The organism is Anaerosacchariphilus polymeriproducens (assembly GCF_003363435.1).
Taxonomy (GTDB): Bacteria; Bacillota; Clostridia; order Lachnospirales; family Lachnospiraceae; genus Anaerosacchariphilus; species Anaerosacchariphilus polymeriproducens.
Genome location: NZ_QRCT01000050.1, coordinates 1 through 115,343, shown reverse-complemented (window position 1 = coordinate 115,343; position 115,343 = coordinate 1). Strand labels below are relative to the sequence as shown.

Here is a 115,343-nt window from a genome sequence, read left to right as displayed (position 1 = left end):
ACTTCACAAGTAAGTATACCACCTGGTACCGAATTTATCAGAGCAGCTAAGCGTATAGTCGTATCTTCCAAATCCTGTTCTAATTTTAATCGTTCCAAATAGTTTTTTTCTACCATTTTGTAAACTTTTTGAATGACCAAATCAGTACTATACGAATCCAATATATTATCTGATCCTGATTTTAATTCTTCCATAATATGATTCCATTCATCACGCGAGGTCTTTTCTGTGCCAGATGTGTCTATTTCAAAATCACTTTGCATTTTAATCCTCCAACATCTTACAATTATATTACCCACTTCCAAATTGTATCACTTTTGTATATAATTCGCAATAAATCGATTTAATATTCCATATTTCATGTTTTAACACAAAAAAGTTCTTAAATTCCTTTTCATAAAGTTATTTAAGAACTTTCTTTTCTATGACTACTTTGTACTATTTTCTATTTAAATATTTTCCTAAAATACGACTAAAGTTTTGTGCAGCATCACCATACATATGCCCATCATAATCGCTGAATGCATCTGAACTTCTATCTATTTCTTTTTCTTCCATATAATTAAAATTATAATATGTAATATTGTATTGGTTCATTAGTTTACTGAAATACTTATTTGCATCATCATAATGTTCTGCATATTGTTCTAGTGTCTCCTGTGGTATTGGAGTCGTAATCGCTATCAATTCAATATCATTTTTCTTGCAATATTGTACCAGTTTCTTGAAATATTCTAAATTCCCTTGATATACTTTTGCCTCATCCCATAAAATTAAATTATCCTTACTCTTTGGGACTCCTTTCATGCGGTTAATATGGACAAAACCTTCTTCCTCATAAGATTGATTCTCTGCCTTAAATACCTTTGTTCCATAATTCTTATATTCTTGGCTGAGCTTTGTTTTTATAATTGAAGGAATTGCAGTATATTGATTTCTACACATATACCATGGAAAAATTGTATTTCTAAAATCAGCAGAAAGATTCTTCGCAATATAATATTCAACCTTTACTAAGGAAGGAGGAAATTCGCGATATATCATATTATAGTCTGTATTCTGACTTGGTTTTGTAACCCAATACCCCGGATCTGCTTCGTAAATAATCCTTTTAGGTTTATGATGCCTAACAGCCTCTTTGATTAAAAAATAAGAATCTTCCAAGTATTCTCCACCCAGACACAGATTTGTACTTTTTCTTCCTGTAATTTTATCTACTTCCAATGGATTAATCCCTGCTTTCCCATGTGAAGTCCCTATATATAAGTCATCATACTTTTTTTCCTGTATATTATGAACATCAACTCTAATATAGCTATAGGGTACGAGCATAAAATTGAACATACCACTTATTACAACGCACAAAGCAATAAATAAAACAATCCCGCCTACTTTTTTAAAATTGTGCATAGATAAAACCTCCTGAACTCGTTGGCGGCTGTCCCAATATCGGCAGAGCAAAAAGAAGCATTAAGTATACTGCCCATCTTATCATTACAGGTCTACTGATCAGTACCTGCTGTACCGCTATTTTATTTTCCTGTATGAAGCTGACCATAAATACGATAGCACATCCAAAAAGTAAAATAATCAATATAATAATCGAAAAGTTCTGTACACTTTTTCCTGTTTCTAATATACTTCCATTTAACAGACTTGTAATCTCAAAATGAGTCACTGCGTTTTTCATCATAATAAGAGCCTGACGTACACTATCCGCACGATCAAAAAACCAACTTATATTAACTAAGATAAAAGTCCTTACAATCTGAAATACGATCCACAGTTTTGACTTATCATTGATATGGCAGGCTTTTTTCCATTTTTGATAATTGGCAGCCATAAGTCCGCTAAAAGCAATTATTAATCCATTATATAATCCATATATTATAAATTTCCAAGCAGCCCCATGCCAGATTCCTACTACCAGAAATACAACAATATTGGCAGCACAAATAGGCAGAGTACGACCTACCTTTTTGCCGAAGGTCTTCTTCGCAAACTTTCCAAATCTACTCATCCCTTTTGATAAAGAAATCGGATAAAAAATATAATCTTTCATCCAAGTTCCCAATGTGATATGCCAGCGATGCCAGAAATCAGAAATAGATCTAGCAAAAAACGGTTGTTTAAAATTCTCTTTTAATGTAATTCCAAATAGACCTGCGATTCCAATCACTACATCTATTCCACCGGAAAAATCTCCGTATAATTGTATGGAATAACCTAAAACCGCAATGATAGACAGCCCTGGAAATTCTTGATAACGATTAAATATACCATCTACAAACATTGCTGCATTATCTGCAAGCACCATTTTTTTGAAGAACCCCCAAAGAATCCTTTGAACTGCTACTTCCGCCTGCGCCCAATTAAAAGTATGCTGCTCAAATAATTGATGAGCCAAGTGGTCAAACCGGCTGATAGGGCCTTGTAGTATTTGCGGAAAAAAAGATACAAACAACGCAAAACGAAAAAAATTGAATTCCGGTTTGTATCTCTCCCAGTAAACATCTAACAAATATCCCATTGATTGAAATGTATAAAAGGAAATTCCCAAGGGAAGAAGGAAATTAAAAAATGTAATCTGATTTCCTGAAATGTGATTAAAAATATCAATTACAAAATTTGTATACTTTAATATTCCCAACATTCCAAAGTTTAAAATAAGTGTCGTAACAACAATTAAACGCTTTTGACTAATGATTTGCTGCTTTCTAAAGCTTCTATTCGTATCTTGATTTTCTGCATGACATGTACTTATCTTATGCAATAAAATACCTGCCGTATATGTTGTAATAGTTGAAAATAGAATAAAAAATACAATTTTTATTCCAGATGATGCATAGTAAATATAACTTAAAATCAACAACCATACCCACTGAAACTTCTTAGGGATACTATAATACCCAATGACTGCGATAAGTACAAACAGCAAAAACTTCATTGAAATTAGTGACATTTTATTCTCCTTCGAAATCTATGCTTCCTTTAAACGCTGCACCATATCCCAAAGGGCTTTTGCAGAATTAAAGTTGTCTGGTATGATTTCTACTGGTGTGATAGAAATATCGAATTCCTCTTCTAACTCACTTACGATAGACAAAATTGCAAAGGAATCTAAAACTCCATCATCAATCAATGTCGTACAATTTTCGTAATCTACTCCCGGTTGGATATCCTCTAAAATTTCTAATAATTGTTTCATAATAATTCTCCTCTCAAATTAACTTTTTAACTAATTGAATTTATTGTATCTGTTACTTGTGTGTCCCTTATTAATTCGACTCCATTTTCTATAGAATAAAATAATATCTTGGGTAAATCTCTGCTTAAGAACAGACCGATTCCTTCTGTGACAGAATAAGCCCCTGTATTTTGAAAAACAAGTATATCACCTATCTGTGCATTTTCCAGAGGAAATTGCTTTACAATCACATCACTTACCGTACACAAAGATCCACAAATATTCCAGGCTTCTAACGTTCCTTCTTTATGGTCTTTTAAATGAATCACATATGGCTGTTTCATTGCCATTGTCTGCCCATAATAATTCAGATGATGAATTCCTCCATCTACAATACAATAATTTTGATCCTGATTTCTTTTTTGATCTACAATTGCAGTGAAAAAGCTGCCACATTGGGCAACTAAATACCTGCCGATTTCAAGGGTAATCCTTCCTTTAAATTTAAGCCGGTCTAAAATTTTTCTAAATTCAGCTAATAAATCTATTTCATCTGATTTCTCATTTTGGAAATATGAGACCGAAAATCCTGGGCCGTACTCCAATTCTTCTGCCAAAAAGTCATACTGCTCATTAAGATAAGAACATAACTCGTCCAACTCGTTGAGTTCTTTTTCCAATTGTGAGATTTTTCTTTTCTGTGTCCCTGAATAAAGCTGAAGTCCTTTGAACTCTAACGCTGAATATTCTTTACGTTTTTCAATGATACTGCATATCATTGTTCGATCCATACCAAATTGGTTCCCACTGGAAAGGCGAAGTAATACATGAATCTTCAGATTCCTTTCACCTGCGCACTTTTCTAACAATTCCAGCTGCTGAATAGATTCTATGGTATATACTCCTTTCCCTTTATAAATATCTAAGATTCTTTCTATATCTTTTTCTTCTTTATAAACGCCTGAAAGAACAATTTGTTTCATCGAAATCTCCGATCTTTCACAGATACGGAATTCACCTGGAGAACATACTTCAAAACAGTCCACCCAATCTTTCATTCTACTTACCAAAAAAGGATTCGCCTTCATTGCATAACAAATTCTTACTTTATTTCCTAATTCGTTTCTAATCTGTTGTACACGATTTTTAACTGCGTCTAAATCAAAGACATACGCTGGTGTTTTATATTGACTACTAATTTCTTTTAATATTTTCTCATCCATTATAACTCCTCCGTACACATTCTTTTTAAAAGAGTACGATCCATTTTCCCATTTTTCGTAATCGGAATACTATCAACTTTACGAAAAACATTCGGAACCATAAAAGCTGGTAGTTGAAGTTTGATTTCCTTTACAATCATTCTTTTCTCAACATTTCCTTCATAGTATGCAACTATTTTATTGTTTGCTTCGTCAAATACGCAACAGACTCTTATGACCCCTTCTACTTTCTCGATTGCACTCTCAATCTCAGTAAGTTCAATACGATGTCCCATATGCTTGATCTGACAATCTTTTCTTCCAACAAAACACAATTGATTCTCTTCATTATAATAAGCTAAATCACCTGTCCGATAAATTCGTTCTGCATATCTGGTATTTAAGGGATTCTGTACAAATGCTTTGGCCGTCTGCTCTTTAGAATTGTAATATCCCAAAGACAAAGCTGTCCCAGATACACATATCTCTCCGTAAATTCCCGGTTTCTCCACCAACTGTTCTTGCTCATCCAGCAAAAATACCTTTTCATTAGGAAATGGTTCTCCTATAGGAAGAATATCTTCGTATGTTTTATCTACAATAAAATAAGTACAGTTGCATGTAATTTCCGTAGGACCATACAAATTAACAAACATTGCTTCAGGTAAGGATTCTCGCCATTGATTTAAATGTTTCATAGGCATCACTTCTCCGCTAAACAATACTTTTCGGACCGTCCCCGGTATTTTATATTCAAAACCTTTCAATGTCGTTATCATACATAGTGCAGAAACAGCCCAAATAAGAGTTGTAACTTCTTTCTCACATAAATAATCAATAAGCTGTGTCGGGAATGAAAACAGCCTTTTGGGAATAATTGACATCGTAGCTCCGGTTTTCAGAGTTGAATAAATGTCTTTTACCGAAACATCAAAATCAAAAGGTGCCTGATTCCCTATTACATCTTGATCGGTTATTTGAAATAGTTCCGTAAAGCAGTCGATAAAATCTATCACGGATCTATGACTGACCACCACTCCTTTGGGAATTCCAGTAGAGCCTGAAGTAAATATCCCATATAATGGATCTATGTCTGCCGCTTGTTTTCGAATCTTTTCTAACACTGCGATATCAGCAGTTTCCTCTTCTAATTCTTCCAGACATAGAATTTTTCCTGCAAATCCCTTCTTCTCTAACTTACCTTTATGTAATTGATCTGTTACAATCATATTGGTTTCTAACGTATTTAAAATTTGCTCTAGTCTGATTAATGGCTGTCTGGTATCTAAAAGAACGTAGAAACACCCTGCATAAACAGATCCGAGAAACGCTGCCAGCGCATTTATACTTTTTTCCATAAAAATAGGAATAGGCTGGCGAACTGAAACTTTCGCTGCTAACACACTTCCCAATTTCTGTGCTCTTTGTTCCAGCTCTTTAAAAGTACAACTTGTCCGTTCATCTTCAAATGCAATCTTGTTCGGAAAACAACTTGCTGTTTGTTCTAAATATTCTAAAATATTTCTATTCATCTCTAACTCCTATCGAAATGATAAACATCTTTACATTTTTGCACATTCTCCATGATACCACGTTTTTTTTTAAGGTGGGAGATGTTTTTTCTTAAGATTTCTTAAGGATTTTAAACAGCAAAAAAAATCCCCAAAGCATTAGCTTGGGGATAAGGTAGATAAAATTTTTTCAAATTTTTTAACCGATAAAATTTCATTTGTTAAAAATTTTCCTTTATAAAATAAACTATAAGAGGTAAATGGTGCAGGGGCATTTTGAGCTTCCAGCATTGAATTTATATGAATTGTTTGAAAGTCAATTCCCTTTTCCTTGGCCGCTTCCTCAATAAGAGGTACGTATTTTGCAGTAAAAGGGCATTGATTTGTATAGTATAATACAAATCCCGAACTATTTACTTTCGATTCATGAACAGACTGTTTGAAGAAAGGTTTGTGTGACTCTTCACTAAATGGTAAATACATCAATTCATAATATGGTTCAGCAATATCTACAGTCCGAAAACCCTTATGTTTTAAATATACAGGATCCGCTAAGAAAGGTATTTTCTTTTGTGAAGACAGAATAACAAGGCCTGATTTTCCTTTTTCCCTGCTGTCTTTGATACATTCCTCTAAAAGCTGATTAGAATATCCTTTTCCTTTCAACTGTCCGGATACCCAAAAACAATTAATATACATATATCCTTTTGCTTCGATTGGAGCCCAGGCTTTCTCAGCAGGTATATATTCTATAAAACATTTCCCCCTAAAGTCACCTTTTTTAAATATAAGACCATCCTCAAATCTTTCAAGCATCCACGCTTTTTTTGATGCTACCTGACAATCTTTGTTATTCGAAATGGCACAACAAATGTGTTCCTCTTCAATATTTTCTTTTGATACTGTGATAATATTCATGAATTCACCTTTTCTTAATTAATGGAAATATAAATATGTACTTCTGCATCTTCCATATCACTACTTTGATATTCTTCAAAATCACAACGATAATTTCTTTCAAACTTTTCAGAATCTATCTTCCATAGATCCTCCCAGAAATCTGCTACTACTTTGTATATCGCACCACGTACCACAAACTTCGCATATTTCCCTGCAGGAATTGTTTTTATTATTGTATCGGCCGGTATCGTTTCTGCAGATGATACTTCACTACCTACCGTAACATTGTATTCTCCGCTATCCTTATCCTCATAATCGGAATATATCCCCATCGCTTTTTCATTTTTTTTATTTAAGATGGAAGAATAAATTCCTTTTTGATAAAAATCATTCCATAAAGAGCTTATAATATTGGTCATATTTTCATCTGAATTTTTTGTCCTCGCACTCAGCCCTACTACAATCTTTTCTTTCAATTCTATAACTTTGTAATCCATATTTGATTACCTCCTTCATTTGATAATCAAATACTAGCATATATAATCTGACAACATTATGTCATATATAATTTTTTTCTATTCTTTTTATTATATCTATCATTTCTATTCGAATTTCTTCAGGTTCCAAAACCGTAAGTGTCTCTCCAAAACCTAACAAATAGCTATACAGCCATTGACTTCTCGGTAGTCCTATATCCACCAAGAAATATTCTTTTTCTTCTGTAATAATTCCACTTCTAAACTCATCAAAAACGCGAAATCCCATAGACCGATCTATTTTAAGTTTTAGTCTTATAATATTACTGAACTTATTTTTGTATTGAAAAGAAACTTCTTCTGGAATTTTCGTATCAAAGGTATCTGTCAGCACTTCTAAATTTTTTATCCGGGAAAGTTTAAAAAAACGGAAATCTTTTCTTTTCCTACAGTATCCATATAAATACCAGCTCATACTTTTGAATACAACTTTTAATGGTTCAACAATTCTCTTCGTTTCTTCTCCTCTTCCATTATAATACCAAAAAGTAACAGCTTGCGCACTCAAGATACAATCTCTAATAATGTAGAATATTTCCTTATCTTCTTCTGACTTCCCCCATTCTGAAAAATCTACCTCAATCCAGCTCTCGATGTTTTTTTGAAAAATATTACCAAGCTTTCGCAGTGCATCTTTTACTTCAACGTTCCCGGTTACATTAACACTTTGTAATGCCATAATAATCTGATTCTGTTCTTCGTCGGTCAACAGAGTCTTACTCAAAGTATAATGATCCATAACCGAAATTCCACCGTTTCTGCCTTTTTCCGTAAAGATAGGAATCCCACAGGAAGAAAGAATATCCATATCCCTATAGATAGTCCTTACTGATACGCCAAATTCTTGAGCCAATTCTGCAGCTGTCACTGTCTTTTTTTGAATCAATATATTGGTAATTGCAAATAATCGATCAATTTTCATAACCTTCTCCTTCTTATGGAATACTTTATCTTAAACATTTGGCAGATTCATAAACTCAACTATGCACTTATGTTTTGTAAGAATATCTGCACATTCTCTTTCTGATTCTGTATATCAGATCCAATAGAACTTGTCATAAGAGAAAGCTTGATTTTCCCACCTTTGACCGGTATATTTACTACACTTCTACCTGGAATAATACTTTTGGAAACTTTCACATTCATTATTTCGTTAAACGGTATTTGAAAACTACCTTTGACTTTTGAACAGTCTAACTTCTGAATCACACAAACCACGATTCGTTTTTCTGTCAATCCAATATAACAGTACTCATTACTCAAAGCTCCCATAGCTCCTGCAGCGCCTCCACCTAACGCTGTACTTGTAACCCCTGCTAATAGACCGCCAAGAACACCTATCGCAGCAATATCTTTCATACCGGCCATGATTACGCCCCACATCTTCGCCTTATACTGCTCTCCTTCCGGCAGTAGTTGATCTAACATTGTATTCTTATCTTGTTCACTCATTTTCATTGACATTTGTATTTCCTCCTTATTAATAACAACAATACTCCTTGTTTAATATACCTTTTTCACGCGTCCTTCAAGACCACTCTCTTTTAATCGAACTTTACAACCTTTTTTATTATCATGTACAGATAATACTTTTTCTATTTTTCCTGTAACAACATTACCATCTTTTAACAAAATCTCTACTCTATTCCCTTCCTGTAATTCTCTTAACATGGTACCATCTTTTGAAAACTTCCCATATACATCCATTCTATTATGTATTAAGTATTCTAAGCCATAAGTTTCTAACATTTCCTTATAGTTTTCTCTTATCTGTTTTAAATGAAGATCTCTCCAATATAACAACCATGAATAATAAGACATAATTGAATTTGGTAAATATCTTTCTAAAATTGCTAAACTTTCTTCTAACTTATCAAATTCATAATGTGCATAATCAATTGAAAACTTATCTTCTCCTGTAATCAAAACAAACCTAAGATGATATGCCTGTGTCGTCCTAGCCGCAAACATTGGAGTAACTTCATAGGTCCCTATAATAAAATTTTTAGGTATATAGACTCTCCCTATCTTTAACCAATGTTTGGAAACCTGTAGCTTGTTTTCATAAAAATCAGGGACTGTTTCAAACACTTCTGACTTTATTTCATATTTTATCCAAGTTTTATGTTTTAAATACTTTGATGCAAATTTCATTTTTTATTCTCCTTAGAAATGCTTTACATCAGTCTAATATACTTTTTTTACGCGTCCTTCAAGACCGTTCTCTTTTAATCGAACCTTACAACCTTTTTTATTGTTATGTACAGACAATACTTTTTCTATTTTTCCTGTAACCATTTTGCCGTCTTCTAACAAAACATCCACTTTATTTCCTTCCTGTAATTCAAGTAACATTGTACCGTCTTTTGAAAACTTTTCAAATACATCCACTCTATTATGTACTAAATATTCTAGACCATAAACTTCTAACATTTCTTTATAGTTTTCTCTTATTTGTTTTATATGAAGATATCTCCAAGTAAACAACCAATCATAATAAGACATAATTGAATTCGGTAAATATCTTTCCAAAACTTTAAGACTTTCTTCTAATTTATCGAATTCATAATATGCATAATCAATGGAAAATTTATCTTCACCCGTAATCAAAACAAATCTTAGATGATACGCCTGAGTCATCCTAGCCGCAAACATTGGAGTAAGTTCATAGGTCCCTATAATAAAACTTTTAGGTATATAAACTCTACCTATCTTTAACCAATGTTTGGAAACCTGTAGCTTATTTTCATAAAAATCAGGAACTGGTTCAAACACTTCTGACTTTATTTCATTTTTGATCCAGGCTTTATGTTTTAAATATTTTGATGCAAATTTCAATCTTTATTCTCCTTAGAAGTGCTTTACATCGCTCTCTAATATACCTTTTTCACACGTCCTTCAAGTCCACTCTCTTTCAATCGTACCTTACAACCTTTTTTATCATCATATTCTGATAAAACTTTTGCGATTTCACCTTTCACTATTTCACCGCCACTTATTGGAATTATATCCACTTTTTTCCCTTCTTGAAGCTCATGTAACATAGTTCCATCTTTCGAAAACATAGCATATACATCTACTCTATTATGTACCAAATATTCTAACCCCTTAGATTCAAGCATTTCTTTAAAATTATCTTTTATCTTCTTTTTATGTAATACATTCCAGTAAGAAAGCCAATCATAATAGGACAAAACTGAATTAGGCAAATATTTTTCCAAAACCTTAAGACTTTCTTCTAACTTTTTAAACTCATTATATGCAAAATCAATAGAGAATTTATCTTCACCTGTAATCAAAACAAACCTTAGATGATACGCCTGAGTCATCCTGGCCGCAAACATTGGGGTAAGTTCAAAAGTCCCAATAATAAAGCTTTTAGGTATATAAACTCTCCCTATCTTTAGCCAATGTTCGGAAACCTGTAATTTATTTTCATAAAAATCAGACACCAGTTCAAACTCTTCTGACTTTATTTCCTCTTCTATCCAGGCTTTATGTTTTAAATATTTTGATGCAAATTTCATTCTTTATTCTCCTTCAAGAACATTTTTTACAAAAGTTTTCTCATCTTGATCTTCATAACCTGTAAATACAACAGTTTCAATATCATCCTGATTAAACATAAAGGTATATTGTTCACTTACATTTCCTTCGGGATAAAAGCAAGCTACGTAATCATACGCCTTGCCTGTATCAACAGACAACTGTTTTCTCCCATATATCATAATCTTTTTCGTTCCTCCTTTTAATAATACAACTGAACCTATTGGTAAATACTTTTTCATTTTTTTAATCTCCTTTCATTTATCCAAACACAGCATTGGCCCATCCACTTACCGTATCTCCGATTGCATCTTTCGCATCATTCAGGGCAGACGAGACTGCCTCTCCTGCCTTCTTCACACCAGAAACAGCTCCATCGATTCCTTTTTCTACGGCAGTGCTTGCCCATTCCGCTACACTCTTTCCACCAATCTCAACGCCATCTGTCAAATAGTCATATAATTTACCTGCTCCATAACCAATTGCAAATCCTGCTGCATATCCTACAATAGTTCCAACTCCTGGAATCGGTATGGCAGTTCCAATTGCTGCACCAACTTGGGCGCATCCGGTAGCAACTGCCATTTTCCCTAACCCTTTTGCAACATCGACACTGGCATCCGCGACAATTTTGGAAGCCGATGCACCTTCTTTATAATTATCATAGATTCCTTTACCTACGTCAATACCTATAGATGCATAACCAATACACTTACCTACATTACCTAACATATCATTTCTTTCAAATCCATAAATAGATTTCATATTAATACTACTTTTTACATTAGACCATAATTTTCTATCTTTAATATTCTTAGCAAACTTAGCCATTTTCTGAGCATTTGTTGCATCTGAAGGAACAAATCGATTAAGCCCAGATTTCACAAATTTCTCTGATCCAACTTTATATCTAGTCCCTTTTATGCCACTTACGTCAGCTCCATTCGCCCGAGTATTATAAAGTCCTTTAATGCACCAATACCCGTTTCTCTCCACTATTTTCATAGATGAAATCACAGATTTATTTGCGTTGATAACCTGAATGAACTGCATGGCAGACATTCCATAATTATCTGTAAAATCTACAGGGCTCTTCAACATATCCATATAATCTAAAAGTGACGTATTGGTTACATCAGGACCTACGACGTTCTTCAAATCTTTTTCTAACTTTTCACTCAATTCTTCATGCTTTCGATTACTTTCTTTGATATCGAGTACAGCAGCTATATTACCATAGTTTTTGATCATATATTCCAGATTATTTGCTAAATTCCCGTCACATACATTCATGTTATGCTCCGCGGTATCACATAAATTTTCAAATAAACTACCTTTGATATCCTCTTTATGATCGCTGTCAAATTCAAGAAATTCTTCTTTATGCTTTGGTAATAAACCTTTTGAAGAACTGCTGCCGATTTCTTCAAAATTATTACGGACATTCTCCTTACTGGGATTTGTATAAGGTCCATATGCACTGCAGCTTGTATTTAAACTTTTCACAACATTTTCTACCACTTGGGCAGAATCCTCAAAATCTTCTTCATAAAGCTTTAACTTGTCTTTGATTTCTATTAATCTTTCTTCTGATACAATTGACAATTCATGATTATCCACTTTGGAATCGAATTCTCGAATCAGTTTATCATGCATATTCTGCAGTTCTTTTGCTGCTTCCATCAAATCACTCAGAATTTCTTTCTCTACATCTAAAATATATGCTTTGGCACTTGTGGCCTCTTCCCCAAAATAGGAGTTATTTAATACAAACATAGTATAATCTGTCTGTAATTTTTCTGCTTTTACTAAAAATTTTTCTTTTTCACTTTTATAATTTTTAAAATATTCTTTTACTTTTCCCTCATCTATCTTTTTCATTTCATCTCCACCTATGTCTTACTTTATTGTCTCAACAGATTGTACTGCGAATGCGGAATCTACGTCTGCCTTTTCCAAATTTGTGGCTGCCTGATTCATTACTTTTACAACAGCGGCTGCATGTTGTTGGTATTTTGTCAGCAAGGACCAAAGTCTCTTGTGTGCCTCCACATATGCTGTCAATGTCTCCATATTTACTTCCGATAAGACATCCGCTTCCTTACTTTCTAGCAGGCTGCCGGCGTCTGTATTTATCGCATTCACTATAGTTTGATAATCAGAAAGGTTTAAGCCTATTCCATTTCCTCCTAATTCCATTCGTTATTCCTCCCTCTTTTCATTCTAATCTTCATCATCATCTTCCGCTTCAGCAGCTGCTATTTCATCTTCTATTCTCTGAATTTTATTTAAAGCTCTTTGAATGGCACTGCTTATATCTGATTGTAGTTGATTGCATTGTTCAATATATGTATTCAAACTTTCAACTAATTCAGATTGTATGCGTTCTGCTTCTAGTTCCTTCTCCCCTTTCCAGGCATTTCCTGCATCCATTTGATAGTTCTTGATGTTCTTAGTCGTTGTTTCTATTAATGGTATTTCCTTCGCTAAATTTCCCTGTTCTCTTCTCAATATTTCCAGTATCTCCCTTACCCTTCTTAATTCTGCACGTAATGCACTGGTATCTCTTCCCATTTTTATCCTCCTCTATTGTAGTATTTGTTAACAGTTTATTTCAATTATAATTCTATTCTGAAATAGGTTTTCCTGTCGAAATTCAACAATAATATAATATATTCTTTTGAATTTTATAACTTCCAGCTAATATCCAATAAATTTTCTACCAATAAAAAAGGCCACAACAGATTCTGTCTGTTGCAGCCGAACAACCATTGTTTTCACTTTAGGTTTCTAACTTTGCGTCCCTTTATTTCTAAAGGTTTGCCATCACTATGAAAAGTATAATATACCTCAAAAACTATGTCAAGACAATAAAAAGCTTCAAGTATTATTTTATGAATGTGTATCTTCATATGCCTTTCGTACAGCCTTTGCCAGCTGATCAGAGCAAGAAGTCGATTTTCTTCCACATGAAATCCCTGAACATTTTTCTTCTATCTGATTCACAGTCCAACCATCGATTAATTTCGGTATCGCTTTTAGATTTCCATCACAACCACCTGCAAACCGCACGTTTGTGATAACATCATCATCTATATCAAATTTTATCTCCGTTGCACAAGTATTTTTTGTCTTAAATACATACTCCATATTAACACCCTCTTTTCTTTTATATTATGATATGGTCAATTCTTCTTACATGATAATATATCATTTTATCAATGTAAAGTATAAATAAATAACTATTTTAATTTAGGTTCATACGTTATTTCTAACCCTTCTGTATATTTTCTCTCCATCTGGTGTCTTGCTTTACGGTTTTCCACGGTATCAAAAATAATAGAGAAATCATAATCTTCGGGATACAAATCCTTGGCAAATGCCTTAATCTTAAGTCGTTTATGATTCACCAACATCTTTTTCTTTTGAATCTGAACGCCTACTTCTCCTTTGGAATTTACAGGTTCAAATACAATTCCCAGTTTTTTTTGAGGATATACCATCACACTATCGCCGATATGGAATTTATCTATTTTTTCTTTCGCGGAGTCAGGTTTATCTACTTTTTTCGTTATCTGATTACCGGCTGTTCTTTCTTTCTTTATTTTCTCTTCTTCCTGAAACAAATACTTACTTACTTTGTTCTCAGAAGCTAAAACTCTGGTCTGATAAGCTTCTTTATAAGCTCTTTCCAACATCGAAGCTGACATTCCAAGCCGTTTTGCAATATAAAACGCACAACTTTCACCAGCTTCTCCAAGTTCCAGACGATATAATGGCTTTAGGCTTTCTTTGTCAAAAGCCATTCTTGCATTTATGATCCCTTCCGTTTTCGATGCATAATCCTTTACCTCCGGATAATGTGTCGTAGCAATAAAATTACAACCAATACTGTTTAATTCTTCTAAAATAGAAACTGCAATTCCCATTCCTTCTGCCGGATCTGTACCGGAACCCAATTCATCCAACAATACGAAGGAATCTTTATCTGCAACCTCAATAATATGAATTACATTTTTCATATGCGCTGAAAAAGTAGAGAGATTTTCTGTAATACTCTGCCCATCTCCAATATCACATAATACATTGGTATTCATACAAATATCTGCTTCTTCACAAGGAATATGCAAGCCACTCTGAGCCATTACCGAGCAAAGCCCTAATGTCTTTAATGCAACAGTTTTTCCACCAGTATTAGGCCCTGTAATCACAACCCCTTTGATCTCTTTCCCAAAAGAAATATTGAGTGGAACGCATTCTTTTTTGTCTATCAAAGGATGTCTTCCATTTACTAAATTGATTCTTCTATCCGTATTAATTCTGGCTTCTTTCCCATCCATTTCTACGCTAAGTTTCCCTTTTGCAAAAATGTAATCCAGTTCTTCAATATAATCTAAATTTAGCAGAATATCTGCTTTAAAATCACTGACCAAAGACGAAATTATATATAAAACTCTGCGTTCTTCATTATTTTCTTCTATTTTCAGTTCTTCTAATTTATCCCTCAACTTAGCAACACTTACAGGCTCTATGAAATAAGTAGCTCCCGAAGAAGAAATATCAATGACACTTCCACTTACCTGCAGCTTGTGTTCTTTTTTTACCGGCAGTGTATAATGTCCATTTCGATTCGATACAAAACTCTCTGAAAAATATCCTTTTTTCCCTTTTAAAATACTTTCCAATTTTAAACGAATATCATTCTCTGATCGTTCTATTTTCTTACGTATCTCTTTTAATTCCTTACTTGCATAATCATCTACACGACCATTTCTGATACATCTTTCAATTTCCTCCTTTAAAAGTTCCAAATCTACCATTCCATTTCCAAAACCGCCCAACTGATTTTCCACTTCTTGACAACGTTTTAGATACTGTATCATTCTCATGCTCAAAGTAGCAAACTGTTTTACTTTTTCCAACTCTTCTATACTTAAAAGTTCTCCTTTTTCGGCTGCCTCCCCGATCTCTCTTATTTTGTCAACAGCTGCAAGTGGGGGAGTCCCCTGTGTATCCAGCAGCTTTCTTGCTTCCGTTGTTTCTTTCAGTTTACTCAGAAGTTCACCTTCATTTAAATAAGGTGCAAGTTTTTTGAATCTCTCTTTTGCTTTTTCGGTAACTGTATACTCTCTTAATTTATCTATAATTTTGTCAAATTCCAACATGTCTTTTATATAATTCATTATTAACCTCCAATAATTCATTCATTTTCTACGCTAAAAACCCGCGAATGCAACTGCTTGACTACTACAGCGTGCTCTTCGCGGGTTTTCTCTTTTCTATTTTATAGGAACAAAAATAATTTACGTTATAAAGAGCATAGCTCTCTGTTACGCAAAATAAAAAATCAAAAAAAGCAAGACCGACCGTCATGCTTTCTAAATATCCTATAAAATAGATAAATCTATAGAAAAAATTTAAGCAATCTGTAAAGCAGAATTTTCAGTATCTGAATGTCACGATCCATATACTGGTAAAAGGCGCACTTTTAGAAGGACTTTTTCTAAAACCTGACCTTTGACAACTATTTAGTTGCATTCTTCATTACAGAAACAATTAACAAAAACTTCTCTCCTTTATTATCTGATAACTTATATTATACATAAGTTCATAAAAGTGTCAATATAAATAAGCCTTAAATAATTTTTTTCATCTACATAAATTCTACAAATCCTTTTGATAGGATACTCCCATAAATCAGATTTGATTGAAAGGAGAACTTTAATGAAACAAAATATTAAAAATGAATTGTTACAAATTGAGGGTATGACCTGTATAAATTGCGAACATCGAATTGAAACTGCGTTAAAAAACACAAAAGGTATTGTTAATGCCAAAGCTGATTATACTAAAAATACTGTTTATGTAACATACGATGCTAATGTAATAAATTTAAATAATATTCGAAAAGTGATTGAAGATGCAGGTTATCAAATTATAAAAACAAATGAAAAAGTGAATTATAAGAATAAATATATTCAAGTTGCAGGTATTTTACTTCTTATTCTTGCTTTGCAAACAATAATTGGCCGAATGGGCGGGTTCCAAATCTTCAATTACTTTCCTCAGGCAACAGAAGGTATGGGATATGGCATGTTATTTATTATAGGACTTTTAACCTCTGTTCATTGCATCGCAATGTGTGGCGGAATTAACCTGTCCCAGTGTGCATCTTACAAAGTTAATACCACAAAAAAGAATGATTTAAGACCTAGTTTTCTTTATAATCTTGGAAGAATTATATCATATACCGTAATTGGTGGTATTGTAGGTTCCCTTGGTTCTGTTGTAAGTTTATCCGGAACAGGAAAGGGAATTATAACACTTCTGGCAGGAGGATTTATGATAATCATGGGACTGAATATGTTAAATGTATTTCCATGGTTACGGAAAATAAATCCACATATGCCCAAGTTTTTTGCAATAAAGATCAATGAGCAGAAGAAAAGTAACAGTCCTCTTTATATTGGACTCTTAAATGGACTGATGCCTTGTGGACCACTGCAGGCTATGCAGATTTATGCTCTTTCAACAGGTTCACCAATCAAAGGTGCGATATCCATGCTTTTATTCAGTTTAGGTACTGTCCCTCTTATGTTCGGTTTTGGAGCATTAAGTTCAATACTTACAAAAAAATTCACAAGCAAGATGATGACTATCAGCTCAATTTTAGTCATACTTTTAGGAATTAGCATGTTCCAAAGTGGAATGGCTTTATCAGGCTACGCTATGCCTCTAAGTACAAAGATCAGCAACAATTTAAAAAGTACATCTGAGTTATTCTCAGATGAAAAAAGTACCTCCGCAACTGCTGAAATTGTAGATGGTCAGCAACTAGTTACAACTACTCTTTCATCCGGAAGCTACGAACCAATAACAGTCCAAACCGGTATTCCCGTAAAATGGACGATTAAAGCAGATGCTAATTCAATCAATGGATGTAATAATGAAATTATTATTCCGGAATATAACATACAAAAAGAGTTAGTTCCAGGAGAGAATATTATTGAATTTACTCCAAAAGAAAGTGGTACTATCCCCTATAGCTGCTGGATGGGAATGATTCGAAGTCAGATTTCTGTTTATGATAATCTTGAAGACCAATCACAACCGCTACCACAAGCAGATACTTCGCAATTACCCAGCTGTTGTAATTAATTGTTGCAAAATTATAAATGTATGATATGATTTTATTATACCCCTATAGGGTATGTAAATAATTAGTAGAAAGGACAATTATTATGGAAAAAGAAACTCTAAAAATAACCGGGATGACCTGTGCTGCCTGCGCTTCACGTATAGAAAAAGTAGTCAGAAAAATGGATGGTGTAGAGCAGATCTCAGTAAATCTTGCAACAGAAAAAGCTACCGTGTCTTTTCATGAAGAATCTACCGACTTAAATTCTATTAAAGAAAAAATTGAAAAAGTTGGATATGGTGCTTTAGATATAGAAGAAAAAAAAGTAGTTGATCAAGATAAATTAAGAAAAGAAAAAGAAATCAAAGTATTGTGGACAAAATTCATAGTTTCTGCTGTTTTTGCTATCCCTTTGTTATATTTGGCTATGGGATCCATGATTTGGTGGCTTCATTTTCCGATACCTGAGATTTTGAAACCGATGCAGTATCCATTAAATTATGCATTATTACAAATCATTTTAACTATACCAATCATTATTGCAGGATACAAATTTTACACAGTAGGTTTTAAAGCTATCATTAATAAAAGTCCCAACATGGATTCACTGATTGCTATGGGAACCACCGCTGCTATTATTTATAGTTTGTACTCTGTTTATCAAATAACGATCGGTGATTTTGGAGCAGTTGATCATTTATATTTTGAAACTGCCGGTGTCATTATTGCACTTATATTACTGGGAAAATCTTTAGAAGCGGTATCCAAAGGAAGAACTTCTGAAGCAATTAAAAAACTAATGGGGCTTGCTCCCAAAACTGCTATCGTGATACGCGATGGCAAAGAATTCGAAGTTCCAATAGAAGAGGTTGAAATCGGGCATATTATTTTAGTAAAACCCGGTGAAAAAATACCGGTAGATGGAATCGTAATCGACGGAAATACTTCCATAGATGAATCTATGCTTACCGGTGAAAGTATTCCGGTTGAAAAAAAATCCGGCGATCAGGTGTATGCCGCAAGTATCAACAAAAACGGAGTAATCCAATTCAAAGCGACCAAAGTTGGTGGAGACACTGCTCTGGCTCAGATAATCAAATTGGTGGAGGAAGCACAAGGTTCAAAAGCTCCAATTGCACAAATGGCTGATATCGTATCGGGTTATTTTGTACCTATCGTCTTTGCAATTGCTGTAATTGCTTTTGCGGGCTGGTTCATCAGTGGAGAATCTTTAGTTTTCTCACTTACTATATTTATTGCAGTTCTTGTTATCGCCTGCCCTTGTGCTTTAGGTCTGGCTACACCTACGGCAATTATGGTCGGCACTGGAAAAGGTGCTGAATATGGAATTTTAATTAAGGGTGGAGAAGCTCTAGAAACTACGCACAAAATTAATACTATTGTCTTTGATAAGACAGGTACCATAACAGAAGGAAAACCTGAAGTAACAAATATTGTCACTGTGAAAGAAATGGATAGAACAAACCTGCTTCAAATAGCTGCCTCTACTGAGAAAGGATCCGAACATCCTCTTGCTGATGCAATCGTCAGAGCTGCACAGAAAGAAAATCTTTCATTTTCAAAAGTAGATAATTTTGAAGCGATACCAGGTCACGGTATCCAAGTTGAATTGGATGGACTTCATGTTCTATTAGGAAATAAAAAACTTATGGATGATCAAACTATTTCTTTAGAAGATTTAGAGTCACGTTCTGATCAATTAGCTGCGGAAGGAAAAACTCCAATGTATATTGCCATCGATCAAAAAATTGCTGGAATCATAGCAGTTGCTGACATCGTAAAAGAAAGCAGCGCAAAAGCAATACAAAAACTTCAATCCATGGGACTGGAAGTTGCAATGATAACTGGTGATAATCGTAAAACTGCAGAAGCAATTGCAAAACAGGTAGGTATTGACCGTGTACTTGCAGAGGTATTGCCACAGGATAAATCAAATGAAGTTAAAAAATTGCAGGAGGAAGGCAAAATGGTTGCTATGGTAGGTGACGGTATTAATGATGCTCCTGCACTTGCACAATCAGATATCGGGATCGCGATTGGTTCAGGAACTGATGTTGCTATGGAATCAGCTGATATCGTACTGATGAGAAGTGATCTGATGGACGTTCCTACAGCAATAAAACTTAGCAAAAGCACAATAAGAAATATTAAAGAGAATCTTTTCTGGGCCTTTGGTTACAATGTAATCGGAATACCTATAGCTGCAGGTGTACTGCACATTTTTGGCGGTCCTTTACTTAACCCAATTTTTGCTGCTGCCGCAATGTCACTAAGTTCCGTATCCGTTTTAGCAAATGCTTTAAGATTAAAAAGATTTAAAGTATAAAACTTATAAAGGAGAATTTAATATGAAAAAAAAATCAGTAATAATTACATTGTCATTATCCACAATATTTTTATTTACTGCTTGTACTAATAGTGATATCGTCGGCAAAAGGTCTATTGATTCATTTCAGAATGTTTTAAAAGTAATGTCTAAGCAAGTTTCTGCTGATAAAGAAATCAACGGTTGGTCTTTAACTTCACCTGATGGAACCGAACGATTTTTATGGAGTAAGGATTTTAGCGCAGATACTTCTAATGACATAATGTTAGAAGTTGATGCAAAACCTTTTATTGAAGCTGGATTAGATAAAAGTAAACTACCTTCAGATATGGTTGAAGGGAATAAGATTAGAATAAGCGATAATTTAGGGAATGAAAAAATCAATAATAACGATGATACTACTCCACTCGATTCTTATAAAAAAATAGTAGAATTGAAAAGAGACCTTATAAAATATCATGCTGATTTAGATCATTATGGTATCACCATTGGAGATGGAAATATGTTTGAGTGGGCAAAAGATATCGATAACAATGATAAAGATATTGTTTTCGTTTTAGACCCAAAACAATTTATTGACGCTGGTGTTGACCCTTCTAAAGTAGACGGCTGGCTGTTTGCAAAAGTAAAGATTATGCAAGAAAATGGTAAGAAGGTTGAGGTCGATAAACTTTTAAAACCCTTTAATTTAAAATAAAACTATAAAATAATGGAGGTAATAAAAATGGATAAAACAATATTAAATGTAGAAGGTATGTCTTGCTCACACTGTGTAAATGCAATTACAAAAGCAGTAGGTGCTCTTGATGGAGTATCTAATGTAGACATTGATTTAAATGCTAAGAAAGTTTCTGTAAGCTATGATTCCAGTAACGTTTCTCTTGATACCATTAAATCTACAATTGAAGATGAAGGCTACGATGTAATATGATAACGAATACAAAAAATGTGCTCGTCGTTGATGATGAAGCTAAAATATTAGAAGTAATAAAATCATACCTGGAGAAAAAAGGTTATACTGTCTTTACTGCCGAGAACGGCGAGCACGCCTTTTGTATTTTAGAAACTGAAAGTATTTCACTTGTAATTTTAGATCTTATGCTTCCTGATATTTCCGGAGAAGAGATCTGTATGAAGATTCGGCAGAAATCAAGAGTTCCAATTATTATGCTTACTGCAAAGATAGAGGAAGAGGATATGTTAAAAGGTCTTGATTTAGGTGCAGACGATTATATAATCAAACCTTTTAGTTTAAAAGAATTAAGTGCAAGAATTGAAGCAGTTCTAAGAAGATCCGGTAATGACTTGGTTCCTCTATATAAAAAAATTTCATTTCACAAAGGTGATTTGGAAATCGACTTTCAAAGTCATACTATCAAAAAAAAGAAAAGAGAAGTTAATTTGACTCCAAATGAATTTAAAATTCTCGCAGCACTTGTGAAATATCCTAATAAGGTATTCACAAGGGAAGATTTAATCGCTACTGCACTTGGTGATGAATTTGAAGGCTACGACCGTGCAATTGACAGCCATATTAAAAATTTGCGTCAGAAAATCGAAGACGACTCCAAAAAACCCGTATATGTTTTGACAATACATGGAGTGGGCTACAAATTTGGAGGAAACTAAAATGAAAAATAAAAACTTTAGTTTAAAATCCAAACTTTCTTTATCCATTTCTTTGGTTGTTCTTCTGATCGTCGCTCTAATCAGCCTGCTGGCAAACTATTTTATTGAAGATCAATTTAAAGACTATATTTTAATCCAACAAAAAAAGACAACTCATCAAATAATAACCAGTATCAGTCAACAATATAACAATCAGTCAGATAGTTGGGACATTGATTTCATACATAAGATTGGAATGGATGCCCTCTATAACGGTTACATTATTTCTGTATATGATTCCAAAAACAATACTGTCTGGGATGCGAAATCCTGTGATATGGAATTGTGCAATGAAATAATGAATGATATCTCTGACAGAATGATGGTAAAATATCCTTCCATAAATGGAACATTTATTACAAACGAGTATCCGGCTATAAACAACAAACAGCAAGTCGGCACGGTAAAAATCAGTAACTTTGGACCGTATTTTTTGAGTAAAGATGACTTTCAGTTTTTGGATTCTTTAAATCAACTTTTAATAGGTATTGGAATTTTTTCTTTAGCTGTTTCCATCTTGGTTGGATTTTATCTTGCAAAAAAGCTTACTAACCCTATTTCTAAAACAGTTGAGGTATCCAAAAGGATTTCTTTCGGAGATTATGGTGCAAGAATTCAAGAAGAGACTAATACAAAAGAGATTGACGAATTAATACTCTCCATCAATCATATGGCTGAAACTTTAGAAAATCAAGAAAATTTAAGAAAACAACTAACTGCTGATGTCGCCCACGAACTCCGCACCCCTTTGACCACAGTTCAAACTCATATGGAAGCATTGATAGAAGGTATTTGGGAACCAACGACCAAACGTTTACAAAGCTGTTATGATGAAATCACAAGAATTTGTAAACTAGTTAACGATTTAGAACGATTGGCTAAATTGGAAGGTCAAAATCTAAATCTTAAAAAAACATCAATCAATCTATTGGAACTTACTAATAAAGTAATTTATAATTTTGAAGTAGAACTTAAAAATAAATATTTAAAAATAAATGTCTCAGGAAATTGCCAGGATATACCTGCAGATGAAGACCGTATCAACCAAGTATTGACCAACCTTATTTCTAATGCTGTAAAATATACACCTTACGAAGGTAGTATTGAAATTAATTTGTCAGAAACAGAAACTTCTGCCCTCTTAAGTATCAGCGACAATGGTATTGGTATCCCAGAAAGTGAATTACCCTATATATTCGAACGCTTTTATCGAGCTGACAAATCCCGTAACCGTATGACTGGCGGATCAGGAATTGGACTTGCAATCGTAAAATCTATTATAACTGCTCATAGAGGTTCTATTGAAGTAACAAGTAATTTAAATGAAGGCAGCTGCTTCACTATAATATTACCCAAATATAGAAATCAGTAAATTAGCCTTCCTGCATTTCTTTCGATCTCCAGTTATTATATTATTTTAGAACATTTCATAATCCGGCATCTAGCAAAATTGGTATTTTTAAAAAGGGGACTTGGAAAAACAAGTACTCTGATATAATCAAGTTAAGAAAAGGATATCTACATTGTAGATATGCCCTTATTGATGCAAAATAAGTATTCTACACTTGTCAGGGCAAGGATACTTATTTTTTTGTATGTAATTTGATTATTTCAATACCATATCTCTGGCTTTTTTACAACTAATTTGTTTTAAGATACTTTGTTCCTTCTTTGGTGATCTTATAATATTTCCGAACTTTCACTAATACTTCCTTTTCATATGAAGTAAGATAGTTCTTTGCCTCCAGGGGGTGCATATCTTTTATTGTGAAAACGGCATAACGTTTAAATTATCCATAAAGCCTTTTCTAAAGACATCCTCTACCATTTTTTCTGGCAGACTCATTTCCTTGGTAATTATATCTGAAAGTACTGAAAATGATATCATTGGTAAAGCATTATAAAATATTAATCTGATATATTGCTCTATATATTCTTTATTGGAAGTATTATCTGCGCCTAATAATTGTCCAAAAAACAGTTTTAGTATCTCCATCATATAAGAAAATATCTTTTCTTCTTTTATTCCTTTAGTAAGAATAAATAACCCTATTTCTCTATTTCTTTTCCACAGTGCAATCATTTCTTTGATATGATTGGACAAAATCTCATGATTCGATAAATCTAATTCTTTAATTTCAATTTTATATTTTATATTTTCCAATAATTTTTTTATCAAATCCAGCATAATTGTTTCTTTACTATCAAAGTGATAATATACCATTGCCTTTGTTACTGTTGATTTCTCAGCAATTTCTTCTACGGAGACATTTTCATATCCTTTTAAATTAAATAAATAATCCGCTGACTCCAATATTTTGTTTTTTGTTTTCATTCCTAATCTGTTCTTTGCCATATTTACCTCCTGTTTGCATATTTAAATATATGTCAAATGCATATTTTATTGTTAACAAACTCGTTCAAATTTGTATCGAGAATTAAAACCCTGGCATTCCTACAAAAAAAGGGATTTGGAAAAATGAAATAAACTGATCCAGTTTTAGAAAATTAAAATAAAATTTAAATGACAAACATAAAACTGTTGAATTTTTATCATTAATATTTTTAATATTTATCGCACGAAATATTGTATATTTTCTTTTCTCGATTGAAAGTACTGAATTTTTAAGTTCTTTTTTAAACCTAATTTTCGATTTTAGTTTAATATAATTGGATATACATTTAATAATATTCTTTATCATGATTTTATCTCCGGAATATAGATTTGATTTAAATATTTCTCTTGACCGAGTATTTTTTTATTAATACAAATCATTTTGTCTAGTTTCTCTGCATCCATTGTTAAGGCATTTATTTTACAAGTAACTACACAATGATAGCAGTGAATGCATTTTTTTACATCAATGTGTACTTTATCATTTAATTCTATTGCAGCCACCGGACATTCGTGAACACATTTTCCACATTTTATGCATCTGTCTTCATTTATATTTATCTCTATATTTCTAAGATTACTAATTATGTGTGCAAGTGGATAAATTAAATTCACTCTTTTTTTTTCAGGTTTAAGAAGTGTTTCTATATCCTTAGATTTTATTGGTGCAAAATTATTTATATTCAATTTGTTATAAAATTCTTCAACAAACTGACTAATATTTTCATCTGGAAAGCTACTATTCTTATTTAAATGTGGTGCAGAAATCTTTAGTGCTCCTACAAATCCGATACCCATTCCATTAAATAATCTAGCATTGATAAGGAATGCTTTTCCAGAGGTAATTCCACCATAATTAAGATAAAAAAAAGTCTTAAACTTAAATGTAGTTCTTTTACTTTCTTCTGCAATAATTTTAAACAATCTCAACATAGGCTCAAACATATTCATGTGATATGCCGGTGATCCAAACCCTACCAAATCAGCATATTTTATTTTCTCTACAATCAGACTATAATCTTCTCTATATGGACTGATTCCAATATTAATAGTTTCAACTTCATGATTATCTTTCTTAATTACTTTTTCTAATAATTGTGTAGTACACCTTGTAGTTCCTCCAGAAGTAGAATAAATTAATTTAAATATCATACATAATCAACCTCACTTTTTATACTCATAGTATAAACTATAAGTATAATATAGTCAAATTTATTTGTAATTATTTAATAACTGGCTCCTGCAAAAACCAGTCTTTTCGAAATCTGGTGTTATTTTTTTGTCAAAAAAAGAAGCTATGCACTAATGATAATACATAGTGCGACAGCCCCCTTTATATTTCCGCTTCTGTCACAACCTTATGTTCTGAAAAGCAATAGTCTTATCTCACAAATCTTCGTTCCGTCACAAATTCGATCGGAACCTGCTTAGAATACTCTTTGAGAACGATCTCCATCCCTTCATTCATTGCATCCATAACTGCAGGACTCTTAATAAATGCCAATTCTTTTTTAGCGAAATTGTCATATATGTCGTGGGAGTACCCATCTAATCCAGCCAGTTTAATGTCTTTCACTTCTAACTCAATCAGTAACTTAATCAACATCATCGCTGCATTATCTTCAACAGCATCCACATGATTCTTTAAAGTAGAATAATTTACAACAAAACCTTTTTTCTTCCCTTCTCTAATATTAGAAGTTGTGATAAATTCCGTCTCCAATTCGTTTTGCAAATCTTCATATCTTCTTAAATTACTTACAAATATATATTGACAATAAATATCTTCAGGTTTAAAATTTATTGCTATACAAATCGTATTCGGTTGTGTAGCTGCTTCCTTTATCTTTTTATGTTCTGTAATTATACTACTTCCCGGTGCAATCAATAACGCTGTTTTACCTTTCAATATTTCCTTTAATTTTATCCTTGCAATATCATCTGCAATGATTTGTTCCTGATATTTATAATATAGCAGCTCAATACATGTTTTATCAAAGACATTTTTCTTAGACTCTTCTAACTCTCCTAATATTTCATTCATATCCTCTACCGTCAAAGTATTCCTTTCATCCAGATAAGATGCATAATTAGGATGACAGTTATGTATGGCTGAAAGATAATGAGGCAGCGAATAGCCCCAATAATTGTTTAAGTAAACAGGCCCTATTATCTGGTCGATTATCTGCAAAACCGGCTGTACCTTATATTTTTCACCATTTACTTTATTCAGATGTTCCATAAATAATTCTGTATTTAAATTTCCAGCCCCTCTTCCCATTCCAAAAACACTGGTATCAATGATAAGATTCCTATTTGTTTTCAAATCAACTAAAGCTTGAGCATTTGAATAAGCCATTTGTATGTTATTATGAGAATGATAACCTAAACGAATCTCTTGCTTCAAATTGTGATCCACTAAATAATACAACCTCATAAGATCTTCTCTTTTCATGACACCAAAACTGTCTACAATATAAAATGCATATGGATTAATTTTGTTCGATGCTTCAATTAATTGTATATATTCCTCATCTGTATATGTGACAGCAACCATTGGTTGTATAAATAACTTATATCCTTTTTTCGCAATTCCTTCACAAAATTCTAAAGCATCATTCATATCTTTCTTGTGAAATGCAACCCGAATACCATCAATAGTTCCATCGTATTGTGGTATCTCGTCTAAGTTATATTCTCCATAGTTGACCATACATACAACCAATCCGTTTCTTTTATCTGTCGGTAAATATTCTTGCATTTTGGGAATTGTATCAAATAGTGAACTATCTTTATTTCTTTTTTTCTTATCTGTTAAAAATCCACACTCTATAATGTCTATATAAGCCAATTGTAACTTTACTATAATTTTCTTTATATTTTTTTCACCAAACTGCCAATTATTAATATAGCCTCCATCTCGAAGTGTACAATCTAAAACATGAATTTCGTTCATATTCCCTCCAGACTATTGTTTCACTCTCTGCTCCATGACTTCTATGACTTTTTCCAAATCCTTAGGTGTATCAACAGCAGTCGTATCAGACTCTACCTCAATAAATTTTACTTTATGACCATGTTCAATAAACCTCAATATTTCAATATCCTCAATGCTTTCTACTTTTCCTCTTGGCGTACTGCAAAAAAATGAAAGAGCTTCCGGTTTGAAACCATATACACATACCTGTTTAAAAAATGTATAATCTATCTTTCCTTTTGGAAAAGGTACCGCACTTCTGGTCAAAAAGACTCCTATTCCTTCTTTATTCGTGATTACTTTAGGAACTGTAACATTCACTACTTCAACAGGATTTGTGATTTTTGTCATCAAATTCGTGATTTCTAAATTTGGATCTTCAAAAAATGGTAGAATCGCTTGTTGAATCGTTTGTGCTTCAAGTAATGGCTCATCTCCTTGAATATTAACGTATAAATCTGCTTTTAATTTCTTAGCAGCCTCTCCGATTCGGTCAGTTCCTGTTTTATGTTCTGTTGAAGTCATAATTACATTCATATCATATTTGTCACAGGCCTCTTTAATCCTTTCGTCATCTGTCGCCACATAAACGTCATCAAACTCCTTTACCTTTACTGCTTGTTGAAACACCCACCAAATCATTGGCTTCCCACAGATATCAGCAAGCACTTTTCCTGCAAATCTTGTAGACTGATATCTGGCCGGTATTACTCCGATAATCTTCAAACTCTTACCTCCTAGGAATTGTCTTCATATATTCTGCTGCTTCTTTCAATGCCCCTTCAAACTCTGGGATTTTTTCTTCAAGCCTGCTTTTTATCCAGCTCTCCTTCTCTCTAAGCAATTCAAATGCATTGACCATGTCATTTTCTGCTTCTATCTGATTGGAAGAAAGCACCATGCCCTTTTCATCACCAAAAATATCTCTCGAGATCCCTGCTGATTTTATTGAGTAACCCAAAGCTAATGTTGGAACTAAACTTGAATATGCCGCAATAACTGAATGTGTCCTGGCTCCAAGATAAAATCTGCATTTGGATATGATATATTTAAGTTGACAACAATTTAATTTAGGCTCTACGAAAAGTACCCTTTCATTATAGGGAAATAACTCAACTATTTTGTTCAACAAGATTAAATCACTTTCATTTTTCCAATAAACGTGAGGAATCAATAAAACACTCATATCTGTATTTTCAAGAATATGTTTTATTAATATAATTGTATTTTTGAAAAAAAGAGTATTCGTATCATATCCTCCATTCGTTCTGATACTAATATTAATTCCTACAAAATTTCCATAGTCTTTTAGCCTAGACAAATCAATCTGCTCTTTCTCTAAAAGAAAAGCCGGATCAGGATAAAGCTTTACATTTTCTTTTATTCCATTATTTCTAAGATTTTCGTATGTAATACTTTCACGTGCAATAATATAGGAATATCTCAGCAAATGTTTTTTTAAATCATTGGTAATCCTTTTATTTTCAATTGAACAAGCCCATAAAACATTTACTGCTTTCCGCCTATAAATTTCTCGATTCAAGTACTCCAGCCAATCATTTGTATTATCATAGCAATACAAATCTCCACCGGTAGATAAGGCCAAAGTATCCGAATCAAAGATATTCAGATACTTTTTATATAAATACCTTGCTACCGCATATTTACTAATTCCTAATTTGCTAAATGCTCTTGGAAATACTGATGTAGCTGGTTTTAAGCCCTTTACACTTCTAATTGGTACAAGATTTGAATACTGATGCGTACCACAATATCTTTCATCTTCTACATCATTTGTAAAAATATAGTTATTTTCTTTTTGAAAGCCTAGCATTTTAATCGTTGTTCGTGCTGTTGCTTCACATCCGCGGTTTCCACTGCTAATATGAGAATATAATACAAGTTTCTTTAAATTACTCACCTCTTACCTCCTGATTAATTAATCTTATGAAATACTTGTAAAAATTTTATGATTCTTCTTTTTCCAAATCGTAATATCCTGATTACAAAATTTACTTTTGTATATTTTTTCATTATTTTCATTATTTTTTTTCCACTTCTCTCTTTTACAATCTTATTAAAAAATTTATTTCTTTTAGAATGAAAAGGCAAAGAAATATTTGCTGCCTTATTATATTGAACAGCTGTTTCATATGTAATTTCTTTATATTTGATCCTGCATTTTATTGCCTTCAAAAATTTTTCTCCTTTTTGAGTATTGAGAAAAATAAGAGAAGTTCCTTTTCCATCATCCATGTCTGGTAATAATTCTTCTACTCCCCAAAAATCAGCAAGTGTTATATCCCCTGGCTTGATGTGAGTTTTAAAAGAACAATCATAACAAGAATTTCTTGCATTTAATCCACTGAAAAAAGTACGGTGATATAAATTTTTTGTAATGATCTCGCTCTCTGACGTATCATCCGAATATGTTACTTCAAACGAAAACTTTTTTCCGGTCCATCCATTCACTTTACTTCTAAAATTAATATTTTTTATACTTTTTCCCTTTATTGTTTCTAAAGAATTTATATACTTTTGAAATACTAAAGGAGATGGAACCCCAAAACAAATACAATCCACACATATTAAAGATTCATACTCCTTCCCAAGATAAGACCTTAATCCTGCTACCTGACAAGGAGTTCCTGAAAACAATACTTCTTTCCCTTCAACAAGATATGATTTAACCTTTTTAAAAATGTCCTTAGTTTCACTTTGAACATATTTAGAACCATTATACTTTTTAATCTCATCGCTATTATTGGTACAACTATGCCTTACAATAAAATTTTCATCCAATTCTACTCCACAAACAATGCCTCCACCTTCAATTACTTTCTCGGCTAATAAAGAAAAAATTCCGCCAGAAGAACTTTGTTTTCTTATTTTTTCACATAGAGAATAACCAGCCCAAACCGTTGGCTCTCTTTCTATTGGTTCTTTTAAATCTATAATAGGACAGACCTTTAAACATTTACCGCATTCCACACATAATTCTTCATTTATAGATGGATAAAGAAATCCTTCTTTATCTGGTTGCATCAAAATGGCATGTTTTGGACAAATATTCTCACATGCACCACATCCAGTACACTTATTGAAATCTACAATCTTATTCATAAAAATCTCCTTATTTAATTGTCCGATTTTTTTTATTCTTCTTTTTTATACATTTACTTATGACATCATGATTACCCAAAGCCATAAATATAAAAATAATAAAGAAAACCAGCCAATTCATAATATTACCTGCAAAATAGTATGTTGTCGTAGAAATGATTCCCATCAATATAACAATAACGAGCCACTTCCATTCTATTTTGATTTGAAAATAATTTTTCATTGTGATATGACGAATAACCCAAACAATGATATAAGCAATTAAAGAACTTAATGCCGGTGCAAAGAGACCAAAAGGCTTAATAAATGTCAAACATATGACAATATTGATAACTGCACCTACGATTGTTGTCCAAAATGCATCTTTCGTTTTTTGTGACGCGATATATCCGGCTCCATAGAACATAGACATGGAAGATGCACTAGTTCCAAACATAAGTAATGGAATCAATATCCAGACTGATTGATAACTTTCGCTGACAAGTAAAGGAAAACATATTTTGATAATAGGAAGAACAAAGCAACATCCTCCAAATAATAGGAAAAAGTATTTCGAATAAACTTTTGAATAATATTTTGATTTTTCTTTAGAATTGTAAGAGATAATAGCACTTTCCTGCCATGCCAGCTGAAATACTCCTGTTAACATAGCTAATATGGAGGAAAATTTATTAGCTACTCCGAATAAACCACTGGCATTTTCAGAGATAAATGTAATAATAAGCATGCGATTAATCGATGAAGAAGCCCACCAACTAATATTATTAGGTACAAGCGGAAGACCAAATCCAATTAATTTTTTAATATGGTACTTATTAATATATCTTAACTTAAATTGCTGTAGTGATTTTGTATGCATTTCTAAATATAAACAGGCAAATAGCCCTGCTAAAACATAAGAATAAAGTAATCCATTCACATCAGCACAAAATACATATAAAGAAATAATTTGAAAAACTACCAAGAATAAACTATTTATAATCCCTGAAATTGCAAACTTTTTACTTTTCCCATAACTTCGTGCCACCCGCTGATACATATTAAGAAAGACCGATACAACATAATAAAAATAGAAGCCACACATGTAACGAATCGGAACGAAAAATGCATCAATCACAACTAGCAAGACTAATGCAGCCAAATTTCCCATAAAAACAATTACCCAAAGATTAGACAAAAGCTGCTTTTTTTGATTTTCATCTGCATCAAAGAGAAATCGAAAAATAGCTTCTATTGATTGAACTGTAAATATGGGCAAAAACAAAGGAACCAGAGAAACAATAACATCATAATATCCATAAGATTCTGTTGCAATTTCTCTGGTTATAAACCTAAGCATAAGCAGGGACATAGATTTGCTTATAAATGTGGCAACAAAATATAATACCGTCCCATTAATTAGATTCTGTAAATTACTCCTTTTCTCCATATATGCCCCCATGATCGCTTACTTATTTCTATTCCTCCAGTCAACTTTCAATCTCTTTTTTATTAGATATGATTCTATAAATGTTATAATTAGCATCCAATAAAAAGTAAAAGCCCATCTCGTCTCATAAAACGGACTATATTGCACAGAAAAAAATGCGGCTGAACAAAATAATGCTTGCAAAATAATTCTATATATTGACGGCTGACTATTAAACTTCCTGAACGATCTTCCTAAAAATAAACCTAGTAACGCAGTAATTAAAAGAGCACCAATTCTTCCAAAATCCAAAATAAAATCCTTCAATGCTGTGCGATATAAGGTTGCAATTGTTCCCTGTTTCAAGCTAATTCTTTCTATTTCCTCTCTTGCCAAATTAAAGTCAAGACGTAAAAAAGAAGGAAGCCTTCTAGAAATATAATGTAATTCATACATTCCCCAAAAAGGCCTGTAATCATATTCTTGATAAACCATTGCAAATCCAACAAACTCCTGTGAATAGTATTGAAGTCCCTGCATAACTGCATCTTGAAAAACGCCTGTTTTTTGAACCACTTCTTCCGTTTCTTTTGAAACCTTATCCTTTAAAATCACTTGATAATGTCTGTTCATATCTCTATTTTGAGATCTGTTCTGGATAACCACTGTATTATAAATAAAAAAAGTCAACAGTAAAGTGATAAAAATATATAACATGTTCTTTTTGTATTTATACTCTTTCTTTCTTCTGATTAAAAATTTATAAATACAAAAACTGCTTATAAATGCTATGATAAAAGACTGCCTTCCCCCTACTATTATATTAGGTATTAAATATATCATTAATGGCAAAATAGAGCTTATCATTAATTTTTCATTTTTATATAATGCGTAAGTTAAATCATAAAGCCACAAAAACAACGATGCATTTACTAAAAATGATCCAATCGTCCCAATCACAGAGACATTCATACTTAGATTTCTCAAACCAATAGAAAGTGCATTCAGCCGTATTACATCAAAAATATATAAAACTAAACCTATACCAGAAATGCATAAGTACTTTCTTTTATGAAAAGAAAAGTTCTCTTCCATATCAAAATTTATTCCACCCCTGGCTAATTTAGTAAAGTATCCTAAAGTAAAAAAAGCATAAAATAAAACCATTGCTATTATGATATAAATATAAGTTTCAGATTTTATTTTATAGGAATAAGTAATACCAGAAAAAAAATATAATCCTGTTATCATAAACCAAGACATAAACAACCAAACAGCCGGGTTAATAATATTTGTTGATACTTTCTTCGTTATTAAGATATTACAAACAATTATTAGTATAATTAGAAATCCTACAAGCATATGAATCCTTTCTACTTATTCTCCTTCCACCGCCCTCTTAATCATTTCCAAATACTGGAACCCATTTTCTTCATCAGGTTCCAGGAAACATCCTTCCCCCCATTCATTCCAAGCATTGATATAAACAAATTCATCTTCTCCCACACTTCTTTTTAAATCTAATAAAGACTTATAAAATAATTTTGGGGAAGTATTTTTGTAATACAGTCCTTTAAATGATCTTCTCGGGGTATTATCCCAACTGACATATGTACCTTTAAAAACCGGTTTATTATAAACCAGCAGTTCTCTTTTCATGTATTTATAAATCTTTTTTGCATCTATGATTCTTTCGATCTTTTTCTTATGGAGTAATTTATTTAACTGCATTTTCATCCAAATCCGCAAACCAAATAATAGACGTTCCAAGAATTTCATTCTATGGTTCAGGGTAAATCCCGGCTCAAAATTATAATATGCATCTACAAGTTCTTCCCTTCTTTCTAATCCTCCCCCTGTATTAGCGGTTATGAGATAAATACCTGGAAATCCGTTCTCATGTGCCAACTTATTCCAACAATCTTTCATTTTTGAAAGCTCTTCAATCTCACAACTTTTGTAAATATGAACAACTGGCTTTTCATTTATTTTTATATACCTTGTATCTTTAAAAAATGGAAGTAAATAATTAAAATGATTTTCCCATTCTTTTAATCCTCCATAATCCTGTTCCATAAGAACTTCCTGCTCTAATCCATACCAAGTCCGAGTCCAGCTTTCATTGGCCCAGCAGATACAGTAGTTGATATTAATTTCAGGATGTGCAAGTAAAATTTCCATTGGCTTTTCTAAAAGCTGCTTATTGTCTTTAAACCAATAATGATAAAAACAAAATCCAAATATTCCATATTCATTTGCTAAATCTACCTGCCATTTTAGTGTTTTCGCATCTTCATTTGATAAATCATAATAGTTTTTATTATATGGAACCTTAGGCTGTTCATGGCCTTTGAAAAGCGGAACTGCTCTTTTAACAGCTTCCCACTCCGTATAGCCGTTCCCCCACCACAAATCATTTTCTTTAATCCGATGATACTGAGGAAGATACATAGCAATTAACTTCATATATGCTTCTCCATTCCTTTTTTATATCTTTAAAAATATACACTATTATGTATAAACTTTTTATATGCTTTCTTTCTTGTCTCTTTTTTCAACCACTCTTTTTTTAACCATTCAAATAGAGCTTGTGTATTGTCAAATACTTTGATTTTCTTTTCCTGTAAAGAAGGAAAGGTATAAAAAACTGCTTTATCTTTGGAATTTATTAATATAGCTGCCGCTTTTGAATTATTATAAATCGCTTCTAATAAAGCTGTAGATTTTCTTGAAAAACAAATATTATGAGAAATTGCTTCGTTGAAATCATCAATAAACGCTATATTACTTTCATATTTCAGATAATTACTTTTCTGATCTTTGGGATGTAGTTTTAAATATAGCTTCATATTCTCTTTCTCCATGATGGGAAGAAGTTCCTTTAAAATATTTAAATTTACATTAACTTCCCTTGGTTCCGTAAAAAATACTATTTTTGTTTTTTGGTCACCGTTTTCATGAACAGAAAACATCTTTTTAGCTATGGCAGAATCATACACAAATTTTTCTGTATGATATAAAGAATTAAGATGCAAGGCAGTCTGTTTACTAGTTGCGTAAAAAATATCTCCTACAAAACAATGAGGAAGTTTAAAACCATATTCCAAACCATGAGGAATACATACAATTATTATATTATATTTCTTTGCAATGTGTTCTTCTATCAAAGAAAACCGATCTAAATTATTTCCTGTAAAATATATTTTACCTATAAATTTTCTAAAATAGGCATTTAACAGATATTCATATAAAAGCGTATGCGTTATTCGTTTACTATAAAAATAAAATAACTCTACTCCGCTATACGGTCCTATCATTTGCGAAGCCCAATGCCGTATCTTTTTTAATTCCCGATAGGAATAAAACCAGGATAAAATCGCCCACCATATCCTCATTTTTCGATGAAAACAATTATAAATTGACAAATCCTCACTAATATTTTCTTTTAAGTATTCATATTTTACTGATATATCTTTCAAAAAAGACATCTTTTTCTTCGCTGCTGGTGTGCGAATTACAGAAAACTTGATATTTGATTCCATCTTGCCGGAATACGGCCGCAGTATCATCTGCACGATAAGATAAGCTGCTGTTATATATGTATATAGATAACCGACAATTATTCGAACCAACTTATAATATTTATCTGTTCCCAACGTTTTTATTTGGCATACATAGGCAGCATCCATGACCATAGAATACAAATTACGATTGGTATGTTTAAATTTCACTATTTCTATATTGTTTTTCTTAAAAAATAGTATAATTGCCAGTACCGGCTGTACTGTATTTAAATAGACCTCGTTCACCACATAAAGATCATTTTTATATCGTTTTACTTGTTCCTCACAAAACTTATAACATTCATCTGTTAATAAATCACTCAGTTCTAATTCTTTTTTCTTAAATATTAATTTATTTTCTTTTATTATTACTATATTCAATTATTCTTTCCTCCAGACAAATCGATTCACATAATCAGTATAAGATATTAAAATACGAAGTACTTTGTCTGATACATTAGGCATACTATAATCCTCTACCTTTCTCAATGTATCTTTATTCTGTGTTTTTAATATTTCAATCCCCTGCAGGATTCTGTTGGATTTTAATCCAACCAACATAACGCTTCCTTCCTCCATAGCTTCCGGCCTTTCATGTGCCTGCCTGATATTCAGGGCTGGAAATCCCAGTATAGAAGATTCTTCACTGATCGTTCCACTATCACTTAATACAATCTTTGATTTGGCTTGAAGTTTTACATAATCATGAAAACCAAGAGGCCGCATTGTTTTTACTAATTTATGAAAATTAATACCTGTTTCAGTAATTTTTTTTCTGGTTCTGGGGTGAGTACTTACAATTATCGGCATATTATATTCTTCTGCTATCGTATTCAAACTTTCTACTAGATCATTTAGATTTTCATCTGAATTAATGTTTTCTTCTCTATGAGCTGATACCACAAAGTATTTCTCTTCCTTTAACTCAAGCGTTTCAACTATCATGGATTGTTCAATTTGGGATTTTTGTTCTTGAAGTACCTCAAACATAGGACTTCCTGTTTTAATAATTCTATCAGCAGGAAGTCCTTCTTTTAATAAATATTCTCTTGCAATATCACTATAAGTCAAATTAATATCTGCAATATGATCTACAATTTTCCGGTTACTTTCTTCAGGAACCCGTTGATCAAAACACCGATTTCCGGCTTCCATATGAAAAATTGGTATATGTCTACGTTTTGCTGCAATCGCAGATAAACAACTATTGGTATCTCCCAATACTAAAAATGCATCTGGATTTTCCTTTTCCAGCACCTTATCTATCTTAATCAAAACATTCCCTATCGTTTCTAATACAGAGCCAATAGCAGCATTTAAAAAATAATCCGGTTTCTTCAGCTGTAGATCCTGAAAAAATACTTCATTCAATTCGTAATCATAATTTTGCCCCGTATGAACCAGTATATGGTTGATAGAATCCGAACTTTCCAACTTGTTAATAACAGCCGATAACCGAATTATTTCCGGTCTGGTACCAACTACAGTCATTACTTTCAGCTTCTTTTCCATTCATTAAACCTCCAAATAATATGTGTCCGGTCTATTGGTATCAAAACATTCATTCGCCCAAATTATAGTAATTAAATCTGTATCACCTAAGTTTTCAATATTATGGGTATATCCACAAGGTACATCTACAATTTCCATTTTATCCCCGCTGACAAAATATTCTATCACTTGTTCCGTTCCTATCTTACGAAAACGAATAACACCTGTTCCACTGACAACAATAAACTTTTCATTTTTTGTATGATGCCAGTGATTTCCCTTGGTAATACCAGGTTTTGAAATATTTATAGATACCTGCCCACTAACGTTAGATTTTATAAATTCTGTAAAAGTCCCTCTAGAATCTTCGAAGACAAAAGGTTCATAACTGAATTGTTCTTCTGGAAGGTAACTTAAATACGTACTGTATAGTTTCTTTATAAAACTGTTGGAAAGATCCGGTACAAAATTATCTTCTCGGATTTTTTTAAATGAGTTCAATAATTCAGCTATTTTTCCAAGTGTCACTCGATATACAATAGGTATTTCACAATATTTTCCGATCATATTTTCATTACCTTCTAAGGCCTGCATCAATTCGTCAATCACATCATCAATATATACTAGATTCAAAACCGTATCAGGATCATTGATTGTTATTGGTAAATCACGAGAAATATTATAGCAGAAGGTAGCTACTGCACTATTATAATTGGGTCTGCACCATTTCCCAAATACATTCGGAAAACGATAGACCAGAACTTTGGCTCCCGTTTCTCTTTGATATTTAAAAACTAAATGTTCACCCGCTTTTTTACTCTTTCCATAAGGATTATCCAATTCTGCCTGAGTGGAAGAAGAAATCATAATAGGACAATGATTATTATATTTGTTTAAATAAACTAATAAGGTTGAAGTAAAACCAAAATTTCCTCCCATAAATTCTGTTTGATCCTTAGGTCTATTCACTCCTGCAAGATGAAAAACAAATTCTGCCTCCTTACAATACCCTTCTAAATTAGAGATATCAGAATCTGTATCGTATTCCATAATATCAATATTTTCTACATTTTTTAAATGAGCAATCAAGTTTCTTCCTATAAACCCTTTTGCTCCTGTCACAAGTATCTTCATAACATATTTCCACCTTTCTAACTGCTCAATTCTTTTCTGATATAATCCAGCTCTAATAATTTGTCTTTAATCTGCTCAATATTAAGCCTAATTGTATTATCTGAATTATAATCCTCCCGAATTGACAATTCCGGATTCCCTTCAACAAAATATTTTTCATAATTGAGATCCCTTGTGTCTGCCGGTACTCTGAAAAAGTCCCCCATATCTTCCGCCACTTCGACTTCTTCCTTTGTTAAAAGAGTTTCGTAACGTTTCTCACCATGACGTGTTCCAATTATCACTATTTCATTATCTTTGTGAAATAATTCTTTTAATGCCTGCGCTAAATCTCCAATTGTAGATGCCGGTGATTTCTGTACCATAATATCTCCCGCCTCAGCATTTGCAAATGCAAATATCACAAGTTCTACTGCCTCTTTCAGGCTCATTAAAAATCTTGTCATATTCGGATCCGTTATTGTTATAGGGCGACCACTCTTTAATTGTTCGATAAAAAGCGGTATGACAGAACCACGGGATGCCATAACATTTCCATATCTTGTTCCACAAATCAACGTTTTTTTTGCATCTACTGTCTTTGATTTAGCTACAAAAACTTTTTCCATCATTCCTTTGGAAATTCCCATGGCATTGATCGGATAAGCAGCCTTATCTGTTGAAAGACAGATTACTTTTTTCACTCCACCTTCTATCGCTGCAGTAAGCACATTATCTGTTCCAATTACATTTGTTTTTACTGCTTCTAGCGGAAAAAATTCGCAGGATGGTACTTGTTTCAAAGCTGCTGCATGAAAAATATAGTCCACCCCATAAATAACATTTTTAATTGATTGTAAATCTCTCACATCACCAATATGGAACTTTAGTTTATCATTTTTATATGCTTTCCTCATATCATCTTGTTTTTTCTCATCCCTCGAAAATATGCGAATTTCTTTTATATCCGTATGTAGAAATCTTTCCATAACTGCGTTTCCAAAGGATCCCGTTCCACCTGTAATCAATAATGTTTTATTTTTAAACATAATATACCTCTTTTCTGAGATCACGGTTGCGTTCATGCATCAAAATGTTTTTCAAGAATTTCTACAGATTTTTCTACTCTAAAATGAGTTTCAATATAATTTCGTCCATTCATTCCTTTCTCAATTAAATCATCACTATCTGCCATTCGTTTAATAGCCAGAACGAATGAATCAACATCTCCTGACCATACCCATTCTCCACAGTCTGCATCCTCTACCAGTTCTTTTAAATCAGTAACCCTATCTGAAGCTACCAGCACTGGTTTTGCATATTCCATATATGACAAAATACGAGAAGGATAATTTGGAATTGTAAATCTGGGATCTAATATAATCAGACCCACATCACATTCATTAATTATCTGCTCATATTCAATTCTTGGTAACTCATTTATTACAAGTGCATTTTCAATTTGATTCTTCTTTATGGTATGATCCAATTTGTAACTATCCGTTCCGCGTCCAATAAAAAGAAAAAATATATCTTTTTCCTCTTTACATTCTTTGATTGCCTTACACAAAAGCTGTATAAATTGTGGTCTGCCCATATTACCGCCAAAAAGAAAAACGCATGCTCCTTCACGAATTCCATAACGAGCACGCATAGGAAAACCTATTCTGCTAATATCTTCTCTTAGTTTCTTGGTATTTGGAAAAATTTCTAATTTATCTTTCATTAACCAAGGATTATGCTTATGAAGATAAGTGATATTCGCTTCAGACATACATCCTATTTTGTCTGCTGTTTTGTATAATCTTTTTTCTTGTCTTTTAAACACTTTATATAAAAGACTGTTGGAATATAAGATATTTAGATCCAACGCATTTTGTGGAAATATATCTTTTAACATTAAATAAGCCGGACAATTATATTTTTTCTTTGCCCATGCCACTAGACCAGCGATGGTTATAGGCGGCGATTCAAACAAGATAAAATCGAATTTTCTGCCTCCCAAATATTTTGAAATCCCCCAACGCATCCATAATGGGATTTTAAAAGTAGTAATCCCTTTCTCAATGAAACCTACATTATAATAATTCCCGGTAACGACTCTAAGTACTTCAAAACCCCGTTCTTTCTTGATTTTCGTTACTTTTCTATTTCTCTTTTCTTCCGATACAACAACGGTTATCTCATGCCCGGCTTTATACAAAGCTTCTGCTAAATCCGTATATATAGTAGCCCCCTTACGGGGTTCAGGAAATGAAGTCGCAATATATAATATCCTCACTGAATCTTTGTCTCCTTTATATCCATTTTTATAAGTTCCACAAATGATAAATCTGATGACTTCCTACATGATTACAACCAACCTTATGATAAAAATTAATTGCTTCTATATTTTTTACTTGTGTTCCTACCTGTATCATATCTATTCCCATACGATAAACCTCTGATTCTAATCCTTGAAAAAGACTGGTTCCTATCCCAGTCTTTACAGACTTTTTATCTACTGCAATTAATTCTATGACACATGCTGCACCATGAAAAGAATATAGCAAAAATCCATTTATCTTATTATTTTCTTTTGATATCATAAAATATTTCTCTGGTTTTTCGAAAGCATTACGAATCCACTGCTCATAAACCAAGTCTCCCCCCCGCATTTTCAATTGAAAATCTTCTAGAAACTTTGAATACTTGAATTCGGCCATATCTATGATCTGCTCATTTTTTTTCATGGCTTGATATATTTTTATATGCTCCGGTATCTTAGAAGGATAATTTATTTTTTTCATAAATTGTAAATTAACATCTGCCAAAAATGCAGATGTATCTTTTCCTATCAGTTGAGAATTTTGGGACTCTGAATTACAATTTTTTATTGATAGGAACTGATAATTACAAAATTTCTGTTTCAAATCATCCCACTCATGCAAAGATAATGGTCTATGCAAAACTGCTTTTGCACAACTAACACCGAAAAATTGGGTATCCCATTGTAATTCTTCAAATATCACTCCATTTCTTTCATTTTCTTGCATAAAAGAATGTACTCCTATTCTGTCTTACTAGAATCGTTTGAGATATAAACTGATTTTTGTTTGAAAACACTTTCTATCGTTTTCAAAAAAATCTTAATATCTAACCAGAATGATAAATGATCCACATAATAAATATCATTTCTGATTCTTTCTTTCCATGGTACCATGTTTCTATAATATGCCTGATTATAGCCGGTCAAACCCGGACGGACCTCTAATTTACGTCTCTCATCCCCTTCATACTGATCACTATGCTCTGGTAAATCAGGTCTTGGCCCTATAATACTCATATCTCCCTTAATAATATTTAAAAGTTGTGGAGTTTCATCCAGACTGGTATTTCTTATAAACTTTCCAATTTTAGTCAGCCTTGGGTCATCTATTGCGTTATAGGTTGAGCCGTCTTTATTCCTTATATCTTTTGAATTTTTTTTCATAGAACGGAATTTATACATTTTGAATCGTTTTCCGTCTTTACCAAGCCGTAGTGAATTGTAGAAAATAGAACCTTTATCCTCAAAGTAAATAAGTGGACCTACAATCATGAATATCAAACTCCAAAATGGCAAAGCACTGATTGCAAGAACAATATCAATTAACCTTTTAAAAAAATTTTTATACACTAAACAAACCTCCTTGCACTTACCTACAAGTCAGACTTTCCAATGCTTTTTCCAGCTTGCTGCATACATAGACCACATCTTCATCGCAAAGTAATGTATGTAGCGGTAATGTTATTTCATTTCTATATTGCGCATATGCATTTGGATAATCCTCTATACAAAATCCCAATTCTTTGTATGCTGTAAACATAGGCAGAGGCTTATAATGAACATTTGTTGCTATACCTTCCTCAGCCAGTTTTACAATTATTTGATTCCTTTGTTCCACATCAATTCCAGGTATCCTTATTAAATACAGATGCCCGGAAGAAGTGAAATCTTTTCCTGAATGTTCAAATATTTCTACACCTAATGGAAGAATCCTCTCATTATATAATTGAATTAATTGTCTTCTTCTTTTTAACAACTCAGGATACCTGCTTAGCTGAACCAAGCCAAAACTTGCCAAAATGTCTGTCATATTATATTTGTATGCCGGATAAATGATATCATACTCCCATGCACCTTTTTGTGACTTTGCAAAAGCATCTTTTGACTGCCCATGAAGACTATATAACATGAACTGTTTATATACCCATTCATCATCAAGTCCTATATCGTTTTTCCATACAACGGCTCCGCCTTCAGCGGTGGTTATGTTTTTTACTGCATGAAATGAAAACGTAGTAAAATCTGCTATCTGCCCTGCTTTTTTTCCTTTCTGCTCTGCTCCTAAAGCATGTGCGGCATCAGCCACAACAGTAATTCTTCCAAATATCTTTTGTATTTTATTATCTGCTTGAAAAAGATTCTTTTTCTTTTCAACAATCTTAAAAATTCTTTCGTAATCACACATTCTTCCGGCTATATCTACCGATATAATTGCTTTTGTCTTCTCTGTAACAGCATCTGCAAGTTTATTGTAATCCATCTCATACGAATCTGGGGCGGTATCTACAAATACTATTTTGGCTCCAACATGATCTATGACAGATGCAGAAGCTGTATAAGTATAGGAAGAGGTTATGACTTCATCCCCAGAACTTACTCCCAGAATACGCAGGGTCAATTCTAATGCTGAAGTTGCACTATTCAGACATACTGCTTTATTCACCCCTACATATTCTGCAATCTTTTGTTCAAATTCTTTTGTTCTGGGGCCTGTGGTAATCCAGCCTGACTTTAAAGCTTTGGATACTTCAATCACTTCTTTGTCTGTAACATCGGGTGGTGAAAATGATATTAATCTCATTATTACTCCATGATTCTCTATCCTTACCTAATATTATTCACGACAATATGTCCCTATGAATTGAAATCGTTTCATCAATATACTATTCATTTTCCTCTATTACATACGTTGGTACTATTTTTTGTACCTCTTTTTTGATGTCCTGCTCTTCTTTCTCTGTCATTTCTTTCAACTGTTCTAATTGCTTAAAGAACTTTTTTTTATCAAATTCTATCGGTTTCCCAATAAAAATCAATTGATTTTCTGTGCTTTGCATTCCTTCTTCTTTCATAAGTAACTCCTCATATAACTTTTCACCTGGTCTTAAACCGCTGAATTCTATCTTTATATCTTCCCCTGGAATATATCCTGATAATCGTATTAAATTTTTGGCTAACTCCAAAATTTTAACGGGTTCCCCCATATCAAGAACAAAAATTTCCCCTCCTTGGGCGTATGCCCCTGCCTGTAATACCAAAGATACTGCCTCCGGTATCGTCATAAAGTATCTTATGATATCCGGATGTGTCACGGTAACAGGTCCTCCGGAAGCAATTTGTTTTCGGAACAGCGGAATGACACTTCCATTACTTCCTAATACATTACCAAATCGTACTGCTACAAATTTAGTCTGTCCTTTTTTGTCCAGCGACTGAATGATCATTTCACACATCCTCTTTGAAGCTCCCATAATATTGGTAGGATTAACTGCTTTATCAGTAGAAATCAAAACAAATCTTTCCACATCATTTTTCAATGCGGCTTGAGCCGTCTTCCACGTTCCAAGCACATTGTTTTTAATCGCCTCATTGGGACTTATTTCCATTAAGGGCACATGTTTGTGTGCAGCAGCATGATAGACAATATTGGGTTGATACGTTTCAAATATATAATTCATTCTTTTCGTATTTCTTACGGAACCAATTAAAACAACCAGATCTAATTTGGGATATTTTCTAGAAAGTTCTTGTTGTATGTCATAAGCATTATTTTCATAAATATCCACCAAAATTAATTTCTTAGGATTCTGGCCAGCGACTTGACGGCACAATTCACTACCAATTGAGCCTCCTCCTCCAGTCACTAATACAACTTTATTTGCCACGTATCTCATAATTGATTCTAAATCAACTTCAACCGGCTCACGTTCTAATAAATCCAATACATCTACTTTTCTAAGAGCACTGACATTTACATCCCCATTTACTAATTGATAAATTCCGGGAAGGGTCTTAAGTTCACATTTTGTTTCTTTACATATATTTAAAATTTCCTTTATTACTTTTTTCTTTGAGGAAGGCATTGCTATGATAATCTCGTCAATCCGATAATAAGCAGCCATCCTGATAATATCCTCACGTCCTCCTACTACTTTTATTCCATGAATAAAATTACCTATTTTTGTCCTGTCGTCATCTATTACACAACATACTGTTTTCTGTAGACAATGACTGTTTTTCATTTCTTTGATCAAAGTATTACAGGCGTCACCTGCACCAATTATCATTACATTTTTATTCTTTGCACTCGCGTTTCTTCTTTTTAAAATGATTCTTATAATTCGATATACATATCGGCTTCCAACTACAAACAATAGCAGACACATACCGTATAACAAATAATAACTTCTTGGGATTACAAAAAGTTTTTGATTGTTTAACACCATTATGCCTATCGTTTGTACGGTTGCAGACAATACACAGGATATAATTATATTAACCATCTCTGTTACTCCTGCATAGGTCCACAAACTATGATATAGCCGAAATATATAAAATATAATTAGTGTAATTATCACGTTAAATGGTAAATATAATAATATCAAATTCAAAAGTTCTGTAACATTACTTGAATATTGAAGATCAAAACGTAATAATAATGCTAATATGGATGCAAGTGTAATTGAAATAACATCGCAAACAATTAAAAATATTTTTCGAAACATCAATACCTTGCTTTTAAATATTTTCTCCATATAATATTATCTTGTTAACACCTCATTTCCCAGAACTTTCTGAATATCTACTTTTGCGTCTTCAAGACTCTTTTTATCTGGAACTCTGACTTCTTCCTTACTATTTTTAGAATTAGTTATTTCCATTTTCATTGTTCCATTAACGCTGTTTATAATTGTTTTCCATTGTTTCCCAAACGTCATCTTTAATTTTGCCAATTCTACAAGCTCAGACTTACTGAAATTTGTTTGAACATTTTCAGATATACATTCCATAACACTAAATCCATTTTTAATAATAGAAGGAGAACTTACTTTTTCATTTATTGCATTTAAAATAAGAAGATCATTGATACGGCTATCCTTATCTCCTTGCATAAACATAACGGTTTCTTTACCATCCAATTTATTATTACCTTTAACAAACTCATAGTCCCCAACTTTAAAAGCCAGTTTTGAGTTGACTTGAATACCATGTAGTGCATCTACCAATTCCATAAGCGTAGTATGGTTTACACGTACATAATAATTTATTTGAACATCATAAAGACTTTGTATCGCTTTTATGGAAGATTCAAACCCATAAGTTGCAGCCTGATCCATTTTATCATTAACTACGTGAGGCTTTTTACTCTTAATAACCGGAACTTTTAAATAATAATCGTTTGGTGTTGTAGTTAATAAAATTTGCCTGGTCAATGGATTAACTACTGCAATTATATTAATATCACTCTGGCTTTCAGGAGTGATCTCATCATAAGACTCTAAACCACTGATATATATAATAAATGCCTCTTTACTGATATTCTTCTTTTCCTCATTTAAAACAGCTTTCGTAATCTTGGTCTCCTTCGTTAAAACCCCGGGAGCATTGACCTCACATCCCCCGCTGCAAGGTGAAGGTAAGATACTTTGAACTTTCAAAAAATATCCGGCACCCATTACAGAAATAACGCAGGCAATTAAACTGATTACTTTTCCTGTCTTAACCCATCTGCCTGATAACTGAGTAAAAAATGTAACTGCTAAAATAGCCAGCCAAACTAAACTTAAAGTTATTATATATTTATTCGGTAATAAATTTAACTTAATAACACTTCCTAAAAATACCAAAGTTAATATAAATTGTAGAATGATTACTATAAATCTTCTCATAATATTTCCCTCCGAACACTATTTTGGATAGAATTTCTAATTATCATCTTGATTGATTTTTTTCTTTTGAACTCTCATTTTTCTTTTTATCTGCTTTTTTGTATTTAACAACTTTTGATACTTTTGCAACATTATTTTTAGAGTCCTTTGCTGCAAATAATATTTTCACTTTGTTCCCGCCTGTTAATACATTTATATTTCCTATAATTAGAGTATTTGAAACATCCCCATCTACATCATCAACTGCTTTTACATGCTTCAACAATTCCTCCATATCTTCTCCTTGTGTATACACCATTTCTTCTTCAAATTCAATGACTGGAGCCGTATGATCTTCTAAGAAAATTGTTAGAAGGCTGACAAATATTAGAACCAAAATTAAAATAATTCCAACAATTATTAATATTCTTTTCCTCATACTCATCCTCTTTTTTCTAATCTCTTACTATTCACTCTCAACTTTTCTTTGCACTTTTAGCACTATATTCATTGTTATAATATCTACCGTAATTCGCTCCATAATGTTTACTCATATAACCTTTTTTGTTCAAGTCTACTTTATTCAAAACAGTACCTAAAATTTTACAACCTGTTTTGTCTAATTGTTCTTTTACTCTCTGAGCAAATTTATAATTAATTGCATTTGCCTCAATAACGATAAGCATCCCATCGCATTCCCGCGAAATAACAGCACTGTCAATTACACTTCCAAGCGGTGGTGTATCAATTATGATATAATCATACGATTCTTTTAACTCTTTGATTAAAAGACTAAAACTTTGACTGCCGAATAATTCAGATGGGTTTGGGGGAACAGGTCCTGATAATATCAAATCTAAGTTTTTAATATTGGTAGGATAGATAAAATCATCCTCCATATTTATACCCGAAAGATAGTGAGAAAGACCGGTCACTGCATGACTCACTCTATATCTGGCTATCATAACTGAATTACGCAAGTCACCATCAACAAAAATAACTTTTTTATCTGCTTCCGCAAGACTTACTGCAAGATTTAATGATATACTGCTTTTTCCCTCATTGGGTGAACAACTGGTAATTCCAATTACCTTAATGTCATTCCCACAGAATTGAATATTGGTTCTTAATGTATTAAATGCTTCTCTTCTCTGAAAATCAAAGTTCAAAAGATTACTGATATCAATTGTCTCCACACGCTCTTCTCCTTCTCTCTCTTTTTACCCGGCCATTCGTCGATTTATTTTTTTTATTGGTAACATTCATATCTGACTGCAAAGGTATTGTACTTAGTACACTGAGCCCCAGATATTTTTCAACATCTTCCGGTGTTTTTATTGTGTCATCCATAAAAAATCTAAGTAATATAAGAAAGCTTGCAATTACAATTCCCAAAACGCCTCCTAAAGCAATGTTTAAACTAATATTAGGGGTGACCGGATTTTCAGGGATATTTGCTTCTTCCACCAAGTTAATTCGTTTAATATCCATAACATGGGTAATATGTTCTTCTGAATCTTTTCTTAAAGCATCCGCTGCTTTCTTTGCAATGAAAGGATCTTTATTTCTCACTGCTATTTCTAGAATTCTAGTATCCATAGGATTCGTTACAGTGACGGAATTTCGTAATTCTTCATTACTCAATTCTAATCCCAATTCTGCAATCACCTGTTCTATTACTAATCTGCTAGTCACTAATGTCATATAATCTTTCGTTAACTGTGTACCTGTCTGTAAATCTCCATATGTCAGACCTGATTCATTATTTTGCTTATTTAACACATAAATTTTAGTCGAAGATTCAAACTCGGGTACAAATGCATATTTGCTGACTAAAAAAGATACCAGCATAAATACAATTCCAAACATTACGATAACCCAGAATTTCCCTAGAATTACCATAAATAACTCACTTAAATCAACTTCAAATTCTTTGTTATAATCTTTTTGATCCATCTTAATCTCCGTACCACTTTCCTTTTTACTTACAAATACTCATTTTTTAAAATTTTATTTGGATTTTCAAGTAAAAGTTTCTGCATATAAGATTTCCCAAATTTTCTGGTAAGGTACTTTGAACACTGTTTTATCTTTGGTGCTCTTGTAAATTCACTATGTGCATCTGTGGCAACAAAATGAACGAGATCGTTTTTCAGTAGTGCATTCGTAGCTCTGTAAATGGAAAATCCCGCTTTCCCTTCGATGCTCATAGCATTTACTTGGATGTAGCTTCCCATATCAATTAATCTTTTAACTTGGTTCATATCCTTTATTATATTATGGTACCTTTCAATATGTGCTAATATTGGATAATAACCTCCGAACAATAATTCTTGCACTGCATTTCTTATATATTGATAATCAGCCATAGGAAAGAATTCAACTAATATATATCGAGAATCTGCCATTGTAGGAATTATCTTTTCATTTAATAAATGCAGACAATCATGACTATAAAAAATTTCACATCCCAGTTTCAAAGTAATTTGAGATGTGTAATCATTTAAATTCGACTTTACTGTTTCCAATACATCTTCTACATGATTATAAAAATTATAATCATTTTCCCCTTTAAAATGAGGGGTCACTATAATAGTTCGAACTCCTTCTTTATAAGCAATTTTTAACATGTTTTCAGTTTGTTCTAAGCTTTTAGAACCGTCATCCAGCCAAGGTAATAAATGGTTATGGATATCTATAAATTTATTTTCATATTTTTTCTTTTTATTAATTATAACTCCTTTTTGCTCCACCATGAAATTCTCATCCTTTCTTGCCCAATATATTCTTAGGAATTTATTATTATACGTGAGGACTTATACCAATTTTTAGAAGTTCTCACTATTTACAAAAAATACCAAACAAAGATAAAATACCTTGTTATCTTTTTAATAAATGCATATAATATATGTAACAACCTAAAATATAAATCAGAAAGTCAAGGAGGGTATTATATGGAAAGTTATGTAAGAATTACTTCAAAAAGTTATCCTAATATTAAGCTGCGGATGGTTCCCGGTCATTTTGTTACTGCTCATTCACATGTTAATTACTATCTGGATATGACGCATATGAAATCACGGCAAAATGAGGCATTACAGATTGCCCGGGCTATGGCAGACAGTTATCTTACTACTACGATTATCGATACCATAGTATGTATTGACGGCTGCGAAGTAATTGGAGCATACCTTGCCAATTACCTGACGGAATCAGGTATCATCTCCATGAATAAACATAAGACCCTCTACATAACAACTCCTGAATTCAGCCATGCGGGCCAATTCCTGTTTCGCGAAAATATGCAGCATATGGTGAAAGACAAACACGTTCTTATCTTATTGGCATCAGCTACTACAGGGAAGACCGTAGCAGGAGCAGTAGAAGTTATTCAATATTACGGCGGTAGTATTGCCGGTATCTCTGCAATTTTCAGCTCTGCAAATAAAATATATGATTATCCAATCAATGCTCTTTTTACAAGTGCTGATATTCCTGATTATCAAACCTATTCCTCATCAAACTGCCGTTTATGTAAGGAAAATAAGCCGATTGATGCTTTAGTCAATGATTATGGGTTTTCAAAAATATAAGTTTTCAGCTGCATAGATTAAAAAGTGCCACAAATTTTCCTTTCAGGTTAAAAAGTGGCACTTGATTATAAATAAAAATAATAAGAATTTAAAAGTAATGAACTTTGATATTTCTCCGCCAACTTCATTAAATCTTTCTTAACTCTTGCTATTTTAATTTCTCCATTTTGTAGTTTATTAATATTTTCAAAAAAATTCTTTTGTTCTTTATCCGTAACAATTTCCCTAAAATAACAATACCAAATATCTTGAGCCGCATTTACCATGTTTTCTTTCTTAGGCTCCATATTCATTCCTTCTTGAATCAGGCAATAAAATGAAACAGGTAAACATTCTTTACTTTCCTCTAATATATGAATGATTTGTTCAAATTGTATCGGAGATTTTTCTAAAATCGTATACTTATATTTATTCCATTCCTGTATTAATGCAAACTTCTCTTTTCTTTTTGATGTACAGTTTATACATTTCACAGCGGAAAGGTTTTTATCTTTTACTTCCAACATAATATCAATATCATTCCTGTTTAGTCTTTTATAAAAATCCATAAATTCACGAATTTCAATTGTATCAGAATGCGAACCTTTACTTTTAAATACATTTTGTTGTGAATAATGTATTTTCTGTTTTCCATCCTCTTTCTTCCATAACTTTTTACACTCTTCAATCCATTCAAACTCATTTATATTTTCTAAACCAGAGTTAATTTTATTATGAAGATTATCAAAGATTACCGGTATGTTGAGAATTTTCCCTATCCTTAATACTTCACTAATATTATATGACTTATCATCATTTTCGATTACGAGACGATTTTTAATATGTTGTTTAAGAGTAAGATAATTTCTGATAAATCTATGAATCGACTCTTCTTTATCATGATAGACTCCACCAATGTGAAGTACTATTTTGTGTTCCTTTCCCATCCCAAGGCAGTCTAAGACTTTAGTATGATACGTTAGATCATCAATTGCTCTAAGTACAACTTCTTCTTTAGGTGAATTTAAAACTGTATACTGCCCCGGATGCATAGAGACCCTCATATGATAAGAACGGATCTTACTTCCTAACTGTTCAAATCTATCAGAAAAAATTTCCCACCAGGGAATATTATTGATCGGAGCTGAACCAAACGGAATCAGATCCGAACTAATTCGAAATAATTTAATATGATTCTTTTGATTGTATTCAAGTATGTTATCAAGAACGCCTAAATTGTGTTCTATTATTTCTAATAAATTAGATTCTTGAGCATTCTTTTTTATACAGCTTCTAAGCTGTGTATTAGATACTCCCATCGTTAAACATGCATATCCTATACTCACGACTGTTCCTCATTTCATAGATTATAAAATTTAAATCTTTATCTTATTATATTTTTTCCTAACTATATTTTTTAATACCTCATACCTAAAATGCAAAATAATCACTAAAGTGAAAAGGCCGCCACACATTCGTGCGACAGCCCTCTGAACATATTATTTATTATCAAATTTTCCTTGTAACCATTTAAAATTATAAATTTTCTTTAAAGAAAGCTTCCAATTTTTCAGCTGCTTCTTCCTCATCCTCGCCTTCAACAAGGATAGTGACTTCCGTACCCTGTTTTACTCCAAGACTCATAATTGACATCAATCTTGTAAGATCTGCATTTTTACCATTTGCTGAAATAGTTGCCTTTGACTTATAATTTTTTGCTTCTTTCACAAGAGTTCCTGCAGGTCTGGCATGAATCCCTACTTCATCTGTAATTACGTAATTAAAACTTTTCATTATTTATTCTCCTTCTCTTATTTTATATCTAAGATCTCATCTAATTTCTTGGCCTGATTTTGATTTGTGTGAGTAATAGATTGGAAATTATCTGTATTAGTAACAATAATAGGAGTAATTGTGCGATACCCTTCTTTTTTAATTCCTTCTAAATCCACCTTTAACATTTCGTCTCCAGCTTTCACCTTCTGTCCATCTTTTACCATTACTTCGTAATATTTTCCATTCAACTGTACCGTATCAATTCCTACATGGATTAATAATTCAACTCCATTCTCATCAACTAATCCAATTGCATGTTTCGTATCAAATACCATGGATACTTCTCCGTCAAATGGTGCAACCACTAATCCATCTTCCGGTTCTATCGCAATTCCTTCTCCAAGCATTCCTTCTGAAAATACACCGTCATTTACTTCTTGAAGTGTAAGTACTTTACCCGTTAAAGGTGCAAGTACCTTTGCTTCTACTTTTGTTGCTTCGACGTTTGTTTCTTCTTCTACGATATCACTTGCTGAACTGTGTAAATAATCTTCTAAATTAGACTTAATAACTGTTACTCTTGGTCCATAAATAATTTGAATACCATTACCTTTTTTAATAACTCCGGCTGCACCACTTTGCTTTAATGTACTTTCATCAACTTTAGATGCATCAAAAACAGTCGTACGTAACCTTGTTGCACAACAGTCAACATCACTGATATTGTCTTTTCCACCTAATCCTTTTGTAATCATTGCTGAAGTTACATCATCGCTTCCGCCTGATGCATTCTCACCCTTTTTACCCTTTTTGGCATTTACGTCTGCCCTGGTATAAAGTTTTGTTTCAGCGTCTCCTTCTTCACGACCCGGTGTTTTAAAGTTGAATTTATTAATTAAGAAACTGAATCCAAAATAGTAAACAATAAAATATCCAATTCCCACGATTACAATCCATACCCAACTGGTTTTTTGATTTCCCTGTAAAATACCAAATAGAGTTAAGTCAATAAGTCCTCCTGAGAAAGTCATACCAACTCCAACGTTAAGAATATGCATTAACATGTAGGATAAACCTGCCAAAGCACAGTGAATCACATATAAAATCGGTGCTACAAATAAAAATGTAAATTCAATAGGTTCTGTAATTCCGGTCAACATAGAAGTCAACGCTGCAGATAGTAATAATCCACCTACCAGTTTTTTCTTTTCAGGTTTTGCACATTTATACATTGCCAAAGCAGCACCTGCTAAACCAAATATCATAAGAGGGAATTTACCTGACATAAATCTGGTAGCTGACACACTGAAATGTTCAATTCCCTTAGTTCCAAGTTCTGCAAAGAAAATATTCTGAGCACCTTCAATTAACTGGCCATTTACTGTTGCGACACCACCAACTGCTGTCTGCCAGAACGGTAAATAGAATACATGATGAAGCCCAAAAGGAATCAATGCTCTTTCCATAACTCCATATATAAATGTTCCGCCATATCCTGATCTTAAAACTAAATCTCCAACTTTATAAATTCCAGTCTGAATTGGAGGCCAAACAAAAAACATCCCAATTCCAACAAATAAAAATACTATTGAACTTATGATAGGTACAAATCTGGTACCTCCAAAGAATGACAATACTTGAGGCAGTTCAATCTTATAAAAACGATTATGTAAGGCCGATACACCAAGCCCGACAATAATACCTCCAAACACTCCCATTTGAAGTGAAGTGATTCCAAGTACTGATGTAGTGGAACCTGCAAGCATTGAATCGGTTCCACCGTTAATATCAATCATACAGCCAATTGATGCATGCATAATTAAAAATGCAATTGCTGCTGCTAATGCTGCAACTTCTTTTTCTTTTCTAGCCATACCAATTGCTACACCCATTGCAAATAAAATAGGCAGATTGGCAAAAACTATGCTTCCGGCTGCATTTAAAACCGATAAAATTGCATACATTATGGTTCCTTTTCCCATAAACTCAACTAATCCATAAGTTTCTAACATCGTTTCATTGGTGAATGAACCACCAATTCCCAAAAATAGTCCTGCCACAGGCAAAATGGCAATAGGTAACATAAACGATCTACCAACTCGTTGCAATACCCCAAAAATTTGATCTTTCATAATGTAAAATCCTCCTTTTTATTTATAAAAAAAGACCAAAGTAATCAAATAAAAAGGTAAAATTATACCTTCTATTCCACTACTTCGGTCTTGCCTGCTAAATCAGTCACAATCCGAATTGCTAGTTATTCTACGCAAATGAACTGTGAGAAAAACCATTTCTTCTTCCGTAATTTTTCTCTTAAAAGTTCCTTCTATATATTCTTTTATCTTTAATGCACAGCCGTAATCTTTTGGATATCTCTTTTTCACCATGTTCTGAAATCCGATATCATCATCTTTTGTAATTTTATTTTGAAACAATCTCTGTCCAAAAAACTTCAAATGAGTTACAAATCGTACACAATGCAGTGATTCTTCATCCCATTCGATATTATAATATTCTTTCACTATTAAAATTGCATTCTGTATTAAATTTGTGATACTGACCATATTACTCATATCAGTATCCAATTCAGCATTGATAATATGCAATGCTATGAATCCCGCTTCGTCCAAGGAGAGCCGTATCCCCAATTTCTCTTCAATAATTGCAAGTGCCTGTATACCAATCTCATACTCTTGAGAATAAAAGCTTCGGATTTCTGACAGAAGTGCATTGGTATATTCCAAATCCTGTTGTTTTCTCTCAATTGCAAAACTTATATGATCTGTTAATGTAATGTAAATATTATCATTGAGTCGTTTTCCTAATACTTTCTTCGCATACTCAATAATTTCCGTACAAGTACTTACATACTCCAAAGGAATATTTTTCAACAATTCCTGAAGTTTGTTTGATGTAGATGCGTTTGAAATTTTATAAATCTTCTCAATCTTTTCCTTAGGTATTTCATCTTTTACTTTCTTTTGAAAACCTATTCCAAGACCACGCAGTATAATTTCATTTCCACCGGAATCTACAGAACATACAATGTTATTATTTATTACTTTTGTAATGTAATACACCCCATGCCACCCCTCTTATAAGTCGCAAAAAAGACCTGCTTTGTAAAAAATTCATTTGTTACAAAGATGGTCTTGCCTGCATTACCAGTCACAATCCATATACATTTATCTGTTATATCATATATAATACCTCATAGCCAAAAGAACTCCAAGCAAAATTATTCTTAAAATATACAAAATTCTATTTAATACTAATCTTTAAACATAATTTATTCCAAATTATTACGTACTTAGGAATTTATTACATTTTAATTTTTCATTTTCCTTCTAAATTTAGTAAATATTGTTTTAACCTCATTCCACCACCATATCCAACTAGTGAACCATCGGAACCTATTACTCTATGACAAGGAATAATGATAGGAATAGGATTTCTATTATTGGCCATTCCTACTGCTCTACATGCCTTTGGATTATCTATCATCATTGCTATTTCTTTATAACTTCTTGTTTGTCCATAAGGAATCTGCTTTAAAACATTCCAAACTTTCATTTGAAAATTCGTACCTCTTAATTTGATAGGTACTTGGACCAATTCCGAATTACCGTTTAGATACTCTTTCAACTGGCAAGCGGTTTTTTCTATTAACGGAATCTCTTTCGTATTCAAAAATAAATCTGCATGATTTCCAAAAAGTAATTTCGTTATAAATTCCCCATCTGATCCGATTGTAATTTCTCCAATTTTTTCTTTATATACATAACAATATTTATCTATCTTCATACTAATTTCCTATTATGGATTTAAAATATTTTTACAAAACTCTTTAATTCTTTCATTTATTTCCATATTAGATCCTTTGGTCGGATCAACAAATTCTATTTTTCCTTTTATTTGATTTCCTTGCAGTTTTTCTTCTAATTTATTAAAACACTTGTCTGATCCTCCTCCTCCATGGCAGGCAACCAGGTAAATGTCTTTTCCCTGTATCTTATTTTCTGATAAAAATGTTCCTATTGCAGGAGCATACGTACTTGCCCACACCGGAGTTCCAATGACAATGATATCATAATCTTCGATTTTGGCCTCATATGGTTCCAACTCGGGCTTCTCCCCAAACAACGCACTTTTTCCGCCCCAAATATATTTTTTAATATTTCCTGCAGGTATATCTTTTTTTGGCATAAGACGCACAATATCAGCCTGAAGATGTTCTCTCATTTTATTTGCAATCATTTCTGTGTTACCTTCTAACGAGTAATAAATAATTAATGTTTTCATATAAAACCTCCTTATTATGAATCTTGTTACAAAATAACAATATAAATCTAAGAACGTAATACACCCCAATTGGTTCCCAGTTTTCATCCTAATTATACTCTAAATTATGCTCCTACTCCAGATTAGCTCTACTTTCATTTTTTGTCAATAAAAAAGCCGAAATTCTCAAAGAAATTCCGGCTTTTTCATACTGGACTTTAAAATTACTAATTATCAAAAGAGACTATAGCTTAAGAAAGCTACCGCTAACAAAGAAGACACAAGTGAAACTACAGTGATCTGCGTATTAATTGATGGCCCCGCAGTATCTTTAAACGGATCACCTACGGTATCTCCAACAACAGCCGCCTTATGTGCATCTGAGCCTTTTCCACCACAATGTCCAGCTTCTACGAACTTTTTGCCATTATCCCAAAGCCCGCCGGCATTAGACATAAACAATGCTAGCAATAATCCACTCACTATATTTCCGGTTAAAAATCCACCAATTGCCTGTACTCCACCGATAAAACCAACAAGAATAGTTGTTATAATTGCCATTAAACCTGCTGGTATTAATTCTCTTAATGCACCGGTAGTCGCAATATCAATACACTTACTATAATCAGGTACGACTCCTGCTTTCCCTTCACGCAATCCCGGTATTTCCTTAAACTGACGCCTTATTTCTTTCACCATACGTTGCGCATTACGATCAACTCCCAGTATCAACATAGCAGAAAATACTGCTGGAATTGGAATACCAATCATCAAACCAAAGAAAACGACCGGATTCATAATATCAAAACCACTAATAATTTCTTTCCCAGCAATAGCTGCAGCAACATTAACTTCATTCATAAAGGTTCCCAAAAGAGCTATAACCGTAAGACCTGCTGCACCAATCGCAAAACCTTTTGTCATGGCCTTTACAGTATTTCCTGCTGAATCCAATTCATCTGTAATATTAAGTGCCTCTTCACCCAGATTCCCCATTTCAACTAAACCTCTTGCATTATCAACAATAGGACCATAAGCGTCATTGGAAATAATCATTGCAACGATTGATAACATTCCTACCGCTGCCATGGAAATACCGAATAATGGGTAGTTCCCTCCTAATGGTTCACAAATTTTATATGCTGCCAAAGAAGAGATTGCAATACCAATCAATGCCGGCAATACACTAAAAAACCCATAAGCAAAACCCGAAAGTATTGTTAATGCAGGTCCGGATTTAGATGCTTCGGCTGTAAGCTGTACCGGTTTCTTTTTGTCATTGGTGAAATAATCTGTTGCAATCCCGATAATCAAGCCTACCAATAGCCCTACCATAGTAGCTCCCCAGATTCTCCATTCAAATCCAAACATAAATGTTGCAAGTGCTGTTAACAAAAGATAAACACCTGTTGTAATATATGTGTTCTTGTTTAATGCGGTAGTTGGGTCTTTCGATGATCCCATTCTGGCACAAAAAACCCCTATAATAGAAGCCAGAAGCCCGATTCCAGCATATGCAAGAACAATGTTCGCGTTGTCTTTTGCCAAAGCCATTCCCACAATTAACGCTGCAGCCATCGAAGCGACATTGGAATCAAACAAATCTGCTCCCATACCTGCTACATCGCCTACATTATCACCTACATTATCTGCGATAACAGCAGGGTTCCTTGGATCATCTTCCGGAATTCCCAGCTCGACTTTACCAACTAAATCAGCACTGATATCGGCTGTCTTCGTAAAAATTCCGCCTCCGGCTTTCGCGAATAATGCTAAGGAAGAGGCTCCAAAAGAAAAGCCTAAAATCGCAGAAGAATCTTTTGTAAAGCTAAGCAAGACCGTAACTCCAAGTAGACAAAAGCCAACGACTGCCATACCCATAACTGCACCACCACGGAAGCCTGCCATGAAGGATAATTTTATATCTTTTTTCGCTGCTTCTGCTGATTTGACATTAGCAATTGTAGCTACTTGAATCCCAATTTTCCCCGCTAGTGCAGAGAGTGCAGTACCACAAATATACGCGAATGCCATCGTTAAGTTTTTAGTCCAATTTCCAGACCATATAGGACTGGGCAGAAAAATTAGTATCAGAATTGCAATAACTCCTGCAAAACGTGCCAATAATACATATTCTCTTCTAAGAAATGTATTCGCACCTTTTCTGATTAAATCTCCCACGTGTTGAACTGTTTCGTTGGAAGATGGCTGCGCCTTAATCCATGTATATAACCAAAAAGCTACGCCAAGTGCCAGTACCGAAACTAAGATTGCGCTAATCTGCCAAAAAGTATTTATCATTTTGCTACCTCCTTTATATTAAGCATTTTATTATGCTTGCTACACAATAGGACTTACCATTCAATTCTAAATACTAAAATAATCGTATCTCATTTTTTGTATAATTTCAAGTTGTTTTCATTGTTTTTTCATAATTTAATAATTATTTTTTTATTGACAATTTACGACCATTTCATCTCTCTTTATTTTGATATTATTTTGTAAATCTCAAAACTAAGTATAATAATTATATGTTTACCTGTATTCAAAAAATGACAGACCGCCAACGCGGTCTGTCAATCTCTAAAAATATTTTTCATTTACTGTTAAATTAAAAGAAATAACCTGCTTCAAATCCACTGCGTACAGCGCCTTCAATACGCCCCACAACTTTTGCATCTCCAATTACAATTGTATTTGAGCAAATATCTTTACAAGTTCCTTCCAAATCACGAACTGAATGAACCCCAATTGCCATCACAACATAATCTACAGAGTATTCCTCAACTTTTTTCGTTTTCACGTTTTCTAAAATAACTGCATCTTTTTTAATCTCCAGTAATTTTGTTTTGTCTTTGTATGTAACAGGATAATGAGATAATTTATCCATCGCATCCAGATAATGCTGCACATATACTCCTTCTCCAATAGAATCAAGCATCTCTATTATAGTAACGTCATTTCCCTTATTACATAAATATTCTGCCGTTTCCAGTCCTGTTGCACCAGAACCTATTACTGCTGCTTTGACATTTTCAAGTCTTTTCTCCTCACAAAGTACTTCTTTAAAAGTTAATGCATTTTCTAGATCCATACCTGGAATTTGAGGTTTGACAGGAACGCCTCCTGTGGCCAAAATAATTCCATAAGGTTTAAAAGAAGAAATTAATTCTTTGTCAGCGTCTATGTTAACACGGATATCAACTCCAAGTTTCTTTAGCTGTACTAACTCATAATCCACCAGCCAGTCCATTTTCTCTTTATGAGGAGGCTTATCCGCAATATTAATTTGACCACCGACTTTTCCTTCCTTTTCTAAAACAATAACATGAAACTCCCGCTCTGCCAAAACTCTGGCAGCTTCTAATCCGGCTACACCGGCTCCGACTACCACAACGGTTCTTCCCTTTCCATCTTTTACATATGACTGATATCGAAGCTCACGACCTGCACGAGGATTGACCGCACATTTTACTGGTCCCTTTCCAGGTATCGTGTCACTGACTAATGTTTCGAAACAGAACGTACAGGAAATACATCGGTTTATCTCCTTTTCTCTTCCTTCCTTCGCCTTGTTGACCCACTCCGGATCAGCAACAACTGCACGCCCGAGTCCTACAAAATCAACCAATCCTTCTTCCAGCATCTTCTGAGCGAACCATGGTTCTTTCACCATATTAACTGCAATCACCGGAATATTAACTGCTTCCTTGACTGCACGGATACGCTGTGAACGACATCCCTGTGGATATGTAGTGGGCTCAGATAGAGAATTGAAAGACTCATAAATACCATTCGATACATCTATGAAATCTAAGCCCAGTTTTTCTAGTTCTTTACAGACCTTGACCCCATCCTTTAAAGTAAGATATTCCTTTATTCCATTACTATCTAACAACTCATCTACTGTCAAGCGGATACCTAACGTTAATGTATTTTTACATTCTCTTTTTATTCCTTCAATTATTTCTTTAACAAACTGCAATCTATTTTCAAACGAACCACCAAAACGATCTGTCCTCTGATTGGTATATGGGCTTAGAAATTGTGAAATCAAATATCCATGTGCACCATGTAATTCAATCCCGTCAACACCTGCTTTTTGCGCCCTGACAGCAGCATTAATAAATTTTTGAATTACTTGCTCGACTTCAGCCGTAGTCATTTCATGTGTTTCCTGCTGACAGACACCACAAGCTTTATTAGAAGAAGACCAAACCGGTTCATTACTATTTAAATTTGAAAAAGTTTCTCTGCCCGGATGATGCAGCTGAACAAACAACTTCACTCCTTCTTTATGAATTTTTTCAACAGCCTTCGCCAATGGTTCTATCTGTTCCTCTCTGGCAAGACTTGCCTGCCTGGGTGCTGCCACTCCATGCTCATCATCCACTCTGGTATTTTCCAAGACAATCAGTCCAACGCCGCCTTTTGCCCTTTCCATAAGATAAGACAAAAAATCTTCACCAATACATTGCCTTTCATCCGATACCCCCATAGCTAATGAACACATTACCATTCTGTTTTTTAATGTCAGATTACCAATTTTGCCTTCTTTAAAAATCTCTTTGTACTTCATGCCGTTCTCTCCCTTCACGTATAAACACTTTTTCCAGATTTATCTAATTATCTCATATATTCAGTATATCGATACGCTTTTATATCGTCAAATTAATTTTTAAAATATGATACTTATTCGCAGCCTTTGATTCAACAATTCAGCCTTTATTTTCCCTCCCATGGCTTCCACCAAATACTGGGTAATGGTAAGTCCAAGTCCTGTACTTTGGCTGTTTCTGGAACTGTCTTTCCTATAAAAGCGTTCAAATAAATGTCCAATATCTTCTTCACATAATTCTGAGCTGTCGTTTTCAAATACGATTTGTATTCTATTATTACCTTGCGTTAATGTTATCTTTAAATCAGATTCGGCATATTTAATTGCATTTTGAATCAGATTGGTCAGAATTCTCTCTAACGCTTCCTCATCAAGTTTTGCCAGCACTGCGTTCTCTTCCAATTCCAAATTCACATCAATATGCCTGTTTTCAAATTCTTGATAATAAGTAAGTAATATTTCGCGAAGATACTTCTTGATATCTATTTCTATGAAATTTAATTGATAATTACTAGACTCCAATCTACTTAAATCATAGAAATGAGAGATTAACCTTTGTAAAGCCTTTGCTTTCTTTTTAATAATTTCAATATATTCCTTTTCATCCTGTTTAAGAGTATCTAAATCAATTAAATTTATATAACCTAAAACCGCTGTTAATGGAGTTCTAAGATCGTGGCTTACATTTTCTATCTGCCTTTTAAATTCCTGTTCTTTTCTTAAATGATGAATTCTTTCATTTTGTGCTACCTCTAAATACTCATTTACTGTTTCTAAAAATTCTTCCATTTTTTTATTCGGAACCACAATCCGGACTCTTCGGTTTGCCTCTAAATCTTTAAGAACTTCTTTTAAATTTTCATTCGATTTTTTAATTGATTCTTGCAACGCAAAGAAGCGTATTGCAAAATACAATCCTATCACTCCAAGACCCATTAAGATAAAAATCATAATCAATACGCTCCTAACATCATTATTTCAATTCTTTCTTTTTAAATACAATTAAACCAAAGGCTCCAAAGATCAGACTCCAAAGAATCCCCGCTGCGATGCACCTTGCCAACCCTTCCGGTGTATCCCAAATACCAGAATATGTATTATTTATACTGCTGTAATCTACTTCTTTTAACAAACAATATGGTAACCAACGACAAATCTGACGAAAAATTTCTACCTTTCTACCTACCAAAGAAAACACGGTAGGTATTAAAATAATAATAGAAAAACATATCATGCTGGCTGTCATAGAATTATCAATTATTAAAAATAATGCAATGATCAAAATAAGTACTGCTACACAACTAGGTAAACTCGATAAAATTGCTATTAAGAACACATGGAAAGCTGCAATTCCACTATTTTGCAATAGCAAGTAAGCACTGGAAATATAAAATAAAAGCACAATTAAAAGACAAACTAAGCTAAAAAATATAGCAGTAATAATCTTCCCTAAAATTATCTGCTTCCTAGTGATACCATAAGAAACTACATTTTTTAATGTATTGTGTTTATTTTCATCACCAAATACAATACTAACTATAATAAATGTAATAAAAATCAAACTACTAGTATCAGCAGATACCATACCAAAAGAAAAAGCTGTTGTCGCATATGGAAAATTTTCTATTTGCTGATTCGAAATTGCAAGTACTACATTCATTAATACTATAAGCATACTAAATATCCCAATTAAAATCCAAATGCTTTTTGAATTTATATTACGGTAAAATTCACTTTTTATATAATTAGACATCCTATCTCTCCTCTCTAATTCCACTGATCAAGTTCATATAATAATTTTCCAAATCAATCTTTCTCATATCCATCGATAATAGACCGATATCATTTTTGATTGCCAAAGCACTATAATCAGAAAGGTTTTCTTCTCTATCCTTAACGTTCATAATTTGAATACAATTTCCCGATAATACTTTATAATCTTTACAATTTAATTTTAATTCAAGTAATGCTGCATATTTCTCTGCATCTGTTACTTTTAATTCCAAATAATTAGTACACTTTTCTTTTAGTTTTTCCGCTGATATTTCTTCTTTTATTTTACCCTTGTCCAAAAATCCATAATGGCTTGCCACGTTTTCTAATTCCATTAAAATATGACTTGATATCAAAATGGTAATATACTTTTCACGATTTAGCTTTAGCAATAAATTCCGTATTTCTATAATTCCGGACGGATCCAGACCATTAATCGGTTCATCCAGAATCAATACTTCGGGTTCTCCCATAAGTGCAAGCGCAAGACCAAGTCGTTGTTTCATCCCCAACGAAAGTGCTGAATACTTTCTCTTCTTTACTTCTAATAATCCAACTTCTTCCAAAGCCTTTGTAACTGCTTTCTTACCGGGAATCCCCCTCTGTATCCTATAATACTCAAGGTTTTTTTCTATTGAAAGATTAGGGTAAAAACTAGGGGTTTCAATGATAGCTCCAATCTTTCTTCTCACATGATTCATTTCCGTCTCGCTCTGGGCGTCAAGAAGATTCAACTGTCCATCAGTAGGCTGTATCTGCCCGGTAAGCATCTTTAAAAAGGTTGTTTTACCTGCCCCGTTGTTGCCCACCAATCCATATATATCACCTTTTTTTACGGTAATATCCACCTGATTCAAAGCAACTACCTGCTTATATTTTTTCGTCAAATTCATTGCTTTGACAACGATTTTTTCCCTCATATTGCATATTCCTTTCTCTTTACCTTTTTCTTTTACCATTTTAAAAGATTTCTATAAATAAGTACTCAAGAAAGTTTAAAGAAATCGTAAAGATGACTCAGACTAATTTAAATCCGATACCCCATACTGTCTTTATGTATTCTTCTTCCTTATCGAATTCTGCAATTTTTTTACGCAAATTACTTATATGAACATTGACCGTATTATCCTCACCATAAAATCCACCGTTCCAAATCTCCTCATAAAGACTTTCTCTAGAAAAAACTTTATTAGGGTTCTTTAATAATAAATAGAGAATATCATATTCGTATCCGGTCAGTGCTATTCTTTTGCTGCATACAAAAACTTCTCTAGCATCATTATTTATTTCTATATTTTTATGATTCAGTACTTCTGCCTTCTTATTTTTATCCGGTGAGAACTTCTTGTATCTTCTGAGCGAAGCATTAACTCTTGCAGCTACTTCCTCGTTTTCAAAAGGTTTCATCAAATAATCATCTGCTCCCAAATTCAAAACATTCACGCGATTCTCTAACCCATTCTTAGCTGACAGAACCAAAATTGGCATCTGTGCTTTTTCACGTATAAGCTCTATTAATTCTTCTCCAGTAATACCGGGAAGCATAAGATCCAGTATAATCAAATCAAAACTATCCATTTCTAATCTTAATTGAGCCTCTGTACCAGAAAAAGCCTGAACTACCTGATGTCCGGCTTTTTCAACAATCTTAGCTATTAAATTATTAATATCTGTATCGTCTTCAACAATCAAAATCTTTGCTGTTTCTACTATAAAATTCATATTTCACACCATGCCTCAATCGATAATAATCGGTAAACATTATCAGGTTTTATAGTTCCTATTTTGGTATACGCCAGCCAATCTGTCAACTCTTCTATTGGAAATTCAAATTCATCGCCTTTTCTCAAATTTGTTATATAATAAGCCTCCTGCAATAAAATTCCTCGAAAAGTTTTTTCCCCTAAATCAATCACTTCGAACCATATATGTTCTTTGTTATCACTGCTATTATATTCTTCATTCACTTTCATTCCCACTTTGATCAAAACCTGTTTTTCGTCTATTGCTTTCCACAATTTATGCAAAAACGGAATCCTTTCCAGTGCCAAATTCTGCATACGTATTGTCTCCTCAGTTGTTTTCATAAAAACCGGATTTTGATTCAATAATGAATTAAATTGTGATATATGTACCATTTTCTTTATATTATAGTCTTCTTCTGTTGGATAAACAAATATGATGCCCGAGTTTTCATTGTGTCCATCAATACGATCCTTTGTCCCACCAAGCGCGCTTCTTTTCATCTTTTTAATAACTCGTTTAAAGTCAATCCACGTCACTACCAGATCCTGATTACTGCCTATCGTACCAATATATAAAGCTTCTCCTTCATCTATTGTAACATTATCTGTTATCATGCGTTCTGCAAAAGATGCTAGAACTTCATAATGATTGTTGAAATTAATCTTATCTGATTTTAAAACTTCAAGTTCTATACTCCCACAACGATTCATTCCATGAGTATGTAACCATACTTCATTTTTATCAGTGACCGCTTGTATCGTATACAAATAAGATGGAGCAGGATGAACATTAGATTTCGCAGTAAGTTCTACCCACTTTCCTGATAAGATTTTCTCAGCACTAAAATCCACTACTCCTGCCAATTCCGGTATCATTGCATATAATAGTTTGATTTGGATATGAAAAGAATCCATTTTATTTTCACTGAATGTCATTCGGGTCAAAAGTCCCCTTACAGCCCCTTCCATAATTTCTACCTCTTCATCACCAAAGTCATGCGTGATCCGAAACAGTGGCGGCAGTTGAAAATCTTCTACAAATATATCAACACTATATTCCAAATTTTTATATTTAAAAACTACTGTCAGAATATTGTTTATTCTTTTTCCTATTATCGTTAAACCTTCTATTTTCCGTATTTGATCAACCATAAGTTCCAAATCATCAAGAACGATATCATTTTTGGGAATTGCCATAACATAAGATGGAACTTTTTCAATTTTGCCCTTCTTTAAATCCTCTAGTCTTTGATTTTTGTTTGAAAATTTTTCGAATAACCCCATAAAGCCTCCTTTACCCTATTACCATTTTTCCTTATTATAAACAAAATTCCGGAAAATACAAGTAAAGTTGCTCAAATAATTAGCAGGCAGTCCCTACGAGACTGCCCACTAAATTATTTTAATTTAAATATAAATAATTTCAACTCCACCAAAGCTTACTTTTCCTTTAATTGTAACAACAGGAAAATCAGAAACTATTTTACTGTTTTTTTCACTTACAGCTCCAAAAGAAGCACTTACTTCATTTACAACTTTCCATGTTTTTGGAATGTATAATTCTACACCGCTAAAAGAAACATCTAAGTAAATTTCTGCATTTTGAGATTGAATCACTGCATTATCGAAATATACTTTCATAGCACCAAATGAACTCTTAATATTCGCTCTTTCAAACCTATCTGTATTAATGTATTTCATGCTTGAACTAAAGCTAACAGAACAGTTTACCTCACTCTCATCAGGATGATTGATCACTTCACTAAAATTTTCCTTATGAAAATTACAGTGATGTTTATAGAACCTATGCTTTTTGAAAATCATTGAAAGTCCTATACTACCCAATAATGCAGTTAATAAGACCGACCAAGGAGTTAATTGTGTAATATTCCATTCATCTGCATAAATAATGCAAAGAAATGCTGCCGGAAACAGTATGCCCGGAAAACTTATATGAATGATGCTCTTTATCAAAATTCCCAAAAGAATTATAGTAGCCACCACTTCAAACATACTGATATTCGTATAAAAACCCAACTTGTTCACAATAATGAGTACCGCTGCAATGATTAAAAGCAATCCCCAAAATATATCTTTCTTTTTCATAATCCTGTCCTCTTTTCATCTAATCTACATTTTAATGGTTTATAATAATATCTGGAGACATAAACCTGTTTATGTGTATTCATAAGCTGTACTACACTGGATGCAGTTAAATTCCGTGTTATAGAATAGATATGGTTCAAATTTAAAATTGTAGACTTCGAAACCCTCATAAAACAACCCGGCAGTATTTCTTCCAATTCATATAGACGATAATCTGTCTGATAAATATTGTCTACCGTATGGGCACTAATCACATGCTCCGTCGTCTCAAAAAATAAAATACAATCTAGTGGAAGATAATATTCTGTATTTTCTTTATACAACATAAGATGTCTGGATTCTTTCGTGACATCTACCAGAGTGTCATAAACTTTTTGAGCTTTTTCATCTAATTTTCTGCACCGGATAATCACTTCCTCTTCCTGCAGTTTTTCATCAATATCTATTCTTACTTTCATTTCCTCATCTCCATGATTCCATTATATCAACTAAACCAGGAATGTAAATAACCATATGCTAAGAGGTAAGTATTCTACTTTAAGTGGTAAAATTTTAACTGTTTATTTCATTTTTACTTTAACTGGTCTGCTATATTTACTTTTCACTCTCTTTCCTTTTACTTTTTTATATGCTTTTATTTTGTAATAATAAGTTTTTCCCCTTTTCAGTTTTTTATCAATGTAATTTGCGGACGTTACTTTTTTAACGGATTTAATTTTAGTAAATTTTCCATTATTTTTTAATGAAGAATAAATAATATAACCATCCGCTCCTGGAATTTTTCTCCATTTCATTGCTACCATGTTCTTTCTGGCTGTTACTTTTAACTTAGGTGCCTTCAATACGATTTTAAATGATTTGGATACTTTTCCTGTATAATTACCAATTCCTTGAATTATTACTTTTGCTGTTCCAATTTTTTTATTAGATTTATAAAAAACTTTAAAATCTTTTCCCTCTTTTAACTTTTTACCTTCTGCGGATACCTTGCACCTAGGTCTAATTGCCTTTCCTGTATAATCTTTGGGGCCGATTTTCTCGACTTTTCCCTGCTTCGAAATATCAATACGTTTTGGTTTTTGTTCTTTATTTTTAACAATTGTGTAAGGGGCTGTATTTTGTAAGACTGCATTCGTAGCTGCATCATAAGTGGTTATCGTAAATGTTGTATCTGTCACATTAATAATGGAATAACTCGGTGACCAAACTTGACTCCTTTCAGCAATATAATCCTGAGGTTCCTCATTTAGCTCATAAAATTTAGAACCCGAAACAGAATTCCCTTCAAAATATACTGTTCCTTCCGGATTCACTACTCGATTACCATCTGCCTTTGAACTACATAAAATATAGCAATTGTTTTCTTTCAGATAATTCACATCGTTTTTATAATTATTTTTATCGTAGGCAGTGTGTTTTTTGCCATCGCTTTTTAGCTGAAAGCTTCTAGAATATGTATGATCATGTCCTTGAAAAACTACATCGATATCAAACTTATCCATTAATGGGGTAAGTTGAGTTCGAAGTATCATACCATCTGAAACTGAGTGCCCGCCCGGTCCATAAATATCATGATGCAAAGCTACTACTCTCCAAGTACAGTCTGGATTTTCTTTTACTGCTTTGGCCATAACATTTTCGTGAGTTTTGCAATTATAATTATTCGAATCTAAAACGATATAAAGTACATTTCCATATGTATAATAATAATCTGTTCCAGCTTTGGTATGTCCATCCGTATAACTGTTCTGGCTTATATTATTCATATCAAAATTGTTAGGATTATTAAAATGCCAAGAAAATGAATATGAATTACTGTCATGATTTCCAATAACAGATGCCAGTGGCGTTGAATCCATTATAGAAGGATATAAAAATCCGGCATATTCGTACTCACTATCAGCAGCATTTACCTGGTCTCCTGCAGAAAGCACAAAATTTACATTGTAACGATTCAAGGCATCCGTTATAATTTCATTCCAATTATAAGAATCATTTCTTGCGGCTGTAGAGCCTTTCAAAAGCTCATTCTCTGAGCTTACTTGATTTTTACAAGCACCAATCTGAGGATCTGCACAATATAAGATTGAATAACTGTCAAAATCACCTGTTTTGTATTTTTTTGCTTGACACCATTTTCCATTTTGGAAAACTTGATAATAATAATTTGTATTTTCTTTTAATCCGGAAATGCTTACTTTATTAGAATAATAGGTACCATCCTTACCTCCCAGACTTTCTTTTAAAACGTTGCTGAAATTAACGGTTGTGTTTATTTGTGTTCCATCATAAATCTTCGATTCCAAAAGTCCTTTTATTGTAGTTGCATAGCGTACCTTAGGAATTTCCTTTGTATGAGAATACCACGCAAAATTGAGGTGTGTTTCATCTACGCCCGGTGCAATTGAAATCCGCTCATAATCACCTTCAATCGTTTTCCATCTTACTTTCCAGTCTTCCCATGCAGATACATCAGAAGACTGTGAAGCATCATTCCAATGACTTGTAGCTGCAAATGACTTTTCCCCAGAAACCGCAAGTATGGCCGTAGCTGCCATCACAACAATTTTTAATTTCCCTTTTCTCAACTTAATTCCTCCATTCCTCGTTCTCTTTATTTTAGTTTCCAAAATTTTCTTGCAGTTTCATTATAAATTTCTTATGTTAAACCTAATATCTTAATATCGTAAAAGATAAGTAAAAAAATAACCCTATTCGTGAAAATCATACAATTTTATTTTCCAATGCCCTTCTATTTCATTTTTTATAATATCCCGATTCATATTAATCCAGCTTGTACATCTATTTAATATAATTGCATCACTGGTGATAACAAATGGTAATTTCTCTAGTATCCGGTCTACTTCATTAATCACTTCAACGGTAATATCAACCTTATATTCTTCTGATTGCTTTATTATCAACTGTTTCAACCTTCCGGAATTTGAAACCGGAGCATCTAAATAAATGATTGCTCTTTGTATCATATTTTTGTCTAAATATTTTAAAATCAGTTCCACTGCTAATACTGTCTTATCAATTAGTCTATAGGTACCTCTAAGTCCCGCCATATCCCGAATCGTCTCATCCATACATTCCAACAGCAAAGATCCTGAAAGTGCTGTCTCTAATGTAATAATTGTGTTAAAACCATCAATATAGACTTCCTTGCTCTTTTTCGCTTCCATGACCTGCTTCCTTTTTCGCAATTGAATATCTTTTGTAGAAGAAATAGTCCTTGCAAGAGCTAATCTCTGACGTTCAGAAAACATGTAATGATTTCCTATAAAAGTAGATGCACTTTTTATCTTATAATCTCTATTTAGCAAATAAAACAATTCTTCTGCTCCGTTTTTTAATTTTTCCAATTGATCTCCTCGAAATTCCATTTCATCTTTCGGGACAAAACCACGTTTACTATTTAAATTCATATTTACTCCTATCTTTGAACTTTAATTTACTATTTCCTTCCCCTATTTTTATTATACCTATTAAAACGAAACAAAGGCGCGGTATCAGATAATATATCCGTACCACGCACTTAGAATATTTTTCTATATGAATTTTAAAACTTTAACTCTCCTACTGAAACACTAAATTTATAAAAATATTGTACTGTATTTATAATTGCATGCTGCACGCTTTTTTCAGCCGCTTCATAATATGTACTCTTATCTTGAGCCTTTCCAACCAAACCATTGGAATATACTGCTGCCAAATGTGCAAAATCATCAATGTTTAGATTTAAAGCTTCTATATATAATGCCTTATCTAATGAATTACCTGGAACTTTAAATAACGCCCTATTAACATCAAGATACTTTTCAAATTTCGTATGATTACTATTAAGCGCAGTTAGATTCGAAGCATGATGGGGTTCGTTTAAATCTGCTATGTAGTGGCTTCCTTTTCCAAGATTTATGATAGCAGATTCTATATTACCCTTCTTATATTCACTGATAGCAGCATTAAAATAAGAAACAGCCCTCCCTTTTGCTGTAGGTGATTTTCTCCCAAGCCAGTTTTTCCCGGTATTTGGGTCATAGAAATGTCCAACAAAAGTACCATAATCTGTTTCATTTCCAAATTTGTCGGGCCAATCTGTATAAGTTAATAAAAGCTCTACATTTTTTTTATTTGATAAAACAGAGTCTCCTTTATCATGCAGCAATATACCAACTGCATTAGCCACAATATATTGGTGAGTATGATCCACCCCACCGCTCTCGAAAGTTAACCTTATTTTGCCTGAATTGTCTCTGATCTTTGTCTTGTTGACTGGTCCTTTGTTATGCGCTAAAGGAACACCACTTCCATAAATAACATTATGTCCATTCATAATATCGATTACTTTAGATGGCAGTTCCCCTTTTAGAGTTTTTTCTGTTCCAGCATATACATTACTGCTAACCATTAGTATTATTAACAGGCACCCAATAAAAATTTGTTTTAATTTTTTATGCATATAATTTACCCTCCTTGATTTTTAGGTTTACCATAACATAATAATTATATTTCTTTCATAAGTTGTTAAAATTAACTCTTTTCTTGTAAAACTTAATTGGAATTAAAACAAATGCACCTTCACATTTAGTGAATCACTAAATGTGGAAGTGCACTTATTTTTGGCTATCATTTGATTTCTAATTAATTTATATTATTCCTTCTCCCATAAAATTTGCAGTTTCTAATTAAATACCTCTTATTCTGATTTTTTAATAAAATACTACTACACTGCCGCCAGGTATATTTCCTGTCATTCTGCCACCAGAAACACGTACTGTACAGCTTGCATTTCCCTTGTTTGCATAAGTACCGTCTTTTAAATTAGTTGGAGTATCTAGGTGAAAACCATCGCCAACATTTACAATAACTGAACCTGTATTTCCACGATCGATAACCATCGCTTCTTTTCTTGGATAACGTAAATATTCATTTTGTCCTGCCATTGCATTATGGAATTTATTAACTGCAACTAAATCTTTATCTTTCCAAAGCGTATCATTTGGACGAGCAAAATATAATGGAGTTAATTGAGCTCTTGCATTTAATATGCTCCAACCCATTTTTCTCTGCCATTCTGTCATATTGGTCGTTACGCCATGTTCATAATCATCATGATTTTCTAGATAACAAAGCGCTTCTTTTGGTGAAATATTATGATCGTAATGTTTAATATTCATTAAATTAGTTAAATCTTTATTGAATACAGCATTTCTAAGATCTCCACCATAACCATGTGCAGTAATATCAAAATAAGATCTGTACACTTCATCATTATCTGCTTTATCCGGTAAAACTTCCCCATAAAGATATAATTTATTTTTGTTATTCAGACTGCCTAATACCCTATCCCAATAATCGCCTGCACAGCTTTGACCTGAATCTTCACCGCGATTAGTTTCGATATGTTTCGCTGCATCGAAACGGAAGCCGTCTGCTCCATCTGCAATACAATTATTCAAAAAACTAATTTGCATATCTTGAACATCATGCCTTTGTGTTGCAAGATCAGGAAGGTTACCCACATTTTTTTGTGTAACATCATTTCTATTTGTATAATCCTTACAACTTCCCTGATTATGATAGAAATCTGAACGTTTCAAGCTAGAATCGATACCATCATACCATTGTCCATCATTTCCATTATCTGCAACATGATTCAATACTGCATCTACAATAATCTTAATGCCATATTTATCAGCTTCAGCACACAGTGATTTAAACGCATTTTCATCTCCAAGGCGTGGATTTCCAATCCTATAATTACAAGGCTGGTAAAACATATACCAGTCTTTTCCAGGTTTGATCCCTTGTACTGGTGAAACTTGAATAGAATTATAGCCTGCATCTGCAAACGCTTTTAAATTACTTTGTATATCAGCAAATTTCCACATATATGCGTGGAAAATAACCCCATCATCTGTTTTTGCCGGCAGCCCATAAGCCGCTTGTGAAACAATTAGAAATTGGTTAGAAATAACATTCGGTGTAAAACTTACTGCCAATACCAGTGTTAATATAATTGCATATAGTTTTTGCCTTCTTTTCATACCTATACCTCCTTAAAAACGTGAAATTCCTTTTTGCTACGTAAACCCCTACCCATTTTACCTATTTTCTATTAAGAAAATTTATCATTTGTAAAATTCTTTTTTAAATTAAAATCAAATCATAATACCACCTCCCAGATTGTTTCTTTTTTATTCCAATAGTAGTTACAAATTCGACATACTATGGTTAACAAATTTAATTATGTATTCCACTAAAAAAGGAAACAAGAATCCCATTAGAATGAAAGAAATAATTTCTAATGGAATAAACATCCGAAAACTCACTTAAGTCCCCATTGACTTAGGTTTTCTAATTATAAAAAAACTGACAATCATTCCTTTTTTTGTTTATTAAGGAAATATACACAATTACTTCTTTAAGTTTCCCAAATATTAACATGACGTTATTTTTTTGTCAATTTGACATTCATAAAATATACCCAAAAAGAGGCCGATAACCATTGGAAATCTGCCTCTTTTGAACAATTATTAAGTTATTATTAAGATTAAAAATGTGTAAAATAGTCAAGTTGTTTTAAAATCATACTCTGAATTTGGAAGTATGCTCTAATAGAGCATTGATGCTATTAATTACTGTGCTCATTTCTTTTGTCACATTATTTGAATTCAGAATAATCGTTTTATTTCTATCAACAATATTTTTTGTACCGGCGGTTCCTTCTTCAGAGGCTTCTGTTACTTGACTAATAGCATTTAAGATATTTTCAATCGATGCAAGAAGTTCTTCTGAGGTCGCACTAAAATCACTGACCAATTCATTAACGAATGCTGCATCGTTATTGTAATTCATAGCCACATCTGATAATTTATTATAATCCTTAAATACTTCATTTTCTATAAAAGAAAGCGAAAAACGTGCGCTGTCGGTCAAAAATTTAGTGGCTGTATATACTTCTTCTAACACTTCCTGAATTTCAAGAACATTTTTTTGTGATTGATTTGCAAGTGTACCGATTTCATTGGCTACAACAGCAAAACCCCTTCCTGATTCACCGGCTCTTGCAGCTTCAATAGAAGCATTTAATGCAAGCAGGTTCGTTTGTGATGTAATACTCATAATCGCTTCAGATAATACTGAAATTTTATCTAGAACTTCAATACGCGAAAAAGCTTCCGACAACTGAGCATTGATTTCAGTACGAATTTTATTTGCTTCAAGAATGGAATTCTCTACTCCTCTTTGCGTTTCCCTTGCCCGTTCTGTAATATTTGTTGAATGCTCTACTCCTTCTTGAGAACGCATTGCAATGTTACGTGCTACTTCGGCTATTTCATTTGAAGCATGTTCAATAGATTGTGCAGAATAAGATGTATTTTCCATTCCACCTGCGAGCTGGTTCGTTATATCAGCTGCTCCTTTAATTTCATAATTGAGCTTATCAGTTTCTAGATTGACCTGTTCAATTGCATTTCTTATCGTATCCGCCTCTGCTCTTATATTTGTAATTAATTCGCATATGTACAGCCTCATTCGTTCAAATGCCTTTGCTAGCTTTGCTATTTCACTTTTGCCCTCACATAATGATTTAGGCAGAGAATTCGAAAAATCACCTTTTGTTATAACTTCTAAATTTCCGGCAAATTGGAGGATAGGTTTTGAAATATGTTTATCCAAAATATAATACATAAAAACACTCATAAAAATACACAATAGCAAAATAATCCCTACTACCTTCATAATCGACCTGACAGCATCTTTGATCACTTCTTTCATTTTCAAATCCAGACTTAAAACTCCAATCACTTTACCATCATCGCTTTTGATAGGTGTATAACAGGAAAGAATCGTTCCATACTCTTTCGTTTTATCTATGCTATAATTGTTTGTCCCTTTCGACAATGTTTCCAATAATTCTTTTGTATCCATTACTTCTGTCTCATTTACAACGTCTCCAAGGGTAGCATCTGCTACATCTGTAACAGTATCTAAGACATAAATTGTATTTCCATCTTTATTTAAACTTTCCGAGTATATATATAATATATCATTGGCATCTACTATTTCTTGAAATGTTTTACCAATTTCTAAATAATATGGATTTTTAGGATCCTGTTTTTCTACTAATGTCATATATTTTTCCGGATCTATAAATTTCTCTGCTGTTTTTAGGATTCCATATCCGGCAGTCACTTTTTCCATAATCGCTTTTTGGTATAAATAAGCACTCAAACCTCCTGACAAAATTAGCAACAATAAGGTTAATATTACCAAAATAGACATGATTCTCTTTTTAATACTCATAATTGCTCCTCCAAAGTGTTTTTATACGACAATTATACACAGGTCGCAGAATTTTTTCAACACTTCAAACAAAATAAGTGCCTTAATTGTTGATTTGTATAACAACACTAAGGCACTTCAAAGCAAAACTATTAATACTCCTATTTATCACCCCTTTTATCATCGTAAAATTCTTTTGAAAACTCAGTTAAAAACGTACTATTTAATGTTTTAGGATCATATTTTTCAGGATTTTCCAATATCTTCTTGGCAACAACTTTCATAATGAGATAACATACACTATAGAACCCGACCAATAATATACCGGCCAAAAAACCTGACGTCTGCCCCGCAACAAATGGCATACTAAATATCGCAATCAAAAGTCCGATTAGCGTAAAAAATGAACTATATGGAAATCCTCCCAAACGGCATTTCCCTTCCGGTAAACCGTTTTTTTTACGAAAACGTATATGTGTCAACATTAATACGATATACGTAAATATTAGAGAAAATCCCCCTGAACTAATCAAGAATAAATATACTTTCGGGAATAGTAATCCAATAAATAAGGACACTAGCATAATAAATCCCGAAAATAAAATTCCTTTATACGGTACATCCGTTTTATCTTTTAATAGATGAGGACCAAGTCCGTCACCTATCAGAGAACGTAACATTCTACCTAATCCAAACATTGCAGCCAACATCGTTGAGAGGATAGCACTGATTAATATTAAATTCATCACTGAGCCGACCCAAGTAATCCGATAACGTCTTAATGCCGCTACCATCGGGCTTACACTTTCGCTTATTTCGTTTGTTGGTATGAGTAATAGTAATACCAGAACTGACATTATATACAGCCCTACCAACCAAAACACCGTAAAATGAATCGCTCTTGGAATTGTCTTTTGCTTATCCTTTGTTTCTGAAGCTGCAAGACCGATGATCTCAAAACCTGCATATGAAAACAAAACCAGAAGCATACTTCCTGCCAGACTTGTCAAACCTCCCGGCAAAAATGACTCGGATGCCATAACATTACCACCAATTCTATTTACATTAGGAAAAATTCCTAATATTAATAATAATCCAAGTATGATGAATGCTATAATCGTAACAATTTTAATTCCCGCAAGTACGCTTTCTAAACTGCTTAATTGTCTGGCTCCCAAAAGATTCAACAACGTAACGCCGATGATAATTGAACTTCCCAAAAGCGGGATCGATATATTCGGAATCCATTCTTTCACCAAAATAGATACTGCTGTTGCTTCACTTGACATAGCAATGACCATACCTGTCCAATAGACCCAGCCAATGACGAACCCCATCCCATTCCCTAAATATTGAGAAGCAAACTTTCGAAAGGAATCTGCATTTGGATTTGATACCGTCATTTCTGACAGTGCAAAAAGTATAAAGTAAACCATTACACCACAAACAATATAAGTAAGAATGATACTGGGACCTGTCGCCTTAACTGCAACGGATGACCCAAGAAAAAACGAACCGCCTATCACAGTTCCCAAAGCCATCATAGTTAATTGTCCTGCAGAAAGACCATTATTTTCTTTTTGCATAGGTATCCTCCTATATTTTTTTAATATTAGTATTTGTATTTTTCACTAAAATATGCTAATATATTCTCAGTTTTAAGGAAAAGAGGGATTTTTATGAATCATTACGATACAGAAACTACTAAGAAGTATGATTATAACAATGATTATGATGATATTGGACCAAATTTTGAAAGTGGAAATCCATATGTCATCGGTTTATCAGAGACATCCAAAATCTTGAAGTCATGTATGCATGAAGAAGTAATTTCCAAATCATTCTTGTTTATGTTTGCAGCACTTATCATTACTGCAGTTACATCTTTAAGTATTACACCAAGCAGTTTTATTCTATTAATGAGTAACGGTCGCTTTTACATTTTTATAGGTGCAGAATTATTAATTGTTTTTTTGTCCAATTACGCAATCAAAAAGAATAACGCGCTTCTTGCCGGTATATTGTTTATCGCTTATTCCTGCTTAAATGGTATTACATTATCCCTTATTTTTATGATTTATACAACCGCATCTATCTTTTATATTTTCGTTACAACTGCAGTGCTATTCGCCATCATGGCAATCATAGGATTAGTTACAAAAACAGATTTATCAAAAGTAGGCAATCTATGTATTATGGGCTTATTTGGGATTATTATTATGAGTTTTGTTAATATTTTTCTCCTGAAAAGTGATTCATTAGATTTTGCAATTTCTATCGTGGCTGTATTAATTTTTGTCGGACTAACTGCTTACGATACACAGAAAATAAAGAAAATGGCAACGTATTCCAATGAACAAAATGTTCTTACACTTTCTTTATTTGGGGCATTTCAATTATATTTAGACTTTATTAACTTGTTTTTATACTTACTTCGTATTTTTGGTAAAAGAAAGTAACATAAACAAATAAAGGAGCAATCAGATTACTTCTCTAAGAATCTGATTACTCCTTTTACATTTATACTCAAATCAAATGATACCTTTGTAAGAGTTCTTCAATTATTGTTCCTGACACTTTTTTAAGCATTTTTTTCTCTAAAAGATTTGCACCAAACGGCAATTTAATATCCGTAAGTTTTTTCCCATCCATCATTTTTGATGTAGCATCCAACAGAGCCCTGATGTCATAACAGGAATTGAAGACTTCCGGCACTCCACGATCCACATCCAGCAAAGTATAAACCGCTTCCATCGCTGTTCTAACAGAATATTCAGTTGTAAAAACAGTATCACGTACCGTATCTGAAAACTGACCAATAAAAGCAAAATTTGTACATCCATCCGGAACCACTTTAGGACGATCTCCTTTCGTTCTCGGCATAAAGAACGCTGTGATATAAGGCATCATACAAGGAATACAGCTGGCAGAATTTGTAGCAAGCTCCAATATATCTGACTCTGGAACTCCCATATGATAAAGCCATTCCTGAGTTATTTCAATTCCTGTACAATCTTTCATTGGCTTTTTAATATAATCACCCGGAACATCTGTATATAGGCCGTAAACCCATACAACTAATTGATGATTCGGCTGTTCTTTAAAATGCGGCTGTCTATTTAAGGTGAAACTCATCAACCAGGAAGAGTCTTTCACTGTAACGATGCCCCCTGTAACCACTTTTCCTGAAAACGGATCACGTTTACAGATTTTCTCTATGTATTTGGGTATTTTCTCATCTAGTGTTGTAACCGTTGCACTTTCCCAATTGGTCGCCTTCGTATTGGTACAGAATTTATCCGGATTTCCAAAGGATGGATGCTGTTTCGCAATATTTCTCCACAACTCCCAGCAGCCACCGTTCTCTACCTTAAATTCAGGTACATGATCGTTGTCTCCTAATGCTGCATTTTCGGTACAGCTTCCATTTGTAACAAAGACCAGATCCTCTTCAATTAAATCAATTTCTTCTTCGTTACCAGCATGTTCGCATACTATTTTTCTTGCAATCTTTTTTTCTCCATCCATTTCAAAGAGTACATTTGTCACTCTGGTATCATACTGAAATTGAACATTATGTGCTTCTAAATATTTAACCATTGGTAATATCAGTGACTCATATTGGTTATACTTCGTGAATTTGAGTGCCGAAAAATCAGGCAGTCCTCCTATGTGATGTATAAATCGTTGAAGATAAAGTTTCATTTCAAGGGCACTATGCCATTTTTCAAAAGCAAACATTGTCTGCCAGTATAACCAAAAGTTTGATGAATAAAATTCTTCGTCAAACACATCATCAATCGTCTTATCATACAAATCTTCATCCCTTGTCATAAATAACTGAACAATTTCCATGGAACCCTTTTCAGAAAGTGCAAATTTTCTATCTGTATGTGCATCTTCTCCGCGATTTATGATCGCACGCATCAAAGAATAGTTCGGATCATGCTTATTAAGCCAATAAAACTCGTCAAGAACCGACGCTCCTTCAATTTCCAGTGAAGGAATGGAGTGAAATAAATCCCATAAACACTCAAAGTGATTCTCCATTTCACGTCCTCCACGGATCACAAAACCTTTTTGGGGATCATCAATCCCATCACAGGCACCACCAGGAATTTTCAATTCTTCTAATATATGAATATGCTCACCTTTCATCTGTCCATCTCGGACCAAAAAACAAGCAGCAGCCAAAGAGGCTAAACCTGACCCTACCAAATATGCACTTTTTTTGTCTACATCTGCCGGCTTTTCTGGTCGTGCAAATGCTTCATAATTTCCGTTTGAATAATACATGTAAACACCTCCGAAATATAATTTATAATTAAATCATAACTATCTCTTCTAGTATTTACCATAGACAATAATGTAGGAATGTAAAAACTTCATACAAATCTGTCCTTCTGTCTAAACAGGTCGATCTGCCCGAAACTTATCTAATGCTCTTTCGAAAACGCCATCCATTAAATTACTAAAACGATCCATTATTTTATGCGGATTTTCCTTCATACCAAGCCGTATCCACTCTAACAAAATACCAACAAAAGCAAATTTATAAACATCGGCAATGAACTTTTTATCCTCTTCTCTTACCGGTAATCCAACCGCTTTTTCGTCAATTACGCCAATCAAAAGATTAAAAGTTACTTCATTAAGAAATCGCTCCATTTTTTCCCGACTAATTGAATGATATACATTGATAACCAAAGATTTATTCTCAAGAGTCCATTCAAACATTCGTAAAAACCCCTGTTTCCAGGTATCAGAGGTCTTCATTCCATTCATTGCCTCAGAAGCTTCATTGATAAAAAGCCAATCGATAAGATCATAAATATCCTGAAAATGATAATAAAATGTTTGACGGTTCACTTCACAATCTTCCACAATATCAATCACTGTGATTTTATCTAATGTATTTTTTGTCAGAAGTTTTTTCAAAGAGGCCGCTAACGCCCTTTTTGTTGTCTGTGACATATGTTCTTCTCCTTTTTAATTTACATATTCAGTAATTATGAAAAAAATAACTACTTAAATTCTATCATATTGGCTTTCTTTTCTTTATGAATATTTTATTAAAACTTTATGATCAAATATCCGCCTTCAAACTTGGCTCCCTGAATTTCTTTGTCAGCAAGTTCAATTGGTAACGGAAAGCGCCTTGTCTCATTTCTAACACTAAGTATCAATTCATTTCTATCTTGCCTTAAATCCAGATCTGTTTTCTCGGCAAATGGCAGAAGAATCTTTAAATGGAACGCTTCTTCATTTTTTTCTATTGAGAATATTTCTTTTTGAAAAAGAACCGGAGCCGGATCTTGCTTTCCAAAAACTAATCTTCCTGCTTTTTTCAAAACTTCTATTGTTCGGATTTCTTCTTTTTGAAGTTCTAAATAAAATCTAGGGACTTCTGAAAAACTTTCAGAAATTTCTTTCAATCCTTCTTCCTGCATTGCTATCCATTTGTTAAAGTATCCCTCCATCGCTTCTTTTGGATAAATTCGGTTCACAATTACTGCATCCACGTTATAATTATAGAGATGTAAACAGGTGAAATTTCTTTTCGCCTCATTAATTACTATTTTCTCAGGTGTTGTAATGATTCTAAGACTTACAATTTCTTTGTTTAACATTAATTGCTGCAAGCGATCCATTTTCTCCATAACATATTCAATATCATCAAATACGTTATCATCGGGCATAGGAATTTTCATCAGCTTTTCCACCGCAGGTCCTGCCAGCTTTGCTCCTTTTCTCTTGATAGGAAGCACTTTTTCCATAAAATCTGACAGCATTTCCGGATATTTTAAAAGTGATAATGTCTCTCCGGTAGGCGCACAATCTACAATCAGAACATCGAATTCTCCTTTTTCATAGACCTCCAGGATTTTAAACATAGAAAAGAGTTCCTCCAAGCCGGGAAAGACAAGAAGTTCTTCTACTTCAATCCCTCCGTCCCCCTTCATTGTCAACATTTCTTTCATATATTCTTTTAAATGTCCCCAGCTCTTTTCACTTTCATAAACGGTATCAATTTCCATCGCATATAGATTATCCATTATTTTCATAGGCTCTTTCTCTAATTTTTTATCAAAAGAGTCCCCCAAACTATGAGCCTGATCTGTACTCATGATTAGTACTTTTTTTCCTGATTCCGCTATCAGACATGCACTTGCTGCCGCTATACTTGTCTTGCCGACTCCGCCTTTTCCTGTATATAAAATAATTCTCATTTTCTAAACCTCCTTTTAGCCAATCGTTACCTTTTTCACATCTTTAGCTTCCTTTTTCTGTTCACTTTTGTCTTTTTCATCGTTAGACTTCAAAAAATCCAGCATACATTCCATTAGCATTTCTTTCAATTCTTTCTCTATCACTTCAATATGTGCCGTTGCAGATTCCGGAAACAGAGCTTTCACCGCCATCCATTCATATTTTTTCGCTTCTTGTAATCTTCTGATCATATCTTTATTCATCCTCTTTTTCTCCCTTCTCAAATTGAATCGTCAAACTACCTTCTTCTAAGTTTGCTGTTGTAATGTTATAAATGCGCAATACATTTGGAAGCGGTATATTTCTTTTGAAATTACCAAGTTTTATTACAACATCTGTCTCTGACTGAAACAAATCCAAATCTTCCTTTTTTGCATTTGGTACAAACACAGTAAGAACATACCCATTCTCATTTTTCTCAAAAGATTCTCTTTGAGTCATTACTTTCGGTTCAAAAATTATATCTGTCGTAAGAGCATCCGAACAAATCCTTTTCACCGCTTTCATTCCTCGAAGTTCTTCATCGTACCAGGGAATCTCATAAATTGGCAGCCCCGCAAAACTTTCTTTCAATTGTGTAATATATTTTTTTTGAATCTTCAGCCAGTCTTCAAAGAATTTATTATTTATTTCACTAGGTAGGATCCGATTAATATATATTCCATCTACATTAAAATTGTAAAGATTCATATACATATAGTTTCTCTTCGTTTCTTCTACTACCATTTTTTCGGGAATGGTCACTAATCTTATGCTCGTTGTCTCTCTGTCTTTTAATAACTCCTGTAATTCAGATAATTTAAGGTACATCTTTTCTATATCCGTCATCGCCGCCTTATTCGGTAATTCTACTTTAAAAAACTGTTTCGATACCGGTGCCAATATTCGAACAGCTACTTTTCCTATTGGAAACAACTTTTCCATATACCAGGAAAGAAGTTCAGGAAATTTTAATAAGGATAAAGTTTCACCAGTCGGAGCACAGTCTACCATAATTCTTTCATACTTACCTTCTTTGTAGATCTCACCAATTTTAAGTAATGAAAATAGTTCTTCCATACCCGGAAACATACCGAAACTTTCTAACCCATTACTAATTGGAATCATCTTTTCTAAACATTTTATCATGTCTTCAAAGTCATTCTCCATTACATAATTGGGATCAATTTCATATGCATCCAGATCATTAACAATCTTTACCGGTTCTTTTCCAAGAGTCATTTCAAACAAATCACCCAGATTATGTGCCATGTCTGTGCTTACCAGAAGTGTCCTATAACCTTCTTGGGCACTTTTTATCGCATGAGCGGCAGCAACACTCGTTTTCCCTACGCCACCCTTGCCTGTAAAAATATAAATTCTTTTCTTCATTCAATTTTCCTCCTTTTATTTCCATGTTTGAATAGTTCTGTTGTCGAAGTATTTATTTTGAATAATGCTGTTATCTCCTGATAACAGCTAATGACTTTTATTCAATTAGGATTTTTTTGACTTTTTTCTTCTCTTTACCTGTATTACGTTCTTCTTTCATGATTTCTTCCAATTTATTCATGATACGAAAGAAAAGCTCCATTTCTTCAGCGCTGAATACTTCAATCATTTTTCTGGAATAAAACATAAATTCTTTCATCATGACCTGTATCTGCTCTTCTCCATTCAGCCCCAATCGGATTGTTACGATTCTTTTGTCATCCCTGCTTCGTTCCCGGCTGACTAAATCTCTTTTCTCCATTCGGCTGATAATTCCAGTTGCTGTATTAAGTGGAACATGGATGTATTCCGCAATCTGTGTCATATTCACTTCCTTTTTGCGATAAAGCAGCCAAAGAACAAATATTTCATTTTTCGAACAATCCAGTAATACATTCTGCCAAACTTCCATAGATAACAGATCTTTGATACGGTCTACATATTGAAACATGTCTTGTCTAAAAACTTCTTCGTTCATTTTCATTTATATCACCAATTAATTCTTTCTTCGAAGTAATTTAATTCTACAACCGAAATAATCTTTTGTCAAGATGAAAATGAAAAAAACCGAGGCTATTTTTGCCTCGATTTTCTAATGATTTATTTAGACATATTTCTGCATTCCTCTGCACATGACTGACAGATTTTTGCACATTTCTGGCAATGATCGTCTTGAAACTTGGAACAATCCTGTGCACACTGGTCGCAAATTTGTGCACATAGCTGACAATGCTGTGCTGAAAACTGTCCGTTCATGGACATCATAGCTACTGACATTTGACACATCATTGCACATTCTGTTAACATACTGATGCAGTTTCTTCTCTCGGCTACATCAGGTTCATTTAAACATGCATGAAAACATTCATAACATGCCTGAGTACATTTTGAACATGCATCAATACATGGCTGGTATTTTTCGATAACTTTTGTTAATGACATTCTTCTTACTCCTTTGTTTTTATTGTATTTCTTTAATATTATCTACTTACTTTTCATTTTTATTCTTTTCTATATACAGACATCCATCTTCTTGAAGCTGCGCAAAAAATACTTCTTTTTCAGATTTTATATTTTGCTTTTTTAACTGCTCTTTCAGCCAGATTTCATTTAAATTATACTCTGCCAGATTTTTTTTCATAATGGTACCATCCACTATTATTTCCGACGGCAAATATTTGGAAGGATATACTTTAATATTCATATTTTCTTTTGTTACTTCTAATTTTTCTGATTTTTTCATAATACTTAATCTACCGTTCGCTTCAAGAATTGCATAGTCCACATCTTGAACGGAAAAAATACTTCTTTCTCTTAACATCATTGACACATCATCCATATTTAAACGACAGGCTTTTAATGCTTTTTTAACCAATGTTCCATTTTTTATAATAATTGTCGGCTGTCCATCAACAAGAACTTTAAAATTTGGCCATTTTAAAGAAATAAATCCTATTATTCCGGCTAAAATGACCCACCAAAATAATCCAACAAACTTATATAACGTATGTTCAGATTCTATAATAATACTAGCCGCAACATTTCCTATCGTTATTCCTACGATATAGTTCAAAAATGTTAATTGACTCATCTGCCTTTTCCCTAACAGCCTGGTCAAGAGCAATAAAAAAATGAAAATGGCTGTCGTTCTGATAATTAATGCTATATAATCATTCATTTATACCTCTGCTTTTTCTATTTAGTATGCTCTTTTTTCAACAATCTATGCTTAATTACAAAACATTTACCTTAGCTAAAATATAATTCGGAGATCTTTTCCGAAGTACGAACAGCCAATGCCTGAGTTGTTAGTGTGGGATTCGGCCCACCCAATCCGTTAAACAAAACACTATTATCTGCTATGAAAAGTCTTTTGACCTGAAATGCCTCGCAATTTGTATCTGTAACATAACCCATTCTCATGGTACATGCGATATGTATAAAGATATCAGGAGGCCAATTCGAACGTATTACGATTTTAGCTCCGGCCTTTCTTAAAATATCAGAAGAAATATATGCCAGTTCATTTCTTTTTTCCTGATCAATTTTATTTGGAATATATTTTATCACCGGAATAGAACCATTTTCATCTTTTATAACAGGATCGATAGTAACATAATTATTGGGATTTACTTGATCATCTGTAAATATTAATATGCTTAACGTCCTTTTATAATCTTTCATGAATACTTTCAGTTGTTCCCCTGTTACCAAGCCTTCTACATCCCATGGCTCCGTTTCAGTAACCCTGTTATAGATACTATTTCCTTTATAGCTGGTTCCATATAGCAAAGAAGAATATAATCCGGGACTAAATCCAAAAGTTTCTGCGACACCAAGCCCTGGATAATCGAATCTTGCAGCTGCATTTTGCCCAACAAATGGTTTAATTTCTCCAATTCCTATCGCATCTAATAAAACTTCTTCATCAAATATCCCAGATACACAATCAAACCAATGATTGATTAACCCTTTACCAACCCATTCATTAAAAGGTAGATCTGAATTTAGCCAAAGACGAGGACTTTCTACTCCTCCGGCTGACATAACAACTACTTTTGCTCTTACTTCTACTATTTCTCCTGTCCAGGTATCCCTGTATAAAACACCAGCTGCATGCAGACCTTCGTTATCTGCATCTGTTAATACCTGTATTACAAATGCGTTAGGACGGATTTCCACATTACCGGTGCGAAGTGCACGGGGTATATAACTTACTAATGTAGATCTTTTGGCTACCCCTTCTACCGTAGGACCTATATGGCAGCCATTCACACAGTGACCCCTTAACGTACATCCTACCGGCTGCAAATTAGGATTCACTGACTCTGTACCCTCTCCATTTAAATTAGGACGCAGTATAGCATTGGGCTGCGGACGATAGCCAGGAGTTCTTACATCTTTGGAATCTAATAATTCCCAGCCCGCTTTCGCTGCACCGTAATAAAAAATATCTTCTTTAGGTGTAGAAGGAGCAGAGGCAACAGGCAAAGCTGCTTCTACTTTTTCATAATACGGAATTAATTCTTGATAGGAAATAGGCCAGACATTATCAACCGCTTCCGGAAATGCACGAGGAGAATTTGCAAAATAGTGCAGTGTGCTTCCACCGACTCCGGAATTCTGCCAGGAAAAGCCTCTATCACCCTGTATACGCGGCCATGAAGGTTTTTCTCTATTTGCAGGTCCCCATCGAAATTTCCCATATTCAAAATTATTCATATCATCTTCTAAGTCTGTAAAATTTTTTTTCAAAATCTCAATACTTAAATCTTCATAACTTGAACTACTTACCGCTCCATGATCCGCATTAGGATCTGGCCACTTTTTATTACCATACCAAGGTCCTGCTTCAAGTACTAAAACTTTTATTCCTTTCTGACCTAATTCATTAGCTGCAACAGCACCACCGCCACCTGCACCAATAATAACAACATCAGCGTCCATTTCTTTCTCCCATTCTAATTTTAAAATTCATTGAGTATCTCTTTGTTTATTTGATTATACTCTTTTTCATAGGAAATATAACTAAAAGCAGGTCCGGGATAATCGACCTGTTCCCAGCTTAATGGATAAAATTCTAAAATCCGCTGATTAGGATTATTTAAACGTGTAGTACCGTAACCAAACCATTCCGAGTAATATCCAAGCATCGTAAATCTAATTAAGGAGGAACTTAGTCTCTCCTCCCAATTCATAGTTTCTAATATGTTAGCCTTGATATAATTTAAAACCATAGTTAAATATTCTGCAGTTAAAAAATCCAATGCACCATAATACATGTTAGTACCATATAATTGTGCAAGATCCGGTGTCCGGGGTATCATTGCATTTACTAGTGCTTCTAGTCTTAAATACCTATAATTATATTTACCATTACTTATAAAATTTTCACTATTTTCCAATTAAGCTCCTCCTTGATATGCATTACCCAATTTCAGCAATTCGTGATACTGCTACATAAATAGCAGAAATTTTATACCATGTGGGCAGATCCACGATTCCTGATGCCGGCATGCCAAAAACTTCTTGAAATTTTTTTACTGCTTCTTGAGTTTGTTGATCAAACTGTGAATTGACTGCTACTTTTGGAATTGCCGTATACGCCTCCGCAATTTTATTCAGTTGTTCTTGTATCATTCTAACATTCGGGCCGCTAGAACCCAGAGTCAAATTACTTCCGGGCCAAGATACCGGAACTCCTGCAACCTGGGTAGCCGAATTGATGAACATGGTATCACCGTAAAAATGACGCAGAATTTCAATTGCGCTCAAACCTTGTTCTCCTAAATCTTTTGAGCCCCACTGTGTCATCCAGTTCGGACATTCGACTTTATAGCCATCACAATATTGGGTCAAAATCGGTTGTTTCACATTGGGTCTGGATAAATAATTTACGAAAATTTCATCAACAATTAATCCAATATTATCAAAAATATTTCTTCCATTAATCCATTTGTGATCAAATGCTGTCGACGAAGTTATTGTGAAATTGTAGCCTTTATTTCGATACCATTCTGTGTACACCCTGTTTAATGTAAAAGATAATATTGCTAATACATTTGCATAAATTGTTGGATCCGGCCACGTAGCATAAATTTCACTAGATGCAACATTCTTAATATAATCTCTAAATCGAATATAATAATTCTTAGCAGCTGTATCAGTAGGTGGTCCATCATGTACAACTACAAATTCAGGTATGACGACCTGCTGCAATACAATTTCGCCGGTTTCTGTTGTAGGTTTAATTTCCGCCTCAGCAATTTTGGGAGGATAATCACCATATAATGTATGCGGTGGTATTACATACAATTCAGGCTCGCTCAATTCGCTCTGCACACGCAAAGACGCATCCTGAACTGCCGTTACCTCTGGTAATACTTCAATATTAGAAACAGTGACCGGAACAAAATTCTCTGCATTTATTGTCAAAGTATAATCGGAATAAGGCTGCGCTGTCGAACCAGGTTCATAACTATATTCCATTGCAGGTGCAGGTAAAATAATTTCATCCGTAAAACCTAAATTGTTCGTTTGAAACTCTCCTAAAACAGTTCCTGGCGTTGCAGTTGATGAAACTTGAACAGTTGCACCCTCTATCGGCATAAAATTTTCACTCGTACAATGAACCCGCAGATTCCCAAAATACTGCGTATCTAACTGTGCCGGGTATACTATATTCCTGCTGCCTTTAACGTCTGTTTTATTTTTTTTATATTCACCCATACTTTATTAATTCCTTTTATACGAATTTAACTTATTTTTATATGATATTCAAAGATAATTTATAGTGTTACTTATTAACTCTTCCTTAATAAGTATATAGAATATTAAGATACTCAGTATCATATGATATATCAAAGTTTTCGTTAGACTTGGAGAAATTATGGATTTTCAGCAAAGTGAGACATATAAAAACTTATTGAAAGCTTATGAAGCAGAACTTCTTACCAGTGCAAAATTCGAAATTAACGCTGACATAGCTCAGTATGAAACCTATATAGAAATTAGAAATCTCTTTATGTTTACTGCTAATAACAATAGGCAGCATGCCAGAATCTGGTTGAGAAAAATGAACCAGGGGAATTTACCTACTACAGTCCAAAATCTTTTAGAATCTACCCGAATCGAAACACAGATGGCAAGTGATATGTATCAACAATTTGCTGAAACTGCCAGAAGAGAAGGTTTTCTTGAAATTGCAGCACTATTTAGCGGAGTTGCCAATATAGATTATTTTCATGCTGCAACATTCTCAACGATTTATGAAAATATAATGAATGAGCAGTATTTTTGCAAACCCGTTAATGTACTTTGGATATGTCTACAATGCGGCAATATTTTATCGGGAGAATGTGCCCCCTTAATTTGTCCTGTTTGCGGATTTCCACAAGGTTATTATAAATTGTTTCAAAATGTATATTAGAAAGGTCTTTTTGACTAATAAACTGCTTATCTTTAAGTAACTTTATTCTATATGATACATATATTATTTTATGTAAAACCTAGAAGGAGATAGAGAAATGGCAAATTGCAGAATGCCAAATAAAGAAATGTATGATATAGAATACAATAATAACATGAATTGTATCCCACAAGAGATGATGATAAAAAATGTAAGATTAGCCGCTGCCTATGTGCCTTATCAATTTATGTGCTCCCTATATAGTCCTATGGATGCTCTGAAAAAAGGGACTGCATTTCCTGAATTATTCAGTCCATATAATGGTTCAGATCAGCGTTATTTCAGTCAACAAAAGGAGGGTCTATTTTGAGAAACGACAGTATGAACTTAAAAAAAGAAATTTCAGCAGTCCATGTAATGTTAGTAGATCTGAAATTGTATCTCAATACTCATCCTTCTGATCAGGAAGCGCTATCCAAATACAATGCTTATGTGAAACAATTGAGCCATCTGACCGATGAATACAATCAGAATTATGGTATGATTAGTTCTCATAGTATGAGTCCTTATCCGTGGCAATGGATCAACGAACCTTGGCCTTGGGATTATGAAGCTAATTTTCGTTTATAATTTTATTTGAGCAAAGAGCTGATGCAGCACATCAGCTCTTTTTATTGGAAAAATTCAGTACGTAATGCATTAAATACATTGTAAATATCTAATATCCCATAACCCCATTCCCTGTTAGGGTATTCTACATCAGTCTTTCTTCTGGCTCCTCTCAACAATAATTTTTTTAATTCTATCGTACTTATATTTGGTATCGCTTTACTAGTATTCGCCCATTCTAATATCATAGCAGTAACTCCGGCAGTATGCGCAGCTGCAACACTGGTTCCAGTATAAGCCACAAAACCATTTCCAGGTGCAGGACCTATTACATTCACACCGGGAGCAGCTAAATCCGGTTTAATTGCATTGGTTCTTGTATATCCTCTACTGGCAAATAAATATAAGCTTTCATCAATATCATTATATGCTGTGACAGTAATAGGTACAAATGTATTTCCAAGCGCTAATACCGTAGTATAGATATCTGGATCTATAAAAAAAGTATCATCTGATATAAACTTATCCATAGGCAGCCACATGTGAAACCCTCGATTTAAGTCTCCTTTTTCAAATACATTTATTCTCCAGATACCAGGAGATGGTTCTACAAAGCGAAATAAAAAAACCTGATCTCCCGTTTGAGTTTCAACCAATTCATTAAGCAAATATATTTTCGTTCTTTCAAATATAAAAGATATTTCAGTTACATCACTTAATGAAACAGGTACTCTAGGCACATATTCACCGGATGGAGAAATAATATCTACCGAATAAATATTGGGAGACTCTCCCCATAACTCTAAAATCATACCCTTTTCATTGTTTCCAACCATAATTTCTACAGCATCGCTGCCTCTTCTTTGATCAATACTTCCATAATAATGTCTTCTTTCATTTCCCTCATTTCCTGCTGCGACCACAACTCCAATTCCGGGTCTGGAAGCAATCTGAGAAAGTACATCACATAATATACCTCTTCCATCATGTCCCCCTTTCGAAGAACCTACTGCTATGCAAATCACCAATGGCCGTTTTAATTCATTTGCAGCCTCTAACAAATAGTATAATCCAAACAAAATATCTACCTCAGAGTAACATACAGTACCTTCAGGAATCAAAAAAAATTCTCTCAAATAAGATTTGGCTTGTTTTAATTTTACAACTACTAATTCAGAATCCGTTGCAATTCCATAAAAATTGCTTTCCGGCACCTCATTTCCAGCTGCAATACCGGCCACCATTGTACCATGGCCATTTTCGTCCATACTTGGTACGATATTAAAAGGTTGTTCGCTTTTTAACGCCAGATTAATATCTTCTTTCGTATATTCGGTTCCATACTCAAAGTTCTTTGGACTTTTATCACTGGAAATAGTCTGATCCCAAATTGAAACTATTCTAGTTGTATTGTCTGCATTCTGAAATACCGGATTTAAATAATCAATTCCAGTATCTATGACACCAATCAAAACCCCCTGACCTCTAAGACTATAATTTGAAATTCTTCTAATCCTTGGAATTCCTGTTGACTCAATACTTGAATGACTAATAATCCCAAAACAGTTCGGTATAATTGAATATCCCCACTTTTCAAAAAAATCTAACGTAAATAATTCAACAGGTATATGAACTACAGCATATAAGAAATTTATAATTTTTACAGCAGAATCAGGAAATTGTTCAAAAATAGATTCATCTCCACCATATTCTATAAGTATGTCTGCATATTGATCACTCATCATGCGTTCTTGTTCATCAGGCGGCATAAAAACCTCTTAGCTAATATTTTATTATATATTTTATGTTTCTTGAAAGAGATTATGATACTTTCAAAAAACATTTCGAACTTATATATAAATACATCATATAATAACCTATGAATATTACTTAAAGGAGTTTAATTAATGTGGACTTATGAAAAGATATTAGAATATCCAGTTAAAATTAAAAATCCCAATCCTGCTATGGCAACGAATATTATTTCTCAATACGGAGGACCTGATGGTGAACTAGGAGCTGCCGTAAGATATTTAAGTCAAAGATTTACTATGATTACTCCGGAAGCAATCGCTACATTAAATGATATTGGCACAGAAGAATTGGCTCATAAATGATTGACATTAACCACTAAACAAACTATTGACTAAACACCTAGAAATGTAATATTATGGAATAAAGTCAATTATTTAACTAATTGCGAAAACGAAAGAAAGAGGGAAGGATTTTGGAAAAAGAAACGAAATATTGTAAACATTGCGGTGAAATTATTGATATTGATTGTATTATTTGTCCCAAATGCGGTAAGCAAGTAGAGGAATTGAAAACGGATGATAAAAATATAGTAATTAATAATACTGCTTCAAGCAATGCCTCTGCAGTTACAAATGACAAAGTAAGAAGATTGCCGTGGTACTTAAGAACTTTCTGGATAATTGTTCTTGGTATATTAACTTGTGGTACTTATTTTATTATCGGAATTATATTAAGAATTATGTGGCGATCTAATAATTAAAAATTAGTCGATTAAAATAACTTTACTTTCAACCGGTCTACATATATATTAAAAATGTCTCACCTATTACACATACATGCCCTGCGCTATTGCGTGGGGTTTTTTAATTGTAGAATTATGTCAACATAAAAATATTGCAAGGATAAATCTTTCATTTTATAATGTATGTTGTAAAAAAGTGTTTTCTAGTATAGTGCATGTAACTATAAAATGGTATTCTAAGGAGGAAATAATGAAATTAACATTACCTAAAAACAGTAACATGTTGAATAAAGAAGAAATGATTGACGTATCTGGTGGAACAGCAGTTCAAACTAAGATAGCTGAATTTATTGGTGGCTATATAATCGGGAAGGGACTTGATTGGGTAATCGCTCATAAAAACGAAATATGGAATAATTTAAAAAGAGGTCCGAAAGCAGACGATCCAATGAGGCAAACAGAATATTTTAAAATCTTTAGTCATACATGTGATACATATCGAAAGAAATAAGGCGGTACTTTGATGGATATAGCAGTTAGGTTTATTTTTACTTATATTATAAGTCGTATAGCTAGAGGAATTATTGAAGATAACACAAGCCTGTTTACTGGCAATTTCATTCAAAATTTCTTTTTCGACTTATTAATATTCGCTATTACTTATGTTATTGTATCTTTGATACAAGGAGCAATAAAAAAACTAAATAAAGACAAGTAATTAGGACGGTTCGCAATGAACCGCCCTTTTATTGTTCTTTTTTTCTATTATCAATATAAGGTTCGTTTTTGTCTATAACCCAATCTCTCCCCATTTTTCTGGCTGTTTTGAATGAACCTCTCGCTGCTCGCTGTCTGGCTGTGGCTGTTGTAATTCCGTGCATCCTTGCGTAATCTGCAAGTGGGATTAATTCCTCCATATTATTCACTCCTTTTCCGTTTATCATATAATCTAAATAATAGATATGTTATCATGCAAGTCGCGTATGTGGTTGTGAATCCGTTTATTATATTGTTCTTAGTAATAATTGATATTAAAAATAGTGTCAAATAAATTCCAAATAATATTTTATTTCTCATTGAAATTCCTCGCTTTCTATGTTAAAGTTAGGGGAGAGGGAGAAGTACTCTCCCCCATTGTTTAGTTTTTGAAAAAGATGTTTCTGATAATCTCACATATCATTGTTGCGACCACAACTTTGATGATTTCGGAAATGTCTTTTTTCAGTTTCTTCTTTTGCTTTTTCTTCATCCTTTAACCTCCTTCATTTGATATATTTATTATACTACTTTAAAGTAGTGATGTCAACACTTTCCAATAAACTTTTTTAAAAATTTGCAATAAAAAAGAGGTGGATTTCTCCACCCCTCTAATTATAATGTACTATTCAGTGTATTAAATCCTGTGATACCATCTTGTGATATGTTATGATTCGCTTGCTGTCTTATTACAGCATTTTGAGTATTAAAGCCATAATATTTATCATTTTTGGTACTGACGTTCGTCTGAATGTAAAATACAACGTTGCCTTTATTTTTTGGTGCTTTCCAGATGTTTCTTCCTTTAGAATCTTTATCGGGCACCTTGCAAATAACCTTTCTCATGGCTTGTTCTGTCTTTTCGCCCTTATAGCCATCTACATATAGCTTTCTTCCTTCTGCATCTGCATAACCGTCTTTATTTAACATAGTTTGTAAAAACTTAGTATTTGCGAATACTGTCTTATTTCCTTTTAGACCATCTTCAACTAACTTCTTGCCCTCATTGTCCCGATAACCTTTTTTGTTCAAGAATTTTTGTAAAACTTTAATTGCGACAATATCATCATTTACTACCACTTTCGCTTCTTCCTTTTGAATCACAGGAATAGAACCGCCCCATGATGCGAAGTATCGGCTTGGTGTGCCATATCTAGCTTGCAGACTGCTCCACGTTCCATAGGTCTCAAGTTGAAAATGTGGTTTATCCTTGATGCTTGTCCAATCACCTCCCCAGAATAAACCTAGTGACTTTCCTACCTGTCCTACTTTTGTAAAGAATCCGTCAGTATCGTTGTATGCGCCTGTTCCGTCATTTCGGCAAAAGTCAAAAGCTATGCCCCAACAATGGTTGGAACGTGGGTATGTAACATTGGTAATAATAGAGCCTGCTCTTGTCCTGCCTTGTGCATATAAAGCGTCTTGTTCATCTTTGGTGCGCACACAATCGGTTATTTTAATGATTAAACCTTGTTCTCTGCATTTTTCTACTAACCTATTCGCTATTGCTTGCACCTCTGGTTGTAATGCTGTGATGTCTCTCATACTCTATTCCTCACTTTCTGCTTTTTGTTTTAATACATTTATTGCGTTTGTTAGCACACCTGGTAAAGGTACGCCCATTAAGCCAGCATTTTCTGTGATGCTAATAGCTTCATTTGCAACATATCCTAAAATGACTGTATTTCTTATAAAATCGATTCCTGTAACCTTATCTAGTTGAGTTGCTACCAAAACAATTAATAGAACCATGCCTTTGCGACACAAGCCTTTCCATCCTGCTCTACTCTCTAAGGCACCTGTTTCAGTTTTTCCTGACTTTTTAAACACTCCTGCCACAATAAGACCAGTGATGTAGTCAGCAATCATAAGAACTATTAATATTTGTAATGTCATGTCAAATCCTCCAAGTAATTTTGATAGTCCACTTCCTGCAACTCCGAATACTGTTAATAAAATAATTTTAAAGCTGTTGATTTTTTCCATGATAATTCCTCTCTTTCTGTTTTTTGTAATAAAAAAAGACCGTTTAGGCCTTTATAAACTTGCTATTTCTTCACTTGTCAATAAGTGATTATATATCTGAATGCTGTTGTATCTACCACTGAATGGTGTTGAAGTTCCAGAAGCATTTGAGATTGTTTTTAACTGACTTGCATTGATTGCATGAGTTACCGTAGTCGATAATGTCCCATTTGTGTAAATAGTAACGGTATTATTCGCTAGGGATACATTGAGCACTATTTTATTGCTTGCATTTTTAACATATGTTGTTGATTTCTGCTCCGAATAAGTCCAATTTGAAATAACTCGGCAACAACCCATATCATAGTTCCATGCATCTACAAAAAATAATATATTGTCGTTTTCGTCACCTCCTGTTATAGTGTCGGAGCCAATAGCCAATAATAAGGAATCGTCTGTCAAATCGTCTGGTATATATGCATCTACAACAACTGCAAAGTCTGTTTTTGTACCAAGATTTAAGCCTGATACATTGAAGTCAAACTTACCATTGACCACAACTCCGCTAGACGCTGTGACAGGGCTTGCTAAGTTTGCCGGAATATTAGTTATATTATCTTTCCACGTATCACCTGTAATTCCTAGTTCATTTGCTTCAAATATTAAACCGGTGTCAACTGCTACGGAAATTGTAACATTAAATACAAGTGTTTTGGTTTGGTCTGCTTCTGCTTTTGCAGTAACCGTACAAGTTCCAATTCCTGCGCCAGTAATATAGCCATTAGAGACCGTTGCAACTACTTCATTGCTCGAACTCCAAATAATGTTTTTGTTTTCCACGGTATATGGATAAACACTCGCTTTTATCTGCTGATAGGCTCCCACTGTTGTCGATACTGTTGTCGAATCTAAAGTGATGATACTTTGCACTGTATTGGAAAATACTGCGAACCTTTGAGTGGTATAAAAGTTAAGAATCTTATTAGCCACATACTGCCCATGCAGTTTTGCCCCTGTATCATTTGGGTGTAGACCATCCACAAGCGTCAGATCTGCATTCATGGTTGTAATACCACAATTATTACAATCTATAAAATTAACAGATAACCTCTTGGCCACCTCCTGCAATATGATTCCTGTCGAAAGTGCAACTTTATAGTCCTTGACATTGATTGCGCTCTGAATTGGTGATAACAGGAAAATATCTGCATTTGGATATATCTTTTTCAAAGTTTCTACAACATACCTGGTTGCTCCGAAAATGTTTTTTCTGTCAACAGTTTCTAAGTTAACAACACCTCCTGCGTTTGTGTAAAATGGTTCCATTGCCGTGTAAAGCGTATCTGCGGAATAAATCGTTGCTATGCTATCATTCGTTCCTGCACTTATAACTATCGCATCCGGGATGTAATTTTGCTGATTTTCAACTACATTTTTAAGCTGGGAGTAAATCGTATTTGTTGAGTCGTTACGATCTCGCCAAGTCGCACCATTCACCGCCATATTTGTTGTAGTAATTCCTAAAATATTTGCCACATATGAAATATAACCATTGGGGTTTGCCGTAATGGAATCCCCCATAAACAAGAACTTCTTTCCTTTAACCGGTGTTGATTCCGGTATCTGTATTTCGTTTATTGTTTCTGTAACATAGTCTTTTGTTGCATATCCGGTCAAATCAACGGTTGAGCCTGTACCTTTTGGGATATTAGCAGTTTTTACACCGTCCCTATCTTCTACCTTTATCGATACCCCTGTGTCTGTTTCCTCCACGGATATAGTAGGTACAATATGGCTTGTGTCTGTTACAATCTGCGGAATAACACTAATGGCTCCATTAATAAAGTTTTTAGACACTGTTATTAATTCTTTCGGCTTCGTAATATATACATACCCTGTATTACTCAATTTTCCATCTATAATTTCTTTATTTGTACAAAGTAATATCACTTGTACTCTACCCGGTGTTCTTGTGATACTTGAATCAATTGCAACCCCATATTTATCATCTAATTCTTTTAATATGTAGTCATTCGTCCCACTTCTACCAAAACCGGCATAAACAAAATCATTTATATTTGCATCTGTCTGGAAAATCAATTTTGTTATATTGCTTTCGTACTGTTGCAAAGTTATTGGTTCAGAACAAGTTAAAGCTTGCTCTTTTTGCGTTATAGTAATTTCTCTCATGTCTCAACTCCTTGTCTATAATGCTACTGGTGTTATCTTCTTCCACGCAAGCCAGCCGGAACCAGGCACTTTCTTGCGAGTGTATATGATTTCCGAAGTGTATGGTGTGTATACTTGCCAGATCGTGTCATAGTCCTGTGCTTTGACTTCAAGGATTCCATTGACTTCTACCGGTCTGTTCGTGCATCCTACACAATAATAATCACCAGTGTGCGCCACCTCATTTATATTCGCATTAGTTACTGTTCTTAAACCTCTTGTGTTCTGTTCGTAACCACTGTTGTTTATGTCAATCTTTTTCCCATATTGACCTGCTATTTCGTTTATTGCACCTACTAAGTTACTTTTTTCGGTTGTTGTAAGGTTTGCAAGAGTACCTATCAAACTGCGCAATGTCTTTATATTCTTTAACAGTTTTCCGAATAAAGTTGTATGTGTCTCACCGCTTGCTATATTCGTGTCTGTGGATGCTTCTGCAAATGTAACCGTGTTGTCTTTACTATCTCCTGTTTTATCAAGCTTGCCGTTTTGAAGCGCGTCTATATCTGCAAGGATTCCAGTCAATACTGTCTGCTCTTGCAAGTCCGCAATTAACTGTTGTAATGCTGTATAAGCTTCTTGGGAAGAACTTAACAATGTTTGTACTCCCTCCACAGTAGTTAGTCTTTTTACATTACCAGCACTGTAGCAATAAAATACTTCTCCGGTATCAGTGCAAAATGCGAATTCCCCGGGCAACATTTTATTTGCGTTGAAATTAGCCTTTAAACCTCTCCTATTTTGTATGGCCATGTTTATTCCTCCTCTATGTATTCTGTTAATCTTGTATCTTTGTACCCTTTTTGATAGCCCTTGATTTCAAAATCAAATTCAAGGTTTACAGCACCTTTCACAATAAAAAAACCCTCATGCTTTTCTGCATAAAGGCTACCGATTCCACAAGGCTGTATAAATACCTTGTAATCTTTTTCAATTGTTTCTAAAAATATAGGCTCAATATCGATTCTACATTCTCCGTTTTCGTCCGTCTTTCCGCTACCAATATCACCAAAGTAAGGTGTTGCTGTTTCATATGCGCTAAGTGCACGTATGCCATAGTGTTCGGTTTGTACGATACGGTTTTTAGTCCCTGATACACTTAAGCCACCAGTTAATACTAATGTGTTGCCTACACAATTCAACCTAGCATCATAGTCACTTGTGCTACCATCTGAATTGTGGAAGTCAATGTATTTACCCACTTCCATAACTCCGTCATTTTTCCCGATTCTTGGTATTGTTCCCCATGTATCTGTGGTTGATGATGGATCACTAAACCTATAACCGTCAAAGTAAATGACTGGGCTTTGGTCGATTCCTGATATATCCAATCGGTCAGCAAATATTTTCATTCTTTTGCGTGGCATTTCTGGTTCGCTAATTACTCCACCGCTTGTTCTAAAAAATATATAAGCCCCTTCGTCTACTCTACCAATTGTAAAACCTAAAGTAGAGCCAATGTCACCAATCAGAGAACCAGATATAAATTTTATGGAACTGCTACTTTGTTCGCCAACTACCTGTTTTATATATCCATCATTTACAATTGTCATGGATTTTACAGTTGTGTCTCCGCTAGCTGTCACATTAAAATTAGTATTATCGATTACTGCGCCTTTACATGACATTTGACCGCTTGAATTTACAATAAAATTATCATTGACATTGAATTCAGTTAAGACTTTTATCCATTCCGCATTGATGCCGATTGCACTTAATACATTTAATATTGCGTTGCCTTGCGCATCAAAACCAGCGTTCCAGGTTTGCCCTCCGTCTGTGGAAACTGCAAAAGCATCCGCTGTCTGTTTCCATACAGTCATTGATTCCGCTAATGTCGGTTTATTATGCATGTAGTAAATGACAGAGCCATCTGTTTGTACTTCTTCGGTTTTATACAATCCAAAACTGTGAGAAATAAGGTCATTAAAGCATTGTACCGCCACATCATAACTGGTCATTTCTTTCTTGACTATATTTCTTGTTTGTATAATTGTCTGTGTGTTGGAGCCAAATTCTGAACTGTTCGCTTGTGGTGTTTCAGCGTCACAAGTTATTTGTGTATTTTGTCGTATAGTAAAATTGACATTCGTTGCAAAGGTTTTGTGGATATTTCCTTTTCTATCAATGACAAATACAGCGTCCCCTTCTTCTATCAGTGGATTGCTTAAGCAAGATACCGATAAAGGTTGGAATGACATTCCTGCCATTCTTGTGTATAAATAAATAGCAGTTTCTTCTTCGAATCCTGCTGTATAAGGATTATCTTCTATTGCTAGTGCATAATCAGCAGTACCGCATAAATAAGCGGATTCATCATAACTCACTTTAATACCTGATATGTATACATCATTAATTGCACATGTTAAACTACTCAACTGGTACAAGTAGTGAGCCTTTGTTGCTTCAAAACTTCCTGCGTCGCAAGAATCGGTTTCAAGAAAAGAAAAGTCTCCACCGTCTTCATTATCTCCTGTCAAATAATAAGGTTCGTTTGCATCAAACTTACCGCCATCTAATTGAATGTTATTATCAACAAAAGCAGTATTGTCATACCATATTATTTCTAATTGGCCATTCTGGTCGAATCTTGCAAATTTCCCAATCGCTTGGCAGACAAAAGATAAGGCTTGCCTATATGTACAACCTTCTGGAAATGTACCATTAAGTATTAGCTGTCGGTCATAGCCATCAAAGTCCATTGTTTTAAGAGATACACCGCATGAGTCGCATATATCGGCTATTTTCGCCCCTGCTGCTAAACCACTAATATTTTGTAGTTCTTTATCTAACTTATACATGTTATCAAAACAGGTAATGCTTATATAATTTCCTATTTGTTCCGAAATGTCACAAGTAAACACCCCACGTTTAACATATTCGATTGTTTCGTCTGCCAGTTTTAAACCAATATACGGACGAATGACAGCACCTCTAAAGTCACTAGCGGTATATTTATCATTCGTATTATTTACTTTTAATATTAATTGATTGCACGCGCAGAACCCAATACCAAAACTACCACTATCGGTAGTTTGGCTTGATATTTGGATTCCACCGTCCCATATTTCTGTACTATCTAGTGTAAATGATGTGTTGTTTGCCAAAGTTACTTCTGCTTTGCCAAGAAAATTTTTATCGCCTTGCCCATACACTATATTATTAAATTCTTGTGATGCATTTATCATCTGTTACACCTCGATTTCACTAAATGATACCTTCCAATATACTTTACCGTCAGTTGTAAATGTCGTTGGGGTAAAAGTCCTGTCACCTATGTAAATGGTCATAGCAGTCATTTGGTATGTGTTGCGAACATCAATGTATTCGCATATTACACTTGTTTTTCCATCTACCGCTTTAGCCAGAGCAGAAGCTGTGTCCCATTCCATATTTGACCATTCAAGTGGGACACTTGACTTTACTGCTATAACATCTTTGTGCATTGTTCCGTCTAATGTTCTCCCGGATTCTTCGCTTGATAGATCAGATACAACTTGACTATAATTATCCGGCATAGGAACGGTTATTCCTGCTACTTTAAATACTGGGGTAAATTGCGCCATGATACTCCTTTCTACGCTAAAGCATTTTTGCCAGTCCTGCGTGTATTTTGTTTGTTATATTTAACCACTGTTTGATACACTGGTTGTCCGTCTAGGTTCACCGTGAGGTGAATATCTCCACCGCCACCAAACTCTTGCATGGTTTCCTTGAGCGCCTGTTTCATGGTGGATAATGGGGAAACAACTTCCGCTTCTCGTTTGTTATCTCCTAAGATAGCCAAAAAGTTACCATAGTTAGCAGGAACAACGGTTCCGGTTGCTAGTTGCGGAATTTGTGGAGCGTCTATCGTTGGTAATCCATTAAACACTTTACCTGCTACTGGAATGCTTATATTGCGAATCGTGTTGAGTGCTCCGTTGATTACTTTAAAAGGCACGGATATAACTGCATTGATACCACGAATCAATGTATTAACTACTGCCTTAAAAGCTTCGCCTATACCATCTTTTATCCCATCAAATACTTTTCCGCCTGTGCTGAATACCTCTTTTACTTTCTCCCATGCTGCGCTAAATGTATTCTTAAACCAAGTGCCTACAGACTCGAATGGTGCTTTAACAACGTCCCATACATCATTAAAAAATGATTTAATTGATTTTAACGAAAACGCTTCTTTTATAAACTTCCAAGCACCGTCAAATTTTCCCTTAAACCAAGTACCAACATCTTTAAAAGCGTCTGTTACATTTTTATATCTATCTTTAAACCACTTTCCAATATTTTTGAATATGTTTATAATATTGTTGTATGCCTCTTTAAATTTTTGCTTAAAAAAGTTCCCTATAGGACTTATGATTGCTTTAATTGCAGACCAAATACCAGCAAAAAATGTCTTGATTCCATTCCAAGCTTTTTTCCAGTCCAATGTAAACACTCCGACTAAAAAATCAATAATACCACCGATTGATTTTATTAAACCGCTAACAATTCCAATAACAACATTCACTAACCCTAAAAATATTGTTGATACAATACCTATAGCCTTGCTTAGTGGCGGCACAAACTTGTCAATAAACCATGCCAGAAATGGAGCAATTGTTTTCTTCCAAATTGTAGCAACTCCATCAATTATCTTACCGCCTAATTCGGCAAAGTTTTGTATTAAGTCCTTGAGCGAACCGTTCGCAATCTCACGCAACTTCTGCGAAATTTGAGTAATTACAGGAGCGAAATATTTATTGTAAGCGTTTAACAAAGAGTTGAATATTATGCTGAATCCTGAACCGATTTTCTGCAATGCTGGAGACACGTATTTGTCATAAGATTTCTGGATAGACTCAAATGTATTATTTACAACATCCTTTACAGTACCAACAATTACTGAAATTATTCCAATCGAGTTTGCTAGTGCGTTCTTTATCTCGTCTTTGTTTTCTTCGATTGGTGTTTTTATTGCGTTCATCACGTCATTGCCAAACTTATAAGCAATTGTAAGTAGTTCAAAAAAGGCGGTTGTAAATATAGCTATTATGTCCGCTCCAACTTGTTTGGCATCGTCACTTCTGAATACTGTGAATAGTTCGGCAAATAATTGTGTCCAGCTCCCAATAATAAGAGCCATCTTTCCATGCAAGTCGAATAGTTCAATTATCTTATTTTTTATATAGTCTGAGTTTTGCTGCAAATATTTATCAATGCTGCCAACGAAAAACTCAGCCACTGTCAAGCCAATACTTGCCATACTTCCAGCTGCTTGCCCCATAGCATACGATACGGACATAAGCCAGTTCTTAGCTGCGCTTTGTACTTTTGCATCTCCAAAGATACCAATAAGTGACTGCTTGATTCCATTAAGATGTCCCATGATCTCTTTAAAGTTGAGTTTTCCAATACTTGAATTAAAGCCTTTCATAAATGAGTTGCCAACTTCTACGGCGAGTGATTTTATTCTTTTGCCCAGTTCAGACATTCCAGAATCGAACTCTTTTGTATCCGGCTTTTGTACAGTTGGAGTAACGTTCATTCCATAGTTACCACCGCCACCACCTAGACCGCCTAAAGCGTCAGATGCATCACCAGCACTATCGGCTATATTGCTGCTTAAGACATTTAATTCATCAAATCCGGCTGTGCTTTTCTTTGCTTCTTTAGCTGCTTTTTTAGTAGCTTTTCCTAAATTTCCAACGCTTGTTCCTGCATTGTTTGCACCTGTCGCAACATCTGATACCGCACTTCCCATGTTTGACACCGCTCCGGCTGCGCTTTTAGATGCAGTCTTGATATTGAATAAAGAAGATAATACCTTTCCTGCTGTGGTAGCGAATGAAATCAATTGAGACATTACACCATTTAAAAACTTAACAACAGGAGTTAATATCTGTATCAATCCGGCTCCTAGAATACCTAAGAACTCTTTCCAACGTTCGGATAAAACCCTTGTCTGGTTCGCCCACGAATCACTTGTTCGGGCAAAATCACCCTGCGCCAACGCTGTTTGAGCCATCACAAAACTATATCTAAGCTGCACTTTTTCCGCTTGGCTCATTGCTGATATTGACTTTGTAATACCTTGGCTTAAAGCATATTGTTGTAGATTTGCTTCTGTCATGACAATTCCGAATTGTTTTAATGTTTCAGTCTCACCTGTGAAGATGGATTTTAGTGCCGTACTTGCCACGTCTTGACTCACATTATAAAAACTTGACATATCACCTGTAAGACCAGTCAATGCTATTGCCATATCGGACGCTGAACTCTGCGCTATTCCCATACCTACACCCATAGCCATAAAGGTTGAGCCTGCCTGTTTTGCTGTTAACTTCGACATACCAAATGCTTCAATGGAATTCTTTGCAAAGTCTTCCATCTTATAAGCCATATCTCCAAAAGCTGTGTCAACAACGTTTTGAACCTCCTGTAAATCTGACGCTGTTTTAACTGCTTGCTTACCGAATTCAATTACTTTGCCAACCGCAAAAGCTGCGCCTATCGCTTTCCCTATGCCTAAGAGCGAACTCTTTAAACCACTTGCTTGCGATTTAATTGTATTCGCTCCTGTTTTAAAGCCTTTTGTATCCACTTTTGTGTTAAATATGAGACTTCCATCAACTGCCATTCTCTCACCCCCTTGTTATGAATTCAGTAATTCGTTCAATTTATCTATTTCAGCTTGTTCCTCAGCGGAATACTTATGTTTTAAATCAATTAACGACTTGTTTTCCCGGTAAAAGTCTTTTTCTGCTTTATCCAACTTCTTACCTTTATTCTGTTTGCTGCGAATGTTTAAGACGGTTGTGAAAAGTCCTTCTCCTATCTCATTGAAATAACTAAGAAATGTCCACCAATGGAGATACTCGACCGCCCTTGTCTCAATGTTTGCTACCTTGTTAACCGCTGAAAATATCAGCTTTTCGTCTTGTTCCCAGTCCATAGTCTTTTTTGGTTGTTTCTGCTGCTGTGAATCTTCACCGCCATTAAGGAAGCAGACAGCTTGTTCTAATAAAGTTTGGTAATCTTCCTCTGTCGCTGTCTCAAGGTCTTCGTATAGGCAATCTAGCATTACTATTGATTTTTCTTGTTCTGTAAGTTCTGGATCGTTCCATGCTTGAAAAATTAAAAGAGCCACACGGAAATCACTCCGAATCGCTCTCTTTACACCATTAATATTTAATTCTTTTGGAAGTTGTCCAATCATTTAACCACATCCGTGTATTTGCTTATGCGCCTTTGACTCGCTTTCATTTCTTTTTTAACATCTTTCTCTATAATAGGAAGGATTGCATTTAAAAATCTTTCATACAACGGAACACCACCAACTAAAGATAATGGACTCTGACCGTTAAAAGCAATCTCAGCAACCGCACTATTAAAAATGTAATCTATCTGTGTATTAATCACGTTTTTAAACACCTCTAATGCTTTTACGGACTCCTCTAAATCATCTTTTACCGTGCCATCCGGTTTCAATTCAATATCTTTACTTTCTTCTTCTGCCTTCTCTATTTCTTCATATGCTTTTTTAATTCTCTCCAATATCCCCATATCACAAGGGTTAAAACGGATAACTCTTGATTCGTCTCCATTTATTGCAAACTCTTTATATCCATCATCAAAATTAATACTTTGCATAATATCACCTTTCTTTTCGACCTTGTATTTTGCGATTTAAGCCATTTAAATTATTTAAGGGTACATTTCTAAACCCCAAAATAGGGGCGGTGGAACTAAGCCACCGCTAATTTAGGCAGGAGTAAATTCTTTTGTAGCCATATCGAAAGTACCAGCTGTTCTATTCCCTCTGTATTGAATTTCAAAAGGAATTTGAACTCCTGCGCCATCTCCACCAATAGACTGTGGAACGACAAGAACATCTTCTCTGTATGCCCAAGTAACTGTACCGGTACTTGTTACTAATACATCCACTACAGTCGTTTCCAATGATGAACCAGTGGAGCGATTATTTACAATGCTTGCTAATTGTGTAAATAAAGCGTCCCCTTCATATGCATAGAAGGTCTCAACTGAACCGGAAGGTTCATATCCTTTTACTACTGCAGAACTTTCACCTAATATGTTTTTAGTAGTTTCTACGTCTGGATTCAACTCAATTGTATATTCTTCTAAATCCTGTCCTAAACGTATGTAAGAGGTTGTCCCACCAAAGCTTGAATCCAAAAAGTGCGCCAAATACTTTCTTTCAATTTTAATCGCCATCTATTATTCCTCACTTTCTAATGTGTATTGAGCATATATCTGAACCTGATAAGTTACACCGCCATTTATATCTCCGTTCGGTATTTCATAAAGCATTGCGTTTGCGCTGCTCATTTTTACTATCTTTCCAGTTTTTATTTGCTCGTTAACCGTTGTTTCTATTTCCTGTCCCTTGACTGTTTCCAACCAATAGGATAAATCCAATAAAAAAGTACTATTTGCAAGTCTGTCATAGTCACTAATCGACTGATTGACTGCATATAGTACAAAATTGTGTTGCCTTATTTGATTTCCTAAAATATCTTCGCTCAATAACTGGTCACCTGTAGATGATAGACCGAAATTAGTTGGTTCTGAATCGGTAAAATCTACATGAATATCATTTGTAAATTCTGTTATCTTTGGGTAATCAGTTAACATTTGCTTCACTACTTCAATTACATTCATCTTTACCCCCTGTTCGCTATTCTTTGAGCACCTTTCAAGATGCTTTTTCTGTGGTCTGTTTTCATTCGTTCAAACCATTTTTTCCCTGCTCTTGGGTGATTGCCTGTATTATATATCAAATCTTTCCCAGTAAGTACTTTAGACTCTCCCTGTGAAGCCCATGCACTGCCAGTAACAGATGATACCATAAGCTTTCCATAATATTGATACCTTGCATATGGTGCATTTTGTTTTATTTGGCCACTTCCGATTTTAGTTCCTGCTGTTGCTGACTTTTCCAACACTCCTTGTTTAAATGGTGTGTATGGAGCCATCAAGCGAATGCATTCGCTATCAATATACCTTTGCACTTTACCATTGTTCTGCATATTGTGGTTTTTCTTTATGACTTCTACTGGTTTAATATTTAGTTTAAAATCCATCCTATCACCTACTTACAAGATAATTGATAATGGTGCATTTTCTCGCTGCCAAATATCTTTTTATCAAACGCTGTTATTGTATGTGTGTCATACGTCTTGATTAAAGTTGACATTGATGCACTAATAGTGGCACTTGTCGCATTATCAAATTCAAAATCTATTACTCCATTCACCACCAAGTCTTTACTTGTTGTTATCTCTAAATCCGTAACATTGCTTTTAGGAATAAATATTACTACTGAATCAGCATTCGCAATACCACTTCTCATGACATTGGATTGCTTGACTTCATTCCAGAACACTCCATTGACTACTTTTCTCACATAACCAGAGGAACTATATTGATATAGTGTTATGTCTGCATTTGTGTACATATCAGCACCCCCTGTATAGTAATCCTGTGTCCGATAACCAATTATAAATAATTTCTTTTATCACGGCTTTCTTAGCATCCTCAACCGCTTGTCCTGTAACATAGCTTACTGAATATTCGCCAACTCTTTCAGATGCTACATTGGTATTGCTGTTAGAGTCTTGATTGTAAAAACTCTCTGCTAATTCACAGCAGCACATCTTTACTGATTCCGGTATATTAGTTGAGTCAATATTATTAAAAGTATACTGGTCAATCTTCTTCGTAGCTTTCATAGCATAATAAGGGAATTCTGTTTCTGCTATTGATGCCTGTTTACCTAGTAAGTAACTAAGAGAATAGTATGTATAATCTACATAAGCCATTATTTATCACCAGCTTTTGCTTTTGTCTTGGGTTGTTTTGCTTTTACTTGTTCTTCCTGCTGTTTCTTCTTTTCTTGCTCTCTGCGCATACGATTAAATGAAGCTAAACCCATTTTAATCACCTCCAATAAAAAGAGGACGGATAACCGCCCTCATGATTAACCAATTTTATGTTTAAATTCTATGATTCTGATATTTTTAGGATCATATACTCTTGACCAGTTCGTGCCTGTCTCTGCTTCTGCATTTGTAGGAGAAGGGCCTGCTACACTTGCAGACGTAAATTTGACTCCACGTGGATGCAATACGAAGTGTTGACGATTGATAAGAATATCATCCCCAGCCAAGCTATCTCTATCTGTTTCAGTTGGTGTGGGTGCTGCTCCATTTCCTAACCCAATCGCACCCTCTCCAAATAAATATGTAGTGTATACATCTGTAGCCACCGGGCAAGTATCGTCTACGATAATACGTTTACCCATGTAAGAGTCAATCTCTATATTTTCAGAAGGCTTAATTGTAGTGATTAAGTTCTGTTTCTTAAGTTCTGCGTATACTGCGGAATGTACCGCAAAAGCTGATACTTTTCCAGCTGCATCTCCTAATTTAGTCACAGCATCAATAAAGGTATTACCTGTAATTGTGGCGGCATCACCTGTTAAAGCACTTACGTCCAATTGGTTAGAAGCAAGTGTACCAGATGCAAATACACCTTTTAAGATTGCAAATAACAAAGCTTGTCTCCTCCGGCTCCAATATTCTGCTACTAAGTCACCTATCGCCATCATTGGGTCGGAACCAGCTAAAGCTTTTGCTAAATCGTTTGTGCTCCAAGCCTTACCACGCATAAATAGAGCTGCAACGTCTTGGCTTGCTGTGATTTTTTCCGGTGTCAATGCTGCGCTATCGCTCAATACTTCATCATCACCAGTTAAATCATTCCAGTAAGGCATATTAATAAGTTTACCGCCTGCGCTTGCTAAAGCGTCTAATTGCTGGTCATTTGAAATGATTCCAGACTGTACTAATGCGGACAATTCCGCTGTTCTTTGAATTACATAAGGGTTAAATACCTCAGGTACAATAACATCTGCTATTCTTGTAGTTGCCATATTTTATTCACTCTCTCTTTCTTATTTTGCATTCATTAGTTGTTTTGCAAGTTCCGGATTCTCTCTCATGATCTTCCCTTGCTCTGTTAAGTTAAATGTGTCTTTTTTCCAGGGGTTATTTGTAATTGATTGCTGCCCCTGGTTGGTGCCTTGAGCGAATCTAGGTGTGTCCGTTGAATTAAATAGATAATCATTGTCATTTTTCACAGCTTCAACCGCCTTTTTAATATCATCAGCTTGGTTTTTGCTTTCTTTTAAACTATCCATTTCCAATAAAGCCTTTACTGCCTTTGCGTTCTTTGCTCCGTACTCGCTTATAGCAGCATCTAGCACGCTATTAAACTCCATATCAGCAATCTTTTTCTGGTATTCGACATCTTTACTACTTAGGTCTGTTTTAAGGTCGTTAATCTGCTTGTTTAAAGCATCAATATCAACCCCGTCAAACCCTTCTAAAGCTTTCTTGGTTTCATCCAATTGGGTTTTTAGTTCGTCTCTGTCCTGCTCTGCTGCTGTAATTTTCGCCTTTTCCCTTTCAATGTCTTTCCCATTCTCTGCCATGATTGTTGCAATCTGGTCTTCTGTAAGTCCCATTCCTGTTAAAATCTCTTTTTTCATCTATCTTCTTTCCTTTCATTTTTAAGTAGTTTTAAGCCTGTTACTTTCGGCTCATGAATCGACTGTTTTAAGACTAATCACCTGTCTAAGGGCATAAAAATAAGACGTTTAACCCAACGTCTTCTAGGGAGATAAAAAGGATCACCTTAACCTTTCTGCATAAATTCTATAAATAGCTTCAAGATATAGTCACCGCCTTTCAAAAATGAGCATAAAAAAACCACCTAACATTTATTTGCTAGATGGTATTATTTTACTTCTTCTATTATTTCAATTTCTGATTGATTAAAGCCTATATATTTCCCTTTTACATCTATCGTGATACTATCTTCTGTAACTTCTTCGTCTTCTTCTGCATCATCAACACAGACAACCTTTCCTTTATATTCGTTTCCTTCGATAGTTCTCAGCTTAACAATAGAAGAATTTGCAAAATCCCATATATTAACCATTTTTATTCCTCCTTTACTGGGACGATATGAGTTCCCTTTTTACCATAGTGAATTGCAAACCTTTTTGTATTAGTCCAATCAGTTCCATTATGATATTTACCTACTATTTCACTATATGTAACAAATTCCACATTTGATATTACACCTGAATTCAATACTTTAACTTTTCCAGAGCCGGAATAATTATTTATAATATCCTGAACCGTTTCCGCATCGATTGTTATTATGCTTTGTGGAGTGTTTCCTTTTGCTGTTCTGGACCTCATATAATCGTTATATTGTTTTGTTCCTTCAACATGCTTATAATATTGCTGCTTACTCAATTTAGTGCTGTACTCGCTGGTTTTTATTCTCTCCTTTATTATATCACTTGGGTTAGTTTTTGCAATACCTTTCCCACCGCCGACACGGCCTAAACCATCACCATAGACTCTTTGTCTTTCTTGTGGTAGATCCATAGCATTTGCAAATTGCACATATTGTTGAGATATAGCTTGGTATTTAACCTTAGCAGTAATAATATCGTCATTATCAGCATTTCCACTCTCTAATAGCTTTATTCTCTGCCTTTGTGCTCGCATTTGTGTTTCCATTTGTCTCATGCGCTGTGTTGCTTCATATGCAGTATATTCTTTCCCGGCAAAAGACTTTTTTTCATTTTCTTTCGCATTCATTTTAGCTAATTGTTTATCTGTGTATGTACGTTTAGAAACTCCTTTAACAAATGGATAATAACTATGCCGGCAGTTAGCACCACACAACCCGGTTACAGTGCCTAAACCACATTTAGACTCTAGTTCAGACTTTTTAAATACTTTACCTTGCCACTCCTGGTGTGAAGGTCTTGCTGTGCCATGCCATGATACTTCAAAATACTCTGTATCAAGTTCTTTTGCGTGTATTTCGTTTATCTTGCCGGTTACTTGAGAAACTCCTGTCATGACCGCCCTTCTCGCTGCGACTTCTACTCTATTGCTCCATCCGGTGCCATAGTCTACGGTTCTTAAACCACTCGCTGTCATTTCTTTTATTACACGGTTGATAGTTGAGTTGTAGTCAAATGCTCCTGTTTCAATATCCATCATGGCACCATCAAGGATATTCTGAAAATATTCCGCTGTTGGTGTAAATACTGTCTTTCCTGCCACCTTAGTAGCGAACCCTGTTGTTCTCGTTATGTTCTTTAGTTCGTCAAGAGTTTGAGATTTAACTGCTTTAATGGCCTGTTGTAATTCCAAGTTCTTACGGAATGGAATAAACTCTGTCCCGGTAGCTTTGTATAAGTCTTCATCCCTCGAATAACCTTCCCCAATTACATCTTCGTACAGATGTTTTATTTCTGAATGAGACAGATCTAATGTCCTTTTGAGAATATCATCTATTGTCTTCCTTTGTTCTCCCATTTGAGTCAACCGGAACAACTGCCAATCCGCTGACCTTGTTATCTCTTTGTTTATTGCGATACGTCGAACAATATCGTCCATGATACGCATTTCAGCATCTGACAGAAGTCTTTCAAACTCCTTTGGCATCTTCTCTAAATCAGATGGTGTATACATTTAATCACCGCCTAATTATAAGTTTAAATAATGCTTCATTTGCCACCTTTAAAACATTGTTTAATAATTTGATTACAGGCAATAATACTCTCTTCATAAAACACCCCCTACTGAATAGTATCCGCTTGTTGCGGTATGTTTTTAGCTGCTTCTTCCTTAGTTTCTGAATACCACTTCACCCGATACTCTATCAGACTCATTACTCCCATTGCCACATCCTGCCTGTCCTGTTGCCTTTCCGTTGCTTCATCCACTAGAATGCTATCATCCCACTCAAATGTAACCTCGTTATTCAATCCGGTAGGTAAACCACTTAAATTTCCAACTACCTCCATGCAATAAACTAAATGCTTCAAGGCTTTTTCCAAGGACTTTTGTGTATCTTTTATGGTTTGATAGGACCGTTGCTTACTTGTCTTTATTTCCTCTGCTGTCTTATCTACATTCTGTGGATCCGATAATGTTCCGTAAGCCAGTCCACACTTAAATTCTATTTGCCGTAGTAACTTGTCCAATCCGTTGAATAAACTAACGTCTCTTATGTCCGGTGAAAATGTCTTTATTGAATCTTTTTCTGTATCTGATGAAAAAAACAAGCTTCTAAAAAGCCTTTCTTTTCCTTGCGGTAGTATTGGATTCCCATATACATCTAACTTAAAGCAGTCGATACTTGCATCTACAGCCAATTCAGAGCCTTCATACTCCCACAATATTCTGGAATACTGTTTGTCAAGTTCTTCCAAGTCTCCAACTGCTCTGGAATACACGGAGACACCTAAAGGGGACCCGGTATCAATCGTATTGGCGAAAGGCATCTTGAAGTAAGCAAATAATGGTTTCTTTATGTTTTGGATTGTAACTTCCGGTGCTAACTCTGCCCATTCTTCTACATCTGTCAATGGTATCTCTTTACCTAGATTGTCGCTATATTCAGCATTCGTATTTAGAAACGCTCTATTTTTTATGGTATATGTAGTCCCTACTAAAGAATGTTCTTCCAGCCGGGTATATACGTAATCACCTACGCTTTTTGTGTCCAGGAATACGGCTCCTGTTATTTCTCCTCTGGAATTTGTTGCTGTAGGGAAAAAGTAATCAGCTTGTGTAATGTCTACCTCGATATTCTCACCATTTGCATATGGTTTAAATACTATTCCTCCTTTAGCACAGGCATATTCTGTATATCTACGAATATCATCAATAACAACTTGATACTGCTCGTCAAGATATGTATTATTAACAACATTGCTTTCCATTTCCAGTGTTACCAGCCTAGCAATTTCAGCAGCTATTGAAGACGATAAATTGAATCCTTTTACTGTGCCACTTAACCAAGGTGGCACACCCTGGTACATTTTAGACCACAAGTCAACCGATACAGACATTTCAGGACTCGTTATAATATCAGTATCTAGTTCTTTTTCAACGGTTGTACTACTAAACAACTTACTTACCACCTTTCTTATGAGGTTTAATAGTTTTTCTAACATCCTACATACCTCTCCTTCTCCAAATTTCTTCTAATGCGTAACGAATAGCATCTATGTGATGGTTATTTGCATCTGGATAACCGCTCAATACATTTCCTTCTTTATCTCTTTCATATTCATAGTCTAGAAACTCTGTCGCTGTGTTAGGTGTCCTTGTATTATCAATAATGATTTCACTTAGTGATTGCAGCCATTTCATTGAGTACTCAACACTATTGGGACCCTTTATCGCTCCTCTTGCAAACAAACCATATGATCTATAATCCTCAATGGACTTATTCTCTGCACTATCACATACAATCTTGTCATTAGGGTTTATTCCATGTTCTTCTTTCAATATCTTTGCTGTTTTCTCGTTGCTGGTCTTGTTTCTTCTATCTTCATCCAAGATATAAAGTTTGTGTTGCTGCGCATTGTAATAGACTTTATTAAATGTCCACGGGTCCGGATACCAACCCCAGTCAACTCCAAAGTACAATCTATCAAATGTTGCAGCTTCTTCATTTGTTATTGTTCTGACGGTAAGGTTATCAAAGATATTACCTCCTGTACCATTTGCAACACCCATGTATTCATTTTCGTATGCTGTTGGATTGACTTCTTTTAAAAACTCTGCTTCATCAATGAACGGTTTTCCTAGCCATTGTTTTGGAACGTCTAAATAAGTACTATGTGTTATCAGCCTGTTAGCTTTTGGAACCTTAATATATTTATTTGCCCAGTTTATAGCACTTTTAGGAGGGTTAAACGACTTAAATATATAAGCTTTCTCACCGCCACGGATTAGGGACTGTTCCATATTACGAACTTGTTCCGCTCCTTTAAACTGGTCTAATTCTTCAAACCACGCAACTCCAATATAACCAAATGGTGCTTTAATTGATTTAATCTTGAATGGATCGTCTGCTCCACGAAAGAATATCTTTTGCCCTGTACTTTTCTTTGTGATTTCCAAAGGAGAAGTAGTACATTTGTATTCGTCCTCAAGTCCTAGTGCTGATATTGCCCATAGCATTTGTTGATATACTGAATCCCTTAATGTATCTTTTACCTGTCTTAAGACACAGGCATGCATATCTGGATTCTTTTCAATTAAGTCAATTACCTCTGTACTGATAAATGAAGATTTTGTAGAACCACGACCACCCGGGAATACATATTCTGTATGTTCCTGATTTTCTATATCAAATATGACTTTGCTAAATGCCGGCGCAACCATTGTGGCAGGAATACCGGAATATTTAACTCCTTCGTTCCGTTCCTCTGGTTCCAACTTCTTGCGTTCCATTTCCAGCTTTAGCTTGTCAAATTCTATCTTGTGCTTGTCCATTGGGTTATACATGAAATGTTTATCAAGCCAGTCAAGAGATTTCTGTTTGTCAGCCAGCTTGATGCTGACTCCTTCTCTGCCTTGTTTTACCTCTTGTATAAGTTGAGTGTCTACATTAGAGGATTCTTTGAAATCGACATAATTTACTTCAAACTCACTTCCATCATTCTCGATTGTCTTTCTGCCAAAGTTAAGATAATCACCTATGTCTGAAAAGGCTATCTTCATGTGCATTTCTACTATGTCTGATTCACTAGCTACTATTTGCTGACGTTTAATCTCCTTGAGTCTCTCTATTTCCTTCTTGACACAAGGCTTCACAAGCATTTTATACCCTTCTGCATTTGCTACATCATAACTGCGTCCGTAGGCTTTCAAGTAACTCTGCGTTGCATTAAATGTCTTACTGTAATAAATGCAAAAAAGCCTTTGTTCATGAGTGAGGTCTTCATTTAACATTGTTTCCCTCGTCCCATCATCAAAAGCTTTCCTGCTTGCATTGCATTGCGTTGCATTGCATTCCCATTTATCTCTTGCTTTCCAACTACGAACTGTAGTAACCGGAATGTTTAACTGACTTGCAATCTCAGTTAATTCTATACCCTGATTACTTTTATATATTTCAAATGCTTTATCTCTGTTTGGATCTCTTGCTCTTGCCATTTATCACCACCATCCTATGTTATTATTTTATCTAAGCATAAAAGCACAGTACAAAAACACGTTATTATTAAAAATATATACCGAAAAGCACCATCTTGTTTATGTGCAACAAATTCCTTTAGTCCTCCGTATATTACTATCAAATAAATGGTTAATAATATCCAAGCTATGTACTCCATGTATTCACCCCTTTAACCTTTCTATTTCTTCTTCTAATTCTTCTATTCTTCGCTCCATTGCACTGATTTGTATTGATGCCCTAATAATTATCTCCAAGTCTTTTTCTGCTTCATGATTCAATTCGTCAATAATTATATTTTTCCTAAACATCAAAAGACACATAATCGCATAAACTACAACATATATTAAAAATACACCTATATTCATTTTCTCACGACTCCTTTATTTACTAACCGGCATATTGCCAAATGCAACCGCCTGCTGTTTTTGCTTTTCCTTTACACACCTTTGTGATATCCGATTGATTCGTTCCTGTCTCTCGCTCTGCATGGTATGTGCTATAGTAGGTTTTTATGTAATCTCCTGTTTTTGTGAATTGGGAAATTACTTTTCCATTCGTTTTTCTGTTCAATACACTATAAGCATGTTGTTTGTTTTCGCTTGATGTATTCCATTCGAGATTATTAATATGGTTATTGGTCTTATTTCCGTCCTTATGGTTTACTTCTTGTTTGTTTTCTTGATTGTCAATAAAGGTAAGTGCCACAAGCCTATGAATTAACATGTTTTTCTGTTTTCCATTATCATATAAAGCAACTAGCAAATAACCATTTGTGTGTACAAGTGGTTTTAATATTCTTTCTTTTATTGTTTGTTCTTTGCCGTCGCTACGCATAATAACCCTTTTAAGACTTTTAATTCTTCCTATGTTGCTTACTTGGTATGACCCCTTATATCCTTCTATGTCTTTCCATATCTCCATTTTCTATCTCTCCATTCTACACATAAAAATAGGCACAGCTTTTCGCCATGCCTTGATTAAAAGTTATGAAGAGTTCGGGAACATACCCCGATATGCGTTACTCTTGTTTTATTATATTGCTGTTCGTTCCTTGACTGTCCGCTTAGTCGCTTTTTTTGAAACGTTGTTTTTCCCTCCTGTACTAGACAGGCACTACCTTTTTAAATTTATAGAGCTACCTTTTACAGTAGCCCTTTTGAGGATTTGAATAATAAGATTGCATTTCTGTTTTTCGGGAACAGCTTGCATTTGTTTTTATTATTACTATACCATTATCTCACGTTTTTTTATAAACTTCTATTAACTCATGGATACTTTTGTATACTAACTTTTTGTTTTCTTAACTTTTTCAAATTCTAATAATGCCATTCCATGAATCTTTCTTGCCCATATGTATGAGATTCCCATCTCAACTGCTGATTGTTCCAATGTCTTATTGTTTATGTACCGTTTTATTAAGATTGTTCTTTCCCTTATGCCCTTTATCTGCTTTATGATGCTTATTATTTCCCTTTTTAAGTCTACTAGTTCGTCTATGAGGTCGTTTATCTCATTTTCAAGGTCTGCAATCTTTACTACTGTATTCCCTACCTTGTCACTTGTTCCGCTACCATGTGGCTCGTCTGAATATGTAACGGATATATTAGTTGCCATTGCTCTAAGCCTGTCCACTTCCTCCTGATTGCTGTTTATTAAGTCGTCTATGTCTTTTAACTGATACAAATATTCCTTTGCTGTCATATTACACCTCACTATCTAAATATCTTCTACATGAACCAATCTCAATAATATCATCAACCACAAAATCTTTAAAATCGGCTTTATAACCATTAATGTGTTCTTTTACATCTTCCAAATCTTCGCACCATTCAATATTTATTTCTCCGTTTTCTTCAAAATGTGAAACAACTAAGAATGGTTTTTCTGGTCTTGTAAAAATATTATTTGTGTCCATACTATTACACCTCACTCTCTAAGCCTTGCCTATGTATTTAACATTTTCACAGGGTGCAGCACTTGTATGCCCCGACTTTTCGATAAGAAAACAACGCGATTTAACATCTAGGTCATAATCTTCCACATTTTCTATTATCTTTTCCGTACCATCCGTAAATTCTATTTTTATATCGAACATATTTACACCTCATTTCTGTTTGATAACCCAAGCAAGTAATCACTTGTAACTCGGAAGTATTGTGCAAGCTTTATTATTTTTTCTCCTGTTGGTTCAGAAACACCTCGCTCATAGAAGCTAATCATATTCGCCGATATGCCTGTATCTTTCTGCACCTTCGCCATTGACACATTTTTCTCAAACCTAAGTTCTTTTAAACGTTCTTTAAATTGACTTCTAACCAACATCTTTATCCCTCCCGAAT

The 115,343-nt window shown here is 34.1% G+C and carries 115 protein-coding genes, 1 pseudogene and 1 riboswitch (1 of these 117 running past the window's edge); of the genes and pseudogenes, 14 read left to right on the top strand and 102 right to left on the bottom strand.

From position 1 onward, the window contains the following. The 19 genes from DWV06_RS15995 to DWV06_RS15905 form a co-directional block, all read right to left on the bottom strand. Window positions 1–263, bottom strand: the 5' portion of a protein-coding gene (locus DWV06_RS15995) for a putative bifunctional diguanylate cyclase/phosphodiesterase (protein ID WP_115483197.1). 1,582 nt of this gene lie to the left of the window's left edge; the window shows 263 of its 1,845 coding nt (coding positions 1–263); the start codon lies at window positions 261–263; its stop codon lies beyond the left edge, outside the window. Between the two features lie 175 nt (window positions 264–438). Continuing rightward, the gene (locus DWV06_RS15990; RefSeq protein ID WP_115483196.1) at window positions 439–1,410 is read right to left on the bottom strand and encodes a hypothetical protein; all 972 of its coding nucleotides are present in this window, start codon (window positions 1,408–1,410) and stop codon (window positions 439–441) included. Next, window positions 1,397–2,962 (bottom strand): MBOAT family O-acyltransferase, encoded by a 1,566-nt coding sequence (locus DWV06_RS15985; protein ID WP_115483195.1) that lies wholly within the window; start codon window positions 2,960–2,962, stop codon window positions 1,397–1,399. The genes DWV06_RS15990 and DWV06_RS15985 overlap by 14 nt, the downstream gene beginning before the upstream one ends. Window positions 2,963–2,980: 18 nt before the next feature. Then, window positions 2,981–3,208 carry an acyl carrier protein gene (locus DWV06_RS15980; protein ID WP_115483194.1) on the bottom strand — a complete coding sequence of 76 codons (228 nt, stop codon included), beginning with the start codon at window positions 3,206–3,208 and terminating at the stop codon, window positions 2,981–2,983. Between the two features lie 26 nt (window positions 3,209–3,234). Continuing rightward, window positions 3,235–4,410 carry an alanine racemase gene (locus tag DWV06_RS15975; protein ID WP_115483193.1) on the bottom strand — a complete coding sequence of 392 codons (1,176 nt, stop codon included), beginning with the start codon at window positions 4,408–4,410 and terminating at the stop codon, window positions 3,235–3,237. After that, window positions 4,410–5,921 (bottom strand): amino acid adenylation domain-containing protein, encoded by a 1,512-nt coding sequence (locus tag DWV06_RS15970; protein ID WP_115483192.1) that lies wholly within the window; start codon window positions 5,919–5,921, stop codon window positions 4,410–4,412. Before DWV06_RS15970 ends, DWV06_RS15975 begins: the two co-directional genes overlap by 1 nt. 138 nt (window positions 5,922–6,059) lie before the next feature. Continuing rightward, a complete protein-coding gene (locus tag DWV06_RS15965; RefSeq protein ID WP_115483191.1) occupies window positions 6,060–6,818 on the bottom strand; it encodes an N-acetyltransferase in 759 nt (252 codons plus the stop codon). Between the two features lie 14 nt (window positions 6,819–6,832). Next, entirely contained in the window at window positions 6,833–7,297 is a 465-nt protein-coding gene (locus DWV06_RS15960) for a GyrI-like domain-containing protein (protein ID WP_115483190.1), read from the bottom strand. Between the two features lie 61 nt (window positions 7,298–7,358). Further along, window positions 7,359–8,258, bottom strand: coding sequence for a helix-turn-helix transcriptional regulator (locus DWV06_RS15955; protein WP_115483189.1), 900 nt, complete (start codon window positions 8,256–8,258; stop codon window positions 7,359–7,361). A gap of 59 nt (window positions 8,259–8,317) precedes the next feature. After that, the gene (locus DWV06_RS15950) at window positions 8,318–8,800 is read right to left on the bottom strand and encodes a hypothetical protein (RefSeq protein WP_115483188.1); all 483 of its coding nucleotides are present in this window, start codon (window positions 8,798–8,800) and stop codon (window positions 8,318–8,320) included. 39 nt (window positions 8,801–8,839) lie between these two features. After that, window positions 8,840–9,490 (bottom strand): hypothetical protein, encoded by a 651-nt coding sequence (locus tag DWV06_RS15945; protein ID WP_115483187.1) that lies wholly within the window; start codon window positions 9,488–9,490, stop codon window positions 8,840–8,842. Between the two features lie 33 nt (window positions 9,491–9,523). After that, window positions 9,524–10,174 carry a hypothetical protein gene (locus DWV06_RS15940; protein ID WP_115483186.1) on the bottom strand — a complete coding sequence of 217 codons (651 nt, stop codon included), beginning with the start codon at window positions 10,172–10,174 and terminating at the stop codon, window positions 9,524–9,526. Window positions 10,175–10,209: 35 nt separating this feature from the next. Then, window positions 10,210–10,863 carry a hypothetical protein gene (locus DWV06_RS15935; protein ID WP_115483185.1) on the bottom strand — a complete coding sequence of 218 codons (654 nt, stop codon included), beginning with the start codon at window positions 10,861–10,863 and terminating at the stop codon, window positions 10,210–10,212. Between the two features lie 3 nt (window positions 10,864–10,866). Beyond that, a complete protein-coding gene (locus tag DWV06_RS15930; protein WP_115483184.1) occupies window positions 10,867–11,124 on the bottom strand; it encodes a DUF4176 domain-containing protein in 258 nt (85 codons plus the stop codon). A gap of 19 nt (window positions 11,125–11,143) precedes the next feature. Beyond that, complete coding sequence (locus DWV06_RS15925; RefSeq protein WP_115483183.1) at window positions 11,144–12,763, bottom strand: hypothetical protein; 1,620 nt, start codon at window positions 12,761–12,763, stop codon at window positions 11,144–11,146. An 18-nt stretch (window positions 12,764–12,781) separates the two neighbouring features. Next, the gene (locus DWV06_RS15920) at window positions 12,782–13,081 is read right to left on the bottom strand and encodes a hypothetical protein (RefSeq protein WP_115483182.1); all 300 of its coding nucleotides are present in this window, start codon (window positions 13,079–13,081) and stop codon (window positions 12,782–12,784) included. A 24-nt stretch (window positions 13,082–13,105) separates the two neighbouring features. Further along, a complete protein-coding gene (locus tag DWV06_RS15915; RefSeq protein WP_115483181.1) occupies window positions 13,106–13,456 on the bottom strand; it encodes a hypothetical protein in 351 nt (116 codons plus the stop codon). Between the two features lie 178 nt (window positions 13,457–13,634). Further along, a riboswitch (cyclic di-GMP riboswitch) is annotated at window positions 13,635–13,717 on the bottom strand. A 57-nt stretch (window positions 13,718–13,774) separates the two neighbouring features. Next, window positions 13,775–14,032, bottom strand: a complete 258-nt coding sequence (locus DWV06_RS15910; RefSeq protein ID WP_115483180.1) for a TIGR03905 family TSCPD domain-containing protein — start codon at window positions 14,030–14,032, stop codon at window positions 13,775–13,777. Window positions 14,033–14,124: 92 nt separating this feature from the next. Further along, window positions 14,125–16,065, bottom strand: a complete 1,941-nt coding sequence (locus DWV06_RS15905) for an endonuclease MutS2 (RefSeq protein WP_115483179.1) — start codon at window positions 16,063–16,065, stop codon at window positions 14,125–14,127. 541 nt (window positions 16,066–16,606) lie between these two features. Here DWV06_RS15905 and DWV06_RS15900 point away from each other — a divergent pair. The 6 genes from DWV06_RS15900 (at window position 16,607) to DWV06_RS15875 (ending at window position 23,407) form a co-directional block, all read left to right on the top strand. Then, window positions 16,607–18,040: an urease accessory protein UreH domain-containing protein gene (locus DWV06_RS15900; protein ID WP_115483178.1), complete on the top strand. Its 1,434-nt coding sequence runs from the start codon at window positions 16,607–16,609 to the stop codon at window positions 18,038–18,040. 83 nt (window positions 18,041–18,123) lie between these two features. Beyond that, entirely contained in the window at window positions 18,124–20,367 is a 2,244-nt protein-coding gene (locus DWV06_RS15895) for a heavy metal translocating P-type ATPase (protein ID WP_115483177.1), read from the top strand. A 22-nt stretch (window positions 20,368–20,389) separates the two neighbouring features. Then, window positions 20,390–21,064: a hypothetical protein gene (locus tag DWV06_RS15890; protein ID WP_115483176.1), complete on the top strand. Its 675-nt coding sequence runs from the start codon at window positions 20,390–20,392 to the stop codon at window positions 21,062–21,064. A 27-nt stretch (window positions 21,065–21,091) separates the two neighbouring features. Then, window positions 21,092–21,298, top strand: coding sequence for a copper chaperone CopZ (copZ, locus tag DWV06_RS15885; protein WP_115483175.1), 207 nt, complete (start codon window positions 21,092–21,094; stop codon window positions 21,296–21,298). Continuing rightward, window positions 21,295–21,996, top strand: a complete 702-nt coding sequence (locus DWV06_RS15880) for a response regulator transcription factor (RefSeq protein WP_115483174.1) — start codon at window positions 21,295–21,297, stop codon at window positions 21,994–21,996. The genes copZ and DWV06_RS15880 overlap by 4 nt, the downstream gene beginning before the upstream one ends. A 1-nt stretch (window position 21,997) precedes the next feature. After that, complete coding sequence (locus DWV06_RS15875; protein WP_115483173.1) at window positions 21,998–23,407, top strand: sensor histidine kinase; 1,410 nt, start codon at window positions 21,998–22,000, stop codon at window positions 23,405–23,407. A gap of 390 nt (window positions 23,408–23,797) precedes the next feature. On the opposite strand, the gene DWV06_RS15865 is transcribed toward DWV06_RS15875, so the two are convergent. From DWV06_RS15865 to DWV06_RS15750, 23 genes are all read right to left on the bottom strand, one after another. Beyond that, a complete protein-coding gene (locus tag DWV06_RS15865) occupies window positions 23,798–24,391 on the bottom strand; it encodes a TetR/AcrR family transcriptional regulator (RefSeq protein WP_115483171.1) in 594 nt (197 codons plus the stop codon). Between the two features lie 342 nt (window positions 24,392–24,733). Beyond that, on the bottom strand, window positions 24,734–25,582 hold the full coding sequence (locus tag DWV06_RS15855) for a 4Fe-4S binding protein (protein ID WP_115483169.1): 849 nt from the start codon (window positions 25,580–25,582) through the stop codon (window positions 24,734–24,736). 229 nt (window positions 25,583–25,811) lie between these two features. Beyond that, a complete protein-coding gene (locus DWV06_RS15850) occupies window positions 25,812–27,386 on the bottom strand; it encodes an aldolase catalytic domain-containing protein (protein WP_115483168.1) in 1,575 nt (524 codons plus the stop codon). A 12-nt stretch (window positions 27,387–27,398) separates the two neighbouring features. Further along, a complete protein-coding gene (gene kdsB, locus DWV06_RS15845; protein WP_115483167.1) occupies window positions 27,399–28,133 on the bottom strand; it encodes a 3-deoxy-manno-octulosonate cytidylyltransferase in 735 nt (244 codons plus the stop codon). A gap of 4 nt (window positions 28,134–28,137) precedes the next feature. Then, window positions 28,138–29,328 (bottom strand): polysaccharide pyruvyl transferase family protein, encoded by a 1,191-nt coding sequence (locus DWV06_RS15840; protein ID WP_115483166.1) that lies wholly within the window; start codon window positions 29,326–29,328, stop codon window positions 28,138–28,140. A gap of 14 nt (window positions 29,329–29,342) precedes the next feature. Then, the gene (locus tag DWV06_RS15835; protein WP_115483165.1) at window positions 29,343–30,530 is read right to left on the bottom strand and encodes a Coenzyme F420 hydrogenase/dehydrogenase, beta subunit C-terminal domain; all 1,188 of its coding nucleotides are present in this window, start codon (window positions 30,528–30,530) and stop codon (window positions 29,343–29,345) included. Window positions 30,531–30,540: 10 nt separating this feature from the next. After that, window positions 30,541–31,959 carry a lipopolysaccharide biosynthesis protein gene (locus tag DWV06_RS15830; protein WP_162300661.1) on the bottom strand — a complete coding sequence of 473 codons (1,419 nt, stop codon included), beginning with the start codon at window positions 31,957–31,959 and terminating at the stop codon, window positions 30,541–30,543. Window positions 31,960–31,977: 18 nt separating this feature from the next. Continuing rightward, the gene (locus DWV06_RS15825) at window positions 31,978–33,300 is read right to left on the bottom strand and encodes an O-antigen polymerase (protein WP_115483163.1); all 1,323 of its coding nucleotides are present in this window, start codon (window positions 33,298–33,300) and stop codon (window positions 31,978–31,980) included. A 15-nt stretch (window positions 33,301–33,315) separates the two neighbouring features. Continuing rightward, the gene (locus DWV06_RS15820) at window positions 33,316–34,404 is read right to left on the bottom strand and encodes a glycosyltransferase WbsX family protein (protein WP_115483162.1); all 1,089 of its coding nucleotides are present in this window, start codon (window positions 34,402–34,404) and stop codon (window positions 33,316–33,318) included. Window positions 34,405–34,433: 29 nt separating this feature from the next. Beyond that, on the bottom strand, window positions 34,434–35,882 hold the full coding sequence (locus tag DWV06_RS15815; RefSeq protein WP_115483161.1) for a hypothetical protein: 1,449 nt from the start codon (window positions 35,880–35,882) through the stop codon (window positions 34,434–34,436). Further along, entirely contained in the window at window positions 35,883–37,013 is a 1,131-nt protein-coding gene (gene wecB, locus DWV06_RS15810) for a non-hydrolyzing UDP-N-acetylglucosamine 2-epimerase (protein ID WP_193726033.1), read from the bottom strand. A 3-nt stretch (window positions 37,014–37,016) separates the two neighbouring features. Continuing rightward, window positions 37,017–38,126 carry a capsular polysaccharide biosynthesis protein CapF gene (locus DWV06_RS15805; protein ID WP_115483160.1) on the bottom strand — a complete coding sequence of 370 codons (1,110 nt, stop codon included), beginning with the start codon at window positions 38,124–38,126 and terminating at the stop codon, window positions 37,017–37,019. 17 nt (window positions 38,127–38,143) lie between these two features. Further along, entirely contained in the window at window positions 38,144–39,154 is a 1,011-nt protein-coding gene (locus DWV06_RS15800; RefSeq protein ID WP_115483159.1) for a polysaccharide biosynthesis protein, read from the bottom strand. A 32-nt stretch (window positions 39,155–39,186) separates the two neighbouring features. Continuing rightward, window positions 39,187–40,386: a glycosyltransferase family 4 protein gene (locus tag DWV06_RS15795; protein WP_115483158.1), complete on the bottom strand. Its 1,200-nt coding sequence runs from the start codon at window positions 40,384–40,386 to the stop codon at window positions 39,187–39,189. 28 nt (window positions 40,387–40,414) lie between these two features. After that, window positions 40,415–41,140 carry a GNAT family N-acetyltransferase gene (locus DWV06_RS15790; protein WP_115483157.1) on the bottom strand — a complete coding sequence of 242 codons (726 nt, stop codon included), beginning with the start codon at window positions 41,138–41,140 and terminating at the stop codon, window positions 40,415–40,417. Between the two features lie 14 nt (window positions 41,141–41,154). Beyond that, on the bottom strand, window positions 41,155–41,763 hold the full coding sequence (locus DWV06_RS15785) for a sugar transferase (RefSeq protein WP_115483156.1): 609 nt from the start codon (window positions 41,761–41,763) through the stop codon (window positions 41,155–41,157). A gap of 19 nt (window positions 41,764–41,782) precedes the next feature. Continuing rightward, on the bottom strand, window positions 41,783–42,994 hold the full coding sequence (locus DWV06_RS15780) for a DegT/DnrJ/EryC1/StrS family aminotransferase (RefSeq protein ID WP_115483155.1): 1,212 nt from the start codon (window positions 42,992–42,994) through the stop codon (window positions 41,783–41,785). An 82-nt stretch (window positions 42,995–43,076) separates the two neighbouring features. Beyond that, complete coding sequence (locus DWV06_RS15775) at window positions 43,077–44,948, bottom strand: polysaccharide biosynthesis protein (RefSeq protein WP_115483154.1); 1,872 nt, start codon at window positions 44,946–44,948, stop codon at window positions 43,077–43,079. Window positions 44,949–44,954: 6 nt separating this feature from the next. Continuing rightward, window positions 44,955–46,082, bottom strand: coding sequence for an LCP family protein (locus tag DWV06_RS15770; protein ID WP_115483153.1), 1,128 nt, complete (start codon window positions 46,080–46,082; stop codon window positions 44,955–44,957). Window positions 46,083–46,125: 43 nt separating this feature from the next. Beyond that, window positions 46,126–46,500: a hypothetical protein gene (locus tag DWV06_RS15765; protein ID WP_115483152.1), complete on the bottom strand. Its 375-nt coding sequence runs from the start codon at window positions 46,498–46,500 to the stop codon at window positions 46,126–46,128. Window positions 46,501–46,537: 37 nt separating this feature from the next. Then, window positions 46,538–47,257, bottom strand: coding sequence for a CpsD/CapB family tyrosine-protein kinase (locus tag DWV06_RS15760; protein ID WP_115483151.1), 720 nt, complete (start codon window positions 47,255–47,257; stop codon window positions 46,538–46,540). Continuing rightward, window positions 47,244–48,017 carry a YveK family protein gene (locus DWV06_RS15755; RefSeq protein WP_115483150.1) on the bottom strand — a complete coding sequence of 258 codons (774 nt, stop codon included), beginning with the start codon at window positions 48,015–48,017 and terminating at the stop codon, window positions 47,244–47,246. Before DWV06_RS15755 ends, DWV06_RS15760 begins: the two co-directional genes overlap by 14 nt. Window positions 48,018–48,046: 29 nt before the next feature. Next, window positions 48,047–48,817, bottom strand: coding sequence for a CpsB/CapC family capsule biosynthesis tyrosine phosphatase (locus DWV06_RS15750; protein ID WP_115483149.1), 771 nt, complete (start codon window positions 48,815–48,817; stop codon window positions 48,047–48,049). A gap of 198 nt (window positions 48,818–49,015) precedes the next feature. On the opposite strand from DWV06_RS15750, the gene DWV06_RS15745 reads away from it, so the two are divergent. Continuing rightward, on the top strand, window positions 49,016–49,654 hold the full coding sequence (locus DWV06_RS15745; RefSeq protein ID WP_115483148.1) for a phosphoribosyltransferase: 639 nt from the start codon (window positions 49,016–49,018) through the stop codon (window positions 49,652–49,654). Between the two features lie 65 nt (window positions 49,655–49,719). Here the strand turns inward: DWV06_RS15745 and uvsE are convergent, their stop codons facing one another. The 21 genes from uvsE to DWV06_RS15640 form a co-directional block, all read right to left on the bottom strand. Then, window positions 49,720–50,979 carry a UV DNA damage repair endonuclease UvsE gene (gene uvsE, locus DWV06_RS15740; protein WP_115483147.1) on the bottom strand — a complete coding sequence of 420 codons (1,260 nt, stop codon included), beginning with the start codon at window positions 50,977–50,979 and terminating at the stop codon, window positions 49,720–49,722. Between the two features lie 190 nt (window positions 50,980–51,169). Then, window positions 51,170–51,427 carry an HPr family phosphocarrier protein gene (locus tag DWV06_RS15735; protein ID WP_115483146.1) on the bottom strand — a complete coding sequence of 86 codons (258 nt, stop codon included), beginning with the start codon at window positions 51,425–51,427 and terminating at the stop codon, window positions 51,170–51,172. A 17-nt stretch (window positions 51,428–51,444) separates the two neighbouring features. After that, window positions 51,445–53,541 (bottom strand): PTS transporter subunit IIABC, encoded by a 2,097-nt coding sequence (locus DWV06_RS15730; protein WP_115483145.1) that lies wholly within the window; start codon window positions 53,539–53,541, stop codon window positions 51,445–51,447. A 102-nt stretch (window positions 53,542–53,643) separates the two neighbouring features. After that, window positions 53,644–54,489 (bottom strand): BglG family transcription antiterminator LicT, encoded by an 846-nt coding sequence (gene licT / locus DWV06_RS15725; RefSeq protein ID WP_235828988.1) that lies wholly within the window; start codon window positions 54,487–54,489, stop codon window positions 53,644–53,646. A gap of 256 nt (window positions 54,490–54,745) precedes the next feature. Continuing rightward, window positions 54,746–55,213, bottom strand: coding sequence for a methylated-DNA--[protein]-cysteine S-methyltransferase (locus tag DWV06_RS15720; RefSeq protein WP_115483144.1), 468 nt, complete (start codon window positions 55,211–55,213; stop codon window positions 54,746–54,748). A 12-nt stretch (window positions 55,214–55,225) separates the two neighbouring features. Continuing rightward, window positions 55,226–55,711, bottom strand: a complete 486-nt coding sequence (locus DWV06_RS15715; RefSeq protein WP_115483143.1) for a flavodoxin family protein — start codon at window positions 55,709–55,711, stop codon at window positions 55,226–55,228. Between the two features lie 213 nt (window positions 55,712–55,924). Continuing rightward, a complete protein-coding gene (locus DWV06_RS15710) occupies window positions 55,925–57,991 on the bottom strand; it encodes a sodium-translocating pyrophosphatase (RefSeq protein ID WP_115483142.1) in 2,067 nt (688 codons plus the stop codon). Window positions 57,992–58,301: 310 nt separating this feature from the next. Continuing rightward, window positions 58,302–60,269, bottom strand: a complete 1,968-nt coding sequence (locus tag DWV06_RS15705; protein WP_115483141.1) for an oxidoreductase — start codon at window positions 60,267–60,269, stop codon at window positions 58,302–58,304. A 99-nt stretch (window positions 60,270–60,368) separates the two neighbouring features. Continuing rightward, window positions 60,369–61,259: a sensor histidine kinase gene (locus DWV06_RS15700; protein WP_115483140.1), complete on the bottom strand. Its 891-nt coding sequence runs from the start codon at window positions 61,257–61,259 to the stop codon at window positions 60,369–60,371. 22 nt (window positions 61,260–61,281) lie between these two features. After that, on the bottom strand, window positions 61,282–62,061 hold the full coding sequence (locus DWV06_RS15695; RefSeq protein ID WP_115483139.1) for an ABC transporter permease: 780 nt from the start codon (window positions 62,059–62,061) through the stop codon (window positions 61,282–61,284). A 1-nt stretch (window position 62,062) separates the two neighbouring features. Continuing rightward, window positions 62,063–63,001 (bottom strand): ABC transporter ATP-binding protein, encoded by a 939-nt coding sequence (locus DWV06_RS15690; protein ID WP_115483468.1) that lies wholly within the window; start codon window positions 62,999–63,001, stop codon window positions 62,063–62,065. 97 nt (window positions 63,002–63,098) lie between these two features. Continuing rightward, window positions 63,099–63,803 carry a response regulator transcription factor gene (locus tag DWV06_RS15685; protein WP_193726032.1) on the bottom strand — a complete coding sequence of 235 codons (705 nt, stop codon included), beginning with the start codon at window positions 63,801–63,803 and terminating at the stop codon, window positions 63,099–63,101. After that, window positions 63,800–65,110, bottom strand: a complete 1,311-nt coding sequence (locus DWV06_RS15680; protein WP_115483138.1) for a DUF4026 domain-containing protein — start codon at window positions 65,108–65,110, stop codon at window positions 63,800–63,802. Before DWV06_RS15680 ends, DWV06_RS15685 begins: the two co-directional genes overlap by 4 nt. 123 nt (window positions 65,111–65,233) lie before the next feature. Continuing rightward, complete coding sequence (locus tag DWV06_RS15675; protein WP_115483137.1) at window positions 65,234–65,932, bottom strand: LiaF transmembrane domain-containing protein; 699 nt, start codon at window positions 65,930–65,932, stop codon at window positions 65,234–65,236. Continuing rightward, entirely contained in the window at window positions 65,929–66,390 is a 462-nt protein-coding gene (locus tag DWV06_RS15670; RefSeq protein WP_115483136.1) for a LytTR family DNA-binding domain-containing protein, read from the bottom strand. The genes DWV06_RS15675 and DWV06_RS15670 overlap by 4 nt, the downstream gene beginning before the upstream one ends. A gap of 102 nt (window positions 66,391–66,492) precedes the next feature. Next, the gene (locus tag DWV06_RS15665; protein WP_115483135.1) at window positions 66,493–68,520 is read right to left on the bottom strand and encodes an FN3 domain-containing metallophosphoesterase family protein; all 2,028 of its coding nucleotides are present in this window, start codon (window positions 68,518–68,520) and stop codon (window positions 66,493–66,495) included. 123 nt (window positions 68,521–68,643) lie between these two features. Next, the gene (locus tag DWV06_RS15660; RefSeq protein ID WP_115483134.1) at window positions 68,644–69,363 is read right to left on the bottom strand and encodes a DUF434 domain-containing protein; all 720 of its coding nucleotides are present in this window, start codon (window positions 69,361–69,363) and stop codon (window positions 68,644–68,646) included. Between the two features lie 134 nt (window positions 69,364–69,497). Further along, on the bottom strand, window positions 69,498–70,397 hold the full coding sequence (locus DWV06_RS15655) for a zinc dependent phospholipase C family protein (RefSeq protein WP_115483133.1): 900 nt from the start codon (window positions 70,395–70,397) through the stop codon (window positions 69,498–69,500). Between the two features lie 250 nt (window positions 70,398–70,647). Continuing rightward, window positions 70,648–71,985, bottom strand: a complete 1,338-nt coding sequence (locus DWV06_RS15650; protein ID WP_115483132.1) for an alpha-amylase family glycosyl hydrolase — start codon at window positions 71,983–71,985, stop codon at window positions 70,648–70,650. 541 nt (window positions 71,986–72,526) lie between these two features. Further along, the gene (locus DWV06_RS15645; protein WP_115483131.1) at window positions 72,527–74,248 is read right to left on the bottom strand and encodes a methyl-accepting chemotaxis protein; all 1,722 of its coding nucleotides are present in this window, start codon (window positions 74,246–74,248) and stop codon (window positions 72,527–72,529) included. 140 nt (window positions 74,249–74,388) lie between these two features. Beyond that, window positions 74,389–75,813, bottom strand: a complete 1,425-nt coding sequence (locus tag DWV06_RS15640) for an amino acid permease (RefSeq protein ID WP_115483130.1) — start codon at window positions 75,811–75,813, stop codon at window positions 74,389–74,391. Between the two features lie 93 nt (window positions 75,814–75,906). On the opposite strand from DWV06_RS15640, the gene DWV06_RS15635 reads away from it, so the two are divergent. After that, window positions 75,907–76,686: a Bax inhibitor-1/YccA family protein gene (locus DWV06_RS15635; protein WP_115483129.1), complete on the top strand. Its 780-nt coding sequence runs from the start codon at window positions 75,907–75,909 to the stop codon at window positions 76,684–76,686. Between the two features lie 67 nt (window positions 76,687–76,753). On the opposite strand, the gene DWV06_RS15630 is transcribed toward DWV06_RS15635, so the two are convergent. The 11 genes from DWV06_RS15630 to DWV06_RS15580 form a co-directional block, all read right to left on the bottom strand. Next, entirely contained in the window at window positions 76,754–78,523 is a 1,770-nt protein-coding gene (locus DWV06_RS15630) for an oleate hydratase (protein WP_115483128.1), read from the bottom strand. 111 nt (window positions 78,524–78,634) lie between these two features. Next, window positions 78,635–79,201, bottom strand: a complete 567-nt coding sequence (locus DWV06_RS15625) for a TetR-like C-terminal domain-containing protein (protein WP_115483127.1) — start codon at window positions 79,199–79,201, stop codon at window positions 78,635–78,637. A 98-nt stretch (window positions 79,202–79,299) separates the two neighbouring features. Next, complete coding sequence (locus tag DWV06_RS15620) at window positions 79,300–80,457, bottom strand: ArsA family ATPase (RefSeq protein WP_115483126.1); 1,158 nt, start codon at window positions 80,455–80,457, stop codon at window positions 79,300–79,302. A gap of 15 nt (window positions 80,458–80,472) precedes the next feature. Further along, entirely contained in the window at window positions 80,473–80,700 is a 228-nt protein-coding gene (locus tag DWV06_RS15615; protein ID WP_115483125.1) for a hypothetical protein, read from the bottom strand. Then, the gene (locus tag DWV06_RS15610; protein WP_115483124.1) at window positions 80,693–81,868 is read right to left on the bottom strand and encodes an ArsA family ATPase; all 1,176 of its coding nucleotides are present in this window, start codon (window positions 81,866–81,868) and stop codon (window positions 80,693–80,695) included. Before DWV06_RS15610 ends, DWV06_RS15615 begins: the two co-directional genes overlap by 8 nt. 97 nt (window positions 81,869–81,965) lie before the next feature. Next, entirely contained in the window at window positions 81,966–82,451 is a 486-nt protein-coding gene (locus tag DWV06_RS15605) for a MarR family winged helix-turn-helix transcriptional regulator (RefSeq protein WP_115483123.1), read from the bottom strand. 116 nt (window positions 82,452–82,567) lie between these two features. After that, complete coding sequence (locus DWV06_RS15600; RefSeq protein ID WP_115483122.1) at window positions 82,568–82,909, bottom strand: four-helix bundle copper-binding protein; 342 nt, start codon at window positions 82,907–82,909, stop codon at window positions 82,568–82,570. A gap of 46 nt (window positions 82,910–82,955) precedes the next feature. Beyond that, window positions 82,956–83,645, bottom strand: coding sequence for a DUF421 domain-containing protein (locus DWV06_RS15595; protein ID WP_115483121.1), 690 nt, complete (start codon window positions 83,643–83,645; stop codon window positions 82,956–82,958). Between the two features lie 71 nt (window positions 83,646–83,716). After that, a complete protein-coding gene (locus DWV06_RS15590; RefSeq protein ID WP_115483120.1) occupies window positions 83,717–85,414 on the bottom strand; it encodes a GMC family oxidoreductase N-terminal domain-containing protein in 1,698 nt (565 codons plus the stop codon). Between the two features lie 20 nt (window positions 85,415–85,434). Further along, complete coding sequence (locus tag DWV06_RS15585; protein WP_115483119.1) at window positions 85,435–85,872, bottom strand: hypothetical protein; 438 nt, start codon at window positions 85,870–85,872, stop codon at window positions 85,435–85,437. 22 nt (window positions 85,873–85,894) lie between these two features. Continuing rightward, window positions 85,895–87,196: a peptidoglycan-binding domain-containing protein gene (locus DWV06_RS15580; RefSeq protein WP_115483118.1), complete on the bottom strand. Its 1,302-nt coding sequence runs from the start codon at window positions 87,194–87,196 to the stop codon at window positions 85,895–85,897. Between the two features lie 160 nt (window positions 87,197–87,356). Here DWV06_RS15580 and DWV06_RS15575 point away from each other — a divergent pair, with 160 nt between their 5' ends. From DWV06_RS15575 to DWV06_RS15565, 3 genes are all read left to right on the top strand, one after another. Next, window positions 87,357–87,896 (top strand): rubrerythrin family protein, encoded by a 540-nt coding sequence (locus DWV06_RS15575; RefSeq protein ID WP_115483117.1) that lies wholly within the window; start codon window positions 87,357–87,359, stop codon window positions 87,894–87,896. 97 nt (window positions 87,897–87,993) lie between these two features. Continuing rightward, window positions 87,994–88,245, top strand: coding sequence for a spore coat associated protein CotJA (locus DWV06_RS15570; protein ID WP_235828987.1), 252 nt, complete (start codon window positions 87,994–87,996; stop codon window positions 88,243–88,245). Beyond that, window positions 88,242–88,505 carry a spore coat protein CotJB gene (locus DWV06_RS15565; RefSeq protein ID WP_235828986.1) on the top strand — a complete coding sequence of 88 codons (264 nt, stop codon included), beginning with the start codon at window positions 88,242–88,244 and terminating at the stop codon, window positions 88,503–88,505. Before DWV06_RS15570 ends, DWV06_RS15565 begins: the two co-directional genes overlap by 4 nt. Window positions 88,506–88,546: 41 nt before the next feature. Here the strand turns inward: DWV06_RS15565 and DWV06_RS15560 are convergent, their stop codons facing one another. Beyond that, entirely contained in the window at window positions 88,547–90,253 is a 1,707-nt protein-coding gene (locus tag DWV06_RS15560; RefSeq protein ID WP_115483116.1) for a S8 family peptidase, read from the bottom strand. 138 nt (window positions 90,254–90,391) lie between these two features. Here DWV06_RS15560 and DWV06_RS15555 point away from each other — a divergent pair. The 3 genes and pseudogenes from DWV06_RS15555 to DWV06_RS15545 all read left to right on the top strand — a co-directional run. Continuing rightward, window positions 90,392–90,595: pseudogene (locus DWV06_RS15555) on the top strand (manganese catalase family protein); the annotation flags it as partial. Between the two features lie 116 nt (window positions 90,596–90,711). Further along, window positions 90,712–90,999, top strand: coding sequence for a hypothetical protein (locus DWV06_RS15550; RefSeq protein ID WP_115483114.1), 288 nt, complete (start codon window positions 90,712–90,714; stop codon window positions 90,997–90,999). Between the two features lie 232 nt (window positions 91,000–91,231). Beyond that, window positions 91,232–91,492: a hypothetical protein gene (locus DWV06_RS15545; protein WP_115483113.1), complete on the top strand. Its 261-nt coding sequence runs from the start codon at window positions 91,232–91,234 to the stop codon at window positions 91,490–91,492. A gap of 235 nt (window positions 91,493–91,727) precedes the next feature. Here the strand turns inward: DWV06_RS15545 and DWV06_RS18455 are convergent, their stop codons facing one another. The 27 genes from DWV06_RS18455 to DWV06_RS15415 form a co-directional block, all read right to left on the bottom strand. Next, window positions 91,728–91,898: a hypothetical protein gene (locus DWV06_RS18455; protein ID WP_155522643.1), complete on the bottom strand. Its 171-nt coding sequence runs from the start codon at window positions 91,896–91,898 to the stop codon at window positions 91,728–91,730. A 454-nt stretch (window positions 91,899–92,352) separates the two neighbouring features. Continuing rightward, window positions 92,353–93,282, bottom strand: a complete 930-nt coding sequence (locus DWV06_RS15535; RefSeq protein ID WP_115483111.1) for a M15 family metallopeptidase — start codon at window positions 93,280–93,282, stop codon at window positions 92,353–92,355. A gap of 3 nt (window positions 93,283–93,285) precedes the next feature. Further along, on the bottom strand, window positions 93,286–93,723 hold the full coding sequence (locus tag DWV06_RS15530) for a phage holin family protein (protein WP_115483110.1): 438 nt from the start codon (window positions 93,721–93,723) through the stop codon (window positions 93,286–93,288). Window positions 93,724–93,774: 51 nt separating this feature from the next. Continuing rightward, window positions 93,775–95,892, bottom strand: coding sequence for a GDSL-type esterase/lipase family protein (locus tag DWV06_RS18710; RefSeq protein ID WP_115483109.1), 2,118 nt, complete (start codon window positions 95,890–95,892; stop codon window positions 93,775–93,777). 15 nt (window positions 95,893–95,907) lie between these two features. Then, entirely contained in the window at window positions 95,908–96,528 is a 621-nt protein-coding gene (locus DWV06_RS15520) for a pyocin knob domain-containing protein (RefSeq protein ID WP_162300660.1), read from the bottom strand. Window positions 96,529–96,686: 158 nt separating this feature from the next. Continuing rightward, complete coding sequence (locus tag DWV06_RS15515) at window positions 96,687–98,795, bottom strand: hypothetical protein (protein ID WP_147289873.1); 2,109 nt, start codon at window positions 98,793–98,795, stop codon at window positions 96,687–96,689. A 327-nt stretch (window positions 98,796–99,122) separates the two neighbouring features. Further along, window positions 99,123–99,497 carry a DUF6711 family protein gene (locus DWV06_RS15510; RefSeq protein WP_115483106.1) on the bottom strand — a complete coding sequence of 125 codons (375 nt, stop codon included), beginning with the start codon at window positions 99,495–99,497 and terminating at the stop codon, window positions 99,123–99,125. Window positions 99,498–99,508: 11 nt separating this feature from the next. After that, window positions 99,509–102,553, bottom strand: coding sequence for a phage tail protein (locus DWV06_RS15505; protein ID WP_115483105.1), 3,045 nt, complete (start codon window positions 102,551–102,553; stop codon window positions 99,509–99,511). 15 nt (window positions 102,554–102,568) lie between these two features. Further along, entirely contained in the window at window positions 102,569–103,132 is a 564-nt protein-coding gene (locus DWV06_RS15500) for a Gp15 family bacteriophage protein (RefSeq protein WP_115483104.1), read from the bottom strand. Further along, window positions 103,129–103,566 (bottom strand): hypothetical protein, encoded by a 438-nt coding sequence (locus tag DWV06_RS15495; protein WP_115483103.1) that lies wholly within the window; start codon window positions 103,564–103,566, stop codon window positions 103,129–103,131. Before DWV06_RS15495 ends, DWV06_RS15500 begins: the two co-directional genes overlap by 4 nt. A 111-nt stretch (window positions 103,567–103,677) precedes the next feature. Beyond that, window positions 103,678–104,151 (bottom strand): hypothetical protein, encoded by a 474-nt coding sequence (locus DWV06_RS15490; protein WP_115483102.1) that lies wholly within the window; start codon window positions 104,149–104,151, stop codon window positions 103,678–103,680. 3 nt (window positions 104,152–104,154) lie between these two features. After that, a complete protein-coding gene (locus DWV06_RS15485; RefSeq protein WP_115483101.1) occupies window positions 104,155–104,598 on the bottom strand; it encodes a hypothetical protein in 444 nt (147 codons plus the stop codon). 2 nt (window positions 104,599–104,600) lie between these two features. Then, the gene (locus DWV06_RS15480; protein WP_115483100.1) at window positions 104,601–105,020 is read right to left on the bottom strand and encodes a minor capsid protein; all 420 of its coding nucleotides are present in this window, start codon (window positions 105,018–105,020) and stop codon (window positions 104,601–104,603) included. A gap of 8 nt (window positions 105,021–105,028) precedes the next feature. Next, window positions 105,029–105,394 (bottom strand): DUF6751 family protein, encoded by a 366-nt coding sequence (locus DWV06_RS15475; protein WP_115483099.1) that lies wholly within the window; start codon window positions 105,392–105,394, stop codon window positions 105,029–105,031. A gap of 1 nt (window position 105,395) precedes the next feature. Then, the gene (locus tag DWV06_RS15470) at window positions 105,396–105,758 is read right to left on the bottom strand and encodes a head-tail connector protein (RefSeq protein WP_115483098.1); all 363 of its coding nucleotides are present in this window, start codon (window positions 105,756–105,758) and stop codon (window positions 105,396–105,398) included. Window positions 105,759–105,916: 158 nt separating this feature from the next. Next, a complete protein-coding gene (locus DWV06_RS15465; RefSeq protein ID WP_115483097.1) occupies window positions 105,917–106,870 on the bottom strand; it encodes a major capsid protein in 954 nt (317 codons plus the stop codon). A gap of 21 nt (window positions 106,871–106,891) precedes the next feature. Further along, window positions 106,892–107,488 (bottom strand): phage scaffolding protein, encoded by a 597-nt coding sequence (locus DWV06_RS15460; protein WP_115483096.1) that lies wholly within the window; start codon window positions 107,486–107,488, stop codon window positions 106,892–106,894. Between the two features lie 248 nt (window positions 107,489–107,736). Then, window positions 107,737–107,940 carry a hypothetical protein gene (locus DWV06_RS15455; RefSeq protein ID WP_115483095.1) on the bottom strand — a complete coding sequence of 68 codons (204 nt, stop codon included), beginning with the start codon at window positions 107,938–107,940 and terminating at the stop codon, window positions 107,737–107,739. Window positions 107,941–107,942: 2 nt separating this feature from the next. Continuing rightward, on the bottom strand, window positions 107,943–109,499 hold the full coding sequence (locus DWV06_RS15450) for a phage minor capsid protein (protein ID WP_162300659.1): 1,557 nt from the start codon (window positions 109,497–109,499) through the stop codon (window positions 107,943–107,945). Between the two features lie 107 nt (window positions 109,500–109,606). Beyond that, entirely contained in the window at window positions 109,607–110,944 is a 1,338-nt protein-coding gene (locus DWV06_RS15445) for a phage portal protein (protein ID WP_235828985.1), read from the bottom strand. Window positions 110,945–110,990: 46 nt separating this feature from the next. Then, a complete protein-coding gene (locus DWV06_RS15440; protein WP_115483093.1) occupies window positions 110,991–112,982 on the bottom strand; it encodes a PBSX family phage terminase large subunit in 1,992 nt (663 codons plus the stop codon). 183 nt (window positions 112,983–113,165) lie between these two features. Beyond that, window positions 113,166–113,369 carry a hypothetical protein gene (locus DWV06_RS15435; protein WP_115483092.1) on the bottom strand — a complete coding sequence of 68 codons (204 nt, stop codon included), beginning with the start codon at window positions 113,367–113,369 and terminating at the stop codon, window positions 113,166–113,168. Between the two features lie 22 nt (window positions 113,370–113,391). Then, window positions 113,392–113,925, bottom strand: coding sequence for an NUMOD4 domain-containing protein (locus DWV06_RS15430; protein ID WP_115483091.1), 534 nt, complete (start codon window positions 113,923–113,925; stop codon window positions 113,392–113,394). Window positions 113,926–114,288: 363 nt separating this feature from the next. Continuing rightward, on the bottom strand, window positions 114,289–114,705 hold the full coding sequence (locus DWV06_RS15425; protein ID WP_115483090.1) for a DUF1492 domain-containing protein: 417 nt from the start codon (window positions 114,703–114,705) through the stop codon (window positions 114,289–114,291). A gap of 1 nt (window position 114,706) precedes the next feature. Continuing rightward, the gene (locus DWV06_RS15420; RefSeq protein WP_115483089.1) at window positions 114,707–114,919 is read right to left on the bottom strand and encodes a hypothetical protein; all 213 of its coding nucleotides are present in this window, start codon (window positions 114,917–114,919) and stop codon (window positions 114,707–114,709) included. Between the two features lie 18 nt (window positions 114,920–114,937). Further along, the gene (locus DWV06_RS18450; protein ID WP_155522642.1) at window positions 114,938–115,099 is read right to left on the bottom strand and encodes a hypothetical protein; all 162 of its coding nucleotides are present in this window, start codon (window positions 115,097–115,099) and stop codon (window positions 114,938–114,940) included. A 2-nt stretch (window positions 115,100–115,101) separates the two neighbouring features. Further along, on the bottom strand, window positions 115,102–115,343 hold a 242-nt coding region (locus DWV06_RS15415), incomplete at its 5' end, for a helix-turn-helix domain-containing protein (RefSeq protein ID WP_205027776.1).

What these genes read in the sequence shown, in the direction of transcription:
- DWV06_RS15990 (WP_115483196.1), bottom strand. Translation starts at nt 1,410, where the DNA reads ATGCACAATTTTAAAAAAGTAGGCGGGATTGTTTTATTTATTGCTTTG.
- DWV06_RS15985 (WP_115483195.1), bottom strand. Translation starts at nt 2,962, where the DNA reads ATGTCACTAATTTCAATGAAGTTTTTGCTGTTTGTACTTATCGCAGTC.
- DWV06_RS15980 (WP_115483194.1), bottom strand. Translation starts at nt 3,208, where the DNA reads ATGAAACAATTATTAGAAATTTTAGAGGATATCCAACCGGGAGTAGAT.
- DWV06_RS15975 (WP_115483193.1), bottom strand. Translation starts at nt 4,410, where the DNA reads ATGGATGAGAAAATATTAAAAGAAATTAGTAGTCAATATAAAACACCA.
- DWV06_RS15970 (WP_115483192.1), bottom strand. Translation starts at nt 5,921, where the DNA reads ATGAATAGAAATATTTTAGAATATTTAGAACAAACAGCAAGTTGTTTT.
- DWV06_RS15965 (WP_115483191.1), bottom strand. Translation starts at nt 6,818, where the DNA reads ATGAATATTATCACAGTATCAAAAGAAAATATTGAAGAGGAACACATT.
- DWV06_RS15960 (WP_115483190.1), bottom strand. Translation starts at nt 7,297, where the DNA reads ATGGATTACAAAGTTATAGAATTGAAAGAAAAGATTGTAGTAGGGCTG.
- DWV06_RS15955 (WP_115483189.1), bottom strand. Translation starts at nt 8,258, where the DNA reads ATGAAAATTGATCGATTATTTGCAATTACCAATATATTGATTCAAAAA.
- DWV06_RS15950 (WP_115483188.1), bottom strand. Translation starts at nt 8,800, where the DNA reads ATGTCAATGAAAATGAGTGAACAAGATAAGAATACAATGTTAGATCAA.
- DWV06_RS15945 (WP_115483187.1), bottom strand. Translation starts at nt 9,490, where the DNA reads ATGAAATTTGCATCAAAGTATTTAAAACATAAAACTTGGATAAAATAT.
- DWV06_RS15935 (WP_115483185.1), bottom strand. Translation starts at nt 10,863, where the DNA reads ATGAAATTTGCATCAAAATATTTAAAACATAAAGCCTGGATAGAAGAG.
- DWV06_RS15930 (WP_115483184.1), bottom strand. Translation starts at nt 11,124, where the DNA reads ATGAAAAAGTATTTACCAATAGGTTCAGTTGTATTATTAAAAGGAGGA.
- DWV06_RS15925 (WP_115483183.1), bottom strand. Translation starts at nt 12,763, where the DNA reads ATGAAAAAGATAGATGAGGGAAAAGTAAAAGAATATTTTAAAAATTAT.
- DWV06_RS15920 (WP_115483182.1), bottom strand. Translation starts at nt 13,081, where the DNA reads ATGGAATTAGGAGGAAATGGAATAGGCTTAAACCTTTCTGATTATCAA.
- DWV06_RS15915 (WP_115483181.1), bottom strand. Translation starts at nt 13,456, where the DNA reads ATGGGAAGAGATACCAGTGCATTACGTGCAGAATTAAGAAGGGTAAGG.
- DWV06_RS15910 (WP_115483180.1), bottom strand. Translation starts at nt 14,032, where the DNA reads ATGGAGTATGTATTTAAGACAAAAAATACTTGTGCAACGGAGATAAAA.
- DWV06_RS15905 (WP_115483179.1), bottom strand. Translation starts at nt 16,065, where the DNA reads ATGAATTATATAAAAGACATGTTGGAATTTGACAAAATTATAGATAAA.
- DWV06_RS15900 (WP_115483178.1), top strand. Translation starts at nt 16,607, where the DNA reads ATGAAACAAAATATTAAAAATGAATTGTTACAAATTGAGGGTATGACC.
- DWV06_RS15895 (WP_115483177.1), top strand. Translation starts at nt 18,124, where the DNA reads ATGGAAAAAGAAACTCTAAAAATAACCGGGATGACCTGTGCTGCCTGC.
- DWV06_RS15890 (WP_115483176.1), top strand. Translation starts at nt 20,390, where the DNA reads ATGAAAAAAAAATCAGTAATAATTACATTGTCATTATCCACAATATTT.
- copZ (WP_115483175.1), top strand. Translation starts at nt 21,092, where the DNA reads ATGGATAAAACAATATTAAATGTAGAAGGTATGTCTTGCTCACACTGT.
- DWV06_RS15880 (WP_115483174.1), top strand. Translation starts at nt 21,295, where the DNA reads ATGATAACGAATACAAAAAATGTGCTCGTCGTTGATGATGAAGCTAAA.
- DWV06_RS15875 (WP_115483173.1), top strand. Translation starts at nt 21,998, where the DNA reads ATGAAAAATAAAAACTTTAGTTTAAAATCCAAACTTTCTTTATCCATT.
- DWV06_RS15865 (WP_115483171.1), bottom strand. Translation starts at nt 24,391, where the DNA reads ATGGCAAAGAACAGATTAGGAATGAAAACAAAAAACAAAATATTGGAG.
- DWV06_RS15855 (WP_115483169.1), bottom strand. Translation starts at nt 25,582, where the DNA reads ATGATATTTAAATTAATTTATTCTACTTCTGGAGGAACTACAAGGTGT.
- DWV06_RS15850 (WP_115483168.1), bottom strand. Translation starts at nt 27,386, where the DNA reads ATGAACGAAATTCATGTTTTAGATTGTACACTTCGAGATGGAGGCTAT.
- DWV06_RS15835 (WP_115483165.1), bottom strand. Translation starts at nt 30,530, where the DNA reads ATGAATAAGATTGTAGATTTCAATAAGTGTACTGGATGTGGTGCATGT.
- DWV06_RS15830 (WP_162300661.1), bottom strand. Translation starts at nt 31,959, where the DNA reads ATGGAGAAAAGGAGTAATTTACAGAATCTAATTAATGGGACGGTATTA.
- DWV06_RS15825 (WP_115483163.1), bottom strand. Translation starts at nt 33,300, where the DNA reads ATGCTTGTAGGATTTCTAATTATACTAATAATTGTTTGTAATATCTTA.
- DWV06_RS15820 (WP_115483162.1), bottom strand. Translation starts at nt 34,404, where the DNA reads ATGAAGTTAATTGCTATGTATCTTCCTCAGTATCATCGGATTAAAGAA.
- wecB (WP_193726033.1), bottom strand. Translation starts at nt 37,013, where the DNA reads ATGGAAAAGAAGCTGAAAGTAATGACTGTAGTTGGTACCAGACCGGAA.
- DWV06_RS15805 (WP_115483160.1), bottom strand. Translation starts at nt 38,126, where the DNA reads ATGAAGATACTTGTGACAGGAGCAAAAGGGTTTATAGGAAGAAACTTG.
- DWV06_RS15800 (WP_115483159.1), bottom strand. Translation starts at nt 39,154, where the DNA reads ATGTTTAAAAATAAAACATTATTGATTACAGGTGGAACGGGATCCTTT.
- DWV06_RS15790 (WP_115483157.1), bottom strand. Translation starts at nt 41,140, where the DNA reads ATGCAAGAAAATGAAAGAAATGGAGTGATATTTGAAGAATTACAATGG.
- DWV06_RS15780 (WP_115483155.1), bottom strand. Translation starts at nt 42,994, where the DNA reads ATGAGATTAATATCATTTTCACCACCCGATGTTACAGACAAAGAAGTG.
- DWV06_RS15775 (WP_115483154.1), bottom strand. Translation starts at nt 44,948, where the DNA reads ATGGAGAAAATATTTAAAAGCAAGGTATTGATGTTTCGAAAAATATTT.
- DWV06_RS15770 (WP_115483153.1), bottom strand. Translation starts at nt 46,082, where the DNA reads ATGAGAAGATTTATAGTAATCATTCTACAATTTATATTAACTTTGGTA.
- DWV06_RS15765 (WP_115483152.1), bottom strand. Translation starts at nt 46,500, where the DNA reads ATGAGGAAAAGAATATTAATAATTGTTGGAATTATTTTAATTTTGGTT.
- DWV06_RS15755 (WP_115483150.1), bottom strand. Translation starts at nt 48,017, where the DNA reads ATGGATCAAAAAGATTATAACAAAGAATTTGAAGTTGATTTAAGTGAG.
- DWV06_RS15750 (WP_115483149.1), bottom strand. Translation starts at nt 48,817, where the DNA reads ATGGTGGAGCAAAAAGGAGTTATAATTAATAAAAAGAAAAAATATGAA.
- DWV06_RS15745 (WP_115483148.1), top strand. Translation starts at nt 49,016, where the DNA reads ATGGAAAGTTATGTAAGAATTACTTCAAAAAGTTATCCTAATATTAAG.
- DWV06_RS15735 (WP_115483146.1), bottom strand. Translation starts at nt 51,427, where the DNA reads ATGAAAAGTTTTAATTACGTAATTACAGATGAAGTAGGGATTCATGCC.
- DWV06_RS15730 (WP_115483145.1), bottom strand. Translation starts at nt 53,541, where the DNA reads ATGAAAGATCAAATTTTTGGGGTATTGCAACGAGTTGGTAGATCGTTT.
- DWV06_RS15720 (WP_115483144.1), bottom strand. Translation starts at nt 55,213, where the DNA reads ATGAAGATAGATAAATATTGTTATGTATATAAAGAAAAAATTGGAGAA.
- DWV06_RS15715 (WP_115483143.1), bottom strand. Translation starts at nt 55,711, where the DNA reads ATGAAAACATTAATTATTTATTACTCGTTAGAAGGTAACACAGAAATG.
- DWV06_RS15710 (WP_115483142.1), bottom strand. Translation starts at nt 57,991, where the DNA reads ATGATAAATACTTTTTGGCAGATTAGCGCAATCTTAGTTTCGGTACTG.
- DWV06_RS15705 (WP_115483141.1), bottom strand. Translation starts at nt 60,269, where the DNA reads ATGAAGTACAAAGAGATTTTTAAAGAAGGCAAAATTGGTAATCTGACA.
- DWV06_RS15700 (WP_115483140.1), bottom strand. Translation starts at nt 61,259, where the DNA reads ATGATTTTTATCTTAATGGGTCTTGGAGTGATAGGATTGTATTTTGCA.
- DWV06_RS15695 (WP_115483139.1), bottom strand. Translation starts at nt 62,061, where the DNA reads ATGTCTAATTATATAAAAAGTGAATTTTACCGTAATATAAATTCAAAA.
- DWV06_RS15690 (WP_115483468.1), bottom strand. Translation starts at nt 63,001, where the DNA reads ATGAGGGAAAAAATCGTTGTCAAAGCAATGAATTTGACGAAAAAATAT.
- DWV06_RS15685 (WP_193726032.1), bottom strand. Translation starts at nt 63,803, where the DNA reads ATGAATTTTATAGTAGAAACAGCAAAGATTTTGATTGTTGAAGACGAT.
- DWV06_RS15680 (WP_115483138.1), bottom strand. Translation starts at nt 65,110, where the DNA reads ATGGGGTTATTCGAAAAATTTTCAAACAAAAATCAAAGACTAGAGGAT.
- DWV06_RS15675 (WP_115483137.1), bottom strand. Translation starts at nt 65,932, where the DNA reads ATGAAAAAGAAAGATATATTTTGGGGATTGCTTTTAATCATTGCAGCG.
- DWV06_RS15670 (WP_115483136.1), bottom strand. Translation starts at nt 66,390, where the DNA reads ATGAAAGTAAGAATAGATATTGATGAAAAACTGCAGGAAGAGGAAGTG.
- DWV06_RS15660 (WP_115483134.1), bottom strand. Translation starts at nt 69,363, where the DNA reads ATGAATTTAAATAGTAAACGTGGTTTTGTCCCGAAAGATGAAATGGAA.
- DWV06_RS15655 (WP_115483133.1), bottom strand. Translation starts at nt 70,397, where the DNA reads ATGCATAAAAAATTAAAACAAATTTTTATTGGGTGCCTGTTAATAATA.
- DWV06_RS15650 (WP_115483132.1), bottom strand. Translation starts at nt 71,985, where the DNA reads ATGAAAAGAAGGCAAAAACTATATGCAATTATATTAACACTGGTATTG.
- DWV06_RS15645 (WP_115483131.1), bottom strand. Translation starts at nt 74,248, where the DNA reads ATGAGTATTAAAAAGAGAATCATGTCTATTTTGGTAATATTAACCTTA.
- DWV06_RS15640 (WP_115483130.1), bottom strand. Translation starts at nt 75,813, where the DNA reads ATGCAAAAAGAAAATAATGGTCTTTCTGCAGGACAATTAACTATGATG.
- DWV06_RS15635 (WP_115483129.1), top strand. Translation starts at nt 75,907, where the DNA reads ATGAATCATTACGATACAGAAACTACTAAGAAGTATGATTATAACAAT.
- DWV06_RS15630 (WP_115483128.1), bottom strand. Translation starts at nt 78,523, where the DNA reads ATGTATTATTCAAACGGAAATTATGAAGCATTTGCACGACCAGAAAAG.
- DWV06_RS15625 (WP_115483127.1), bottom strand. Translation starts at nt 79,201, where the DNA reads ATGTCACAGACAACAAAAAGGGCGTTAGCGGCCTCTTTGAAAAAACTT.
- DWV06_RS15620 (WP_115483126.1), bottom strand. Translation starts at nt 80,457, where the DNA reads ATGAGAATTATTTTATATACAGGAAAAGGCGGAGTCGGCAAGACAAGT.
- DWV06_RS15615 (WP_115483125.1), bottom strand. Translation starts at nt 80,700, where the DNA reads ATGAATAAAGATATGATCAGAAGATTACAAGAAGCGAAAAAATATGAA.
- DWV06_RS15610 (WP_115483124.1), bottom strand. Translation starts at nt 81,868, where the DNA reads ATGAAGAAAAGAATTTATATTTTTACAGGCAAGGGTGGCGTAGGGAAA.
- DWV06_RS15605 (WP_115483123.1), bottom strand. Translation starts at nt 82,451, where the DNA reads ATGAAAATGAACGAAGAAGTTTTTAGACAAGACATGTTTCAATATGTA.
- DWV06_RS15600 (WP_115483122.1), bottom strand. Translation starts at nt 82,909, where the DNA reads ATGTCATTAACAAAAGTTATCGAAAAATACCAGCCATGTATTGATGCA.
- DWV06_RS15595 (WP_115483121.1), bottom strand. Translation starts at nt 83,645, where the DNA reads ATGAATGATTATATAGCATTAATTATCAGAACGACAGCCATTTTCATT.
- DWV06_RS15590 (WP_115483120.1), bottom strand. Translation starts at nt 85,414, where the DNA reads ATGGACGCTGATGTTGTTATTATTGGTGCAGGTGGCGGTGGTGCTGTT.
- DWV06_RS15580 (WP_115483118.1), bottom strand. Translation starts at nt 87,196, where the DNA reads ATGGGTGAATATAAAAAAAATAAAACAGACGTTAAAGGCAGCAGGAAT.
- DWV06_RS15575 (WP_115483117.1), top strand. Translation starts at nt 87,357, where the DNA reads ATGGATTTTCAGCAAAGTGAGACATATAAAAACTTATTGAAAGCTTAT.
- DWV06_RS15570 (WP_235828987.1), top strand. Translation starts at nt 87,994, where the DNA reads ATGGCAAATTGCAGAATGCCAAATAAAGAAATGTATGATATAGAATAC.
- DWV06_RS15560 (WP_115483116.1), bottom strand. Translation starts at nt 90,253, where the DNA reads ATGCCGCCTGATGAACAAGAACGCATGATGAGTGATCAATATGCAGAC.
- DWV06_RS15545 (WP_115483113.1), top strand. Translation starts at nt 91,232, where the DNA reads ATGAAATTAACATTACCTAAAAACAGTAACATGTTGAATAAAGAAGAA.
- DWV06_RS18455 (WP_155522643.1), bottom strand. Translation starts at nt 91,898, where the DNA reads ATGGAGGAATTAATCCCACTTGCAGATTACGCAAGGATGCACGGAATT.
- DWV06_RS15535 (WP_115483111.1), bottom strand. Translation starts at nt 93,282, where the DNA reads ATGAGAGACATCACAGCATTACAACCAGAGGTGCAAGCAATAGCGAAT.
- DWV06_RS15530 (WP_115483110.1), bottom strand. Translation starts at nt 93,723, where the DNA reads ATGGAAAAAATCAACAGCTTTAAAATTATTTTATTAACAGTATTCGGA.
- DWV06_RS18710 (WP_115483109.1), bottom strand. Translation starts at nt 95,892, where the DNA reads ATGAGAGAAATTACTATAACGCAAAAAGAGCAAGCTTTAACTTGTTCT.
- DWV06_RS15510 (WP_115483106.1), bottom strand. Translation starts at nt 99,497, where the DNA reads ATGGCGCAATTTACCCCAGTATTTAAAGTAGCAGGAATAACCGTTCCT.
- DWV06_RS15505 (WP_115483105.1), bottom strand. Translation starts at nt 102,553, where the DNA reads ATGGCAGTTGATGGAAGTCTCATATTTAACACAAAAGTGGATACAAAA.
- DWV06_RS15500 (WP_115483104.1), bottom strand. Translation starts at nt 103,132, where the DNA reads ATGATTGGACAACTTCCAAAAGAATTAAATATTAATGGTGTAAAGAGA.
- DWV06_RS15495 (WP_115483103.1), bottom strand. Translation starts at nt 103,566, where the DNA reads ATGCAAAGTATTAATTTTGATGATGGATATAAAGAGTTTGCAATAAAT.
- DWV06_RS15490 (WP_115483102.1), bottom strand. Translation starts at nt 104,151, where the DNA reads ATGGCGATTAAAATTGAAAGAAAGTATTTGGCGCACTTTTTGGATTCA.
- DWV06_RS15485 (WP_115483101.1), bottom strand. Translation starts at nt 104,598, where the DNA reads ATGAATGTAATTGAAGTAGTGAAGCAAATGTTAACTGATTACCCAAAG.
- DWV06_RS15480 (WP_115483100.1), bottom strand. Translation starts at nt 105,020, where the DNA reads ATGGATTTTAAACTAAATATTAAACCAGTAGAAGTCATAAAGAAAAAC.
- DWV06_RS15475 (WP_115483099.1), bottom strand. Translation starts at nt 105,394, where the DNA reads ATGTACACAAATGCAGACATAACACTATATCAATATAGTTCCTCTGGT.
- DWV06_RS15470 (WP_115483098.1), bottom strand. Translation starts at nt 105,758, where the DNA reads ATGGCTTATGTAGATTATACATACTATTCTCTTAGTTACTTACTAGGT.
- DWV06_RS15465 (WP_115483097.1), bottom strand. Translation starts at nt 106,870, where the DNA reads ATGGCAACTACAAGAATAGCAGATGTTATTGTACCTGAGGTATTTAAC.
- DWV06_RS15460 (WP_115483096.1), bottom strand. Translation starts at nt 107,488, where the DNA reads ATGAAAAAAGAGATTTTAACAGGAATGGGACTTACAGAAGACCAGATT.
- DWV06_RS15455 (WP_115483095.1), bottom strand. Translation starts at nt 107,940, where the DNA reads ATGGTTAATATATGGGATTTTGCAAATTCTTCTATTGTTAAGCTGAGA.
- DWV06_RS15450 (WP_162300659.1), bottom strand. Translation starts at nt 109,499, where the DNA reads ATGTATACACCATCTGATTTAGAGAAGATGCCAAAGGAGTTTGAAAGA.
- DWV06_RS15440 (WP_115483093.1), bottom strand. Translation starts at nt 112,982, where the DNA reads ATGGCAAGAGCAAGAGATCCAAACAGAGATAAAGCATTTGAAATATAT.
- DWV06_RS15435 (WP_115483092.1), bottom strand. Translation starts at nt 113,369, where the DNA reads ATGAATATAGGTGTATTTTTAATATATGTTGTAGTTTATGCGATTATG.
- DWV06_RS15430 (WP_115483091.1), bottom strand. Translation starts at nt 113,925, where the DNA reads ATGGAGATATGGAAAGACATAGAAGGATATAAGGGGTCATACCAAGTA.
- DWV06_RS15425 (WP_115483090.1), bottom strand. Translation starts at nt 114,705, where the DNA reads ATGACAGCAAAGGAATATTTGTATCAGTTAAAAGACATAGACGACTTA.
- DWV06_RS15420 (WP_115483089.1), bottom strand. Translation starts at nt 114,919, where the DNA reads ATGGACACAAATAATATTTTTACAAGACCAGAAAAACCATTCTTAGTT.
- DWV06_RS18450 (WP_155522642.1), bottom strand. Translation starts at nt 115,099, where the DNA reads ATGTTCGATATAAAAATAGAATTTACGGATGGTACGGAAAAGATAATA.